Source organism: Xanthomonas sp. BRIP62409, from assembly GCF_003992965.1.
GTDB classification, from domain to species: Bacteria; Pseudomonadota; Gammaproteobacteria; order Xanthomonadales; family Xanthomonadaceae; genus Xanthomonas; species Xanthomonas euroxanthea.
This window is the reverse complement of sequence record NZ_QEZJ01000015.1, coordinates 173,015-287,219: the sequence shown is the minus strand read 5'-3', so window position 1 is coordinate 287,219 and position 114,205 is coordinate 173,015. Positions and strand designations below refer to the sequence as shown.

Genomic DNA, 114,205 nt, shown 5'->3' with positions numbered 1-114,205 from the left:
GGTGGCGCTGGACCGGCAGGAGATCGCCTCCGAGCAGGATCGCCGCTCGGCCGCGCAGGCGGTGGCGGCCGAGGCGGGCATCCCGGTGATCGCGGTGGCCAACCTGGGCGACCTGCTTGCTTTTGCGGCAGGAAACGCCGACCTTGTGGGCTTCCGGAAACCGCTGCTGGCCTATCGTGGCCGTTACGGCACCGACACCACAGGCTGACGGCAGGCGACAGGGGGCTGCGATGATGCCAAGACACACCCGTTTGGCGTTATTCGCCGCCGTTGCGGCGGCCGTGGCCGCCGCACCTGCCATCGCGCAGGACAAGCCGGCCGCGAAGACGTTGTATTGCTGGAACCAGAACGGCGCCCGGGTGTGCAGCGATACGCTGCCGCCGGAAGCGGTGAACCAGGCGCGCGACGAGTTCAACGCCAGGAGCGGCCTGCGCAGCGCCGAGGTGCAGCGCGCCATGAGCAGCGACGAGCGGGCCGCCGCCGCTGCCAGCGAGCAGCAACGCCAGGCCGATCTGGCCGCCGAGCAGATGCGCCAGCGCACCGACCAGGCGATGCTGATGTCCTACCAGAGCGAGGACGACCTGCGCCGGGTGTTCAACGACCGCATCGCCATCGTCGACAACAACATCCACACCGCGCGCTTCAATGTGACCAGCCTGCGCGAAGGGCTGGCCAGCATGCTGCGCAGCGCCGGCGACCGCGAACTGGCCGGCCAGGCGGTGGCCGACAAGCTGGCCGCCGACATCCAGCAACGCCATCGCGAGCTGCTGGCGCAGCTGCGTCTGCAGACCAGCTTCGAGCAGCAACGGGTGGCGCTGGACGGCGAGATCGCCGACATCCTGCAGCGCTATCGGGCGATGAAGGAACCGCCGGCCGCCACTGCGCCTGCCGGCTGACCGGCCCGCCGTCATTGCCACCCGTGCGGCGCAGTGCGGCAGGCGGCATTTCCCGATCCGACGCCCTGCCCGCATAATGGCCGGTCTTACTCCCTGCCCACGAGGCTCTCCCGCATGGCCCGGATCATCGCCATTGCCAACCAGAAAGGCGGCGTCGGCAAGACCACGACCGCGGTCAATCTGGCGGCCGGCCTGGCGCGCGCGCCCAAGCGTGTGTTGCTGGTGGATCTGGACTCGCAGGGCAACGCCACCATGGGCAGCGGCATCGACAAGCGCGATGTGGCCGCCTCGACGTGCGACCTGTTGCTGGGCGAAAACACCGCCGCCGAGATCCGGGTCACCGCGCCGGAAGGCTTCGACCTGCTGCCGGGCAACATCGACCTGACCGCTGCCGAGATCCAGCTGATGGATCAGGGCGAGCGCGAACAGCGGCTCAAGCGCGCACTGGCACCGATCCGCGACGAGTACGACTTCATCCTGATCGACTGCCCGCCGGCGTTGTCGCTGCTGACGCTCAATGCCTTGACCGCGGCCGACTCGATCATCGTGCCGATGCAGTGCGAGTACTACGCACTGGAAGGACTGACCGCGCTGCTGGAAACCATCGAGGCCTTGCGCGCCAACCTCAATCCGGCATTGGAAATCGAAGGCGTGCTGCGCACGATGTTCGACATCCGCAACAACCTGGCTAACGCGGTGTCGGCCGAGCTGACCGAGCATTTCGGCGACAAGGTGTTCCGCACCATCGTGCCGCGCAACGTGCGCCTGGCCGAGGCGCCCAGCCATGGCCAGAGCATCGTCGGTTACGACCGCACCTCGCGCGGTGGCGTGGCCTACCTGGGGCTGGCCAGCGAAATCCTGCGCCGCCAGAACGACCGCAACAAGGCCTACCGGCCCGTGGAGACCGTCTGATGAACAAGCCGATCCCCGCAAAGAAGCGCGGCCTGGGCCGTGGCCTGGAAGCGCTGTTGGGACCGAAGGGCGCGGCCGCCGCGGCGGCGCCGAGCGCGGCCAGCGAGGAAGCGTTGCAGCCGGGCGACAGCCTGCGCCAGTTGCCGGTCAGCCAGCTGCAGCCGGGCAAGTACCAGCCGCGCAAGGAGATGGACGAGGTCAAGCTGGCCGAACTGGCCGAGTCGATCAAGGCGCAGGGGGTGATCCAGCCGATCGTGGCGCGCGAGCTGGCGCCGGGGCAGTTCGAGATCGTGGCCGGCGAACGCCGCTGGCGCGCCTCGCAGCTGGCCGGGCTGAGCGAGGTGCCGGTGGTGGTGCGCGAGCTGGACGACCGCACCGTCATCGCGATGGCGCTGATCGAGAACATCCAGCGCGAAGACCTCAACCCGCTGGAAGAAGCGCAGGCGCTGCAGCGCTTGATCGACGAATTTTCGCTGACCCACGCCGAGGCCGCCGGCGCGGTGGGCCGCTCGCGTGCGTCGGTGTCCAACCTGCTGCGGCTGCTGGAATTGCCGGTGGCCATCCGCGTGCTGCTGGAAACCCGCCGTCTGGAAATGGGCCATGCGCGTGCGCTGCTCACCCTGGCGCCGGAGCTGGCCAGCAAGCTGGCGCAGGAAGCGGCCGACCAGGGTTGGTCGGTGCGTGAGGTCGAACACCGTGCGCAGCAGTTCGCCGCCGGCAAGGTGCCCGGCGCGTTGCGCAAGGGCAAGCCGGCCGCTACCGCGCCGCAGGCCGATATCGCCTCGCTGGAGACCGAACTGTCCGAATCGCTGGGCACCAAGGTGGTGTTCAACCACGGCCGCGGCGGCAAGGGCAAGCTGGTGATCCACTACACCGACCTGGACACGCTGGACGGCGTGCTCGAACGCCTGCGCGTGCAGCGCAGCTGAGTTCTCTGCGGACCCACCAGGAGCAGTCCCGGCAATGAATCCCGTCAAGGTCGATCGCAAGCACCTGCTGCATCTGACCGACCTGCCGAACGTGGGGCCGGCCTGCGAAAAGGATCTGCAGCGGATCGGCATCCGCGTTGCCGCGCAATTGCGCGGTCGCGATGCCTACGACATGTATGCGCAGCTGTGCCTGTGTACCGGCGTGCTGCACGACCCCTGCGTGATCGACGTGTTCCTGTCGATCACGCGCTTCATGCAGGGCGAGGCGCCGCAGCCGTGGTGGGCGTTCAGCGCCGAACGCAAGGCAACGCTGGCCAGCCAGGCACCGCTCCGGCTGGCGTGAGTGCGCGCACGCGGTCAGGCGCTGCCATCAACAGGAGCAACCCATGAGCACTGAACACGACCAGATCAGCCCGGGCGGCAGCACGATGATGCGGCACGCGCAGGAAAAGCAGTTCGCGCCCGCACACGGCGGTGACTGCATCGAGCGGATCAGCGCACATATCGAGCGGCATCTGGGACCGATCTCGGGCGTTCTGCACGAGATCATCTCCGATGCCGTGCATCTGGACGTGCATGTGGTGCCCGCCACCGAGGACGTTCCCTACCTGCGGCTGGTGACCTCGGGCATGAGCGACCTGCCGATGACCCTGCCCGAAGGGGTGGAAGCGCCGCAGTACATGGAGCTGATGCTGAGCCTGCCCGCCGATTGGCCGCTGGACCAGCGCGACTTCGAAGACCCGCGCCACTACTGGCCGATCCGCCTGCTCAAGACCCTGGCCCGCCTGCCGCACACGTTCGAGACCTGGCTGGGCTTCGGCCACACCATCCCCAATGGCCATCCGGCCGAACCCTACGCACCCGGCGTGCGCTTCGATGGCGCCATCGTGCTGCCGCCGGTGAGCACGCCCGAGGAATTTGCGCGCCTGGTCATCGATGCCGACAAGACCATCGTGTTCATGACGGTGGTGCCGCTGTACCCGGAGGAGATGGCGCTGAAACTGAAGGACGGCAGCGACGCGTTGCTGGATCGCTTCGATGCCAGGGGGATTGGGGACATCATTGCGCTTGATCGCGTCAACGTCGCCAAAAAGCGCTTCGGGCTGTTCTGAGCCCGCTTGCCGCTCGCCTGCCTTCGACATCTCCAGGACCATTGCAATGACCATTCTCGTCACCGGCGCCGCCGGTTTCATCGGGGCCTACACCTGCCGCGCGCTGGCTGCGCGCGGTGAGTCGGTGGTTGGCCTGGACAACTACAACAGCTATTACGACCCGCAGCTCAAGCGCGACCGGGTGGCGGCGTTGTGCCCGGGCATGGACATCCGCACGCTGGACCTGACCGACCGCGATGGCCTGGCCGCGTTGTTCGAGCAGGTCCGGCCCACGCGCGTGGTGCACCTGGCCGCGCAGGCCGGGGTGCGTTACTCGCTGGAAAACCCGTCCGCCTACGTCGACAGCAACCTGGTCGGCTTCGTCAACATGCTCGAGCTGTGCCGGCACCGCGGCGTGCAGCACCTGGTGTATGCGTCGAGCAGTTCGGTCTACGGCGATTCGGCCACCCCGCCGTTTTCCGAGGACCAGCGCGTGGACCAGCCGCGCTCGCTGTATGCGGCGACCAAGGCCGCCAACGAGCTGATGGGCTATACCTATGCGCAGCTGTACGGCCTGCGCGCGACCGGGCTGCGGTTTTTCACCGTGTACGGGCCATGGGGCCGGCCGGACATGGCGCCGTTGATCTTCAGCCGCGCGGTGCTGGCGGGGCGGCCGATCGAGGTGTTCAACCACGGCAGGATGCAGCGCGATTTCACCTTCGTCGACGACATCGTGGCCGGCGTGCTGGGCGCGCTGGACACGCCCAGCAGCGAGCCGGTGCCGCACCGGGTGTTCAACCTGGGCAACCACACCCCGGTGGAACTGGAATACTTCATTGACGTGATCGCCCAGGCCGCCGGCCGGCCGGCCGAGAAGGTCTACCGGCCGATGCAGCCGGGCGACATGATCCGCACCATGGCCGATACGCAGCGCGCGCAGGCCGCCTTCGGCTTCGAGCCGGCCACTCCGGTCGAGCGCGGCTTGCCACAGGTGGTGGAGTGGTGCCGCCATTATTTCGGCGAGCGCGCCTAGCCGGCACCTGCCACCGCGGCGCAGCCGCAATGATGGTGGTAGCGGTCAGCGGCCAGGCGATAGCACATCGCCGCGAGTCCGCCCTTAGCGAGGCGCGCATCTGCAGGACGGCGCGCCGGACGTTGAGCTTTCGCGCCCCACCCTGCACCATCCAGGCGCGGCGCGCAGCGCCTTGCCGACCACGCAGCCGGCGCTTTGGGGCATGCATACACGCTACAGTCCGCTTTGCGCGCGCTCCACCGCACACAACGCGCGCGTGCTTCATGCCTGACTCAGACAGTCAGGGCACAATGCGCGATCTTTTCGCTCAGCCTTCATCTGGCCACCACGAATCCATGAGCCACCCTCAGATTTCCGTTGTCGTCCCGGTGTTCAACGAGCGCGATAACGTCGCCGCGCTGGTCGGTGAGATCGTCGCCGCCTTGCGCGGGTTGGTGGCGTTCGAGATCGTCTATGTCGACGACCACTCGCGCGATGACACGCTGGCGGTGCTGCAAGGCCTGAAGACCACCACGCCGGAGCTGCGCGTGCTGCATCACGTGACCCAGAGCGGCCAGAGCACGGCGGTGCGCAATGGCGTCAAGGCCGCCCGTGCGAGCTGGATCGCCACGCTCGATGGCGACGGCCAGAACGATCCGGCCGACATTCCCAAGCTGCTGACCGCGCGCGCCAGCGCCGATGCGCAGGTGAAGCTGTTCGCCGGCTGGCGGGTCAACCGCCAGGATTCGGGGTCCAAGCGCTGGGCCAGCAAGTGGGCCAACGCGATCCGCTCGCGCATGCTGCACGACAACACGCCCGATACCGGCTGCGGCATCAAGCTGTTCGAGCGCGAGGCGTTCCTGGACCTGCCCTACTTCGATCATATGCACCGCTATCTGCCGGCATTGATGCAGCGCGCCGGCTGGCGCACGGTGAGCGTGCCGGTGCACCACCGCCATCGCACCGCCGGCGTGTCCAAGTACAACAATCTCAATCGCGCGCTGGTCGGCATCCGCGACCTGCGCGGCGTGGCCTGGCTGATCACCCGCAGCAGGCGCACCGTGGTGCAGGAGCGCTGATGGAACTGCATTGGCTGGACCAGCCACTGACCTGGCTGTACTGGACCGGGCTGCATGTCACCGGCTGGAAGCTGATCGGCTATGTGGGCGCACTGATGTTCGGCGGCCGCTGGCTGGTGCAGTTTGTCGCTTCCAAGCGCGCCGGCAAGCCGGTGATCCCGCGCATGTTCTGGTACATGAGCGTGGTCGGCAGCCTGATGACGCTGAGCTACTTCGTGTTCTCGGCCAAGCAGGATTCGGTGGGCGTGCTGCAGAACCTGTTCCCGGCATTCACCGCGTTCTACAGCCTGTATCTGGATGTGAAGCATCGCGGGTGGAAGCGCGACCGGGCGGTGCATTGAGCGGGGAATCGGGAATCGGGATTGGGGAATCGCGGTTCGCGGGTGCTGTGACCGGTTGCTGGTGATTGGTGCGCCAGGTCTCCAGGCTTTTGAGGTGGTGCCGGTGGCGCAACTGAGCTGGTGCAGCAGGCTGCATCGGCTCTGCCTTGCGGTGGGTAACGCCAGGCGTGCGATATCCGACAGTCAATGGGTTTCTTCGTACACCGCGATGCGCTGGTGACCGACCGGAGATGAGGCGCGTCGCCGATGCCGCGCCTGTTTGCTCATCGGCATGCTGTGCGCATGTCCAGTGCGCTTCTCCATCGTTCCTTGTCCGAGTCGGCGCCGATTGCGGCGCACTGGCATTTGCGGCTGCATACGCATCAGCAGGTGCCGTTGTTTGCCGACTGGCGCTGCGCGCGGGCCGCGGCGGCGAGCCTGGCGGCGGCCGGTCACTGGCAGGGCGCGCAGTTGCTGTGCTGGGTGCTGCTGCCCGATTGCTGGTGTGCGCTGCTGCAGGCACCGGGCAAGGCTGCGCTGCTGCACATGGCTGCCGTTGCGCGGCAGGTCGCCGCCGGGGCGGTCAATCGCGCACGTGGCCGCGGCGGGACGGTGTGGCAGCCGCAGATGCAGGCGTCGGCGCTTGCCCCGCATGACGACCATCGACAGCTCGCGCGCGCGCTGGTGGCGTTGCCGTTGCGCGCAGGGCTGGCCGCGCAGATCGGCGGGTATCCGTACTGGGATGCGGTCTGGCTGCTGCACGACCACGCTGCGCACGGCGCCGGGATTGCAGTGCCGGTTGATGGTCCACGCATGCCGGGCCCGGGAGACAGGTGACCGTGATCGCGCGCGTCCGTCCGGCGCGGGCCAGACAGACTGTTGCGCGTCTTCGCGGTCAGCATTGCGGGATCTGTGCGAGCGACGTCCGCCCGATCAACGTTGACGTCGAGCGCCGTCTGTTCGGGCGACGTCTGACGTCGGTCGCCTACGTCGGTCAAGGCGGGCTGCGCGCTGCGGTGATCGCCGACATCTGCCAGCGCCGAGCACGGTGTGATCGGCCACTGTGGCGGGTTGCGGCGCCGCGACCCGCCCTGCCGGCATGCCGGCAAGGCAGGCGCCCCTGACGCACCGGTCGGTCAAAAGTCCAGTGGATGGTCCGGCAGCAGGGCCTGCAACTGGCTGCGGAACAGCCCGCGAATCCGCTCCAATGCGGCTTCGGTGTCGGCCTCGAACCGCAGCACCAGGATCGGCGTGGTGTTGGAGGCACGCACCAGGCCCCAGCCGTCGGCGAAGTCCGCGCGCAGTCCGTCGATCGTCGACAGCCGCGCCGATTCGAACGGCGATTCCTCGCCAGCCTGGGCGCGCTCGACGAAACGCGCGACCAGTGCATGCGCATCACCGTCCACCGGCACCTTGATTTCCGGCGTGGACACGCTTTCGGGCAAGGCCTCCAGCACCTCCGACGGGGTCTGCTCACGCTGGGCCAGGATTTCCAGCAGGCGTGCGGCCGCATAGATGCCGTCGTCGAAGCCGTACCAGCGCTCCTTGAAGAAGAAGTGCCCGCTCATCTCGCCGGCCAGTTCGGCGTCGGTCTCGCGCATCTTGGCCTTGATCAGCGAGTGCCCGGTCTTCCACATCAGCGGGCTGCCGCCATTGCGCAGCACGTGGTCGGACAGCTTTCCGGTGCACTTGACGTCGTAGATCACCAACGCACCGGGATTGCGCTGCAGCACGTCGGCGGCGAACAGCATCAGCAGACGGTCCGGGAACACCATGGTGCCTTGCTTGGTGACCACGCCCAGACGATCGGCGTCGCCATCGAAGGCCACGCCGATATCGGCATCGAAGCGCTGCACCATCTTCACCAGATCGTCGAGGTTGTGCGGCTCGCTCGGGTCGGGGTGATGGTTGGGGAAGGTGCCGTCGATCTCGCAGTACAACGGGATGACCTCGGCACCGATGGCTTCCAGCAGGCGCGGCGCGATCTCACCGGCCACGCCGTTGCCGGCATCCACCACGACCTTGATCGGGCGGTCCAGCTGCACGTCGTCGGCGATGCGCTGGATGTAGGCGTCGCTGATGTCGCGCTGTTCCAGCTCGCCAGGCGTTGCCGCGGTGTGCAGGCGGCCTTCGTTGATGCGCTGGTGCAGGTCGGCGATCGCCGCCCCGGACAGCGTCTCGCCACCGATGACGATCTTGAAGCCGTTGTAGTCGGGCGGATTGTGGCTGCCGGTGACCGCCACGCAGCTGCCGGCGCGCAGTTCATAGGCGCCGAAATACACCACCGGGGTGGGCGCCAGACCGACATCGATCACCTTGCAGCCGGCGCGACGCAGGCCGTCGATCAGGCCATTGGCGAGCTCCGGGCCCGACAGCCGCCCATCGCGGCCGACCACCACCTCGCGCAGGCCCTGCGCCTGCATCACGCTGCCGATGGCCTGGCCGATCAACGCGGCGACGCCCGGATTGAGGTCCTTGCCGACCACACCGCGGATGTCGTAGGCGCGGAACATCTCGGTGGCGACCTGCACAGCCGGCACCAGCGCCGGCGGTGCGGGCGGCGCATCTGCGTCCAGCGCGCGCGCCTCGCTGGCGAGGCTGGCGTCGTGCTGCAGGCTCTGGCTGAAGGTGGGTTCGTCGGCGCTCGGCTCGCTGGCCACGCGGCGACGCGGCAAGGTGACGCGGCCACGGCTGGCCAGCACCAACAGCACGGCGATGGCGAGCAGCAGCACGGCCACGATCGCGCAGCCGACGGTGCCCAGACCCAGCGGGCCCTCATCGCGTTGCGGCACCGCGGCGGCCACGCGCAGGCCGCTGTCACCCAATGGCCTGGCCAGGGTCTCGGCGGCATCGGCCAGCGCCACATCGCCTTGCTGGGCGACGTTGTAGCTGCCCTGGCGCAAGGCCAGATAGGCGCTGCCGGGCACTGCGATCGCATCCAGCGGGCCGGTCAGACGCAACAACGGCAGGCGCGCGTACGCCACCGCCGGCTGCGTGCCCAGTGTGACCGCCGCTGCCACACCCAGACGGACCTGCTTGGCGTCGCGCACCACGTGCACCTGGGCACGTTCGGCCACCAGCGCCGACTCGAGCAGGCTCAGCCGCGCGTAACCGAAGTCCTTGGGATTGTCGTAGGCGGCGGTCAGGTCGCCGGGCAGGACCTGCACGTCCTCGGCGCCCTTGAATCGCTCGCGGATGGTCGAGGCCGCCGCCAGCGCGTCACCGTGGGCCAACGCGGCGATGACCTGCGGCTGCTTGAGCAGGGCGTCGAGCTGGCTGGCCTGCTGCGCCATGGCCTGGCTGACGTCCTGCACGGCGCGGTCGCGCGCCTGTTCCAGGTCCTGCGCAACCGCATCCTTGCGCCATTGCGTGTAGCTGCTCCAGCCGAACCAGGCAGCCAGCAGCAACAACACTCCCCCCAACACCGGACCACGCGTACGCACGCTGGACATCGACTGCCTGCGCTCGCTCGTCTTGCTCATGTGACGTCCCCCGTCAGCGCACGCCGGTGTGGCCGAATCCACCCGCTCCCCGCGCGCTGTCGACGAAAGTATCCACCACTTGCAAGCCCACGCGCACGATCGGCAGGATCACCAGCTGTGCGATGCGGTCACCCGGCTCGATGGTGAAGGCGGCGCGACCGCGATTCCAGGTGCTGATCAGCAACGGCCCCTGGTAATCGGCATCGATCAGCCCGGTGCCGTTGCCGAGTACGATGCCGTGGCGATGGCCCAGGCCCGAGCGCGGCAGGATCACCGCACACAGCTGCGGGTCGGCCAGATGGATCGCGATGCCGCTGGGAATCAGCGCCGCATCGCCGGGCTCCAGCGTCATCGGCGCTTCCAGCGCGGCGCGCAGGTCCATGCCTGCGCTGGCGTCGGTGGCATAGGCCGGCAGCGGCCACAGGTCGCCAAAGCGCGGGTCGAGCAGCTTCACCTGCAAGGACTGGGTCGGGGTGCTCATGCCTGCAATCTCTCCGCGATCAGGGCCAACAGCTGGTCGGCCAGTTCGGTCTTGCTGCTGCTGGGGAAGGCGCGCTCGCCGCCCTGCCAGTAGGCGGTGGCGGCGTTGTTGTCGCTTTCGAAGCCGCCGCCCTCGATCCCCACCTGGTTGGCGATGATCAGGTCCAGCCGCTTGGCGGCCAGCTTGCCACGCGCGTAATGCTCCACGTCGTGCGTCTCGGCGGCAAAACCCACCACCAGCTTCAGCGCGCCCGTCTGCGCGGCGACCTCGGCCAGGATGTCCGGGGTGCGCACCAGTTCCAGGGTCAGCGTCTCGCCGGTCTTCTTGATCTTCTGCGCGACCACCCGCTTGGGGGTGTAGTCGGCCACCGCAGCGGCGCCGATGTAGATGTCGGCCGGGAACGCGCCCAGCACCGCATCGCGCATCTGCGCAGCCGAGCGCACGTCGATCCGCCGCACGCCGGCCGGGGTGGCCTGGTGCACCGGGCCGCTGACCAGCACCACCTCGGCCCCCTGGCCGGCGGCGGCGGCGGCCAGGGCATAGCCCATCTTGCCGCTGCTGCGGTTGCCCACGTAACGCACCGGATCCAGGTCCTCGAAGGTGGGGCCGGCGCTGATCACGATGCGCAGGCCCTCCAGCTGCGCGCTGCCGGGCACGAATGCCGGCGCAGCCGCACTGCTGGAGGCCACCGGCGCGGCGCTGCCGGCGCCGGCACCGCCGGCCAGGGCGGCAATGATCGCCGCCGGCTCGGCCAGCCGGCCGGGGCCGGATTCGCCTTCGGCCAGCGGGCCGTCATCGGGACCGACCACGCGCACGCCGCGTGCGGACAGGGTCGCCACATTCGCCTGCGTGGCCGCGTGCAGCCACATGCGGTGGTTCATCGCCGGGGCCACGGTCAGCGGCGCGGTGGTGGCCAGGCACAGCGTGCTGACCAGATCGTCGGCCAGGCCATGCGCCAGCCGCGCCAGCAGGTCGGCGGTGGCCGGGGCGACGATCACCTGATCGGCCCAGCGCGCCAGTTCGATATGTCCCATCGCCTGCTCGGCAGCGCTGTCCCACAACGTGGTGCGGGTGGGCTGCCCGGACAGCGCCTGGAAGCTGAGCGGGGTGACGAATTGTTGCGCGCCGCTGGTCATGGCGACCTGTACAAGTGCGCCGGCGTCGCGCAGGCGACGGACCAGTTCGAGCGATTTGTAAGCGGCAATGCCTCCGCCGACGCACAGCAGCAAGCGCTGTCCGTCCAGGGGGCGGGCCTGAGTGGAGCCGATCACGTCGGAGTCGTCCTACGGTTACAAGGACAACTAGATTAGCCGATGCCCCCGTCCGGCCTGATAGGCGTGAGCGATGAGCACCGGCAATCTCGCCATATGCACATTCACGACTGGCCCACCCACGAACGCCCGCGCGAGAAACTTCTGGCGCGCGGGGCGACTGCCCTGTCCGATGCCGAGCTGCTGGCGATCTTTGTCGGCTCCGGCCTGCGCGGCCAGGACGCCGTCCAGACCGGGCGCAACCTGCTGCTGCGTCACGGCCCGCTGCGCGTGCTGCTGGACCACACGGCGCCCGCGCTGGCGCGGCTGCCCGGCCTGGGTCCGGCTTCGGCCTGCAAACTCAGCGCGGGGCTGGAACTGGCACACCGCCACCTGCTGAGCGCGCTGGAACGCGGCGATGCGCTCAGCGACCCGCCCAGCGCCGGCCGTTACTTTTCGCAACGGCTGCGTCCGCGCCCCTATGAGGTGTTCGCGGTGCTGTACCTGGACACCCGCCATCACGCCATCGCCTTCGAGGAAGTGTTCACCGGCACCATCGACGGGGCCGACATCCACCCGCGCGAGGTGGTGCGGCGGGCGCTACTGCACAACGCCGCGGCAGTGATCGTCGGGCACAACCACCCGTCCGGCAATCCGGAACCGTCCGAGGCCGACCGCGCGGTCACCCGGCGTCTGCTGGGCGCATTGGAGCTGGTGGATATCCGTCTGCTGGACCACTTCGTGATCGGCGACGGCCGGCCCGTATCGCTGGCCGAGCGCGGCTGGCTGGGATGACAGCGCGACGCTGACCTGAACCATCGGCCCGACCCCGGGGCGCGCGGTCGGGTAAAATCGCTGGTTTCGTTCCAAGCAGATCCCACGTGAAAGCCCAACTCCGCGCACTGATCGGCCAAGGCATCGAAGCCTTGCGCGCCAACGGCACCCTGCCTGCCGACACCCTGCCGCCGGATTTTGTGGTCGAGCGACCCAAGACGCGCGAGCACGGCGACTTCGCCACCAATGCTGCGATGCTGCTGGCCAAGCCGGCGCGCAGCAATCCGCGCGCACTGGCCCAGGCGCTGGTCGCCGCATTGCCGGCCAGCGACGACGTGGCCAAGGTCGAGATCGCCGGGCCGGGCTTCATCAATTTCCATCTCGCCCCCACCGCCTACCAGCGCGAAGTGGCGCACGTGCTCAAGCAGGGCAACGACTACGGGCGTGGGCTGGCCGGCAACGGCCGCTCGGTGGGCGTGGAATACGTCTCGGCCAACCCGACCGGCCCGCTGCATGTCGGCCATGGCCGCGCGGCGGCGATCGGCGACAGCCTGGCGCGCGTGCTCGATGCCAACGGCTGGAACGTCAAGCGCGAGTTCTACTACAACGATGCCGGCGTGCAGATCGAGAACCTGGCCTTGTCGGTGCAGGCGCGCGCGCAGGGGCTCACCCCCGACAGCGACGGCTGGCCGGAGAATGGCTACCGCGGCGACTACATCGCCGATGTGGCCAATGCCTACTTGGCCGGCGACACCGTCGACCTGGAAGGCCATCTGGTCACCGGCGGCAAGGACCCGGCCGACTTCGACGCGATCCGCCGTTTCGCCGTGGCCTACCTGCGCAACGAGCAGAACCACGACCTGGCCGCGTTCCGCGTCGATTTCGATATCTATTTCCTTGAAAGCTCGCTGTACAAGGACGGCAAGGTCGAAGAGGCCGTGCAGAAGCTGATCGCCTCCGGCCATACCTACGAGGAAGGCGGCGCGTTGTGGTTGAAGTCCACCGACTTCGGCGACGACAAGGACCGGGTGATGCGCAAGTCCGACGGCACCTACACCTACTTCGTGCCGGACGTGGCCTACCACCTGACCAAGTGGCAGCGCGGCTACGAGCGCGCGATCACCGAACTGGGCGCGGACCACCACGGCTCGCTGACGCGCGTGCGCGCCGGCCTGCAGGCGCTGGAACTGGGCATCCCGCAGGGCTGGCCGGAGTACGTGCTGCACCAGATGGTCACGGTGATGCGCGGCGGCGAGGAAGTGAAACTGTCCAAGCGTGCCGGCAGCTACGTCACCCTGCGCGACCTGATCGAGGAAACCAGCGCCGATGCGGTGCGCTGGTTCCTGATCGCGCGCAAGCCCGACTCGCAGCTCACCTTCGACATCGACCTGGCCCGCCAGCAGAGCAACGACAACCCGGTGTTCTACGTGCAGTACGCGCATGCGCGCGTGTGCAGCGTGCTGCGGCAGGCGCAGGAAAAAGGCTACAAGTACGAGCAGGCGCATGGACTGGCCGAGCTGGCGCGCCTGGACGACGAGCACTCGCTCAACGTCATGGTCGAGCTGTCGCGCTATGCGGAGGTGGTGGAAATCGCCGGCCAGGCGCTGGAGCCGTACCAGATCGCGCAATACCTGCGTGAATTGGCGCACGCCTTCCACACGTGGTATCACAACACCAAACTGCTGGTGGACGATGCCGCAGAGCGCGACGCCAAACTCACCCTCGCCGTCGCCACGCAACAGGTGCTCGCCAACGGCCTGGAACTGCTTGGCGTCAGCGCCCCAGAAAAGATGTAAGTCGGGCCGCATGGCCCGTAACGACGTGATTCGGAGAAGTGGTAGATGGCAGCACGACGCGGTAAGAGTCAGGCGCGACGCAACACCAGCAATGGCACCCCCGGTTGGGTGTGGTTGGTGGCAGGCGCTGCGATTGCGGCAGTGATCTTTCTGGCCGCGCCCAACCTGTTCAAGAAGGACGGCGACGGCTTCCTGCGCGTGGGCCCGCGGGCGAACCCCGACGCCCAGCCCGAGCCGGTGGCCGATGCCGACGTGGATACGCCGGCCGAGCTCCCCAAGCCCGCGCAACCGCCCAAACCGCAAGCCAAGCCGGGCGATGCGCAAACCCAGTACGACTTCTACACCTTGCTGCCCGGCAAGGAAGTGCAGATGTCCGATGCCGAACTGGCGGCCAGTGCGCGCGCCGAGGAAGCCGCACGTGCGCGTGCGGCGCTGGAAGGCAAGCCGGTTGCACCTGCACCGGGTGCGAGCGTGGCCGCCGCCACGCCGGCCACCAGCGTGCCGGTGCCGTTGAACGAAACGGCGGCCAGCGCGCCGAAGCCGTTGGCGGAGACCGCCCCGGCACGTCCGGCCGCCACGCCGGCGCCGGACAGCACAGCCGCGCTCGCCACGCCGGCAGCGACGGCTGCGCCGAAGCCGGCAGCGACAGCTGCCACCGCGGCAACCCCCGCTGCAGTGGCAGACAACACCCGCTACATCCTGCAGGCCGGCTCGTTCGGCGCCTCCGGCGACGCCGAATCGACCAAGGCCAAGCTGGCGATGATGGGCCTGGCCGCACGCGTGGAATCGGCCGATATCAGCGGCAAAACCGTCTACCGCGTGCGCATGGGGCCATATGGCAGCGCCGGCGAACTGGCCGAAGCCAAGCAGAAGCTGACCGGCAGCGGCTTGCCCGCCATTGCGATCAAGGCGCAGTAGCCGCAGTGCTGCAGCGCGCCGCCGGCCTGTGGTTGTGGTGGGGACTGATCGGCGCGGCGCACGCCACCGAGCAGATTCCAGACCGTATCCGGATCGACGGGCAGGACGCGGCGCTGCTAGCCGAACCCCTGTCGCCGGTGCTGGACGACCAGGCCACCTGGCAACGTTTCGTGCCGCATGCGCGGCAGGCGCTGGGCAGTTGCAGTGCGAACTGGCGCGGTTACCGGGCCGATTGGCGCGTGGAAAACGCGCAGCTGCTGCTGGATCGCGTCGTCATCGGCGCCTGTGCCACCGCTCCGCCGGCATTGCCCCTGGATGTGCTGTTTCCCGGACGAACCGCCCCGGTCGCCGCGGACTGGATCGATGGCGAGCTGGTGATTGCTTTGCCAACCGCTGCGAGCGCCGCCGACACCGCACCCACCGCCGTAGAGGCGCCGTACCTGCTGCTGCAGGTGCAACACGGCCGTGTCCTGGCGCGCGAACCGCTCAGTGAGGCCAGCCTGCGCGCGCGGCGCGCCCAGGCCAGCGCGCCCGGCCCTGCCACTGCCCCCTGATCCCTTGCCTGATCCCCCTCGTTCGCAGGAGTTATCCCCCATGTCCAAGACTGTCCTGATCACCGGTGCCACCTCCGGATTCGGCAGCGCCGCCGTGCGCCGGTTTGCCGCCGACGGCTGGAAGATCATCGCCACCGGCCGCCGCGCCGAGCGCCTGGATGCCCTGGCGGCCGACCTGCCCGCCGGCCAGGTGCATACCGCCGCGTTCGACATGCGCGATGCGCAGGCCTTGTCGGCAGCGATCGATGCAGTGCCGGCTGAGTTTGCCGACATCGATGTGCTGGTCAACAACGCCGGGCTGGCGCTGGGCACCGCGCCCGCGCAGCAGGCCGACCTGACGCAGTGGCAGCAGATGATCGACACCAATGTCACCGCGCTGGTCACCCTCACCCACCGCCTGCTGCCGGCGTTGATCGCACGCCGTGGCGCCATCATCAACATCGCCTCGGTCGCGGCGACCTACCCCTATACCGGCGGCAACGTCTACGGCGGTACCAAGGCGTTCGTGCAGCAGTTTTCGCTGGGCCTGCGCGCGGACCTGCACGGCACTGGCGTGCGCGTGACCTCGATCGAACCGGGCATGGCCGAAACCGAATTCACCCTGGTGCGCACCGGCGGCAACCAGGCCGCCTCGGACACGCTGTACCGCGGCGCCACGCCGATGACTGCCGAGGACATCGCCGAGCAGATCTTCTACGTCGCCAGCCTGCCGGCGCACCTGAACATCAATCGGCTGGAAATCATGCCGGTCACGCAGTCGTTCGCCGGTTTCCAGGTGGCGCGCGACGCGCAGTGACGATGGCCTGCAGCGCCGATGCATCTACCGGGTCGCGATCCGATGCTGTGTCGGCCGGCGCGTGAGCACCGCGCGCCGCATCGAGGCAGCACGACAACGCCGCGCATTGCGCGGCGTTTTGCGCTGCGCGGTCAGCCGCGATCAGCAGCAGCCAGCGGCCGCACGCCTGGCCGCAGCACCCTGTCGCGCAGCTGCAGGAACGGGCGCTCCACCACGTAGTGCAACAGCGCACCGCCCAGCACTGCCACCAGGCCATACACCGCAAACGCCAGCACGCCACGCCCCTCCAGCGCCGGGCCGAACCAGCCCTGGGTGAGATGGAACACGGCCTTGTGGGTCAGATACAGGCTGTAGGAAATGGCCGCCAGCCACGCCGCACCCGGCACGTGCACGCCGCCAAGCACACCGCGGGTGGCGGTGCCGGCGAGCACCAGCAAGGCCAGTCCCAGTGACAGCACCGGCCAACCCAGCGCATTGCCCACCAGGCCGGTGCGCTCGCGAAACAGCCACATCGCCAGCGCCAGGATCGCCACGCCTGCAAGCAAAAATGCATTGCCGTGTCGCTGCAGCCGTTGCCACAGCGCGGGGCGAACGACCTTGAGCACCGCCAGCACGACACCGGCCAGCAGACCGTCCAGACGGTTCCAGGTCGGGTAATAGAGGTCTTCGATGAACCAGTTGCGCTGCAGGCCGGCGCCGGCGCTGTCCAGGGCGGTGTTGTGCCACCAGATGCCGGCACGCAACGCGATGCCTGCCACCACCACCAGCACGCAGAGCACGACGAACCGCGCGGCCGAGGGCCGCCGCATCAACAACGTCGCCAGCAACGGAAACACCAGATAGAAATGTTCTTCCACGCAGAGCGACCAGGCGTGCGAGAACGCGGCATCACGGCCATAGTCGACCAACAGGTTCAGGGTGAAGCTGACGAACATCCACCACGGCGCCAACCCGGGCACCTCGCGGAACTGCGGCCACGCCAAGTAGATCGCCAGCACCACCAAGAACGCCGGCAGGATGCGGAACGCGCGGCGCAGATAGAAATCCCTGAAGTCCAGGCGTTGCCCGCGTGCCAGCGGCCTCAGCACCTGCGTGCCGATCAGGAAGCCGCTCAGCACGAAGAACAGGTCCACGCCCATCCAGCCGTAGCGCGACAACCACGCCCAATCCGGCCCCAGACCGCCGACCACGAAGGAATGGAACAGCATCACCCAGACGATAGCGATGCCACGCAGCAGATCGAGAGCGGGATAGCGCATGCGGGCGATGCAGGGCCGAGGGAGCCCGATTGTGCCGCATCCCGCCGCTGCGGCGATGCCGGCACCGGCGTTGGCCGCGCTCGCCAGCTCGTGCCGGCAACGCAGACGCGTTCTCGCCGTCTGTCAGCAGTGCAGGCCTGCTGCCGTCGACCAGCTAGCGGCGACAGCAACACGCCCAGCACCCCGACGGTGCCGCACCCGGAGACCTTCGGTACAGCCACCAGCCGCATTGCAGCCGCCAAACCGCTGTCGATGCTGTGGCTTCCCCACGGCGTCATCCATCACGCGACAGCCTGCTGCTCGACGCGCGCTCCCTGCGCCAGCGTCACCGCCGGTTCCAGCAATCCCCATGCTTCCAGTTGGTCCACTGCCCGGCCGATTCCGTCCTCCTCGCGGATGCGCTGGCCCAGCGCGCGTGCCGCCGCGCGCATGCCCGGCGCGCTGGCCTGGCCGATGGCATCGGCCAGGGTCTCCGGCTGCAATCCGGCCCGTGCAAGCGCCGGCGGCGCGACGCCGCGCTGGGCCAGGCAATGCGCCCAGAACGGCTGGTCGTAGCCGAACGGCAGCACCACCGACGGAATCCCCGCAGCCAGCGCCGCACCGGTGGTGCCGGCACCGCCGTGATGCACCGCCACCGACACCCGTGGAAACAGCCAATCGTGCGGTGCCTGTTCCAGCTGGAAGAAGCGCCCGGCATCGTCGGACGCTTCTTCCCCGGCCGCCAGCCCGCCCCAGCCGCTGGCCAGCAGCGCGCGCTGACCGGTCAGACGCACCGCCGCCTTGACGGTGGCGGTGAGCTGCGCCGCATCACTGCTGATCATGCTGCCGAAACCGATGTACAGCGGCGGCGGGCCCGCCTGCAAAAATGCCTCCAGCGCGGCCGGCGGCTGCCACTGCGGCTGCGGCAACTGCCAGAAGCCGCTGACCTGGGCCCGATCCGGCCAGTCCGGCGGACGTGGGCACAGATGCTCGCTGTAGCCATACACCACACGCTGCGCACTGCGATCGGGACCGCTCCACGGATACGCCGGCAACCCCAATGCCGGGCGCACGATGCCGTTGAGCGCCGGGCGCATCAGCTGCCAGCCGGCAAAGCGCACCGCATGATGCAGCGCCACACTCACCAGCCCGGGCAGACGCACGGTGGGCATCACCATCAACGGCACGTGGCGCGAGGCGGTCAGCGGCTGCAATTGCGTGAGCACCACCGGCAGCCCGTAGGCCTGGCCCAGGCTGTGCGCCAGCAGGCTCGCGCTGCCGACGCCGAGAATCAGGCCGGCATCGGCACAGGCCGCGCGGCCCTGCGCGGCCCAGTCGCGTGCCCACTCCAGCAGCTGGGCGCGCAAGGTGCCCCAGATGCCGCGCCAGCCACCGCGCATCTCGGCGACATCCGGATGGCCCTGCAACAGCTTCTGGTGGTCGCCGCTGAGCGGGAAGAACTCCAGCCCGTTGGCACGGATCAGCGATTCAAAGTTGGCGCTGGTCAGCACCCGCACCGGGTAACCGCGCTCCTGCAAGCCACGCCCCAGCGCAATGATCGGGCGCACATCGCCATGCGTGCCCAGGGTGGCGATCAGCACCGGGCGGCGTCCCGCGTTGAAGGAAGACTCAGGCATATTCGGCCACCCCGTCGCTGGCGGTGGCGATGCGGCCATCGCGTTGTACGGCTTTCGCAGTGGCCGCGTGCAGCAATGCACTGAGCGTGGCCGAATGCGTGGGCGACAGCATCGAATGGTGGTCGCTGTCGAGCGCATGCAGGTGCAGGTTGCGCACGTACGGACGCCATGCCTGCGGCCGGTAATCCACCCACACCGTATCGTCGCCGCCGGAGCTCATGCGCACGCTGGCTTCGACGAACACCACATCCTGGTCCAGCGGCTTGGGGCGATGGCGCCGCGCCAGCTGCAGGTGGTGCTGGGTCATGCCGCCCATGTCGTCCAGCAATGTGGGACGTTGTTCGAGCAGCTGGCGCACCGCGGGCAGATCGTTCAACCCGTAGTGATCGCACAGCAGGCTGGCCAGTTCGGCCACCGTGGTCGGCATCGGCTGGCCATGGGCCAGATGCAGGCCCAGCGCATGCACCGATGCACGCACGTTTTCCGATTCCGGCAGCGACGCGGCCTGCTCCAGGTGCGGGTAGCTGTCGAGCATCGCCAGCAGTTCGACTTCTTCGCCCAGCGCATGCAGTTCGGCGGTGATGGCATGGGCGATCAAGCCGCCCAGCGACCAGCCAATCAACCGGTACGGCCCCTGCGGCTGCACCGTGCGCAGCCGCGCCAGATAGTCGCGTGCAATCGCCTCGATGCTTTCCGGGCGATGCTGCGGGTCGCTCAAGCCCGGCGACTGCAGGGCATATACCGGCCACTGCGGATCGAGCTGGCCGAGCAAGGTGAGATACGACCAGCCCAGGCCGACCACCGGATGGATGCAGAACAGCGGCGTCGTGCCCGGGGTGCCGGCACGCAGCGGCAACAGCACGCCGAGCGGGTCGTTCGGGGTCTGCACGTTGCGCTTGATCACCTCGGCCAGGCCGGCGATGGTCGGTGCATGGAACAGGCTGCCCAACGGCAGTTCGACACCGAACGCCTGCGGGAAGCGTGCGGCCATTTCCGCCGCGCGCAGCGAGTCGCCGCCGAGCTCGAAGAAGTTGTCTTCCACACCCACCGCCTCGATCCCCAGCACGTCCTGCAGCATCGCCGCCAGCTGGCGTTCGAGCGCGTCGCGCGGCGCCACATGCGCGCGCTGCGGCAGCGCACCCGGCGACGGCAAGGCGCGGCGATCCAGCTTGCCATTGGGTGTCAGCGGCAATGCCTGCAACGGCACCCACAAGGTGGGAATCATCGACGCCGGCAGGCGCTGCTGCAGATGCGCACGCAATAGCTCGGGCGATGGCGTTGCGCCCTGCTTGCCCACCACATACGCCAGCAACTGCAGCGCATCGTGGTCGCCATCGCGATGACCGACCACCACCGCCTGCGCCACCTGCGAATGCAGCAGCAAGGCGTTTTCGATTTCGGCCGGCTCCACGCGATGGCCGCGGATCTTCAGTTGCGCGTCGGCGCGGCCGATGAATTCCAGCATGCCGTCGCGGCGCTGACGCACGCGGTCGCCGGTGCGGTACATGTTGCTGCCGTCGTTGGCGAACGGGTCACGCACGAACCGCTCGCTGGTCAGCTGGCGCTTGCCGCGATAGCCCTTGGCCACGCCCGCGCCGCCGATGTACAACTCGCCGATCGCGCCGGTCGGCAGCGGTTGCCGCTGTGCATCGAGCACATAGACACGCGTATTGAGCAGCGGCCGGCCGATCGGCGGAGCGGCGGCGTCGGTCAGCTGCAACGGCATGATGGTCGACCAGATCGTGGTTTCGGTCGGCCCGTACAACTGGGTCAGGCGCCCGACCCGGCTCAGCAGCTGGGTCGCCAGTTCCGGCACCAGGGCTTCACCACCGACCAGGGCGTGGATACGGTCCAGCGCCAGATCCTGGTTGGCCAGCAGGATGCGCCACAGCGATGGGGTCGCCTGCACCACGCTGATCTGCGCGTGCGCGATCAGCCGCGACAGGCTGCGCGGATCATGGGTGATGCCGGCCGGTGCGATGACCACGCGCGCGCCCACCAGCAACGGCAGATACAGCTCCAGCCCGGCGATATCGAAGGTGATGGTGGTGACTGCCAGCACGCGGTCGCGTGGGCGCAATGCCAGCTCATGCTCCATCGCATGCAGGAAATTGAACAGATTGCGATGGCTGATTTCCACGCCCTTGGGCGCGCCGGTCGAGCCGGAGGTGTACAGCAGGTAGGCAGTCCCGTCCGGCGTGGCCAGCGGCGCGATCGCCGCCGGCAACACCGCCGGGCGCGGATCCAGCCAGACCATGCCACCGAGCAGATAGCGCTCGCACAACGCCGGCTCGCAGACCAGCGCGATGGCGCCGGAATCGTTGAGCATCTGCCGGTTGCGCGCGGCCGGGCTTTCCGGGTCCAGCGGCAGATACGCCGCCCCGCTCCACATCACCGCCAGCAGGGCCACCAGCAAGTGCTCGCTGCGCGGCAACGCGATGGCGACCACATCGCCGGGGCGGACGCCATCGGCCACCCATTGCGCGGCGATGCGCGAGGCCAGTTCGCACAGCGTGGCGTAATCCAGGGTGCGGTTGTCGTATTGCACCACCACCGCTGCCGGCATCCGCTCGGCGCGCTGCAGCATGCCGTGCAGCAACGTGGCCGGTTCCGGCAACGCCGCGGCGGTGGCGTTCCAGGTGTGCAACAGGCGGTGGCGTTCCGCATCGCCCAGCACATCGATCTGGCCCAGCGCGCACTCCGGGTCGGCCAATACCGCATCGGCCAGATGGGTCAGGCGGCGGCAATGGTCGGCCAGTTCGTCGCTGTCGTACAACGCCGGATTGGCATCCAGATCGAAGCGCAACGCGGCACCGTCGCCGCGCTCGTAGCAGAAGATGGTCAGATCATCGGCCGGGCCGTTGGAGAGGTTATGCGGCATCGCATGGGCCTGGCCAAAGCGCAGTGCGTAGTCGAAGGCTTCGATGTTCACCGCCAGGCGTGCGAACTTCTGGTCGATCCCGAACATGCCCAGATCGCGGCGCACATCCTCGAAGCGGTATTGCTGGTGGCGCAGCGCATGCCTGACCACCGAGGACACCTGCGCGAACAGGGCATGCACCGGCTGCTGCGGATCCATTTTCAGGCGCAGCGAAATCACATTGGCCACCAGGCCTGCGGTCTGCCGGTAACGCGCATTGATGCGGCCGGTCACCGGCATGGCCAGCACCAGATCCTCGGTGCCGGTGCAGCGGTAGTAATACGCGGCGATCAGCGAAATCAGCATCTGCGGCAGGCTGGCGCCATGGTCCTTGCCCAGCGCACGCAGCCGCGCCACCTGCTGCGGCGAGAACTGCCCGGTGCCACGCAACAGCCCGGTCGACAGCTGGCTGCCCGGACGTGCCAGGGTTGCCGGCGGCGGCAGATCGGCCAGCTGCTGCATCCAGTAGCTGCGGTCGCGCTGAAAGCGATCGGAGTCGCGATACTGCTGCTCGAGTTCGATCAGCGACAGCGCGCTGCCGTATTGCGCAGGCGCCAGCTCGATGCCTTCTGCGTAGGCGTTGTACAGCACCGCCATGCGCTGCATCATGATCGAGGCGCAATAGCCATCCATCACCAGATGACTGACGCATTGCACCCACATGTGGTGATCCTCGCCCAGGCGGAATACCGCGCAATGCCATAACGGCCCGTTCTGCAGGTCTTCCGGCTTGCGGATTTCTTCATCGACCCAGTGCTCGGCCGCAGTGCGCGGGGACGGATCTTCGCTGACGTCGAAGTACGGAATCGCGGCGGTGTAGTCGGGCAGGACCACCTGGTGCGGCACGCCATCGTGCTCGACGATGCAGAGCCGCAGCGTGTCGAATTCGCGCGTCAGCTGCATGCTGGCGCGGATCAGCAGCTGCGGATCGAGCGGACCAACCATTTCCAGGGCTTCGGACAACATCAAGGTGTTGTCGGTGTGCAACTTGTTGGCGACCCACAGGCCGCGTTGCGCTTTGGTCAGGGGAAACACGGGAGAGGCGTCAGCGTGCATGGCGTGCATCCTTCTTGTATGGCGCGCAGTCGCCCGGTGCGCCATGCCCGCAACGCGGTCACTGGGACGCCGGATCAGCACATGGCCTTGAAAACGTGAGGTAAGAGACACCGACGACCGCCGGCGCAGGCCGGCGATACACGATGGAAACGCACAATGGGAACGCACCACGAAGCGACGTGCAGCGTCGAGACAACGACGTGCACCGGCTTTCTTTAAAGCACTTGTTTCCCGACAAGTTAAACAAACACTAACAATTAGCCAACGCGATAAACCGTGCAAAAATCACGAAATCCGCGTCGCCTGCAAAAATCATGTGCTGAAATGTGATTTCAATTAGTGTTCCAGATGCGTACGTCCACAGATGGCGTTTCCCACACGCCGCGCGCTGCGGACCAGACTGCCATGCATCACCCGGCAACGTGGCCAAGGCGTTCTTTGCCGGGAATTTTGCCCTGTTTCGCAACATGCCCGGAACCGCGCGCACCAAGACCACTGCATGCAACGGCATTGACATCAGTGCACTGCGGGCACAACCACTGCGCAGGGCACCGCACTTTTTTGAATGCCGATTGCAACCGCAGCGTCACGCGAGGGTTATCTGACTGTCATTGCCACGCCGCGTCGGCCACGCATGCACAGCCGTGGGATGCGTGGCCAGCTCCTGGCTAGAGCAGAGGGCGTGGGGTCTCGCAGGCAGTCAATGGGCGGTACGTCGCCGGCATCGCCAAGGCGCGCAGAAACCACGGCGTCCGGCGATAGCGCCGGTTCAACACCTGAGGCACGTCACATGCCGGCCGCATCGCTGTGCTGCGGCCCACCTCTCCCATGCGTTGCGCGCGGAGTGACAACAAAACGGCGCGCCACGGCATCGGCCGCAGCGCGCAGTGCATCAGCCCAACGGTTCGTCGGACAGATAGGTGTAACCGGTCAACCCTGCTTCCAGTGCATCGCTCAGTTCCTGCGCGCGCTCGGGCGATAGCTGCGCGGCGGCGATGCGCTCGGCATAGGTCGCACGCAGCGTGTCCAGCTGATACCCCACGTAGTCCAGCATCACATCGGTGGTATCGCCACGGCGCTGCTGCGCGATGCGATAGCCGTCGCCATCCACGGCCACTTCCACCGCATCGGTATCGCCGAACAGGTTATGGATGTCGCCCAGGATTTCCTGGTAGGCGCCAACCAGGAAAAAGCCGATGCGATAGCTCTCGCCTGCATTCAACGTGTGCAGCGGCATCGAGCTGTCCAGGCTTTCGTTCTCGACGTAGGTTTTGACCATGCCGTCGGAATCGCAGGTCATGTCGGCAATGATGCCGCGCCGCTGCGGCGCTTCGTTCAGGCGCTCGATCGGCACGATCGGAAACACCTGATCGATCGCCCACACATCCGGGATCGACTCGAACACGCTGAAGTTGACGAAGTACTTGTCCACCAGCCGCTCGTTGAGTTCGTCCAGCACCGGGCGATGGCTCTTTTCGTCGAAGCTCAGGCGTGCACGCACGCCGTGCGCGATCGCATAGAACAGGTCGTCGATACGCGCGCGGTGGGTCAGGTCGATCTGGCCCAGTGCATACGCACTCAAGCCTTCGGCATGGAAATGCTGCGCCTCCTGAAACAGTTCCACCGCCGGGCGCACATCGAGCTCGTCATGGATCTCGCGCAGGTGGCGGATCGCCGCCGGTTCGTCATCGTGCGCGTCGGGCACGCGGCCTTCCGGTGCCTGCTCCACTTCGGACACGTTGGCGATCAGCACCGCGTGGTGAGCGGTCATGGCGCGGCCGCATTCGGTGACGATGCGCGGCGGGGCCAGGCCGTGCTCTTCGCAGGCGCTGGCCAACGGCTGCACGATGTTGCTGGCGTAGGAGTGCAGGCCGTAGTTGATCGAGCAATAGCTGCGCGAGCGCGTGCCTTCGTAGTCGATACCCAGGCCGCCGCCGACGTCCACGTGGCTGATCCTGGCGCCCAGCCGCGACAACTCCACGAAATAGCGCGTGGCCTCGCGCATGCCGTTGGCGATGTCGCGCACGTTGGAGATCTGCGAGCCCATGTGGAAATGCAGCAGGTTCAGGCTGTCGGCGTACTCGGTGTCGCGCAGCGTCTTCCACAGGTCCAGCACCTGACGCGGCGACAGCCCGAACTTGGCCTTGTCGCCGCCGCTGTTCTGCCACTTGCCCGCGCCCAGCGAGGCCAGGCGCATGCGCACGCCCAGGCCCGGCTTGACGTCCAGCGCGCGCGCCTCTTCCAGCACCAGCTTCAGCTCGGAGGGCTTTTCGATGACGATGAAGGTCTGCAGGCCGAGCTTGCGGCCGATCAGCGCCAGGCGGATGTATTCGCGGTCCTTGTAGCCGTTGCAGACGATCAGCCCGCCCGGACGCGACAGCGCCAGCACCGCCATCAGCTCCGGCTTGCTGCCCGCTTCCAGGCCGAAGCCGTCACCGTGGTGGCTGGCCAGGGTGCCGGCCACGCCGCGATGCTGGTTGACCTTGATCGGGTACACCGCGGTGTAGCCGCCGGCGTAGTCCCATTCGGACTGCGCCTGCGCGAACGCCGCCTGCAGCTTGCCCAGGCGCTGGCCCAGGATGTCGGGGAAACGCACCAGCAGCGGCAGCTTGGCGCCGGCCGCGCGCGCGGCGTCCACCACCTCGGGCAACGACACCGACGGACCGTCGCTGGTCGGCGTGACCACTACATGTCCGGCATCGTTCACGTCGAAATACCCGTCGGCCCAATGCGGGATCGAATAGGTCTTGCGGGCTTGGTCGAGGGACCAATCGCTCATTTCGCTGACTCGGCTGGGGCAAAAAGGGCGTGAAGTGTAACGCCTGGCACGCGCAGGGTCCGTTACAATCCGCGCCGACTTCACGCCCTGCTCCTGGTCGGAGCGGGGTTGGCAGGGGGTCGGGACGGCCGCCAGCAGCTTGCTTGCACGCGGCGGCGCCCGCCCCTCATCCGGCGCTTCGCGCCACCTTCTCCCGGCGGGAGAAGCAACAGCCCCCATCTTTAGGACTTTGCATGAGCGCCAACGACAACTGGTACATCGAACACTTCCAGCCGACCGGCTCGGCCATCGGCTTCCGCATCAGCGGCAAGCTGGACGAGGTGCAGTCCCCGTTCCAGAAGATCGAGATCTACCAGACCACCGACTGGGGCAAGCTGATGCTGATCGACGGCGCGGTGATGCTGACCAGCCGCGACAATTTCTTCTACCACGAGATGATCAGCCACCCGGCGCTGTTCACCCACGCCGCGCCCAAGCGCGTGGTGATCATCGGCGGCGGCGACTGCGGCACACTGCGCGAGGTGCTCAAGCACCCGGGCGTGGAAAGCGCCACCCAGTGCGATATCGACGAGCAGGTCACCCGCATGTCGGAGAAGTATTTCCCCGAGCTGTGCGACTCCAACCACGACGCGCGCGCCGAGCTGTTGTTCGACGACGGCGTGGCCTACATGGCCAACTGCCCGGCCGGCAGCGTGGACATCGTGATCGTCGACTCCACCGATCCGGTCGGCCCGGCCGAAGGCCTGTTCAACAAGGCCTTCTACGAGAGCTGCTTCAAGGCACTGAAGGACGACGGCATCCTGGTGCAGCAGTCCGAATCGCCGCTGGCGCTGGTGGAGCTGATCAAGGAAATGCGCACCGAAATGGGCAAGGCCGGCTTCCAGTCGTTCAAGACGCTGCCGTTCCCGCAGCCGTGCTACCCCACCGGCTGGTGGAGCGTGACCATGGCCAGCAAGCAGGCCAACGCCGATTTCGCCTTCCGCCAGGACGCCGCGCAGGCCAAGGGCTTCGAGACGCTGTACTACACCGCGCACCTGCACACCGGCGTGCTGGTCGCACCGCCGTTCGTGGCCAAGGCGCTGGGCGAGTAAGCGTAACTGTCAGCCCGTCGCGCTGCCGGCAGGTACGCGCGGCGCAGCAGGAGCCACGGTAGGCGTGGTTCCTGCCGGTTCCGGGCAACGGCCGCGCCCGCCTGGCGATCGACGCAGGCGTTTTATGGGTCCTGGCCGTGGCCGCGGCCAGGTACCGTGCCGAGCGCCTACAACCGCGCCAGCACCTCGGTTTTCTTGGCGTCGAACTCCTCCTGGGTAACCAGCCCCGCATCCAGCAATTGCCTGAGCTTGCTCAGCACCTGTATCGGATCGTCCGCGGCGGCTGCCGTGCTCGGCGATGCAGACGGCATGCCGCCCTGCGCGCCGGGTGCATGCACCACCACGCCACCGGCCGAGGCGCGCAACTTGTCGAACTCCAGCTGCTGGCGCTTTTCGTAGGCCGATTCTTCCACCTGCTGCGCATAGGCGTAGACCCGCCGGGCCTGTTTCTTGGGCAGGCTGTCGATGGACAGGTAGCCGCCCTGCGTGGTGCGGCACATGATCGTCGCTCCCAGCATCTGCTCGCTCATGTGCACGTCGAGCACCTCGCGCCAGGGGACATCGCGAAACGTCATCCCGAACAGCGTGGGGTGCACCACGATGAATCTGCGAGTGGTCAGCACCACCGCGGCCGGCGACAGGTTCACCACCATTTTCTTCTGCACCGCGATGTACTCGACCTGCTCGTCCCGCGTCAGCAACTCGTTTACCTTGGGCAGGATCTTGCCCACGGCCACCGGGTCCTGCTCGTCGGCCAGGAATTGCGTAAAGACCTCCATACCTTCCTCGTCGTGATCGCCTGCGCCGCAGCGTTGTCCTGTATGACACCACATCCGTGCCTTCGTGGTGCCGATCAGAAACCCGGCCAGCAATGCACAGTGCCGGATCGCTGAGTGCTTCAGGCAGCCCCAACGGGGCAACAAGACGGATGTCGCCATCGCCTTGATGTGGGCACCACGCTGGTTTTATCGCCGGCGCGAAAACGGACTGCGGCGCCGAAGCTCAGCACTTCGGCACGATTGATCGTGATGTCGTCGGCATGCAGGTCGTTCGTGTGGGGCGCGCTCACACTGACATGCTGGCCGATAGCCACACCGCAGCCTGTACCCAGAGCGGCCACCGACGTCGAAGCCCGCCACGCCGATGGCCACGGCACGCCCTGCGTGCCAAGTCGCCGGCTGCATGCAGTGCGCCGCCCGGATACAGCGACAGGATGAGTCTTAGATGACGCGGCAAGCTGTTGATTCTTAAAACCGTTCCACTCCCGGAACATTTCATTTGTTAAACAAATGTAATTACCATACTTCCAAGTTCTAAAATTCACCGGACCGATCCCTCGCGACATCGTGAACCTGCCAGACGCGTGATTCCTCCGCGCCGACAAGGTCCGGAGACTTGCCATGCATTACCAGCCGCTGGACACCTCCAGCCTGCAAATCGTCACGCCGGTGTTGCTCAAGCAGGGCACCCGGCTGCTCGAGCCCAACGTCTATCGCACGCATCTGGATGGACAGCTGGCGGTGGTCAAGGACTACAGCCGCTACCGCCGCACACTGCTGGCGCCGGTCGCGCGGCTGATGGTGCGCCACGAGGCGAAGATGCTGGCCCGCCTGCACGGTTGGCGGCATGCGCCGGCCCTGCTCGGCACGTTGGGTGGTCTGGCGCTGGGCATGGAGTTCATCCCCGGCGACACCCTCAGTGCCAGTGCGGTGGTCGGCCAGGAAGTCTTTCAACAATTGCAGCAGGCACTGCGTCGCCTGCATGCGTTCGGCATCACCCATAACGATCTGCACGGCACCAACGTGGTGGTCAGTGCCGGGGTGCCGGTGTTGATCGATTTCACCTCGGCCTGGCGCTTCCCGCGCTGGTTGCGGCGCGGCACGCTGGCACGCCAGCTGCAGCGCAGCGACGTGGCCAATTTCCAGAAGATGCGCCAGCGCCTGGCCGGGATCGCACCGACCGCCGACGAGGCCGCACGCAGCGCCGAACCGCGCTGGGTGGGCACCCTTCGCGGCGGCTGGAAGCGGCTCTATCGCCGCCTCAAGCGCGGCGCGTAAACAGTTCGGAGCCGCCTGACGAGCATCCGTCAGAGAGGTGCGGACCGCGCGGGGAACCGGCGTGTAGGAGTGGTCCACGCCGCACCTGGCAGCGGCTGCACCGCCTGCCGGTGAGCACAGTCGCTGCGTCAGCGGCTCTCAGCCGCCAACAGCACCATCAGTGCTCCACCGCCGCCGACCCGGCGGGTGCCTTGTAGGCGATCAGGCGCGGCGCGTCGGCGACGAAGCGGTCCAGCACGCCATCGGCAATCTTGACCGGGCCCCCGAAGCGCGTGGCGCCGGGAATCGAGACGATTGCTGCGGCTTCGGCGGCGATCCGCTTGGCATCGGCAAACGCAACGGACGCCTGCGCGTCACCACGATTGGCGGCATCCAGCCCGGCCGCGGTCTGCTGCAGCGCGCGGCCCCAGCCGTCCATCGCCTCCAGCCAGGGACGCGACTGTTCCGCAAAGCCCTTGTCGGCCACGCCCGTACGGATGATCTGCGGCGCAGCCGCGAACGCATCCGCCGTGCGCGCCAGTTCGGCGATGGCCTGGCGGCGCGCTGCCGCATCGCCGAGCGCAATCGTCTCGCGTACATGGTCGAGCACGGCCTTCAGGCGCGGCGCCTGTTCCTGCCACGGCTGGCTGCCGAAGGTCGGCGCCAGATGCTGGGTATCGAAGAAGGTCAGCAGCGCGGCGGTCACCTGCGCGTCGCCACCGGCCAGGTCGCGCGCGGCCGCGTGCCAGGTGCGCTGGGCATCGTAGCCGGTGTCGTTCCATGCGAACGCGGTCAGCCCCATCACCGCGACCCGGCTGGGCACTTCCTGATTCATCGGGTTGGAGACGATGCCGGACAACTCCGCCGACAGGCCGGCTTCGCGCCGCGCATACGGCGCCATCAGCAGGCGCCCGGCCGAGGTTTCGAAATCGTTGACCGGGTAGTTGTCCCACAGCAGCGTCTTGCGGCCGAACGCCTTGGTGGCCGCGCGTGCATCGGGGATGGAAATGGCCGGCGGCACCACGTCGGTGCCGGTCCACTGCACCACGATCTTCGGGTCCAGGTGCTTGCGCAGCGCTTCCTTGTACGGGCTTTCCTTGGCGTCGTAATACTCGGTCGGCACCATGATCAGTTCCGAAGACGCATCGTGGCGGGCCACCAGGTCGGCCTGCACCAGATTGAGCAGATACGACTGCGCGATGCCGGCCGCCTGCGCGCCGGACGCGCCGAAGGTGGTCTTGTCGCGCTCGCAGTTCCACTTGGTGTATTCGATATCGTCCAGCGCCACGTAGAAGCTACGCACGCCCAGCGCGCGGAAGGCATCGAACTTGCGCAGCAGTGCCTTGGCATCGGCCGGATCGGAGAAGCACACCGTCGGCCCCGGCGAGATCGCATAGACGAAGTCGACGTGATTGCGCTTGGCGGTGGCCGCCAGCTTGCCGAGCGCCTTCAGCGTCGCGGCCGGATACGCCTCGCGCCAGCGGTCGCGCGCATACGGGTCGTCCTTGGGGCTGTAGATGAAGGTATTGGCCTTGCTGCGGGCGAGAAATTCGATGTGCTTGCTGCGGTCGGCCATCGACCATGGCGCGCCGTAGAAGCCTTCGATGGTGCCGCGGATCGGCATCGCCGGATGATCCTGGATTGCCAGGGCCGCAATGGCCGGGCGCTCGACCAGCTGGCGCAGCGTCTGCGCCGCATGGAACAGGCCATCGTTATCGTGGCCGGCCAGCGTGATCAGGCTGCCGGTGCCGAGCGCCACGCTGGCCAGCGTATAGCCCTCCGTGTGGGTGTCCTGCACCGCCTTGCTGCGGGTCAGGGCATCGCGCACCACTGCCGCCTCACCGGTGCCGAGCACGATATGCGGGCGGTCGAGCGTGGCCGGCAGACCCGCCGCGGTGGCGATCTTGGTGACGCCGGCCGTGCCGAGGATGCGGCGCACCAACGCGACCGCCTCCGGATCTGCGCCCGGTGCCACCACCAGCACCACCGACCGACCCAGCGTGACCGTGCCGCCGTCCAGCGTGATCGCGACCGGCGTGGGGAAGATCGCCGGCTGGGTGACCGGCTGCGCCAGTGCGGGGACTGCCGCCGCTGCCAGGCCTGCTGCCAGCCACAGCGAGAGCGGGCGCAAGCCCGACGTTCCAGCGCGTCGCTTCATCCCCGAACTCCGGTATTGAAATGGTATTAGGCCCTAGAGTAGGCAAGTCCTCGCGTGGCGACAAGCGGGCGCGGCTTTTTGGTGTCCTGGCTGGATTCGGGAGCGGCAAGCAGGGTGAAGCGCCTCAAGCAGATGCCGAGGCTGGCCTGGGTGCCGGATCCGGTCTTCGGTATTGAAATGGTATGAGAACGCTGGCTGGCGGCTTATAGCAGCCTAGCTCGAGGAGCGCCCGCGCGACTGCGTCGAGGGCGACCCCGGCTCAGCATTGCGTGCCCACCTCAGCCGTCGACGGCCGCGTGCCACCCTGGAGGACGCAGTGACCGGCGATGCACTGGGCACGCCATGGCACTGCGTCGCGGCACTCAGCCGATCGTCGGTCGCCGACTGGCGCGGTGTGGTGTTCCGGCAAGCGGGCGGTTGCCCAGGCTCCAGGCGCACCGTCGCCGACGTCGCTGCCCGCCGGCGCGCTTACAGCGCGTCGCTATCCAGCTCGCCGGTGCGGATCCGCACCACGCTGCCCAGGTCGTAGACGAACACCTTGCCGTCGCCGATCTTGCCGGTCCCGGCCGCGGTCACGATGGCCTCGACCACGCGCTCGGCCTGGTCGTCGGTCACCGCCACTTCGATCTTCACCTTGGGCAGGAAATCGACCACGTACTCGGCGCCGCGATACAGCTCGGTGTGTCCCTTCTGGCGCCCGAACCCCTTGACCTCGGTCACCGTGATGCCCGCCACCCCGCAGCCGGCGAGCGCTTCGCGCACATCGTCGAGCTTGAACGGTTTGACGATGGCCATGATCATTTTCATCGGTGCAGTACCAAGGGCATGACGGGGCGCGCAGCATACCGTGGACGGCCATAACACTCACCCCATGGCGTACCGCCGTCACCGCGGCCGACAGCCGAATGGGACTATCCTTACCGCCTGCCGACTGCCTTGCCGATGTTCCGCGTGTCCCGGCCTGCACTAGGCTTCCTACGGACCTGCGGAGAACACCCATGATCGATTTCAACCAGCTCGACGACCTCGCCCGCCGCCTCAGCGACCTGGTGCCGCCGGGCCTGCGCCAATCGCGCGAAGAACTGCAAGGCACCTTCAAGGGCGCACTGCAGGCCGGCCTGGGCAAGCTGGACCTGGTCACCCGCGAAGAGTTCGACGTGCAGCGCGCGGTGCTGCTGCGCACGCGCGAGAAACTCGACGCGCTGGAACAGGCCGTGGCCGCGCTGGAAGCCCGCGCGCCCGCGGCGGCGCCCACCGCTCCCTGACCAGGGCCTTCCATCATGAGTCTGGCGCTGGTGCACAGCCGTGCCCGCGTGGGGGTGCATGCACCTGAGGTTCGGGTGGAAGTGCATCTGTCCGGCGGGCTTCCCTCCACCCAGATCGTGGGCCTGCCCGAGGCTGCGGTACGCGAATCGCGCGAACGCGTGCGTGCGGCGCTGCTGTGCGCGCAGTTCGAATTTCCCGCCCGGCGCATCACCATCAACCTGGCCCCGGCCGACTTGCCGAAGGAAGGCGGCCGCTTCGACCTGCCGATCGCCCTCGGCATCCTGGCCGCCAGCGGCCAGATCGATCGCCAAACCCTGGCCGATTACGAGTTTCTCGGCGAGCTCGCGCTGACCGGCGAATTACGTGGCGTCGATGGCGTACTGCCGGCCGCCCTGGCTGCCGCGCAGGCCGGCAGACGGCTGATCGTGCCGCTGGCCAACGGCGCCGAAGCGGCCATCGCCGGGCACGTCGAAGCCTTCACCGCGCGCACGCTGCTGGAAGTCTGCGCCGCGCTCAACGGCAGCCAACGGGCACCGGCCGCCGAGGTGGCGGTGCCGGCGCTCGGCGCGCGTGCCCTGCCCGACATGGCCGATGTGCGCGGCCAGCCGCATGCGCGTCGCGCGCTGGAGATCGCCGCCGCCGGCGGCCATCATCTGCTGCTGGTCGGCAGCCCCGGCTGCGGCAAGACCCTGCTCGCCTCGCGCCTGCCCAGCCTGTTGCCCGAAGCCAGCGAAGCCGAGGCACTGGAAACCGCTGCCATCACCTCGGTCAGCGGCCGCGGGCTGGATCTTGCGCGCTGGCGGCAGCGGCCTTACCGGGCCCCACACCACACCGCCAGCGCGGTCGCGTTGGTCGGTGGTGGCACCCATCCGCGTCCCGGCGAGATCTCGCTGGCCCATCACGGCGTGCTGTTTCTGGACGAGCTCCCGGAGTGGCAGCGGCAGACGCTGGAAGTGTTGCGCGAGCCCCTGGAATCGGGGCTGGTGACGATTTCGCGCGCAGCGCGCAGCGTGGATTTCCCGGCGCGGTTCCAGCTGGTTGCTGCCATGAACCCATGTCCGTGCGGATGGGCCGGCGACGGCAGCGGGCGGTGCCGCTGCAGCAGCGACAGCATCCGCCGCTATCGCAGCCGCATCTCCGGTCCGTTGCTGGACCGGATCGATCTGCATGTCGACGTGCCGCGACTGCCACCGCATGCCTTGCGCAGCGGCACTCCCGGCGAAGACAGCGCCAGCGTGCGTACACGCGTGGTCGCCGCACGCGAACGGCAACTCGCCCGTGCCGGCACACCCAACGCACAACTGGATCAGGCACAGACCGATCATCACTGCCACCTGCAGGACGACGATCAGGTGCTGCTGGAACGCGCCATCGAACACCTGCAGCTCTCCGCGCGCTCGATGCATCGCATCCTGCGCGTGGCTCGCACCATCGCCGATCTCGACGACAGTGCAGCCATTGCCACCCGGCATCTGACCGAGGCCATCGGCTACCGCAAACTGGATCGTGCGGTGGAGACGGCGAGCGCGGCGTAGTGCGCCGACCCGGGTGCGTCGAGGCGACCGCACGCCCGCGCACCCCCATTCCACGCTGTTGGTTAGGACGCTAAGCACTCCAGCAGGGCAGGACGGTCGACCGCTTCATCGCACCGTCGCTCGCTGCCTGTGCGCCTGCAATGAGCGTACACGCGCCTTTCTCTGGCGGCACGGCATTGGCCCCATACGTCCACCCGCTCTCTCCGGCGTCGCAACATCCATTTCATGGCAAAGCACGTACAACGTCCGCCACACCACTGCGCAGAGGCCGCCATGAGCCGACATCCCGACCTAGTCACCGTCCCGTCCCTGGATCTGAATCGCTATCTGGGCACCTGGTACGAGATCGCACGGCTACCGATTCGCTTCGAGGATGCCGATTGCACCGATGTATCGGCGCACTACTCGCTGCAGGACGATGGCACGGTGCGGGTGCAGAACCGCTGCCTGACCGCCGAAGGCGAGCTGGAAGAGGCAGTCGGCGAGGCGCGCGCCATCGACGACAGCAACGCGCGGCTGGAAGTCACCTTCCTGCCCGAAGGCCTGCGCTGGATTCCGTTCACCAAAGGCGATTACTGGGTGATGCGTATCGATGCGGACTACACCGCCGCGCTGGTCGGCGGTCCCGACCGCAAGTATCTGTGGCTGCTGGCAAGGCTGCCGCAGCTGGACGAAAACATCACCCAGGCCTATCTGGCGCATGCGCGCGAGCAGGGCTTCGACCTGGCTCCGTTGATCCACACCCCGCATACCGGGCGACTGACCGAGCAGCCACTTCCCTGAGTGCTGCGCACAGCTGCCATCGCAGTCTGCCCGGTCGCCAGAACGCGCCTCCTCGGCCAGCGAATGCTGGTCCGCCGAGGATAGGCGCACGGATAGACCGACTGCAGAGCTGGATCAAGAGCGGCTGATCTGCGGCCTGGTTGCGGGGCCCTTGCCTGCCCACCCTCGCGCCTGCCCACCCTCGCGGGACACGCCGTGACTCCGTTCCCGGAGGCTCTTCTGCGGCATCCATGCCGCACAAGGCCCCGCGGCGGTAGGCGAACAAGGACCAATCAGGATGGTCGCTGTGCCTGGTGCAAGCAGGGCGGGGCTTGGGGTGTCCGGGTGTCCGGGTGTCCGGGGTGTGCGCGGCCGGCGTTCCATCGCAAGCCAGGCAGCGGACAACCCCTCAACACGCAACCTACAAACGTCTCATCTGCCCGCCGCACGCCGACTGGCAGGAACGCGGCCGACCGATTTACCGGTGCGGTAGCCCGGCCGGTTATGGGACCCCTGGCGGCATGGGTGCCGCCAAGGACTCCTAAGGATGGACTGCCTGTCCTGCAAGCAGTGAGGGCACGCGCCCTCGGACCTATCCGCGCCTCCGACGCTCCGGCATTGAACGACTGCGCAGCCCGGACTGCAGCCCGACTCAACCGTTGAGCGTGCCCAGATCCTTGGCCGCAGCCTGCGCGCCTTCCAGGCTGTCGAAGGCAACACCGGTGTCGCCGACCACGTACTTGGTCAGCTCGCCATCGCGGGTGGTTTCCTGCATCTTGAAGATCGGCACTGCATCGGTGCCGCCGACGCGTTCTTTCTGCGTTGTCATGGTGATTCCTCCAGGGAGAGTGCCTTGCACGGAGCCGGATGGCGCCGCGGCTCCCACGCGGGAGCACAGACGACCCGACCCTAGCGCGCCGTCTGGTGCAGGGGCGTGAATCCATTGACGAGGCCGATTCCCACGGCGCCCGGCACCATCATTTGCAGAAAATCACATCCGCTTCGCCCCGCGGACGCGCGCAACCCACGCGTCTGTCGTACATTCGCGACGTGCAGCCTCATCAGTCCACCGTCACTCTCTCCACCGTCTTGCCGCGGCATGCCCGCGTGCGGCGCAACTACGCCGCGCCGTTCGTGGGGCGATGCATGTCAGCGCTGCCCTGCGCGGGTTGTCGTGCGTGAGCACGCCTCCCCGCAGATGTGGGTGGTGAGGTGAAGCGTCAACGCATCATCAGTGTGACCGTGTTGCTGGTGCTGCTGTGCGCAACGCTTCCGATCAGCCTGTCCTACTACCTGGCATGGCGGCTGGCGCTGGACCGCGAGGAAGGCAAGCTCGCGCAACTCGCGGCATTGTCGATCCGGCGCACCGAAACCGCCTTTGACGAGGCACATGGTGCGCTCTTGAGCATGGGCGCATCGCCGCTGCAGCCGTGTTCCCAACCGCATCTGGCGCAGATGCGCGCGCTGGTGCTGGCCAGTCACTACATCGTCGAACTGGGCTACCTCCAGCAGGGCCGGCTGCGCTGCACCTCGTGGGGCCCATCACCGGAGGTCGTGGCGCACACCGCTGCCGACTTCGTGGTCAAGCGCGGCATCGCGGTCACCACACGGCTGCGCCCGCTGGCCAATCCGCACCACCCGCTGATGGCCTTGCAGTTGCGGGACTACAACGTGCTGATCAATCCGACCACGCTGACCGACATCAATCTGCCGCCCGGCCTGCAATTGGCGATTGGCACGCCGGACGGCCAGATACTGAGCAGCACCGGCACCGCCGCCGAGCAGCTGCTGATCGCGCTGCCGACCGCTGCATCCGGCCCCGGGACGGATGCCCAGGCATTGTCCGGCCGCGACCGCCGCGGCGACTGGGCCGCGGTCGTCACCGAGCCGGTGGCGTATCTGCGCGGGCCGCTGGCGGCTGCACGGCTGCAGGTGGTACCAGTCGGCATCGCGCTGGCGCTGCTGTTGGTCAGCCTGGTGATCTGGGTCTCGCGGCGGCGGTTGTCGCCGCTGGCGCGGCTGGAAATCGCCGTGCAGCGCAACGAGTTTGTGGTGCACTACCAGCCGATCATCGCGCTCGACACCGGCGCCTGCGTCGGTGCCGAGGCGCTGGTGCGCTGGCAGCAACCCGATGGCGTGTTGATCCCGCCCGATGCCTTCATCCCGCTGGCCGAAGAGAGCGGCCTGATCCTGCCGATCACCGATCTGGTGGTGGCCGAAGTCATCCGCGACCTCGGCCCGACCCTGGCGACCGACCCTTCCCTGCACGTGGCCATCAATGTCTCCGCCGACGACATCAAGAGCGGCCGTGTGCAGACCGTGCTGGCCCGGGCGCTGCATGGCACCAACGTGGACAGCGGACAGTTGTGGGTGGAGGCGACCGAACGCAGCCTGATGGACATCGAAGCGGCGCGCACCACCATCACCCACCTGCGCGGTGCCGGCCACACGGTGTCGATCGACGACTTCGGCACCGGCTATTCGAGCCTGCAGTACCTGCAAGGCTTGCCGCTGGATGCGCTGAAGATCGACAAGTCCTTCGTGGACACCATCGGCACCCACTCGGCCACCAGCGCGGTGACCTCGCACATCATCGACATGGCCAAGACGCTGCAGCTGCGCACCATCGCCGAAGGCGTGGAACGGCAGGAGCAGCTGGACTATCTGCGCGCGCACGGCGTGGACCTGGCGCAGGGCTGGCTGTTCTCACGCGCGCTGCCGGCCACCGGCTTCATCGCCTACCACGCGTTGATGCGCGGCGGCGCGCACTGACCAGCGCCGCTACGGCGTCAACACCGACTTGGAGCCGTGACGGCGAGTCGTCGACCAACCGGGCACGGCGATCCAGGCATGGCAATCAGCGGGAGGCACGCACGGCCTGCTCGATTCGCGGCCAAGACGGTTCGCCTGTGCCGAAAGCAACGAGGTCGCACGCCGACCAGGCGCACGCTCGTGTGGCCGCCAGGCCGAACTGACTGGCCCGACAAGAAAAAGGGCCGCCAGTGGCGGCCCTTTCGATCAGGCGCCTTGCAGGGCGCCTTCGCGTTGGCGACGTACCGGCCTGGGCCGGCTCGGGAACGCATGCCGCACGATCCGCCACATCACCTGGCCGAACTGACGCGGCAGCGAGCCGGTGTTGTAGTGCTGGCCGTAGCGCGCACAGATCTGCTTCACCTCGACCGCAATCTGCGCGTAACGGTTGGCCGGCAGGTCCGGGTAGAAGTGGTGCTCGATCTGGTGGCTCAGATTGCCCGACAGCACGTTCATCAGCTTGCCGCCGGTGAGGTTCGAAGACCCCCGCAGCTGACGCAGATACCAGTGACCGCGCGACTCGTTGCGGATCGACTCCTTCGGGAACACTTCCGCATCGGCGGTGAAGTGACCGCAGAAGATGATCACGAAGGTCCAGATGCTGCGCAGCACGTTGGCGGCCAGGTTGCCCAGCAACACGGTCAGGAAGAACGGGCCGGCCAGCGCCGGGAACACGATGTAATCCTTGAGCATCTGGCGGCCGATCTTGCGGCCGACCGGCAGGAACGAGGCGCGCAACTCGGCCGCCTTCATCTTGCCGGCGAACCAGCGGCCCAGGCGCAGGTCCTGGATTGCCACGCCCCATTCGAACAGCAACGCGAACACCACCGCAATGAACGGCTGCAGCAGGTAGAACGGGCGCCAGCGCTGCTCGGGGAAGATGCGCAGCAGCCCGTAGCCGATGTCGTCGTCCATGCCGCGCACATTGGTGTAGGTGTGGTGCTTGAAGTTGTGCGTCTTGCGCCAGTTGTCGCCGGTGGCAACGATGTCCCACTCGTAGGTGTTGCCGTTGAGCTGCGGGTCGCCCATCCAGTCGTACTGGCCGTGCATGACGTTGTGGCCCAGCTCCATGTTCTCCAGGATCTTGGACAGCGTCAGCAGCACCACACCGGCGATCCACGCCGGGATCAGCACGCTGTGCACGAACGCGCCCAGGAACAGCAGCGCGCGTCCGGCCACGCCGGTCCAGCGCACCGCGGCCACGATGCGGCGGATGTAACGCGCATCGGCGGCACCGACCTGGGCCTGCACGCGGGCGCGGATGGCGTCGAGTTCGTCGCCGAAGGACTGCAGTTCGGCAGCGGACAGGGCGCGGTTGTGGACTCGGCTCATGAGGATTCCTTACAGATCCAGGATCAGGTCAGTGCTCGGGGCACTGATGCACAGGCGGACCTGTGCGGTGGGTTCGTTGCTGCGCTCACCGGTCAACAGGTGACGCGTGGTGCCGGCCTGGCGCGCGCAGGCGCAGCTGTTGCAGATGCCCATGCGGCAACCGTGCTTCGGCCGCAGGCCTTGCGCTTCCAGCCCCTCCAGCAGCGACTGGCCGCGCGGCAGGGTCAGCGTACGGCCGCTGCGTGACAGCTGGACCTGCACCTCACCGGCTTCGCCGTCGTCCAGCACCGGCACGCTGAAGGCTTCGGCCTGGAACGCGGCCACGCGGCCCTGCAGGCGCGCGCGCGCTGCCTGCACGAAGCCGCCCGGGCCGCAGACCATGACGTGGCGGCTGGAGAGATCGGCGACCTGCTCCAACGGGTAGCCATCGATGCGCGCAGCCGGCGTGGCGCCTTCGCGGGTGGTCAGCAGGCGCACGCGCAGGCGCGGATGTGCGGCGGCCATCGCCTCGAATTCCTCGACGAAGCAGGCTTCGTCGCGCTGGCGCACCCAGTACAGCAGGTCCACGTCCATCGGCATGCCGGCCTGCGCGGCGGCCTGCAGCAGCGCGCGCATCGGGGTGATGCCCGAGCCGGCCGCCAGCAGCAACAGCGGCGTCGGGGCGGCCGGCAGCAGCATGTCGCCGAAGGCCGGATCCAGCGACACCACCGTCCCGATCGGCGCATCGCCGGCCAGGTAGCGGCTTACCAGCCCGCCCTCGATCGCCTTGACGGTGATCGCCAAGCGGCCATCGGCCAGCACGGTCGGGCTGTAGCTGCGCAGCAGGCGGCGGCCGTCGATCTCCACGCCCAGGCTCACGTGCTGGCCGGCCTGCAGCCCCTGCCAGTGGCCGTTGGGCCGCAGCACCAGGGTCACCGCGTCGCGGCTGGCCGGCGTGCGCGCGACCAGGCGGGCCATTGGCCGTTCCAGGGTCCACAGGGGGTTGAGCCGGGTTGCCCAGAAATCGAACAACTGCGGCGACACCAGCCGGCGCGCCAGGCGCGTCGGCAATGGGGACTTGGACTTGGGGTCGGATGCCAGGTTCATGGATTGCACTATACGCATGCATGCACAGCCGTGTATACAGTTGTATATCGATCAGAGGAGCTATGATTCAGGCCCACGCCCGGCTACCGCCTCATGACCTCCATCGCCCTGCCTTCCAACGACGCGCCGCCGTCACGCAAGCCGGCGATTTCACGTGAGGATCTGATCGCCGCGGCACTGTCGCTGATCGGACCACACCGCAGCCTGTCCACGCTGAGCCTGCGCGAAGTGGCCCGCGAAGCCGGCATCGCGCCCAACAGCTTCTATCGCCAGTTCCGCGACATGGACGAACTGGCGGTGGCCCTGATCGATCTGGCCGGGCGTTCGTTGCGCACCATCATCGGCCAGGCCCGTCAGCGCGCCACCTCCACCGACCGCAGCGTCATCCGGGTGTCGGTCGAAGCCTTTATGGAACAGCTGCGTGCCGACGACAAGTTGCTGCACGTGCTGCTGCGCGAAGGTGCGGTGGGCTCGGATGCGTTCAAGCAGGCGGTGGAGCGTGAGCTCAGCTATTTCGAAGACGAGTTGCGGGTGGACCTGATCCGCCTGGCCGCCGCCGACAATGCCAAGCTGCATGCGCCGGCGCTGGTGTCCAAGGCGATCACCCGGCTGGTGTTTGCGATGGGTGCGGTGGCGATGGACTCGCCGCCGGAAAAAGACCCCGAACTGATCGAGCAGATCTCGCAGATGCTGCGCATGATACTCACCGGTGCACGCACCTTGGGCACGCACGGCGGGTGAGCGTGGCTTGACGCTGGAAAGCCACCGGTCTGTCTCGCGTTGACCGGTGACGCATGCTCGCTTCGATCGAGACGCCTGGCTGGTGGCCTACGCATCAAGTCGCACGCATGCGCTGTCGGTGCGTCAATGACCTGCGCGCAATAAGGTGGCGCAGTCCGCGTGCATAGCCACGCCAGGTGCGTGCAAGCGCCTGTGCATGGAGATCGGCACATACCGCGTTTTGCGAAGACAACCGAACATGGCGATCGCTGAAACATCGGCAGTGCCTGTTTGTCTATAAAGGCATCCAAACACCTGCAAGGCGATACGGTCGTACCTCTATCTTCTATCGACCAGCCTCATCCATGGCGGCGAATGCACAGTTCAGTCTTGTCGCGGTGGTGCTCACATCCAAGCACATGCGTTTCACTCCTGGCTGGCCAAGGTGGGCCACGTTCGCGATCTGCTCGACAGACGCACCTACAGGCACACGGAGACGACATGAGCAACCACGACACCCCTCTCGACAAGCAGGAACGCAAGGCCGAAGCGCAGGATCTGAACCGTGACCCGATCTCCGGTACACCCGGTTCGCATCCGGTCGGTGTGGGTGTGGGCGGCATCGCAGGCGGCGCTGCCGCCGGTGCGTTGGCCGGCACCGTGTTCGGTCCGCTGGGCACGCTGATCGGCGCGGCGGTTGGCGTGGTGGCCGGTGCCGCAGCCGGCAAGGGCGTGGCCGAGCGCCTGGACCCCACGGTGGAAACCGAATACTGGCGTCAGGAGCACCAGAACCGTCCTTACTACAAGGAAGGCACTGATTACGACCGCGATTACGCCACCGTCTACGGCTTTGGCCTGCAGGCGCGCGAAACACGTCCGACCAGCACCTGGGAAGAAACCGAGGCCACGCTGGCTGGTGAATGGCCGCGCAATCGCGGCGAATCGCGCCTGGAATGGGAAGAGGCACGCCTTGCCGCGCGCGATGCCTGGGAGCGTGCCGATCGCACGCATAGCGTCTATGGCGAGGGCGATACGCATTACCAAGGCCGTTTCGACAGCGCGAGTTATCGCGACGCCGAATATTCCTACGACGATTATCGCCCTGCCTATCGTTACGGCATGCAGGCGCGTCAGCAATATGTCGGCCGCCAGTGGGACGACCATCTGGAACGCGATCTGGGCGACGGCTGGGATCGTTTCAAGTCCAACTCGCGCCTGAGCTGGGAAAAGGCCAAGCATGCCGTGCGCGAAGCCTTCGATTCGGAGAATCACGATCAGGCTGCACGTCGCAACCCGACCGACCCGCGCGTCTAAGGTGTCGCGGCCTGGCACCAGGCCACGCTGACGTTTGAAAAAAGAGCGGGCCCGATGGGCCCGTTCTTCATTGTCGAAAACATCAACGGGGACGCTGACCCCGTTGCGTGGACCACTCAGCTGGAGCTGTTTTCCACGGCACGGATGTCGCCACGAAATTCGCGCGCGCCCTGCCCGGGCGATGACACTGCATCGCCCTGTTGCTGCTTGAGCATCTGCTTGCGTGCGGCCACCACTTCCTTGGCCAGGGCGATGCGCCGGCCGACCACCATTTCGGTCAGCCAGTCGATCAGGGTCCGCGTGTATTCCTGCTGGTGTTCCTTGATGCTCAATGCGTGATCGGCACCGGCAATCACCCGCGCGCTCAGCGAGCGCGCATTGACGAAGGCATTGGCATAATTGCGCAACACCGGATGCGGCACGATCACGTCGTGTTGCGCCTCCACCAGCAGCACATCGCCCTTGTAGTCGGCACAGGCCGCCAAGGCGATATTGTCGTCCGGGGTCAGCACGCGCTGCCGGTAATCCATCAATTCCGGATCGGCGTTGAGGCTGACCTTGGGGCGATCCCAATGCTCGTCCTTGTACAGCGCGGGCGAGCGTAACGCCAGCCATTCCACCGGGCGTTCGCGCGTCAGCAAGGCGGACAGGTAGCCACCGTAGCTGAGTCCGACCACGGCGATCGATTGCGGGTCGACATACGGCAGGCCGGCAAGCTGATCGTAGGCTGCCTTGATGTCGTCCAGGTTCTGCGCGCGTGTCACGCTCTGGCGCATGGACGCGTAGCCTTCATGGCCACGCAGGTCGAAGGTCATGCAGATGCAGCCCAGGCCGACCGCTTCGCGCGCGCGTACCAGGCTGTGATGCTGGCTACCGCCCCAGCCATGCACGAACAGCACGGCGGGAATGCCGGTGGGCGTGAGCAAGGTGCCACTGAGTTCGTCCTGGTCGACCGGGATCTGGATGCTGGAAAGTTTGGCTTCCATTACGTGGTGGATACCCTTCTGTATTTGAAGCGCGGACCCGGCCCAGGGCGTTCGGCGCGATAGTAGATCTGCGCATCTGCGGGCGGTTGGCCCTGATAGATCTCGTGCGTGGATGCATGCACCCAGCGCAGTTCGGCATCGTCCTGAAAGCTGCCAATCGCGGCGAGCTCGGCCGGTGTGGCGCCGCCGACGCGCCAGGATTGCTCCAGCACGCCGCAGACCGCACCGTTCCTTCCATCGTCGCCGCTGACCACATCGTAGTTGCGCCGCGAGATGTGCAACCCAGGATAGGCGGCGGTGATGAATCGATCGTATCTGCAGGCTTGCGCGACCACACGCTGTTGCAGGGGCGGTAGCGCCGTCATAGCCAGCGCTTCGAGCGATCCGCGATACACATGCAGCGATGAGCCGCCATAGACGTCCTCGTCCTGCACATTGCGCACGCTGCATTGGGTGCCGTAATAGGCGATCTGGACGCCGGCAACGCATAGCTCGCCCACGCTATGTGTCACCGGCTGCAGGATATTGCGCTCCAGGACCGCGCCATGCGTGCCCAGATAGTCCTCCGGCAAGCTGTCCAGCACCTGCGTCAATTGCGCTGCATCGGCAATACGCCATTGGCCGTTGCCGCCCACGCCGGTCGGTAGCTTGAGTCGCACACCGCCATCCGGCAGCAGGGCCTGCAGCGCACGCAGGGCATCGGTGCGCGAAAACACCGTATAGCCCGCCAACGTGGCCGGAATCAGCGCGGTGGCCAGTGCCTGGTTCCATCCGGGGACGCTGGCTGCCTGCTCGGCAATCAGCGGGTGGCCGATCACCTTGGTTGCCAGGAAGGCATGCGGCACGATGCCGCCCAGCAAGTCCGCAGCGTCATCGATGCCGAGTCCATGCGCCTGTTCCGACGTCAGAGTTTCATCGGGCACATGAAACACGGTCTCGGCAACCATGGGTCCGGAGGCGGCACGATGCCCTGCGCCGCGCACGCCCAGCAGCCGTGCAATTTCGCGACAGACCCACGCATGCGTGGCACGCTCATGACCATCCTCGGGCACCGGCCGAGTGACATGCCCCAGGACCTGGCAGTACTGCTTGTGCGCCATCACGTCTCCCCTCGCAGCGTCGAACCGCGTGCCGTTGCTGGCTTTTCAAGCAGTTGAGACCCGCGCAGTCGGTGATGCAACGCTACGCCGGCGCCGGAAGAACCCGGCTTACTTCAAGGTCAGATAGAACGCAAGCACGATCACAAGGACGACGATCAAGCTGATGGCGACACGTCCCCCACGCAACTCCACCAGGGCATGCCACCACACACGTGCTTCCGAGGTGCCGCTGGCGGCTTGCGGCTTACGACTGCTTTCGCTGTCCTGCATCCTGAGTACTCTCATCTCCATCATGTCATCCCACATCCTAAGCATCAGACGTTACACAAGTGTGGAACGATTCAGAATCTTCCGTAAATTGCGGCATTGCGCGCATGTTTGCCCCGACATCATCGCAACGATCGTCCGATGCACGGTGGCAATGGGACCTTGCCTGACGTAGACCTTTCGAAAGGATGCAATCGATTGCTGACGGGTGCTCACCGCTGCGCTATGACTTGAATCGCCGATGCACGCTGCAGACGACACGACCTGCATGCGCAGCATGTCACGGCGCAAACGAAGCTGACCAGTTAAGCACGCGCTGCTGCGATTGGGCCAATAGTCGGGTTCGATGATCATCCGTTGACACAGCCACGGTTACCCTGCGTGTCAAGTTTGTTTAACCCGGACCACGCGAAGTCATGAGCAGAGACCCATCCGTCATCGATGTACAGGCCGAAATCGCGCATTGGCAGGCGCGTCACGCGCAGGGCAACCTGGGCGCAGGCAAGTTCAGCGAATTGTCCCCGGTGGTGAAAATGGCCTGCGATATCTATCTGCAGGCACCGCGTTCGAGCGATCAGGAACGTCTGCGCCTGTTTCGCGACCGCCTGGAGCATCACTTCATTTCATCCAGCACGCAGTCCAATTACGAGCAGTTGGCGACCGATTGCTGGCAGCGGTTAGGCAACCGCAATAGTTGAGCAAGACCGTTCCTCATTGGAGAGCATCATGAAAACCCCGTATCAAGTGCAGCAGGAGCTGGAGCGATTGGAGCGGCTGGTTCCGCACATCGTCAGCGACCAGGGCGACCGCGCGGAGGACATCCTAGGCTTCCATGTCGCCAGCTTGTTGGGCAGTGCCCCGGCCAGCGAACACGCGCTGATTCGCGAGCGCACCGCACGCATGGCGCGCGTGTGCCGCACTGCACAGGACAGCGTGCGTACACCAGCTAGACCGCTGGGCCTTGGCGCAGCCGCCCAGGCGCAGCTGGCCTGACCGGCAGGCGCCGATCCACGCATCACCGGAGCCGCGTAGCGGCTCCTTTGCATTTCACCGTCGGCAGTATTGGCCGCATTCTTTTAGGACCTCCATGAAATCCCTTCTTGTCGCGACATCGCTCCTTGCCGTGCTCTCCCTGACCGCCTGCGATCGCCCCGGCGGCGATGCCTCGCGGACTGCGCCGGCAGTATCGCCCGAACCGACTGCCGCACCGGTCAGCGGCACCGGCGCTGCCGAACTGGCCAAGGGCGATCCCGCCGTGCTCGGCGTGCTGGCGGCGCTGGATGAAAACGAGATCGCGCTGGCCAAGCAGGCCATCTCCCAGGATCTGGGCGGTGCGACCGACACCTTCGCCAAGCAGCTGCTGCACGACCACGAAGCCAACCTGGAGAAGAGCAAGGCACTGGGTGCCACCGACAGCCCGCGCGCCGATGCAATGCGCGCCAAGGGCAAGGCAGCGGTGGACGCGCTGGCAAAGACAGCGACCCTGCCCGATGGCAAGGACGCCTACCGCAATGCCTTCCTGCGCACGATGGTCAGCGACCACGGCGACACCATCAAGATCATCGACGCCGAACTGCTGCCCGCCGCCGAAAGCGCGCCGGTCAAGCAGCATCTGGAAGAAAGCCGGCGCGTGGTGTCGGCGCACTTCGAGCGCGCCCACGCGGTGTCATCCTCGCGCTGAGCCTGTTACAGCGTCTGCAAGCACCCAACGCGCCGGCCTGTCCGGCGCGTTGGCGTTTGGGCCTTGCCCGTCTTTGCCGATGGACGCGCCCTCCCCCGGCCGCCGTCCTGGTGCCGCACGCGGCCATCGCAGCGGGTGCAGCAGCAACTTCACTTTGCAGCAGGCAGCGCTGGCCTATCGTGCCGCATCGATTCGGCGCAGGAATGTCCCATGCAGTTGCTCATCACCGGCGGCACCGGGTTCATCGGCCAGGCCTTGTGTCCGGCACTGGTGCAGGCCGGGCACCAGGTCAGCGTGCTGACCCGCGACCTACGGCGCGCGGCGCGTCTCCTGCCCGGCGTGACCGTGGTGGACACGCTGGACGGCGTGCAGGCCGATGCGGTCATCAATCTGGCGGGCGAGCCGCTGGCGGCCGGCCGCTGGACCGATGCGCGCAAGCAGCGCTTCCGCGCGTCGCGCCTGGGCATCACCGGCCAGCTGCATGCCTGGATCGCGCAGCAGCCGGCCGAACGGCGCCCGGCGGTGCTGATTTCCGGCTCGGCGGTAGGCTATTACGGCGAGCGGGGCGACAGCGTCCTGACCGAGGCGGACCACGCCGGCAACGATTTCTCTGCGCAGCTGTGCCGCGACTGGGAAGCCGAAGCGGCAAAGATCGGCGCACTCGGCCCGCGCGTGAGCTGGGTCCGCACCGGCATCGTGCTCGACCGCGACGGCGGCGCCCTGGCCCGCATGCTGCCGGCGTTCCGCTTCGGCGGCGGCGGCCCGTTCGGCGATGGACGCCACTGGATGAGCTGGATCCACCGCGCCGACATGGTGGCTTTGCTGCTGTGGTTGCTGGAACACGGCCAGCCCGGCGCCTACAACGCCACCGCACCGACCCCGGTCACCAATGCCGAGTTCGCGCGCACCCTGGCCCACGTGCTGCATCGCCCGGCACTGCTGGCGCTGCCGGCCGGCCTGCTGCGGCTGGGCTTCGGCGAGATGGCCGAGCTGCTGCTGATCAGCCAGCGCGTGCTGCCGCAACGCGCGCTGGATGCCGGCTTCCGCTTCCAGTATGTCCATCTGGAAGCGGCGTTGCGCGCCATCCTGCAGCGCTAGCGCCTGCGTGGCCCTGGGGCCCTGCGCAATGGCAGGGCTGCCGGCCGCCTGTAACGGCACGGAGGGCCATGCACTAATATTTGCCTAACGACCATCTCCGACAGTGCTGCCGATCTCGGACTGGCCCTGGGCCCGGCGGAACACCTATGCACCTGCTGCTTGTCGAAGACGACACCATGCTGGCCAACGCGATCTGCGATGGCGTCCGCCAGCAGTCCTGGACCATCGACCACGTCGGCAGCGCCAATGCCGCCAAGACCGTGCTGGTGGACCACCGCTACACCGCGGTGCTGCTGGATATCGGCCTGCCGGGCGAGTCCGGGCTGACGGTGATCCGCTTCATGCGCGGCCATTACGACGCCACGCCGGTGATCGCACTGACCGCGCGCGGCCAGCTCACCGACCGCATCCGCGGCCTGGATGCCGGTGCCGACGACTATCTGGTCAAACCGTTCCAGTTCGACGAGCTGATGGCTCGGCTGCGTGCGATCACCCGGCGCAGCCAGGGACGCGTGGTGCCGCTGCTCACGCAGGGCGATGTCTGCGTGGACCCGAGCAGCCGCAAGGTCACCCGCGACGGCAAGTGGGTGGCGCTGAGCGCGCACGAATACCGCCTGCTGCTGGCGCTGATGGAACGCGCCGGGCGCGTGGTCACCAAGGATCAACTGGAAGAAGGCGTCTACGGCGGTCCGTCCGAAGGCGGCAGCAACATGATTGCGGTGTACGTGCACCAGCTGCGCCGCAAGCTCGGCGACGAGCTGATCTCCACGGTGTATGGCCAGGGCTACATGGTCGGCAAGGCACCGGAATGAAATCGCTGCAGGCACGCATGCTGGCGGCGCTGGCTGCAATCGTGTTGTTGAGCTGGTCCACCTCGTTGTGGATCCTGGTTGCCCTGGTCACCCAGGGCCATCACAGCGTGTTCGAGCAGGAGCTCAACATGTTCGGCGACCAGTTGATCAGCGCCCTGCCCGACGCGCTGGAGCACCGCTTCGATACGCAACCGGAGCCGCCGGCCGCGGTCGATACGCACACCCCGATCGGCAATGCGTCCTCGCGCATGAGCTTCAAGCAGACCTTGATTGCGATGGTGCTCAACACCTTGCAACTGGGGGTATTGGGCGTGCTGGTGTGGTGGGCGGTCCGCACCTCGCTCGCACCGCTGCGCGCCATCTCCAGGGCCATCGCGCAACGCACCGGGCTGGAGACCGAGCCGGTGCCGCTGGCGCAGGTGCCGGACGAGATTCGCCCGCTGATCGGCTCCTTCAATTCGCTGCTGGCCCGCGTGGAAAAGACCGTGCAGGCCGAGCGCGATTTCGTGGCAGACGCCGCGCACGAACTGCGCACCCCGCTGTCTGCACTGCATGCCTACGCCGAGGTCGCGCTGCGCGCACCCACGCTGGAGGCCAAGGACGCGGCGCTGCAGCAGCTGCTGGAAACCGCGCGCCGCAGCAATCGGCTGGCCGAGCAATTGCTGGATCTGGCACGGCTGGATGCAGGCATCAGTTCGGCGGCGTACCAGCAGGTGGACATGGGCGAGCTGATCTCGCATGTGCTGGACGAATTCAGCGTGCAGGCCGAGGCCCGCCACATCAATCTGCAGGTGGAAGCATCGCCGTGCCTGCTGCGTTGCGATGTGGATGCGGTGGGTATCCTGATCCGCAATCTGGTCGACAACGCCATCCGCTATGGCCGGCCCCACGGCATGGTGGAAGTGAGTTGCGGCTACTGCCTGCGCGCCGATGCGCTGCATCCGTTCGTGCAGGTCAGCGATGACGGCCCCGGCGTGCCGGAGAGTGACCACGCGTCCATCTTCGAACGCTTCTACCGGGTTGCCGGCAGCCAGGTGCAGGGCAGCGGGATCGGGCTGTCGCTGGTGGCCGGTATCGCGCGCCTGCACGAAGCCAGCATCGAAACCTGCGAAGGCCACGAGGGCCGCGGACTGTGCGTGCGCGTGGTGTTCGCCAGCGACGGCGTGCGCCGCACCGGCTGAACGCAGGTGGCGCGTGGCGATCGCCCAGCGCCAAACCCAATAAGTTTCCAAAACCCGCTGCCTACAGTGCACTCACCGCACGCATCCAGGATGCATGGTGATGTTTCACTCGATCCGTTCCACCCCGCTTTCCCCCGCCGCCATCGCGCTACTGGCACCGCATACGGCTGCCAACGACAGCGCTGTCCCTGCCCCGGTCGCCGATGTCCTCCTGCTGGACTTTCGCTGCGGCCGCACCGGCACGCGCAATCGCGACATCTGGAGCGAACTGCCGGATATCCGTAGCGCACGTCAGGCGCGCCGGCTGCAGCAGTGGGCCAAGAGCGGGGTGTTGTTCACTGCCGCCGCCGTGGTGTTTGCGCTGGCGGTGGCCAGTTATCTGATGCATTGAGCGCGCGGCCCCGCTCGCGCGTGCTCGTCCCTATCTGCTTCCTTCTCACGGTATTGCCCATGTCGCCCTTTTCCCTTGTCCGTTGCGGCACGCTGCTGGTTGTCGGCGTGACGCTGATCGGTTGTGCCAGTACGCGTCCGATGCCGTACAGCCAGTTGCCATCTTCAAGCTATCTGCGCCCGCACGTTGGCAGCCGCGGCGACCGCATGCCGTACGCCTATCAGGGCGCGGTGGATTGGACACGTTACCGCGCCGCACTGGTCGAGCCGGTCAGCATCTATCGCGGTCCCGACGCGCAATTCGAAGACGTGCCCGAGCAGGACAGACGCATGCTCGCCGATGACATGCAGCAGGAGTTCGGCAATGCGATCGGGCAGCGTTGGCAACGCGCGACAGTGGCCGATCGCGACACCTTGCGCGTGCGCATCAGCCTGACCGGTGCCAAACCCAGCAAGCGGGTGCTGGGCACCTTCATGAAGGTGGATCTGGGCGGCGGTTCCTACAACGCGGTGCAGGCCGCACGCGGCAAGGAAGGCGCGTTTTCCGGCTCGGTCAGCTACGCGGTGGAAATCTTCGACGCGCAGAGCAACCGCCTGCTCGCCGCCTATGTCGAAAAACAGTACCCGAGCGCGATGAACATCAAGGCCAGCCTGGGCGCCTATGACGCAGCCAGGGCCGGTATTCGCAAGGGCGCCGAGCAGTTGGTCAAGGGAATGGAGTAGCTGGGATTTGGGATTTGGGATTTGGGATTTGGGATTTGGGATTTGGGATTCGGGATTCGGGATTCGGGATTCGGGATTCGGGATTCGGGAATCGGGAATCGGGAATCGGGAATCGGATTAGCGGATTAGCGGATTAGCGGATTAGCGGAAGCGATGGCTTCCAGTTTCCTTCTCCCATCGGGAGGAGGTGCTCCGCAGGGGCGGATGAGGGTACGGGCGAAGCCTCGCGAACTCGGAACGACACGCGGGCTTCGTCGGTTTCATCCCCGCGCCGCTGCACGCCTAACCCATTCTTGCAGCGCGGGCGCTCCAAAACACGCGCGCCCATGGCGTGCAAGCCGTATCTTCTCGCTCCGTGAGGAGAGTGGCTTGATGTCCCGCATCTGGCGAGCGCTATGGACAGATGCCCATCCGGTTCAAATGTCAGATCCAGTCACTCGCCCGATCACATGAGTGCAGCAAGCAAGCGATCGCCTCGTTAAAGGTCACACCACAAAAAAGGCCGGCGCTGTACGAACAGCGCCGGCCTTTGTCAGTCTGCACGGCCAACGCATCGTCAGCGTGCAATGCCATCTTGGTGCTGCAGCATCAACGCGTCACGCGCTTGGCCACTTTCTTGCCCACCGCCTTGCGGGCAGCGGTGGTCTTGGCCACTGCGCGCGTGGCCGGGGTCTTGGTGACCTTGGCAGCCTTCTTCAAAGTGGTCTTGGTCACCGCCTTCTTGAGCGGGGCCTTTTTCACTGTGGCCTGTTTGGTGGCGGTCTGTTTGGCCACCGGTGCCTTCTTGGCGGCGGGCTTGACGATGGTCTTGGCGACCGGCTTCTTGACCGGCGCCGCCTTGGCCGCAGCCTTCTTCGCTGCCGCACGCGCGCCTACCGTGGCCACCGCGCTCTTGCGCGCTGCGCTCTTGGCAGCGGTCTTGGCACTCAGTGCTGCCGCTTCGGCCTTGGCATTGGCCTTGGCGGTTTCCAGCTTCTGCTTGGCGCTGGCCTTGGTGTTGGCCAGTTTCTTCTTGGCAGCATCGGTGGTGCTGCTCAGCTTCTGCTTGGCGGCATCCTTGGTAGATGCAAGCTTCTGCTTGGCAGCGTCCTTGGTGGCGGTCAACTTGTCCCTGGCGGCCTCCTTGCCCGACACCAGCGAGCGCTTGGTCTTGGCCACGCTGCGCTTGACCGCGGTGGCTGCATCGCCAGCCTTTTCGACGACGCGCTGTTCAACCTTGACCACGGCCTTGCGGGCCTTGGCGACGCGGATCTTGACCTCTGCCGCCGCCGTGCCGGCCGCGTCCTGCACGCTGGCCACCGCGTCGCTGGTAGTACTGGCGATGGTCTCGCCCAGTTCGGTGGCAGTGCTCTTGACGCTATCGACAGCCTCGGACAGGGTTGCCGTCACACCATTGCCGTTGCTCATAGGACCCTCCTTAAGGGCATCAGTGCTGAAAACGCGGGCGATGCGCAGCGGCATGCGTATGCTGAACAGGCATCGGATCAAGCGGACGCTACGCCGGGCTCAAGCGACTGTCAACGCAGCGCCGGCAAGGGCTCGGCGGCGCTTTCACCAGGCGTTAAATTGCCCGCTGGCACTCTCGTTCAGCTTGATTTACGCAGTCAGACGCCCTATTCCTCTTCCACCGCGTAACCCGGACTCGTTGCATGCGCCCGCTGCCCACCTTGCTGACCCTTTCCCTGGCCGCTGCCTTCGGCGGATTTGCCGCCACCGGCATCAATGCCTGGATGGACAACCGCGCCGAGGCCGCACCGGCCGGCGCGTCCACCACCTTTAGCCTGCCCGCGGCCGCCGCACTGCCGGCCGCCGTCGCCGGGCAACCGGTGCCGTCGCTGGCGCCGATGCTGCAACAAGCGATGCCGGCGGTGGTGAGCGTCAATACCAAGCAAGTGGTGCGCGTGCGCAACCCGTTCTTCAACGACCCGATCCTGCGCCGGCTGTTTCCGCAGGTGCCGCAGGACCGCATCAACGAGTCGCTGGGTTCTGGCGTGATCATCGATGCGCAAAAAGGCTATGTGCTGACCAATCACCACGTCATCGAAAATGCCGACGATGTGCAGGTGACGCTTGGCGACGGGCGCACGGTCAAGGCCGATTTCATCGGCTCCGATGCCGATACCGATATCGCGCTGATCCGCATCAAGGCCGACAACCTCACCGACATCAAGCTGGCCGACAGCAATGCGCTGCGCGTGGGTGACTTCGTGGTGGCGATCGGCAACCCGTTCGGCTTCACCCAGACGGTGACCTCCGGCATCGTCTCGGCAGTGGGCCGCAGCGGTATTCGCGGGCTGGGCTACCAGAATTTCATCCAGACCGATGCCTCGATCAATCCGGGTAACTCCGGCGGTGCGCTGGTCAACCTGCAGGGCCAGTTGGTGGGCATCAATACCGCCAGCTTCAATCCCCAGGGCAGCATGGCCGGCAATATCGGCCTGGGTCTGGCGATCCCCTCCAACCTGGCGCGCAATGTGGTGGAGCAATTGGTGACCAAGGGCGTGGTGGTGCGTGGCACGCTCGGGCTGGAAACCCAGAACCTCACCCAGCAGATGCTGCAGGGCCTGGGTGTGGATTCGTTGCGGGGTGCGCTGGTGACGCGTGTGTTGCCAGGGTCCGCTGCGGCCGCCGCAGGCGTGCAGCCAGGCGATGTGGTGGTGGCCGCCAATGACCAGCGCGTGGACAGTGCAGAGGCGCTGCACAACTATGAAGGCCTGCAGGCGGTTGGTAGCCCGGTCAGGCTGGAGATTCGCCGCGATGGCAAACCGCTCACCCTCACCGCCAAACTGAAAGAGCAGGACCGCGCAGTCACCGGCGACATGCTCGACCCGCGCCTGGGCGGCGCCACCTTCGTTGACCTGCCCGAATCGCTGCGGCAGTCCGGCATTACCGGCGTCATGGTCAGCGAGGTCAAACGCGGCGGTCGTGCCGCAGCCAATGGTCTGGTCAGCGGCGATGTGATCGTGGCCAGCAGCGTGGGCGAGTTTGCCGATCTGGCCAGCTGGCGTGCCAACTTCCAGCGCAAGCCGCAGCAACTGGTCGTGCGCATCCTGCGTGGCAACGCGCAGTACGACGCGTTGATGCGTTGACGTGGCGTGCACTGCCATCGGCGCGCACTAACACCTCCTACACCGTAGCGATGCTATTGCTGCACCACGCCCGCACGCTGTCGCGGCTGCCATCAATGACCGAAGGAGATATCACATGAGCCCCACCAATACCGACCAGCTGAAGGAAAACCTGAGCGAAGCCGGCACCCACCTGAAGTCTGCCGCCAGCGCCGCAGGCGAAGCCGTCAAGGGTGCCACCAGCGCTGCAGGCGATGAGCTCAAGCTCGGTCGCGCCAACGTCAAGGCTGAGCTTTCTGATACCGCACTGGCCGGCATGGCTGCTGCCGAGTTCGGCGGCGCCGCTGCCAAGGAGCAACTCGATGTGCTGGTCAGCAAGGGCAATGACCTGCTGGAAAGCGCCACCGATCTGATTCGTGAGCGCCCGCTGGCTGCGTTCGGTGTTGCGTTTGCGACCGGCTGGATCATTGCCAAGCTGGCACGCAGCAACGACAACTAAGTCGTGAGCGACCAGGCCTCTACAGCTGCCGGCTCCGACGCGCCCAACGCGCGTCCGGAAACGCCAGGACTGGACGAAAGCGTACGTGCGGTCGGCGCAGCCGGCCGCGCCACGCTGGGCTCGGCCAAGGACACCAGCCGCGCGTTGCGCCGGCTGGTGTCGGCCGACTTGCAACTTGCACGCAGTGCCTTCGGGCGTGGACTGGCCTGGGCATGCGTTGCCGTGGTCTTCGGCGCGTCGTCGTGGCTGTTGCTGGCAGGTGCGATCATCGCGCTGCTGCAACGCGCCGGCCTGTCGTGGTTCCAGGCGATGTTTTTCACCGCGTTGGCCAGCTTGTTGGTCACCGGCATTGCGGCGTGGCGGGTGTTCTTCTACTTCGACCACACCGGCCTGAATGCAACACGTCGTCAGTTGGTCAAGCTGGGCATCTTCGATGACAGCAACGACGACGACGATGCCCACGCATCGGCTGCCAATGGAGCACGCACATGAAGTTTGGCACCTTGCGTCAGCGCGTGGAACGCGCCGAATTCCTGGTGGAGGGGCGCGCTCAGGAAACGCGCCTGCATTGGGGACAATTGCGTGACACCTGGCGTGCCGGGTGGTCGCCGTTGCGGATAATGGTCGTCGGTTTCGGCCTGGGCTTTGTCACCGGCCGCAACGAACCGCAGGCGGCACTGGGCAGCATCGCCAGCAAGCTGGGCGGTATCCCGAAGATTCTGCAGATGATCAGCACGATCTCTGCGCTGTTCACCGCACACCGTGCGCAGGAAGCCTCCGAGCAGGCCGAACGTGCTGCAGACAGTGCCGAAGAGGTCGCTGCCGATCCGCCGGTGACGGTGGTGCAGGCGCCGATTGATCGCGCCGCGTGATGGCGTGATCCCGAGCACCGATTGGGATCACGCTGCGGATGTCTGCCGCCCGATGCGCGGCAGAGCCCGCTACTGGTGCTGTTAAGGACTGACGTTACGCGCACACCCTCTGTGCGCTGCGTTGACGCGTTCGGCTGATAATGGCCCACCGCTGGCAGCACGCCAGTCTGCTGCCAGGGCGCGCATGACTCTTCCCGTCGATTCTATGGATGCTGCCGCTGCGGCAGATTCACTCCCGCCGCCACCGGCACCACGCCCACGCGCACCGGTCTCGTTGGTGGTGCTGGCCACGCTTGCGGTGGGTTATACGCTGTGGGCTGCACAGACGATCATCCTGCCGGTGATGCTGGCCGCCTTCTTTGCCTTGATCGGCAACCCCATCCTGCGCGGTCTGCGCAAGCTGTACATCCCCCGCTTCCTCGGCGCCTTGATGGTGTTGTGCCTGGGCCTGGCCGGTACCGTGACCCTGGCCGCGCAGCTGGCCGGGCCGGCCGCCGAATGGGTACAGCAGGCACCCCGGCAGATGCGCCAGATCGCGCGCGACGTGCGCGATTTCACCAAGCCGGTGATGCAGGCCAACCAGGCCGCGGAAAACTTTGCACGCGCGGCCGGCGGCGATGGCCAGCGCAGCGTGCAGATCGTGCGCACGCAGATGGACGACCCCTACAAGGCGCTGGTGCGCACGCCGAAGCTGGCCGCCTCGGTGCTTGCGGTGGTGCTGCTGACGTTCTTCTTCATGGTCTACGGCGAAAGCCTGCAACGGCATGCGATCGCCTTGCTGCCCAACCGACAGCAGCAGCGCTTCACCACCGAAATCATGCTGGACATCGAGCGCGAGGTCTCGCGCTACGTGCTCACCATCAGCGTGATCAATACGCTGGTCGGGCTGGTCTTCGCCGGCATTCTGTATGTGCTCAAGATTCCGCTGCCCGAAGCGCTGCTGTGGGGCACGGTGGTGGCGCTGCTCAACTTCGCGCCGTATGTGGGTCCGTTGATCGGCGTGATGCTGATGCTGCTGATGGGCTTTGTGGAATTTCGCAGCACCTTGTCGGCGATGCTGCCGGCGATCCTGTACCTGGCACTGCACACCATCGAAGGCCAGGTGGTCACCCCGATCGTGCTCGGCCGCCGCATGGCGATCTCGCCGCTGATGCTGATCCTGGCGCTGATGCTGTTCGGCTGGCTATGGGGCATGGTCGGTTTGCTGCTGGCGGTACCGCTGCTGGTCTGCATCAAGATGGTGCTGAGCCGGGTGGAGGGAATGCAGCGCTGGGCCAGGCTGCTTGAGTAGCCGGGATTCGGGATTGGGGATTGGGGATTCGGGAATCGGGAATCGCAAGAGCAGTGAAGCAGCCCGCCAAAGCGTTGCTCTACCCATTCTCGATTCCCGACTCCCCATTCCCGGCATTACAATCTCGCGATGAGTTTCCCAATCAGCGCCATCACTCTCGACCTCGACGACACGTTGTGGCCCTTTGCGCCGATCGGGGCGCGGATCGACCAGGTGTTGTACGACTGGATGCGCGAGCACAGTCCGGTCACCGCCGAGCGGTTTCCGGTGGAGGCGATGCGCGAACTGCGCGAGCGCAGCTTTGCCGATAACCCGCACCTGCATCACGATCTCAGCGCGCTGCGGCGGCTGACGCTGGAAATGGCACTGCGCGAGAGCGGCGGCGATCTGGCCTTGCTGGAGCCTGCGTATGAGGTCTTCTACGCCGCGCGCAACCAGGTGGAGTGCTACCCGGATGCGTTGGACGCGCTGGCGCGTATCGCCGCGCACGTGCCGGTGGCGGCGCTCAGCAACGGCAATGCCGATCTGCAGCGCATCGGGCTGATGCATCACTTCGCGTTTCAGCTGGGCTCACGCGAGCACGGCAGCGCAAAACCCGACCCGAGCATCTTCCTGGCCGCCTGCGCGCGCCTGGAGGTGCCGCCGGCACAGGTGCTGCATGTGGGCGACCATGTGCGTATGGACGTGCTGGGCGCGCTGGATGCCGGCCTGCGTGCCTGCTGGATCAATCGCGACCGAGCACAGTGGTCGCACCCGACCCAGCAGCCGGATCTGGAGTTCGATTCCATGACCGGGCTGGCCGACTGGCTGGACGCGCAGCAACCGCACCCAGGCACCGCACACGCTGGCATCCGCCTTCCCGCCTGAGCCACTTTTGCTCGGCGCATGGCGCCGCCTCCGAGGATTTCCATGTCGCAGCTCACCGGTTTCATCGATCCCAACGCCGCAGCCCTGCCGCTGCATGTGCTCGACCGCGAAGGCTTTGCAGGTTGGTGCGCCGAGCAACCCACGCGCGTGCTGGCGTGGGCGCAGGCGCAGCGTTTCGATGCCGCGCCGGGCAGCGTGCTGTTGCTGCCGGGGGAACACGGGCTGGCCGGCGCAGTGCTCGGGATCGGCGACCGCGCCGATGCCTACGCCTATGCGCACGCGCCGATGGCGCTGCCGCCGGCCAGCCGCTGGACGCTGGCCAGCGCGCTGAGCGAGAGCGAGCAGGCGCTGCTGCACCTGGGCTGGGGCCTGGGCGCGTACCGCTTCTCGCGCTACCGCAAGGTGCCGCGCGCACCGGCCGAACTGGCCGCCACACCGGCGCCGCACACGCGCGCCTTGATCCAGGCCTGCATCCGCGTGCGCGACTGGGTCAATACCCCGACCGAAGACATGGGCCCGCAGCAGCTGGAAGAGGCCGCGCGTGCAGTGGCACAACCGCACGGTGCGCAGGTCGAGGCCATCGTCGGTGAGGCATTGCTGGCGCAGAACTTCCCCACCATCCACGCGGTCGGGCGTGCCTCGCACCGGGCCCCGCGGCTGATCACGCTGCAATGGGGCGACGCGGCGCATCCGCATCTGGTGCTGGTCGGCAAGGGCGTGTGCTTCGACACCGGCGGGCTGGACCTGAAACCGGCCGATGGCATGCGCAACATGAAAAAGGATATGGGCGGCGCGGCGCATGCATTGGCGCTGGCCGGCCTGGTGATGGCGCAGCAGCTACCGGTGCGGCTGACCCTGTTGATCGCCGCGGTGGAAAACGCCGTCGGCCCGGATGCGTTCCGCCCGGGCGAAGTCATCACCACCCGCGCCGGTGTCACGGTGGAAGTGGACAACACCGATGCCGAAGGCCGCCTGGTGCTATGCGATGCGCTGAGCTACGCCACCGAACAGCGCCCCGATCTGATCCTGGATTTCGCAACGCTCACCGGCGCCGCACGCATCGCCCTAGGGCCGGACCTGCCCGCGCTGTTCGCCAACGACGATGCGCTGGCGCAGGCCTGGTTGAACGCCGGCGAGCAGACCCGTGACCCGGTCTGGCGCATGCCGCTATGGCGCCCATACCTGCGTTACCTCAACAGCCATGTCGCCGACATGGCCAACGCCGGCTCGCGCATGGCTGGCGCGGTCACCGCCGCGCTGTACCTGGAGCGCTTTGTCGCACCGGGCCAGCCGTGGGCGCATCTGGACGTCTACGCCTGGAACGACAGCGACCGCCCCGGCCGCCCGGCCGGCGGCGAGGCACTGGCGTTGCGCTCGGCTTACGCGATGCTCGAGCAGCGTTACGGCGGCTGAGGCCGGCTGACAGCACGGCTTCAACAAACTCGCCTTCGTCGACGCGTGAAGTGATGTCGACAATGGCAGCGACGTCGATCGGATTAAAGTGCGTGATCAGCCCGCGCCGCATTCACGGCTCGCAACCATGCACACCGACCATCCCGACTGGTCCTTGCCCGCCCACCGTCGCGGGACCTTACGCGGCATGGATGGCCGCGTAAGAGCTTACATGGACATACTTGCAGCGTGCCCCGCGAGGGTGGGCGGGCAAGGGGCCTGCAGCAAACCCGCACATCATCCGCTCCACAACCAACGCATCCACTCCATTCGATTACCTCCAAAGGCGAGCGAGCGCTCGAGCTTCAGCGTCGTTTGACTATCCCCAAGCCGAGCGGGTCGAGGGCGTAGTGCCTTGAGCACGCTGCGCCATTGCCCGTCATCTGGATCATTCATCGACCGCTTTGGTCGCGGCATCACACACCAGACGCACTGGAGCGTGGACTATGCGCCCACGGGTCGTGCCGGTGCCGCAGGTTGGGCGGGGTGGCGATCACGGCGCCACATGCCTCACCGCATCGACTCTTTGCCGCATTGCCACCGGAGCCAGCCATGAACTTGCCACCTCCCGCTCCACCCCCGCAGCGCGCACGTGTTGTGGCGCCATTGCTCGGTATCGCCGCGATTGCCGGCGGTATCGCGGTGGCGTTCGCCTGGACCGCCGGCTGGATCGGTGGCGACCGGCTCACTGCCGCGCGCATGACCGACACCATCGAAGCCAGCGGGCCGCCGCATCCGGGCTTTCGCCGCGCGCACACCAAGGGCGTGTGTGTGAGCGGGGAGTTCAAGGCCAGCGGCAAGGCCACCTGGCTGTCGTCGGCACGCATCTTCAGCCAGGCCAGCACGCCGGTGCTCGGGCGCATGTCGATCGGCGGCGGCGACCCGCATGGCGCCGACGGCGCGGCGCGCGTACGCAGCATGGCATTGCTGCTGCGCAGCGACGACGGGCAGGAATGGCGCACCGCGATGAACAGTTTTCCGTTCTTCGTGGTGGCCACGCCGGCCGGTTTTCAGGCCTTGAATGTGGCCTCCAGGCCGGACCCGGCCACCGGCAAGCCCGATCCGGCCAAGCTGGCCGCGTTCGGCAAGCAGTATCCGGAAGCGGCCAAGTTCCAGCAGTGGGCCAAGACCGCGCCGTGGTCCAACAGCTGGGCCAACACCCAATACAACGGGGTGAATGCGTTCCGCGCGATTGCGGCCGATGGACGCGAGCGCTACATCCGCTGGTCGATGCGTCCGCATACGCCGTTCAAGGAGCTCAGCGCCGAGCAACGCGCGCAGGCCGATGGCGATTTTCTCGCCACCGACCTGGACACGCGCCTGGCGCAGGGTCCGCTGCGCTGGGACATGATGCTGACCGTGGCCGAGCCGGGCGATGCGGTGGACGATCCCTCGCAGCCATGGCCGGAAAGCCGCAAGCAGATCGTGGCCGGCACGGTGTCGATCGATCATGCCGAACCGCAGGCCACCGGCCCGTGCCGCGATCTGAATTACGACCCGCTGATCCTGCCTAAGGGCATCGCCGGATCGAACGACCCGATCCTGGCGGCGCGCTCGTCGGTGTATTCGCAATCGTTCAACCGGCGCGAGCATGAGATCGCCAATGGCACGGGCAACGCTGCCACCGGCCAGGGAGCGCACCGATGAGCAGCCATCCCCACTTCAATTTGCCCGCGCGCATCCTGCATTGGTTGATGGCCGCGATGATCCTGACCATGCTGTTCGTCGGCGTGGGCATGGTGGCGTCGGTGACGCAGCGGCCGTGGTTGATCGACCTGCATCGCCCCCTGGGCATTGCGATCCTGGTTCTAGCGGTGCTGCGCCTGATCAACCGCCTGCGTCACCGCCCGCCGCCGCTGCCGGCCGACCTGCCGGCCTGGCAGAAGGCCGCCGCGATCGCCTCGCACTGGCTGCTGTATGCGTTGATGCTGGGGATGCCGTTGATCGGCTGGGCGATGCTGTCGGCCGGTGCGTATCCGATCGTGCTGTGGCCGGGTGCGAACCTGCCGCCGATCGCACCACACGATCCGGCGCTGTACGCCTGGCTGCGCAGCGCGCATGGCTGGTTGGCGTATCTGCTGTTCGCCACCGTGCTGGGGCATCTGAGCGCGGCGCTGTTCCATGCCTGGGTACGCCGGGATGGCGTGTTTTCCAGCATGGCGCGCGGGGAACGGTCTGCGCGTTGACGGATTGGATGGGTGGGTGTTGGAAGACGTGTTGCGCTGAGTGATTTCACTGCGCGGACATACCCTCACCCCAACCCCTCTCCCGACGGAAGAGGGGCCAGGATCTAACGCTGGCGCTTTGTCTTGGCCGCTGGCGCGGGTGCCTGAATGCCCTTGCCGGTCGCGGCCCAGTAGATCCCGCCATACAGATGCTCCAGATAACGCGGGTCGTTGTAGGCCTCGGCCAGATGGCCGAGCGCGGTGGCGAACACGCGGCCGCCTTCGAAGTGGTGGTACCAGGCCACCGGGTGCCGGGTGCCCATGCCCTTGGCAACCTGGCCCGGCCAGATCAGCGTGGGGTCGTAGCTGCTTTCGTCCACCGTCAGCAGCGTGACCAGGTCATCGCTGTACGGCGGATCGTATTCGTACCACTCGTCGGTCCACACCCAGCGCCTGGGCAGGCCGGCGGTGGCCGGGAAGTTGGGGTCCACCACGTCGACCATCGCGGTCTGCATGTACGGATGGGTGCGGAACGAGCGGCCGATCAGATGGTCGTACCACTCCCAGTCGCCACGCTTGATCGCAAACGCCTTGTGCACCGCCACCACGCCGCCACCGTTGCGCACGTATTTCTGGAAGTTCGCGCGTTGCGCCGGATCCAGATCGGTGGCCGGCGTGTTGAGCAGCACGATTGCCGCGTATTGCGATAGATCGCCATCAAAGGCCTTGGCATTCCACGCCCAGACCAGCTCGACATAATGCTTGCGCGCCATCGCTTCGAATTGCGGCTTGGCCACCGGGATGTAGTCGTGGTGATACTGGTTGGGAATTGCCGCCACCAGGATCTTGAACTGCTCGGCGGACGCATTGAATGCGCAGGCCAGCAGCAGACCCAACAGCCACAGAGGTTTCATGCCGTTCGCTCGGAAATCGTTCTGGCCCGGCAGTGTACCTGCGCCTGCACGGCATGCTTTGCGCATGATCTGGAATAGCTGTCTGGCGCGCCGGTGATCGAGTGATGCGTGGCAGTGCATGGCCAATGCCATCCAGCGCTGCGCCCGCTGACAGCGCAACGCGTCTGCCTCACCGGTTCACAACCAGCCTTTCTGCCGGGCCAGCCGATACGCCTCGATGCGATTGGCCACGCCCAGCTTGCCGATGCATTCGGACAGATAGTTGCGCACCGTACCGTGCGACAACTGCAGCTGCTGCGCGATCTCGCTGGCCGAGCGCCCTTCGCCGGCCAGCCGCAACACGGTGCGCTCGCGTTCGCTCAAGGGGTCGGCTTCCACCCAGGCATCCAGGGCCAGGTGCGGGTCGATCACCCGGCCGCCGCGCTGCACCTGGCGCAGTGCGCTGACCAGTTGTTCGGCCGGCGCGTCCTTGAGCAGATAGGCAGCCACACCGGCATCCAGCGCGCGGCGCAGAAATCCCGGGCGGGCGAAGGTGGTGACGATCATCACCCGCACCGGCAGCGCCTGGCGCTGGATACGCTGGGCCAGTTCCAGGCCGGTCAGGCCGGGCATTTCGATATCGGTGATCAGCACGTCCGGCTGCAGGCGTTGCAGGTCGCGCCAGGCACTTTCGCCGTCGCCTGCGCTGCCGACCACCTCGATATCGTCTTCCAGCCCAAGCAAGGCGACCAATGCGCCACGCAACAGCGCCTGGTCTTCGGCCAACAACACCCGGATCATCGCGCGCGCTCGTATGCAGACAACGGTGGCGCACGATAGCAGCGGTGGCGCCTGCCGTGCATGGGTCGATGTGCAGTGGACGTGCGTGCGATCAGCGCGACGGTGTCACCAGCGGGATCGGCACCGGCGGCTGCGCCGGCGCCGGTGTGGGCTGCGGCAACGGCACGCTGGCGCGCAGGCGCATGCCGCGCGGCAGCGCTTCCACCTCCAGCGCACCGCCCAGGCCGCGCAGGCGTGCGCGCATGCCGTCCAGGCCATTGCCGGGCACGATCACCCCGCCGCGCCCGTCGTCGCTGATGTCCAGCACTGCCTGGTCGCCGTGCGCGCGCAAGCTCACGCGCACGTGTCTGGCCCGCGCATGCCGTTGCACGTTGGTGGCCGCCTCGCGCACCACCAGCGCCAGTGCGGTTTCGTGTTCCGGCGGCAATGCCAGCGTCTGCAGGTCGTGTTCCAGCACGATGCCGTCCATGTCCAGCAACACCCGCGCCGACGCCAGTTCGGCCACCAGCCCGGCCGCGCGAATGCCGGTGACCGCGCGCCGCACCTGCGCCAAGGCATCGCGCGAAATCTGCGCCACCGCATCGATCTCGCTGCGCGCCCCCTGCGGATCACGCTCGATCAGACGCGCGGCCAGATCGGACTTGAGCGCCACCAGCGACAAGGTGTGGCCGAGCAGATCGTGCAGATCGCGGCCAATCCGTTCGCGCTCGGCGGTGGCCGCCAGCCGGCGTACTTCGTCCTGCGACAGGCGCAGCAATGCGTCCTTGCGTTCGTTGATGCTGTACACCGCACCGACCCCGGCCATGCCCAGCACCGACACCGGCAGCCACACCAGCGATTGCAGGCGCATTCCCAGCCAGTGCGCCCAACCCAGGTAGAGCACGTTCATCACCACCAGCATCGCGAAGTGCCGCCACATGGCATGCCGTGTGGACGGGCGCAGGCTCAGGCAGGCGAAGACGAAATAGCTGATCCCCGCCGGATACACCGGCAGCAATGCGGCACTGAGCGCACCCATCGCCCAGGCGTAGCGATACAGCGTACCGCGCGGCGCCAGCAACATCCGCGCGTACAACAGCAGAAACACCGGATACGACAGCACGGTGCACAGCAGCCAGGTGCTGTCGTAGCCACGTGGCGAAAACACCGGCACCACGAACACCCAGCTCGACCATAGCAGATGCACGGCATCCATCCACGGCGACTGGCCCTGCGCCAGCCGTGCGGCAACCTGCGACGTGGCGGCGGGGCGAAGCCAGGCGGGCAGCGACAAGCGCATCGGGATGGGTCCGTGTGAGTGATCGGATTCTGCCACTGCCGGGCCCGGCCGGGCGCCCGATGCGGCAGCTCGCTGCGAACCGCCACGCTCATGCATCTGCGCCGCGCCCGCTCGTGGTGATCCTGCACAGCACCGACCCGGGCAATCGCGCAGGCCGACAACAGCAATGAACGCAGCGCATGGCCAATCCGGCAGTATGAGGATGGTGCAGCCTCGCGCGTGCTGCAAAGCCCGGCCAGTTGCCGCTGTCATGGACGGCAGGTGACAGCTGTCACTGGTGGAGGTGCCGCGACGGTCGCATGCTGCGCAGCACCTTGCAGCCGCGTCGATCGCGCTACCGCTCGTCGCCCCACCTGCATTGGTGACTTCCGGCAGCTTGCGGCCCCGCCCGCGTCCGGTCACATTTCGCGCAGCATCCCGTCCCGGTTATCGATGAATACTTCTGCCGATCTGCTCAAGCAACTGCGCATCGACCGCCAGCGTCCTGCCGCCCCCGAACCTGCACGGCGCGGTGGCTGGATCATCGCCGCGGTGGTCATCGTGATCCTGTTGGCGACCGCGGCGTGGTGGTTCACCAGACGCCCAGTGATGAAGGTGCAGACCGCACCGGTGGTGGCGATCAGCGCCGGCAGCAGCAGCGCCTCGGTGCTGGACGCATCCGGCTACGTGGTGGCGCGGCGCATGGCCACGGTGTCGGCGCAGGTTACCGGCAAGGTGCGCGAGGTGATGATCGAGGAAGGCATGCGCGTCGAACAGGGCCAGGTGATGGCGACGCTGGACCCGCTGGATGCCGATGCACAGCGCACGCTGTCGGCATCGCAACTGTCGGCCGCACGCAGCCAGGTCGACAACATGCAGGCGCAGCTGGCGGTGGCCAATGCCGATGCGACGCGGCTGCAATCGCTGGTCGGCGCGCAACTGGTGTCGCGCTCGCAATACGAGCAGGCCACTGCACAACGCGATGCCTTGCGCGCACAGCTGCAGAGTGCGCAACGCAACGTGCGCGTGGCATCGGATCAGCTGGCGATCTCGGCGATCCGCTCGGACTTCAACGTGGTGCGTGCGCCGTTTGCCGGCGTGGTCACCGCCAAGGCCGCCCAGCCCGGCGAAATCGTCTCGCCGCTGTCGGCCGGCGGCGGCTTCACCCGCACCGGCATCGGCACCATCGTGGATATGGAATCGCTGGAGATCGAAGTGGAAGTGGGCGAGTCCTACATCGGCCGCGTGCAGCCGAAGATGCCGGTGGAAGCGGTGCTCAACGCCTACCCGGACTGGAAGATTCCCGGCGAGGTGATCGCGATCATTCCCACCGCCGATCGCGGCAAGGCCACGGTGAAGGTGCGCGTGGCGTTCAAGCTCAAGGACCCGCGCATCGTGCCGGAGATGGGCGTGCGGGTGAGCTTTCTGGAGCGGGCCAACACGCAAGAGGCCAGCAAGCCGCAGGGCGTGCGCGTGCCGGGTGCGGCGCTGGTCGAACGCGACACGCGCACGGTCGCGTTCGTGCTTGGCGAGCGCAACACCGTCAGCGCAAGGACGGTCACTCCCGGCATGGTGATGGGCCAGGACCGCCAGGTGGTATCGGGCTTGAGTGCAGGCGACAGCGTGGTGCTGGATCCGCCGCAAGGCCTGAAAGACGGTGACACGGTGGCCGAAGCGGACGCGGACGCTGCCGAATAACCACAACGGCAACCGCAGTCAACAACATGCAACGACGCCGCTGCGGGGGGGGGGGGGCGACGCCCACATGCGCAGTCAGTGGATTACACGATCGTTTTGCGCCTGGATGGCGTTGTGATCGCACACAGCGATGTCGCAATGGCGCAAGGAACGCGGTCGATCGCGATCCGCATTTGTCATTGTTCATTGCAGAACCACGCTTGGCTCGCCACCGCCATGCGTCGTCGCCGTTTTCACCCAGCAGTTGCGTCCGTCGTCAGCAAGCCTCGCACCGTCTTGCCGCGTCACCGTCATCGCATCGCCGTGTTGCCTTCTCATGCCAGCGTAGTCGCCATGCTGCATCGCGCTTGCCTCTTTCCCTTGCACCGTCAGGAGTCGCCATGACCGCTCTCGTCAGCTTGCGCAACATCACCAAGACTTACCAACGCGGCCCCGAGCAGGTGCAGGTGCTGCACGGCATCGACCTGGACATCGCCAACGGCGACTTCGTCGCATTGATGGGTCCGTCCGGTTCGGGCAAGACCACCTTGCTCAACCTGATCGGCGGCCTGGACAGCCCCAGCGGTGGCGAGATCGAGATCCAGGGTGAGCGCATCGACCGCATGAGCGGCGGCCAGCTCGCGACCTGGCGCAGCCACCATGTCGGCTTCGTGTTCCAGTTCTACAACCTGATGCCGATGCTCACCGCGCAAAAGAATGTGGAACTGCCGTTGCTGCTCACCGCGCTCACCGCCGCGCAGCGCAAGCGCAATGCGGAAATCGCCCTGACCCTGGTCGGCCTGCAGGAACGCCGCAACCACAAGCCCAGCGAACTGTCCGGCGGCCAGCAGCAACGCGTGGCGATTGCACGCGCGATCGTGTCCGATCCCACCTTCCTGATCTGCGACGAACCCACCGGTGATCTGGATCGCCATAACGCCGAGGAGATCCTGCGCCTGCTGCAGGAACTCAATCGCGAACACGGCAAGACCATCGTGATGGTGACCCACGACCCCAAGGCCGCCGAGTACGCCACCCATACCATCCATCTGGACAAGGGCGAGCTGGCCGATGCGCCGCTCGTGCTCTAAGGGAGTGCTGCCATGAAGTATCTCTGGCTGGTGTGGGCGCAGTTGTTCCGCAGCAAGACCCGCACCTTGTTGACCTTGCTGTCGGTGGTGGCGGCGTTCCTGCTGTTCGGCATGCTCGATTCGGTGCGCGTGGCCTTCACCTCCGGCGGCAGCGTCAGCGGCGTGAACCGCCTGGTGGTGGCCTCGCGCCTGTCGATCACCCAATCGCTGCCGATCAGCCTGGAGCCGCAGATCCGCAGCGTGCCAGGCGTACGCGATGTGACCTCGGCGATGTGGTTCGGCGGCATCTACCGCGACCCGAAGAATTTCTTCCCGAACTTTTCGGTGGCGTCCAATTTCTTCGACGTCTACAGCGAGTACGAGCTGCCCAGGGAACAGCTCAAGGCGTTCCAGACCACGCGCACCGGCGCCGTCGTCGGCGAGACCCTGGCCAAGGCCAATGGCTGGAAGATCGGCGACACCATTCCGCTGCAGGCCACCATCTTCCCGCGTGGCGGTAGCAACGACTGGCCGCTGCAACTGGTCGGCATCTTCCGCATGAAGGACCGCGCGGTGGCGGCCAACCAGGAACGCCAGTTGATGATGAACTGGAAATACTTCGACGAGTCCAACGACTACATCAAGAGCAGGGTCAGCTGGTACACGGTGACGTTGCGCAACGCCGACCAGGCCTCGCGCGTGGCGCAGGCGATCGACGCGTTGTCGGCCAACTCCGATCATGAAACCAAGTCGCAGACCGAATCGGCGTTCCAGCAGGCCTTCATCAAACAGTTCGCCGATATCGGCCTGATCGTCACCTCGATCATGGCCGCGGTGTTCTTCACCTTGCTGCTGCTGACCGGCAACACCATGGCGCAGGCGGTGCGCGAGCGCATACCGGAGCTGGCCACGCTCAAGACGCTGGGCTTTCAGGACCGCACCGTGTTGAGTCTGGTGATGGTGGAGTCGGTGCTGTTGATCGGCCTGGGCGGGTTGATCGGCATGGGTCTGGCGTCGCTGGTGATTCCGCTGGTGGCCGCACGCAGCGGCGGGGTGATGCCGGTGCAGGGCGTGCCGCTGCAGACCTGGTTGGTCGGGCTGGGCCTGATGGCCGGCATCGGCATCGTGGTGGGTGTGCTGCCGGCGCGACGCGCGCAGCGCTTGAAGATCGTCGATGCCCTCGCCGGCCGCTGACAGGAGCAGGCAAATGCAAACCCAATGGAAGAACCGTCTGGTCAATCTGCTGTCGGTCGTGTCGCTGGCCGTCGGGTTGGCCGTGTGGATCGCGCTGCCGTGGATCGGCGTGCTGGTCGCCGCCGCCTTGCTGGCGGTGTGGCTGGTTGTCACGCGCAGCGGCCGGCTGTCGTTGGCCGCTGCACGTATCGGCATCGCCACACTGCCGCAACGCTGGGGTGCCAGCTCGGTGATCGTGGTCGGCATCGCCGGTGTGGTCGGCGTGCTGGTGGCGATGCTGGCGATGGGCCAGGGTTTTCAGGCCACGCTCAACAGCACCGGCGACGACACCACCGCGATTGTTCTGCGCGGCGGCTCGCAGGCCGAAACCAACTCGGTGATCACCCGCGACCTGGTGCCGCTGATCGGCAGCCTGCCCGGCATCGCCGCCGATGCCAGGGGCCGCCCGCTGCTGTCGCCGGAGCTCTCGCAGGTGGTCAACATCGCCTCCAGATCCGATGGCACCGACGTCAACGCGCAACTGCGTGGCGTGGGCGAACAGGCCTGGGCGGTGCACGACAAGGTCAGGCTGGTGCAGGGACGGCGCTTCACCCCCGGCCTGCGCGAGATCGTGGTCGGCAAGGGCGCGTTGACTCAGTTCCGCGGACTGCAGCTGGGCAAGACGCTCACCCTCGGCAGCCAGCAATGGACCGTGGTCGGCGTGTTCGCCTCCGGCGATGCGCACGATTCGGAGCTGTGGACCGATGCGCAGACGCTGGCCACCACCTACAACCGCAGCGCCTACCAGTCGATCAGCGTGCGCACCACCGGCAAGGCCGGTTTCAGCCAGTTCAAGACCGCCATGGCCGCCGATCCGCGGCTCAAACTGGATGTGGAAACCACCCGTGCCTACTACGGCAAACAGGGCGGTGGCTTGAACAGGTTGATCAGCATCCTGGGCACGGTGATCGGCGCGATCATGGCGGTGGGCGCGGTGTTCGGCGCGCTCAACACCATGTATGCGGCGGTGGCCACGCGCGCGCGCGAGATCGCCACGATGCGGGCGATCGGTTTCCGCGGCACGCCGGTGATCATGGCGCTGATGCTGGAGACCATGCTGCTGGCGCTGCTGGGCGGCTTGCTCGGTGGCCTGATCGCCTGGGCCATCTTCAATGGCTACAGCGTGTCCACGCTGGGCAGCAACTTCAGCCAGATCGTGTTCCAGTTCAAGGTCTCGCCGGAGCTGTTGTGGAGCGGGCTCAAATGGGCACTGGGCATTGGCCTGGTCGGCGGACTGTTCCCGGCCTTGCGCGCGGCGCGGTTGCCGATCACCACTGCCTTGCGTGAGGTGTAGCGCGGGCCTTGGCCCGCCGGGAATCGGGAATCGGGAGTGGGGATTGGTGACAGCCAACGCGGAGCAAGTGCGCTGCTGCGGCTGAACGCAGTGCGGGCTGTCATCGTTTTGTCACTGCACTGCGGTAGATGCGCGGGTCGGGCAGGCCGTAGGCTGCCCGGCCGTTGCATCCATCGATCTTCGCCCATGACGCGCCTGATTCTGCTGGCCTGCGCCTGCCTGTGGCTGGCCGGCTGTTCCTCGTCCTCCACCTCGCTCAGCGAGCGCCTGGTTGCGCCCGGCGGCACCTCGCCATTGCTGGACGAAGAGCGCATTGCCGCCACCATCGCCACCGTGCCCAACCGCAGCGGGCATGTGGTCACGCGCGACCAGGTGCCGATCTTCTGGCGCGCGATCGACCCCGGCCAGTACGCCATGCACTACCGCTATCTCGGCCAGCGCCACGATCCGGCGCATGCGCTGGATGTCGATTTCAGTTTCAAGGTGCCCACCGCGGCCCCACCGACGCCGCGCGGCACCGTGGTGCTGCTGCATGGCTGGATGATGGATGGCGATTCGCTGCTGCCATGGTCGCTGGAGCTGGCGCAGGCCGGCTACCGGGTGATCACCATCGACCTGCGCAACCATGGCCATTCTGGCGGTGGCCCGTCCGGTTACGGGACGCGCGAATCCGACGACGTCGTCGACGTGCTCGATGCGCTGCAACCGCGTGGCGAGATCCGTGGCCCGCTGTACCTGTTCGGCATTTCCTACGGCGCCGCCACCGCGCTGTTCACCGCCGACAAGCTCGGGCCGCGCGTGACCGGCGTGGTGGCGATGGAATCCTTCGCCAACGCCGGGCGCGGCATTCGCGACATGGTGCCGCACCTGCTCGCCAGCCAACCGAACGGCTGGCGTGGGCAGGCGGTGGCCGCGTATGCGCGCTGGCGCTATGCCGACCAGGATCTCGACGCGGTGATCGCCGCCGCCGACCGCCAGCTGCAGCTGGATCTGGACCACGTCGATGTCGCGCACGCCCTGGCCGACACCCGCAGCTGCGTGCTGCTGGTGCATGGCGATGCCGATCAGCACATCCCGGTGGCACATGGACGTGCGCTGGCGCTGGCCAGCCCGCGCGCGCATTACGTCGAGCTGCCTGGCGAAACCCATCTGAGCCTGCCGCTGCGACTGGATCTGCTGGGTGGGCCGATCGACCAGTGGCTGGCGCAGACGCAGCAGGATCCGAATCACTGCCCCGCGCCGCAGGCACTGCCAACCTCCACACTCGCGGTGGCGGCGCCGGCATCGGCGCCGCGCGGCTGAGAGCGGCCGACAAGAACCTCGCGCGGTCGGCAGGCCGGAGCTGACCGTACGCTCTCAGCGTGTATGAGGGACATGCCGATTGCGGGCAGCGACCACGCCCGCATGGCACTGAGCGCAGTGGTCCGGCGGTCGCCCTGGCATCCAGACGGGAAGTGGCCGGCGGCAGGCTGCACGGAGCGCGCAACCGCATTGCTGCCCGCCACGTGACGCCGTCGCTGCGCGCTCACCCCGAGCGCGCACCACCGATGCTCACGGCACCGCCACAGCCGGCCGCCGCGACCGCCACACGCTATCGCCGACGAACAGTAGCAGCCCGACCCAGATCGCGGCAAACCCGATCGCGCGCCCCTGATCGAACGGCTCGTGGAAGAACCACACGCCCAGCAGCAACTGCAGGCTCGGCGCGATGTACTGCAGGATGCCCACCAACGACAGCGGAATCCGCCGCACGCCATAGGCAAACCCGATCAGCGGCACCGCGGTCAACACGCCACCGAAGATCAGCAACAGATCGGTGCGCAGGTCCCAGCCGCTCAGGAAGGCACCGCCGTGGCCCTGCTCGCCCCAGCCCGCCAGCAGCAGTGCCGGCACGAACAGATACACGCTTTCCACGCCCAGCCCGGCTACCGGATCCACCGCCACCAGCTTGCGCAGCAGGCCGTAGGCACCGAACGAGAGCGCCAGCCCCAGCGCGATCCACGGCGGTGCACCGGCATCCAGGGTCAGCCACAGCACGCCCACCGCCGCGCATACCACCGCCACCCATTGAATGCGCTGCAGGCGTTCCTTCAGCACCAGCACGCCCAGCAACACGCTCAGCAGCGGATTGATGAAATAGCCCAGGCTGGCCTCGATCACATGCCCGGCGTTGATCGCCCAGATGTACAGGCCCCAGTTGAACGCGATCGCCACGCTGCTGCCGGCCAGCATCCACAGCGCGCGCGGCTGCGTGGCGACAGCGCGCCACCAGCGCAGGCCCGAGGTGGCCAGTAACCACACCACCACCAGCAACGCACTCCAGACGATGCGGTGCGCGATGATCTGCAGCGACGGCACCGCCTTGAGCAGATGCCAGTACAGCGGCACCAGGCCCCAGATCACGAAGGTCGATGCGGTGATCAGCAGCCCGCGGCGTGCCTCGATCGACGAAACCACCGTCATCGCCGCGCCTTTGCCAGCGTCACCACCAGCACGCCGGACAGGATCACCGCCATCGCGCCGATGTCGTGCGCGCTGAAACGCTCATGCCCCAGCCAGGCGCCCAACGCCACCGCAATCACCGGGTTGACGTAGGCGTAGCTGCCGGCCAACGCCGGGCGCACGTGATGCAGCAGCCACACGTAGGCGGTGAACGCCACGATCGAGCCGAACACGCACAGGTAGGCCACGGCCAGCAGCCCCTGCGGGGTCGGCAGGCGCTGTGGGCGTTCGCCGATCAGCAGGCCGGTGCCGACCAGCAACACGCCGCCGCACAGCATCTGCCCGGCGGCGGTCATGAACGGCGACGGCAGGTCGCGTCCGCGCGACCACACCGAGCCGAATGCCCAGCCGATCGGCGCAATCAGCAATAACACCAGCCCGCCCGGCGTGGCGGTCAGGCTGCTGCCGGCATTGAGCCAGACCACGCCCAGAAAGCCGACCACGATGCCCAGCCATTCGCCACGGCTGGCGTGCTGCCCGCGCACGGCGCCGAACAAGGCCATCCACAGCGGCACCGACGCCACCGACGTGGCGGCCAGGCCGGACGAGACGCTGCGCTCGGCCAGCACCACCATGCCGTTGCCCAGCAACAGCAGGGCCGCGCCCATCATCGCCACGTTCTTCCACTGCGCAGGTGTCGGCGCGGCCACACCACGCCAGCGCAACACCGCATACAACACCGTGCCGGCCACGATGAAACGCGTCCCGGACACCATGGTCAGCGGCAGCGCGCCGCCTTCCAGCGCAAAGCGGATCGCCAGATAGGTCGAGCCCCAGACCACATAGACCAGCAACAAAGCGACAACGACCAGGCCGCTGCGCGCAGGCACAGCAGCATCGTGTGAAGAGGACATCGGAGATTGCCAAGTGCAGCAGAAGCTTCAATTCTAGATCACCTGCCCACGCCAACGGCTACGCGCTCAGGCGCCTGCCGCGTTATGGTGCGCAGTGATCCCCGGCTCGGAGTGCCCATGCAGCGTCACGTCACCTGGTTGACCTTTGCCGCCCTGACCGTGCTATCGGCCAGTGCGTCTGCGCGCGTCCCCGAACCCTGGGAACCCAGCGGGCGCAAACTGCTCGAGGCCGGGCTGGACGGTTCGTTGGCGCCGGAAATCGCGCCCGAACAAACCGAACTCAAGGTCATGCTCTCGGCGAACCGCGCCGGCGCCTACCTGCTCGGCGTCGCCAGCAGCAGCTACCGCACGCACTGGTGCATGCCGGCCGGCAAAAGCGGCCCGCCGGATCTGCAGGCGATCATCGCCGATATCGGCGCGCTGCCGGATGCGCGCCTGGATGAGGCCGCACCCGCATTGATCGTACAGGCGCTGGCCAAGCGCTATCCGTGCCGCAAGTAGCGGGCGGTCGCCAGAAGCCAGCTCGACGCACCGCCATGCAATGGCCGGATGTGGTGCACATGCGCCGCTCGAATCACTCGGCGCGCCGGCTTGGACGCACCAGGCGTTTGAACACCGCTGGCCTTACTTGCGCGCGGCATCGCTGCTGGCGCGGATCGCCTTGAACTCCGAACCGTCCTGCCAGCTCGGCCACTGCCGGCCGTTGGCCAGCGCCACGCCCACGTCGTAGACCAGGGTGGTGTCGGCCGCGTGGCCGCTGGCGTCCCATTGCGGGGTCCAGCGGTCGCAGGGCTGGTGATAGCATTCGGCAAAATACTTGTCGCGCAGCGCCTTGCCGGCCGCCACGCCGCCTTCGAGCATGTCCAGACCGGGCCCTGCGGTGATCGCCGGCACGCCCATGCGCGCAAAGGCGAAATGGTCGGCGCGGTAGAAGAAGCCCGCTTCCAGATTCGGGTCCGGCGAATAGCTGCGGCCGCGCGCCTTTGCCGCGGTTTCCAGATCGCCTTCCAGCGACACCCGTCCGCGTCCCCACGAGGCGATATCGCGGGTGGGGCCATCGGGGCTGAACATTTCCATGTTGAGCACCGCCACGGTCTTGTCCAACGGCGCCAGCGGATGGGCGGCGTAGTAATTGGCGCCGAGCAGGCCCTTCTCTTCCGCCGTCAACGCGATGAAGTACAGCGTGCGCTGCGGCTTGGGGCCGGCGGCAAACACGCGTGCCAGCTCCAGCACGCTGGCCACGCCGGTGGCGTTGTCCACCGCGCCACGCCGCACCGTGTCGCCGCCGGCATCGGCCTTGCCCACGCCGAACGCATCCCAGTGCGCGGAGAAGATCACCGTCTCGTCCGGATGCTGGCTGCCGGTGAGCTTGGCCACCACGTTGTGCGTGACCACGCGCTCGCGCTTGAGCTTGAAGTCCACCGACAGCGTCGCATCGCCCAACGCCATCGGTACGAAATCGCGCTGCTGCGCACGCTGCTTGGCCTGCGCAAAATCCAGCCCGGCGCGCTGGAACAGCGACGCCGCCAATGCCTGCTGCATCCAGCCACGCACCGGTACGTGCTGCGCCTTTGCATCGGCGTCGCTGCGTTCGATATCGAACAACGGCGACAGGCCCGAACTCTGCACCGTCGCCCAGCCGTACGCGGCCGGTGCGGTCTCGTGCACGATCAGCACGCCGGCGGCACCGCGACGCGCGGCCTCTTCGTACTTGTAGGTCCAGCGACCGTAATAGGTCACCGCCTTGCCATCGAAGGCGCCCGGCTGGCTGGATTCAAAGTCGGCATCGTTGATCAGCACCACCGCGATCTTGCCGCGCAGGTCCACGCCCTTGTAGTCGTCCCACTGCCGCTCCGGCGCGCTGATGCCGTAGCCCACGAACACCAGCGGTGCATTCTTCAAGCGCACCGCGGCCTGCGGACGCAGGCTCTGCAAGGTCACATCGCTACCATTGAGCAGCGCCTGGGTCTTGCCGCCGACACGCAGGCTGGCGCGCACCGGGCCGTCCACCTGCGCGCGTACCAAGGGCACCGCCTGGGTCCAGCCGCCCTGCTCGCCACCCGACTGCAGGCCGCCGGCCTTGAACTGCTCGACCAGGTAATCGACCGTGCGCTGCTCGCCGGCACTGGCCGGCGCACGGCCCTCGAACTCATCCGATGCCAGCAGGCGCACATGCCGCGACAGCGCTTCGGCATCGATGCCGCCACCGGGCAGATCGTTGGCGGCCTGCGCCACGCCTCCCACGAACAGGCAGGCGGACAACAACAGGATGCGCATCGGATTCACGGCGTGGCCTTGCAACAGATAGATGACACACAGTTTACAAGCGCGCGCCCGCCACGGGACAGCAGGCACGCCTTGCATACGCAACCTGCAACCTCTCGCCTGCCACCGCAGGCCAGGCAACACATTCTCAAGAAAGCAACCTGCAAACGGTCTGGTGCGGTGTCCTGGCCGCTTGCGGGACCGTGTGGCGGCATGGATGCCGCCACCGAGCCTCCACGGACGGGGTCACGGCGTGTCCCGCAAGCACTGAGGGCGCCGCACGCTCGACTGACTCGGTCTTTGACTGCAGCCACGCGAGGCTACGACTCGCTACAGCGTTCGCCTGGTGAGGCGTTACCCGCTCCAGGCGCGCTAATTCGTACGCGTCGCGCGGTCCAGCCAGCAGGCCAGGCCCTGCGCGTTGAGTTCGATATCGGTACCCAGCAACTGCGCCACGCGCGCATCGTCCAGGCGGCAGCCGTGCAGGCGGGCGCGCTGCAGATACAGGTCGGTCAGCGCCTCCACCATGCAGCGATGGCGATCGGCGCGCTGCGCGCACGCCAGCGCGATGGCGGTCATCGCATGGATCTGCTCGACCAGCGCCTGCGCCAGCGGTGCCGGCGATTCGACCCGGCCGTAATGGGTGAGATACATCGCCTGCGGCGCGGCCTCCATCAGCCGCGCGATCGACTGCAGCATCGCCTCCGGCTCGAACTGCACCGGCGAGGAGGTCGGCAGGATGAAGGCGCCTTGCGCGCTGTCGAGCTGGCGATACGACAGGCCGAAGGTGTCGCCAGTGAACCAGCTGCGGCTGCGCGCATCCCACACGCACAGATGATGCCGCGCGTGGCCGGGCGTCTCGATGGTGCGCAGCGCGCGCTCGCCCAGCATCACGGTCTGTCCATCGGCCGCTTCCACCACGCGCTCGGCCGGTACCGGCACGATCGCGCCGTAGCTGCGCGCCATTTCCGCCTCGCCGTACACCGCCGTGGCACCGGCAATCAGCCGGGTCGGATCGATCATGTGCGGCGCGCCGCGCGGATGCACCAGTACCCGCGCATTGGGCAGGTGCTGCAGCAAGGCACCCGCACCGCCGGCGTGATCCAGATGCACATGGGTCAGGATCAGCCAGTCCACCTGCGCAGGCGTCAGCCCGGCCGACTGCAACGCGGCCAGCATCTGCGGCACCGACAGCGAAGTGCCGCAATCGACGAAGGCACCCCGTTGCGCCTCGACGATCAGGTACGCCGCATCGAACTGCACACCGCCAAAGCCGGTGTCGATGGTCTGGATGCTGGAATCGGCAATCGCTGTCATTGCTCCTCCACGGCTATGCGAGAGGCCCCAGTCTAGCCATGGGTTCCACGCATGTCGTTACGCCTCGCGCAACACGCGCAGCGCCGCCAGGATCAACTCCGCCTCCACCTGCGCATGCACGCCCGGCAATTGCAGGTCGCTGCCCTGCTCGGCCTGTTTCAGCCGCGCGATCAGCTGGCCCGCATCGCGTGGCGAGGCGAAGCCATCGCTGTGCAGCAGCAACGCGCCCGCGCCATCGGTCAACTTGAAATAGAACTGCCCATCGCTCTCGCGGTACTGCTTGAACACCGGCGGTGCGCTCTTCTCGCCCACCGCCGGCGCGGCCGCATCGCCCTGACTGGACAGGTCGCGCAGGCCCACCGCAGCACGCAGCTCGGCCAGGAACGGCGTGGCGTAGCGTGCGCGCAGACGTGCGCCACCGGCGCGCAGAATCGCCTCGATCTTGCTCGGCTCGGCCATCAACGCGTCATAGCGCGTGCGCAGCGGTGCGATCTCCTGATCGATCCGCTCGAACAGCTGCTGCTTGGCATCGCCCCAGCCGATGCCATCGGCAAAGGCCTGCGCAAAGGCGGCCGTTTCCTGCGGCGTGGCAAAGGCCTGGTACAACTGGAACAATGCCGACCCCTGCGTGTCCTTGGCCTGGCCCGGTGCGCGCGAATCGGTGAGGATGGAGAACACCAGCTTGCGCAGTTCCTCGCGCGGGGCGAACAGCGGAATCGTGTTGCCATAGCTCTTGCTCATCTTGCGGCCATCCAGACCCGGCAAGGTCGAGACCTGCTCATCGATCACCGCCTCGGGCAGGGTGAAGAAGTCGCGGCCATACACGTGGTTGAAGCGCTGGGCGAAATCGCGCGCCATCTCGATATGCTGGATCTGGTCGCGTCCCACCGGCACCTTGTGCGCGTTGAAGATCAGGATGTCTGCGGCCATCAGCACCGGATACATGAACAAGCCGGCGGTCACGCCCGCGTCCTCGTCCTCGCCATCGGCGCGATTCTTGTCCACCGCCGCCTTGTAGGCATGCGCACGGTTGAGGATGCCCTTGCCGGCCACGCAGGTCAGCAACCACAGCAACTCGGTGGTCTCCGGCACATCGGACTGGCGATAGAACCACACCGTTTCCGGGTCCAGGCCGCAGGCCAGCCAGCTGGCGGCGATCTCCAGCGTGGAGCGCTGCGTCCGCGCCGGGTCCTGCGCCTTGATCAGGCTGTGCAGGTCGGCCAGGAAGTAGAAGCTCTCCGCATCGGCCGCCGCACTGGCCTGGATGGCCGGGCGGATTGCACCGACGTAATTGCCCAGATGCGGGGTGCCGGAGGTGGTGATGCCGGTAAGGACGCGAGTGGTCATCTGCGTAAGGCCAGGGAGTCAGCACGCAAGTTTAGCGGTTCCGCGCCCCTGGCATGGACGCAACCGCGTTGGATGCCTGCTGCCGCCTGCGCCGGCGGCAGACGCGCAACGGGCCGCATCAGGCGGCCCGTCGTGTGCAATGTACCGTCACCACTGTCTCACCGCAGTGGCTGGACGCAGTGAAGCGACACCGTCAGGTGTCGTCGCGCAGCGACTTCTCGAAAGCGCGCACCTCGGTCTGGGCACGATCGCGGTCCCAGCCATAGCGCTCCTGGAGCTTGCCCTGCAGATACTCGGCATTGCCTTCGGCCACCTTGAAATCGTCGTCAGTGAGGTCGCCCCACTTGGCCTGCGCCTTGCCCTTGAGCTGGGTCCACTTGCCGGAAATGATGTCAGTATTCATTGCGTCGACTCCGCTGATGCGGCCGCGATTGACCGTATGCGCAGCTTGCCCCTGGCCCCGTTCGCCGCGGATCAAAAGCCGTCAAACCCGTACTCACCGCACTGAACGGTGGCCTGCGCTTGCGGCGCACCTTGTTCGCATCGGCTGTGCCCTCACGCCTCATCGCAGCCCTGCGTGCGCAGAACGTCGGACAAAAAAACGGGCCTTGCGGCCCGTTCTTTCTGCATGCAGCGCTCGATTACTTGCGCGCAGCGTCTTCCACCTTCTCGCCAGCGCCCTGCACGTCCTTGCCGGCACCTGCGACGGTGTTGCAACCCGACAGCATACCGACCGACAACACCGACAGCACCAGCAGCACAATTGCACGCTTCATAACAGACTCCTTCGTGGGTAAAGCGGCGGCTTGCCGCAGATCAATCAAATCAAACAACGATCAAACAAAACTCAAGGATCAGCACTTACCGTCACTGCAATTGTCGGCCTTCTTCTCGACCTTCTCGCCCGCGCCCTGCATATCCTTGCCGGCGCCAGCCATGGTGTTGCAGCCAGTCATCACGCCGGCCGAAAACAGGCCCAGTACCATCAGTGTCAGCAGTCGCTTCATCGGTCTTCCTCAGTTCTGCGTTCGGTGCAGACGCACCATCTCTGGCGACAAATCTGACTGCGCGGCCGTGGATTTGATGTGAACGTGGCGTGCTGCGTTCAGCGATCGATCAATCTCGCATCAGTGTCGACTTGCCGAACAGGCTCTCGACCAGATCCACCGCCAGCTCCGCGGTGGCATTGCGGTTGTCCAGCACCGGGTTGAGCTCGACAATGTCCAGCGACCCCATGCGCCCGGTATCGGCGATCATCTCCATCACCAGCTGCGCCTCGCGGTAGTTGGGTCCCCCCGGCACGGTGGTGCCCACGCCTGGCGCGATGCTCGGGTCCAGGAAATCCACATCGAAGCTCACATGCAGATGGGTGTCCTCGCTCATGCCCTGCAAGGCGGTCTCCATGGTGCGCTTCATGCCGGCCTCGTCGATGTAGCGCATGTCATAGACATCGATGCGGTGCTGCTTGATCAGGCGTTTCTCCTCCGGGTCCACCGAACGGATGCCGATCTGCCGCACCTGCTCGGGCAGCAGCGCCGGCGCACTGCCGCCCAGGTGGGTCAACGCCTGCGGACCCAGCCCGCACAGGCAGGCCACCGGCATGCCGTGCACATTGCCCGACGGCGTCACCTCGCTGGTATTGAAGTCCGAGTGCGCATCCAGCCACAGCACCCGCAACGGGCGTTGCTGTTCGCGGCAGTACCTGGCCACGGCGGTGATCGAACCGATGCCCAGGCAGTGGTCGCCACCAAGCATGATCGGCATGCGCCCGGCACGCAGCTGCGCATAGCTGGCCTCCATCAGCGCCTGGTTCCAGGCCACCACTTCGTCCAGGTGCCGGTAGCCGGCCTGCGGGGCCTGCCAGGGATTGCGCGGCCCATCCAGATTGCCCAGATCGCTCACCTCCACGCCGCGGCCGATCAAGGCCTCCTGCAACCCGGCGATGCGCAGCGCCTCCGGCCCCATCCGCGCACCACGGTGGCCGGCACCGATGTCGGTGGGAACGCCAATCAGGGAAACCGGCACGTACTGCGTCGCCATGCATTGCTCCAGCATCGAGAAAGCGCTGCAGTCTAGTCGCCGGCTCGCGCGCTGACGCGCGGCAGCGCAGCACGACGCACGACGCACGCCGTGCGTCCCATCACGCAATCGCATCTGCCACTGCAGCAATCGAAAGTGCGGCCGATAGTGCGTAGCGGGCAGTCGTCGAACCGGCTCGGGCAGCAGGCGCAACACCGCCGCGTCGGCGTGATGCAGCCCGGCGAACCAGCGCCATCGGCCGCGTCCGCTTGGGGCGGCAACGGCGTCCCGACGGCCGCTTCAGGTGACGTGGTTGGGCAGTTTGTGGCGTATTCGCGCTTTGCCGAATGTGCTTGCCTGACCGCACAGTTAAGACATTGAGGGTGCTATGACGATGACAAAACGTGCCGATGCTACTGTTCGCCCGCCAGCGCGGGACCCGGTGTCATCGACAGGGTCCTTCATCGCGCAGCGCGTTTCGTACAGGGGAGGATTTCATGCCGCATAACGCCGTCAACCAGGTCGTCAAGGCTGCCGTGGGCGAGATCGCGCGGGCGTCGCATCACTACGATCTGCAGCGCATCGGGCGCGAGTTCGCGCAGACCATCGAGCGCGAGCGGGGCATCCGCCTGTTGATGCTGTCCACCGCCGACGGGCGTGCCATCGCCGAACACTCCAGCCTGGATGTGGACGGTCGCCGTCTGGCGGCCATGGCCAATTCGTTCCTGACCCTGGGCGAGACGCTGGCGCGCGAATCCAGCCTGAGCGAAGCCGACTACGCCACCATCAGTACGCGTGGCGGGCAGCTGGTGCTGATCCGCATTCGCGCCGACAGACCATTGACGCTCACTGCGGTGGGCGGCAACGACATCAATGCCGCGGCGCTGTTGTTCAACGCGCGCGACTGCGCCGGCCGTCTGGCTGCGGCGCTGGCGCAGCCGGCGAACTGAGCGTTTGGCATTGTTCGTGCTTGTGCCAGCGCACCCATTTCTCATCGCTCGTAAGGACGACCCGTGTCAAAACTCAATCTGGAACACCTGCATTCGATCGCCGGCTTCGTCGGCGCCGCCCTGGTCGATAGCGACAGCGGCATGGCGCTGGGCATGACCGGCGGCACCGATCTCAACCTGGAACTTGCCGCGGCCGGCAATACCGAAGTGGTGCGTGCCAAGCGCCGTATCGCCGAGCAGCTCGGTCTGAACGACACCATCGAAGACATCCTGATCACCCTGGCGCGTCAGTACCACCTGCTGCGTCCGCTGGAGAGCAACGGCACCTTGTTCCTGTACGTCGTGCTGGATCGCGCCAAGGCCAATCTGGCCATGGCCCGCCACGAGCTCAAGGCGTTCGAAAAGACCCTGGACTTCGGTTGATGCCACACCGGCGGCGCGCACGCGTCGCCTGCCCGGCCTGCCGGCTTGTCCCGGCAGGCACCGCACTTTCAAAGCGCCGACGCGGCGCCCTGTCATGACCACACCCATTCACGCCATGCGGGTCGCCACGGCCGGCCTGGACCTGCTGCACACCACGCGCCTGAAACTGGCGTGCTCGTTGTTGCTGGCCGAACGCATCGACGTGCAGCTGGGGCAATGGCCGCAACATACCGCCGAGGTGGTGGTGCTGGGGCTGGAAAGCGCCGACGGCCTGGCCGCCTGGCAGGCATTGCAGGGGCAACCCGTGCGTGTGCTGGTGGTGTCGCGGACACCGGTGGGCGGAGCATGGCTCAAGCACGGCGCCACCGTGCGCGAACTCAACGAACAGATGCGCCTACTGCTGTCGTCCTCCGATCACGCGCAGGTCGCCGAGCCGGCATTGCTGGTCCGCCATTGCCGCGGCGAGTTCGGTACCACTGCGGTGCTGTTGCGCCATGCACACCTGCAGGTGCGCGTGGATCCGGCCAACGGCTGCGTGCAGCTTCCCGCCGGCATTGCGTTGCCGGAGCTGGTCGCCGCACTGGATCGCCCCGGCTGGCAGGTCGTACCGGACACCGCCGATAGCGCATTGACCCAACGTCTTTCGTTCGAGGCGCTGTATTTCGCCCTGCCCGAGCACCTGCGCCCCGCGCTGCCGGCGGTCGAACCCAGCCACGCGTTGCAGTTGCGCCAATGGCCGGAGCTGAGCGCCGAGACCAGTTCGCCGGCGCGGCTGCTGGCCGTTGCCCACCTGCATGCGCGTCCGTGGCGCCCGCAGGCGCTGGCCAAGGCTTGCAAGCTACCGCTGCAAACGGTGGAATGCCTGTTCGCCGCGGCACTCGCCAGCGGCCTTGCCCAGACCGCGGAGATTCCCGTGCCTGCAACGCAGCCCCGCCCGGACAGCAGCAACTCCCGGTTTCTCTCCTGGGTCGCACGTCGCTTTGGCCTCTCTCTCTTTCAGGCGCAGTCATGAGTCTTCCGGCCAACAAACTGGTGTTCGTTGGCGGCATGGGCGCCGGCAAGACCACTGCCGTGCGTGCCATTTCCGACGTGGAGCCGGTCAGCACCGAGATGCCGCTCAGCCAGGATGCCTACGGCGACAAGACCTACACCACGGTCGCGCTGGACTACAGCTCGATCGAACTGGAAGACGGCGAGTTGCTGCACGTCTACGGCGTGCCGGGGCAGAAGTACCTGGATTTCATGTGGCCGCTGGTGTGCGACGGCGCCTTGGGCGTGATCGTGCTGGTCAGCGCGCGTGATCCGCAGATGCGCGATGCCACCGTGGCCTTGCTGCGCGAGTTTTCGCAGATCGCACCTGCGGCAAGCCTGGCGGTGGGCATCACCATGACCGACGAAATGCAGGACTTTTTGCTGCCGCCGTTCCGCGACGCATTGGTGGCCGAAGGCTTCCGCATCCCGGTCATGCGCGTGGATGCGCGCTCAGCCACCCAGATCACGTTCCTGGTGAAGTCGCTGCTGTCCTATCGTTACACCTCGGCAACCAGCTGACCGGCCACGCGCCTGGCGCATGCCGAGGCGGGCGGCGCAAAGACAAGACGAGGCGCGAGACAAAACAAGGAATCCGGTCACGACGGTGCCTGAGGGGCGTCACGCGGGGGATGCCGCCTCTAGGGTGGCGGCGACGCGTCCATCTTCCTTGATGCCAGGCACGCGACGCGAACGTCATACCTTCGAGCGCGCTGCCTGACTTGTTCAGTATGGCGCACGGTCGGAAACCAGGGCATCGGGACATTCCCGACATCGCGCAGGACATACCGGCGATACGGCATGGGCAATAGCGCTGGCGGCCGGTCGCCAGCCGCGCACGCAACCGGCGGTTGCAAGGCACGCCCGGCGACGCGTTGGACACACCAGTCGTCCCGCCGTTTCACGCACGCAGCGATGTGCGGCATCAACGCCCATCGGTGGACGCAGCAGATAGACGCAGCAGATACCTGACCCACCGGGATCGGCGATTGCAGGCCGAGGTCGATGCCGCTGCGCAAGTGCTGATCCAGCACCATGATCGGATAAAGTAGCGCGATGACACTCGAACTGAAGCCCGGCGGTCTGCTGATCGCGATCGAAGGCATCGACGGCGCCGGCAAGACCACCCTCGCCCGCAGCCTGGCCACCACGCTGGAAGCGGCCGGCGCGCGCGTGGTGCTGAGCAAGGAGCCGACCAACGGCCCCTGGGGCACCCAGCTGCGCCAGTCCGCCGCCACCGGCCGCCTGCGCGCGGACGAAGAAGCCGAGTTGCTGATCCGCGACCGCCACGAGCACGTGGATACCCTGATCGCACCGGCGCTGGCACGCGGCGACATCGTGATCCTGGACCGGTATTTCCCCTCGATGGTCGCCTACCAGGGCGCTGCCGGCCTGCCGCTGGACGATCTGCTGGAACGCAACGCCTTCGCGCCGCGCCCGGACGTGCTGCTGCTGCTCGACCTGCCCCCGCCCACCGGGCTGGCGCGTATCCGCGCCCGCGGCGATGCGCCCAATCACTTCGAGACCCAGGACAACCTGGAACGCTGCCGCAGCATCTTTGCGCAGCTGCAGCTGCCGGGGAAGCACGTCGTGGACGCCAGTGCCGATGCGGACAGCGTGCTCCGCCAGGCCCACGCCATCGTCGTCGCCGCACTGGCCGACCGCCTGCGTAGCGACGCCGCCGACGCCGACAAGGCCACGCTGTTGCTGCTGTCGGCCGGTCGCCCGGCCTGAGGTGCTGCGCGAACCACGCGCAGGCAAACGCAACCGCGCAGTGATTGGCGGGCTGCGTGCAGGGATCTGTTCTCGACCGGTCGAACCCGGGAAGACGCGCTCCGGGGCGCTGACGGGCAGCCAGCACCGAGCTACATGCACAGATTGCGGGAGAGCACGAAGGACCTTCGTGGTGCCGGCACCCGGATTCGAACTGGGGACCTACCGCTTACAAGGCGGTTGCTCTACCAACTGAGCTATGCCGGCAAAGGCCAAGCGCGTTGCGCGCCGGTGCGCATTCTAGCGCAGCGTGGTGCAATCTAGCGACCGCTGACGCGTTGCGCCTGCGGTGCCCTGCAATGTCCCGATTGCGGCCGTGCTGCGCACATCGATCCACCAGCGCGATTGCCCGTTGCCGCTGGGCAGCAGCTGCGCCGGAAATCCCGCGCCGACCAGGCTGGCCTGACGTCGCTCGGCACGTTCGCGACTCTGGTACTGGCCCAGCGCGATGCTGGTGTCCTCACCCTGGGCAATCACGTAATAGTCGCCAATGCCGGCGGCGGCGATGCGCTTGACCAACGCCTGCGCCGCCGCACGGTCGCCGACATTGGGCAGCATCACCCGGTACGTACTGACCCCGGCGTCCTGGTCCTCGCGCACGCGGGTGCGCGTGGCCTGGCCACGCAAGCGTGCCAGCGCGGCATCGGCCTCGGCGCGCGCCGCATACGGCCCCAGGCTGGCACAGCGCTCCGGCGCAGCGGCCGGAGCGGGCACCGCCGGCGAAGCGTTGATCGGCGCTGCCGCGGCACGCTCGGCCGGCGACGGAGCGGGCTTGGCCGGTGCTGGTGATGGCGCCTGTGCCGATGACTGCGACGTGGCGGCCACCTTCGCCGTAGCCGCAGCTGTCGAGGAAGCTGCCGCCGCTGGTGCGGTCGTCAATGTCTCAGGCGATGCCGGTGCCGGCGCATCCGATGGTGCGGTCGGCGCAGCGCCCGACGCCGCCGCTGCGGTGCCTGCCTCGCCTGACCCCGCAGCCGCCGCGGCTGTCGCCGTGCTCGGCAGTACTTCCAGACGCGCCACACCGGCCGGCTGCGGCGGTGCAGCCACGGCTGCCGGTGGCGGCTGCAACGCCCACCACAACGCCACACCGGCATTGAGGACGATCAGAACAACGATGAGTGCGCGCACATACATGCCAAGGATTCTAAGCGGGGGCGGTCACAACGCACGAGTGCTCGTCGATCCGCCGCCGAGGGCAGGGCTCGTGGGCGCAGTGCACCGGCGCGGCCGGCCGGTTCCGTCTACCGGCCGCACCCGCTGCGAGGCCGTGCGAGCGCGCGGCTCGCGCGTTCAAGCTGCCGACGCAGCCCTGGCCCAGGTCGCCAGCCCGTCCAGCACCAACGCCACGCGGAAGCTGGCATCGGGCAACAGCGGCAGCAACGGCGGCGCACCGCCCCCGTGCACCAGCAGCCGCACCGGCACGCCCAGGCTGCGTTGGGCATGCTGCAGGCTGCGTTCGATCAGCGCCACCGCGGCGCCATCGCAGCCGGAGGCCAACGCGTCGTCGGTGTCGTCGGCCAGCTCGACATAGGCCCCGCCGCTGGCCGGCAACTGCACTGCGCGCGCATGCAGCGCTTCGCGCATGGTGGTCGGCGAGGCAGCGATCCGCCCGCCGTGGTGCTGTCCGTCGGCGCCCAGTACATCGATGGTCAGCGCGGTGCCCACGCCGGCCACCAGCACCGGTGCGTCGCCGCGTGCGCCCAACAGCGCGAGGAAGCGATCCACCCCGAAACGGCTCGGGTCTGCGTAGGCGATGCGAATGCCGGCGCATTCGGCCACGGTCCGCACGATGCGCACCTGTTCGAAGCGCTCGCGCAGGCAGCCCAGCATGCGCTGCGTCAATGCCGGCGCGGCCACGCTGGCCACGTGCGCAATGCGCCCGGTGGGCAATGCGGCCAATGCGGCCGCATCCATCGCCTCGGCACCGTGCGGCCAGGCCTGCACATCGCCTGCGCGGTCGCCCTGCAGCGGTGCGTACTTGAACCGCGAATTCCCCAGGTCGAACAACCACTCGCTCATGCAGGTCTCACGCTCACTTCTCCGGAGTGGAACAGCCGCACCGTCTCGCCCAGTTGCACCCGCAACGCGCCGTCGGCTGCCAGGCCAAGCGCAGTGCCATGATGCCGGGTGCCGGCTTCCTCGACCTGCACCGCGCGGCCGCGCAAGGCGTCCAGGGCCGCATAGCGGCCCAGGAACGGCGCCAGCCCCTGCGCTTCGAACAGCGCCAGCGCCGGCAGCAGCGCCGACACCACCGCCGCCACCACGGTATCGCGCGACACCGCGTGGCCGGCCAGCGTATCCAGATCCACCCACGGTTGATCGATCGCAACGGCCGCGGCGGCCGGCATATGCACGTTCAAACCCAGCCCGATCACCGCGCGCGCGTTGCCGGCCATTTCGCCGCCGCCTTCGATCAGCAGGCCGCCCAGCTTGCGCTCGCGCGCCAGCAGATCGTTGGGCCATTTCAGCCCGACATCGGCAAAGCCGCATTCACGCAAGGCCTCGGCCACCGCCACGCCCACGGCCAGGCTGAGCCCGGCCAGCTGGCCCAATCCGCCGCTGAAACGGCGCGAGGCCGACAGATAGATGTGCGCACCCAGTGGCGAGGTCCATTGACGCCCACGCCGGCCGCGCCCGCCGGTCTGCCGCTCGGCCAGCAGCACCGCCACGCCCTGCGCCGGCGCCGGGCGCGCCAGCAAGCTGGTGTTGGTGGATTCCAGGGTCCAGGCGATCTCCAGCGCAGCCAGGCCTGCCAGCGCATCGGCCGCCATCGCCGCACGAATGCGCGCGTCGTCCAGCAGGTCCAGCGGCGCCGCCAGGCGGTAGCCGTCCCCGGCCCGCCCTTCGATCTCGACCCCGGCCGCGCGCAGATTCTGGATCCGCTTCCACACCGCCGCACGGGTCAACCCGGCATCGCGCGCCAACGCATCGCCGGATAGCCGGCCGCTCGCAAGTTTGGCCAGCAAGGCGCGGTCATCCACGGCAAGTCCCCAAATCGATCCGCGAAAGTATGCGCCAAGCGTCCGCACCCGCCCAGCCTGGCTTGCGTGAGGGAGTGAAAAGCACGTTATGATCGGCGACTCACGCCGCTTGCCCTGGATGTGGACGATGCGCCGAATCACGGTTTGCCTGCTCCTGTTGTTGGCTCCGCTTGCCGCACTGGCATCGGACCAGCTGGCCGATGGCGATCATGAGAGCTGCGTCAGCAGCAACTCGGCGGCACGCGGCAGAACCCCCAACGGCGAGCCGGCAACCCCGGCACGTGCTCCCGCGCACAAGCCCGCGCCGGCCACCGGCGGTGGTGGTGGCGACGGCGACGGACTGTTCCCCCGTATGCGCACGATGCCGCGCTGGCATAGCTTCCTGCCGGGCATGTTCCGCTGATCCAGTGGTTGTTGCGCCGGCTGCGCCGGCCGCCGGCCGATATTCCCGATGCCTTATGGCTGCCGGTCAGCCGCCGCTGCGCCTGGGTCGCTGCGCTCGATCCGCCCCGCCAGCACCGTCTGCGTGCACTGACTGCGCAGTTCCTGCGGCAAAAAACCATTTCCCCGCTCGACGGGCTGCAGCTGCAACCGCACGATCACGTCCTGCTGGCAGCCACCTGCTGCCTGCCGTTGCTGAACATCGGCGCGGCCGGCTGGCGTGGCTGGTCGCAGCTGATCGTTTACCCGGACGCATTCCGCGTGCAACGCACGCATGTGGATGCGGCCGGAGTGATGCATGCCTGGGACGACACCTTGATTGGCGAGGCCTGGGAGCAAGGGCCGCTGATCGTCAGCTGGGCCGACGTGCAGGCCGATCTGGATGACCCGCAGGCCGGCTTCAACGTGATCGTGCATGAGATGGCGCACAAGCTCGATGCACTTGATGGCGCCCTCGACGGCACTCCGCCGCTGCCGCGCGACGCGCAGCGCGCCTGGGCACGCGATTTTCAGCAGGCCTTCGACGCCTTCTGCCAACGCGTCGATGCCGGCGAAGACACCGAGATCGACCCGTATGCCGCCGAAGCACCGGACGAATTCTTTGCAGTGGTGAGCGAATACCACTTCTCCGCGCCACAGCTGCTGGCGCGCGTCATGCCGGATGTCGCTGCACAGCTGACGCGCTTCTATGGACCATCGCCGTTTGCGGCGTCAGCGCAGCGCTGATGGTGCGGTGACATGCCTGCATGCGTTGGGCTGTCGTCGTGCAATGCTGTCGCGCGCATCAATCGCACGCGTTTCAAGCGACTGAGCACACCAATGCGCGATGCCGCACGCGGCCATATGCGGGACGGATCGACATCGCTCGCGCATTGCCAGGCATTCACACCAACCCAAGATCGCGCGGCCTGGCTCCGGGAAACACCTGTTCCAGCTGCGCAGGCGACAATCCCCACAACCGGCTCAATACACCGCCGAACAGGCTGCGGTAATTGGTGAGCACCGGATAATCGCGGTTCTGCAGCAGCTGTGCCTGCGCAACGGCGACCTGCTCGCCCGCGATCCGGCCGCCACGCACGCTGCCGCCCAGTACCCAGTACGTGGTGCCATGCCCATGATCGGTGCCCTTGCTGCCGTTCTCGCGGAAGGTGCGGCCGAACTCGGACAGCACCACCACCACGGTGTCCTTCCATGCCGGCCCCAGGGCCTCGGCGTACGCCGCCAGTCCTTCGCCCAGATTGCGCAGATTGTTGGCCAGGCCGCCCTCGACACTGCCCTGGTTGGCGTGCGTGTCCCAACCGCCGACATCGACAAATCCCAGCCGATAACGCTCGCGCATCAGGCTTGCCATGCGCCGGGTTTCGTCGGCGAAGGTGCGCGCACTGGCGGCGCCGCGACCGGCCTGCTCCATCTCTTCGCGCAGCTGCGCGGTGACCTGCTGACGCAGTGCCAGACCTTCGCGCGCGGCCGCTGCCAGCGGCGTTGCGTCGTACATCTGCGACAGGATCTGCGCCTGTCGCGCATCCACACCGCCCTTGCCGATGCCCCGCAACGACACGTTGGGCAGGTCGCCGCCACCCTGGAAGGTCAGCGGCAGCGAATCGGTGAAGGCAATCGCCGGCACTCCGCTGAGCACGCCCGACAGGCGCGCCATGAAGCCGGAACGATAATCGCGGCGCTGCGTGCCGGCCTGCCCGGATTCGATGTCGTCCTGGGTTTCGAAGTGACTGCGCGACAGATCGTCGGTGCCGGCAAACGGCACGAACGCCAGCTGCTGGCGTTGCCATAGCGGCAGCAGCGCATCGCGCATCACCGGGTTGAGCCCCCATTGCGTATCCAGCGCAATGGCACTGTCCGGATTGGCCGCATCCGGCCGCGCAATCGCCAGGGTCGGACGCGCCTGATAATAGAAATCGCTGGCATGTGGCACCAGCAGGTTGTTGCTGTCATAGCCGCCACGCAGGAACACCACCAGCATGCGCGCACTGTCGCGTGGTGCAGCAAACAGGCGACCGCTCCAGGGCAGGCTGGCGGCCGCTGCGGAGGCGAGCAGAAATCGACGTCGTTGCATGGCGCACTCCCGTGGCGGTGATCGCTGGTCGGTTGTTGATCAGCGGGTATTGCATCGGCGGCCGTTGAATCGGCGCCCCTTGAATCAGCGATAGTTGAAGTCCGGCGATGACAGCAGGAATCCGTTCCATTCCGCAGGCGAACGCGCCTGCCCCAAGGCATCGCGCGTGCCGCTGGAGAGCGACGGCGCCACCCAGCGATACGATGGACGCGTGTCGATCTGCGTCAGCGCCGGCAGTGGCGTGTCGTTATCGCCATCGAAGCGGAACAGTTGCCTGGGTCCGCCCCCCAACGCACGCGCCACCTCGAAGCGGCGTGCCAGCTGCCCGGAGCTGGTCCATGCCTGCGATTGCAGCGACCAGCCATCGGGGGTGATGCGCCCGAACACCGGCTCGCCGAGTTGCTGCACCCAGCTCACCATCGGCGCGGCATTGACCACCGGTTGTCCCTCGTACGCCAGCCGCATCGCCGAGACCACAAACCGATTCGGATCCTTGAACTTGCGCGGTTGCGCCTGCGCAAACTCCGCTGAATCCAGCAGGGTCTGCATGACCTTGGCGATATCGCCATCGCTGCGCTGAAAGGTGTTTGCCATGCGCTCGACCAACGCAGCCGGTGGCGTGTCGCTGACAAAGTACTCGGCCAGGCGCTGCGAAATGAAATGGGCGCATGCCGGCTGCCGCACCAGCAACTGCACCGCACGCGCGATCTCATCCAGGCCGCCGGCGGCGATGCGCTGGCCAAGCAAGGTCTTGTCGCCAGGTTGATGACGCGCAGGATTGAATTCGAACAGCCCCTTGCGCACCACCTGCGGCTGCCCCGGCGCGGTAGCGGCCAGCGGCGGAGCGCCCTCGGCCTTGACCGGCACTAGGCCGGCACCGGTAAGGATCAGCGCCAGCTGCTGCACATCCTGCTGGCTGTAGCCGCCATGCACGCCCAGCGTGTGCAGCTCCATCAGTTCGCGTGCGTAATTTTCGTTGACCTTGCCCTTGGCGTTCTTGGCGTTGTCCAGATACTCCAGCATCGCCGGGCTTTCCAGCGTGGCCATCACCAGGTCGGCGAACTTGCCGGTGGCGTGTGGGCGGATCGCGTTTTCCATGTAATCGGCCGCCATCCATTTCACGCGCCCCTTGTCGGCGTACACGCTGAAATGATTGAGCCAGAACCACACCAGCTGCTCGTGCACCTGTTCCGGCGCATACACCGCACGCAGCAGCTGCGCCTGACGCGCCTGGGTCAGCATCTGCCCGCCACGCGCCTGCCACGCCTTGCGCAATGCCGTCTTTTCGTCGCCATCGGGCATGCCTTGCAGGCGGATCTTGTCGGCCTCGTACTGCGTCAGCAAGGCTAGCAAGGGCGTGTGCAATGCATCGAATTGCTGCAGTTGGGCACGGATCGGCGCTGGCAGTGCCGCATCGTCGCCGGCCTGCAATAGCAGCCTGCCGTAGCGTTTGGGCCCGAGCCGCTGCAGTTGCGCTGCGCTATCGGCATCTACACCGTAGGTGGCACGCTGCAGCCAGCGTGTCTGGGTCGGCGTCAGTGCTGGATTGGCAGCACTGCACGACATGGCGAAGACGCAACCCGCGAGAAGCCACGTCAGCTGCCATCGGTGGTGGCGGCGCGTGCCCACCGGATGTGCGCTCAGCCAGCGCGTCTGTGCATTGCGCTCGAACATGCAGCTCTCCATCGCAACGGCCTGAAACGGGCCCAGTATGGTCACGCCAACGCGCGGGGCGTTAAACGGTTGTCGGAGTGCGCTGCAGCGTTGACCACGGGTTCATTCCGCACCCCATGCCGGTCACAGTCCCGGCGGCAGGGTCACATCGAAGCGGGCGCCGCCCAGTTCCTGCGAGCGCACCACCTGCAGCTCGCCGCGGTAGGCCTTGATGAGGTCCTGCACGATCGACATGCCGATGCCGTGGCCTTGCACGCGCTCGTCGCCGCGCACGCCACGCTGCAGGATCTTGGCCACGTCTTCCGGCGCGATGCCGGGGCCATCGTCTTCCACCGACAGGATCAAGCCGGCGCGACGGCTGCCGGTGGTGGGACCGGGCTGGGCGGTCAGCAGCACGCGGCTGCGCGCCCATTTGAAGCCGTTTTCCAGCAGGTTGCCCAGCAATTCCTGCAGGTCGCCCGGCTCCCCATGAAAGCGCGCGTCGGGCGAAATATCGAACTCGCACAACACGCCCTTGACCGAATAGACCTTCTCCAGCCCGCGTACGATTTCTTCGGCGGTCGACTCGATCGGCAGCGGTGCGGCGAACAGCTTGTGCCCGCTGGAGGCCGCGCGAGCGAGCTGGTAGGACACCAGATCGTTCATGCGGCGCAACTGCACATCCATTTCCTCGTGCAGATCGCGCTCGGATTGGCCGCTATCGAGCTGGGTGCGCAACACCGCGATCGGCGTCTTGAGGCTATGCGCGAGATCGGCCAGCGTGTTGCGCTGGCGATCCAGATTGTCGCGCTCGCTCTCGATGAAGGCGTTGATGCTTTCGGTCAGCGGCTCCAGTTCGCGCGGATGCTGCTCGCTCATGCGCTGGATTTCACCACGCTGCACCTTGGTCAGCTCGTTGATGACCCGCCGCAGCGGACGCAGGCTCCACTGCAGGATGAAGGCCTGCAGCACCAGCAGCACCACGCCGGCACTGCCGAGATAGAACCACACCGCAGTACGGAACACGCGCAGCTGCGCGCCCATCGAGCGCGCATCTTCCATCACGTAGATGGTGTACGGAATCTCGCCGCCGTGTTCGCGCTCGACGTAACTCACGCCCAGGCCGTAGCGGTACAACTGGCCCACGCTGCCGTCGATCTGGGTCATCTCCAGCGGGCCGATGAATTCTTCCTGGCGCGGCTCGAGCATGCGCCCGTGCGGAATATTCGGGCCCTCGGCCGACATCGAGGTCCAGCTTTCATCCGGGCGCACGACTTCCACGTACAGCCCGCCACCGGGCACATCGAAACGCGGGTCTGGCGGCTGCCCGCCGATATACAGCGAGCCGTCGCGGACGAAATCGATATTGGCCGCGTACGCAGAGGCGTAGTTCTTCAGCCGCTCGCGCAGGTTTTTCTCGGCGGTATCGGCAAACGCCACGTCCAGCGCATACCCCGCCAGGGCCAGGAAAGCCACCAGACTGAGGCTGGCAGCCAGCAACTGGCGGGCCTGCAGGGAGCGCGGCCGCCAGCGTCTATACCATTTGGAGCGGCCCGGCACCTGATCTTCCTGCTTGCCGACGCGCGGACTCAGCCTTCGGTACGCGGAATGGCGAAACGATAGCCGCGGCCACGCACGGTCTCGATCGGCTTGAGCTCACCATCGGGATCGAGCTTCTTGCGCAGGCGGCCGATGAACACTTCCAGCACGTTCGAATCGCGATCGAAATCCTGCTGGTAGATGTGCTCGGTCAGATCGGCCTTGGAAACCAGTTCGCCGGCATGCATCATCAGGTACTCGAGCACCTTGTACTCGTAGCTGGTCAGGTCCACGTTGGCGCCATTGACGCTGACCGTCTGCGCTGCCAGATCCAGGGCAACCGGGCCACATTCCAGGGTCGGCTTGCTCCAGCCCGCGGCACGCCGCAGCAGCGCATTGACGCGCGCCAGCAACTCTTCGACATGGAACGGCTTGACCAGGTAATCGTCGGCACCCTGCTTGAGGCCTTCGACCTTGTCCTGCCAGCTCGAACGCGCGGTCAGGATCAGCACCGGGAATTTCTTGCCCTCGTCGCGCAGCGCCTTGATCAACTCCATTCCGGACATCTTGGGCAGGCCAAGGTCGATGATGCCGACATCGAACGGGACTTCGCGGCCCATGTACAGGCCTTCTTCGCCGTCTTGTGCAGCGTCGACAGCAAAGCCTTCACGCTTCAGGCGCGCGGCAAGGGTCTCGCGCAGCGGAGCTTCGTCTTCGACCAAAAGGATACGCATGCACTCTCCCTAGTTACGTTGTCGGCCAATGGCCGGGGAATTTATAAGACTGAACGCAGAACTATCTACGTTTACTGGTTATCGTCGCGTGGTGGCGCATCCGGCTGAGCCGGGCTGCGCGGCGGCATGGCCTGCATCTGCTCCGACTCGTACACGGTATGCACGCGGCCATCCTTCATGTACTTGATCCGGTTGAGATTGCCCCCGTCGAACGGCACGCGCTCGGCACTGAGGATCTGTCCACCGGTGGACCGCTGCACCTGCCGGATGGTGTCCGAGAGCGTGCGCCCATTACCGCGCGCGGACGGCGGTAATGGATCGCGTCCCGCGTGCGACATCGGATACGCCTGTCCCCATGCAAACGGCGCTGCCATGGCAACCCCAAGGGCAACCAGGACGACATAGCGGGCGCGGCAGGACGGCTGGGTCACAATGAATCCTAGCGGGTTGTTCAGGAACATTCAAAATTCGTGAAGACGGCCACCGGGCATCGCATGGTCGAACCCGAGAATAGACCCAAATTCTTGATTTTTCGGGGTGAATCCCATCTGAACTTTTTAGCTTTGTGTTAACGCGGTTCAGCGAAATGAATCCATCCGGCCGCCATAGAGCGGTTCAGCGCCGGATTTCGCAGTTGCGCCTGACCGGCGGCATCCTGCTACATGCCAGACATCCGTATGCCGGTTCAGCTAATGCAAGCTGCAAGCCAGTTCAGGCCACCACGCGCCAGCCCTGGGTGTCGGTGCGCTGCAAGGCCTGCTCGACCAGATCCCAACCGGCACCCGGCCGGTGTGCGCCCTCGCTCAGGACCTGCCGGAACGCGCGTCCGCCCGGCTGGCCATGGAACAGCCCCAGCACGTGCCGGGTCATATGCTTCAGCGCCAGGCCGCGTTCCAGCTGCGACTCGACGTAGGGCCGCAAGGCGCGCAGCAACGCATCGCGCGGCTGCTCCGCACGCTGGTTCAGGGCCGCATCCAGGCGATGCAGCACGTAGGGGTCGTGGTAGGCGGCGCGGCCGAGCATGACGCCGTCAGCCTGGTGTAGATGCTCCATGGCGGCCTCCACCGTCGCAATGCCGCCATTGAGGACCACCGGCAACGCGGGGCGCTCTTGCCTGAGGCGATAGGCCCAGTCGTAACGCAACGGCGGCACCTCGCGGTTTTCCTTGGGCGACAGGCCCTTGAGCCACGCGTTGCGGGCATGCACCACCACCATGGCCGCGCCGGCTGCGACCACCTGGTCGACGAAGCTGGCAAACACGGCGTAGTCGTCGTCATCGTCCACGCCGAGGCGGCATTTGACCGTGACCGGCAACGTGGTCGCCGCACACATGGCGGCGACACAGTCGGCAACCAGCGCCGGCTCGCGCATCAGGCAGGCACCGAAGCGCCCGGCCTGCACCCGGTCGGACGGGCAGCCGCAATTGAGGTTGATCTCGTCGTAGCCCCACTCCTGCGCGATCGCCACTGCCTGCGCAAGCAGCGCCGGCTCGCTGCCGCCCAATTGCAGCGCCAGCGGGTGTTCGACCGGATCGAAGCCGATCAGCCGCGCGCGATCGCCATGGATCACCGCATTGGCGTGCACCATCTCGGTATATAGCCGCGCCGAGGGTGCCAGCAGGCGATGGAAGACCCGGCAATGGCGGTCGGTCCAGTCCATCATCGGGGCGACGGACAGGCGCAGGGAGGCGGCGTAGCGATCGGCGGAAGCGGTCATCGACATGTGGCCGCAGCAGGCGGCCATCGGAATGCGGAGCAGGATCAACAGCTTACACGGGCGTGGATGAATCTGCCGCAGCGCGGCGCGGCATCCCGCATGGCTTATCTACTGGAGTCCTCTGCAGGATCATCCACTCACTGCACTGTGTGATTGCCCCATCTCGGCTGGCCGAATCCACGCAGGACGCACGTTTTATGACGTGCTGGCAGCGCGCTTTGGCGGGCGGCAGCGGGCGGCTTTGTGCCATCGGGAGGAGCGAACAACATCGCGCTGGCGCTGTTCTCGTTTCCGTCGCTTGCCCGGTGCAAGCGTCATCAGGCGGCTCAGGCGGCATCGCTGCCGGATGCGCGGTGTCTGGCGGCGTTCGCCTGGACAGGGCGAACGCAGTGCATCATCGGTGACGCGCGAAGCTCATTGGTCCGGTGCAGCGTAGTTTCCTGCGCCTGGACCGCATCTGTAGTTACGGGTTGCGGAAGCCCACACGCTCGTCGGCACTCAGCGGCTTGCCGAGGGCGTGGTACGAAGCGACCAGGGTGATCAGGGCAGTGCCCAGCACGGTGTAGAAGCTCCACGACGTGGCCAGCACGTGTACCTGACCGAACACCAGGGCGACCACGGCGGTGGCGGTGCACAGCACCATGGCCAGCAGGGACATCAGGAAAGGGATGGAGGGATCGAGCTTCATGGTCCGGGGGGTTCCAGTGTGCGATAGCGGAAGCATCGGCGTTCGCAGCGCTTTCTTGAACTGTTTTTTGCGGTTTTCCCGCACAAATTTCAGGCAAGTCAGCGCGCACTCAGACTTCTGTCAAACCCTTGGCGCACAAGCATTTCCACGTCAGGAGACTCCTGACGCAGTGGCGTAAAAATCACCACATGCGCCAGAGATCCAACGCGCCTTCGGCAGAAAACCGGCGGAGGCGGTGGCTGCACTTTTTGGCGGGTCGTGGAGGCAAATTGACCAGGTCGGCGAGCCACTAGCCGATCCGGGAGCGACGATTCGCTGCGCTCGGTGCACGATGGCTGACCTCCGAGCCTGGCGGGGGCGATGGTTGCGCCTCTCGGCAGGTGATGAAGGCAGATTGAGTAAGTCGACGCGCGGCCAGCCGATCTCAGAGCGAGGATGCGGTGCGCTCGGTGCGCAACGGCTGCCCCCCGAACCACGTCGGTGGTCATAGCCGAGCGGGCGTCGCCGGTACGCGCCGGTAGTGTCAGCACGCGCGATGGAGTGCTGCAGCGAGGCCGCCGAGGCTCCGTGTATCGAGGTGCAGGACTCAGGCGATGCCGATCAGCGACTCATCCGACGGCCACCGGGACGGAGCTGCCGTTGCAACCACCGACAGCGCTTCGAAGACGGCCGAGCGCTAGGCGTGCAATCCGCTCGGCTGCGGCCTGCAGGCGACTGGCCTGTGCACCAGGTGCATTGCGGTACGGCACGCTGCAGCAAGCATGGCCGTTGGCTCATGCCGGCATCGGCCGCGCCTGTGCAAGCTTGCTGACGCCTGGCACCACGCACGCTTGGCATCACGCACGCCTGCCCGGCCACGCATGACAGGCGCGCTCAGCGCGCCGGGGACGTCGCGAACTCGCCGCGTTGCAGCCTGGTCACATCGTTGCCCTGCCCATCCTTGAGGCTGAGGTCCGCGCCCTTGGCGGCCAGGTCCTTGAGCACGTCGGTCCGCTGGAACAGCGCTGCGTACATCGCCGCGGTCTGCCCGGCATTGTTGCGCTGGTCGGGAGCACAGTCGGCCTGCATCAGGCGCTTGGCGATGCCCAGCTCGCCCTTGAAGATCGCCCCCATCAGCGCAGTGTTGCCGCGCTTGTCCTGCGCGCAGGGGTCGGCGCCGGCGCTGAGCAGCTGCTCCACTGCCGGGCGCTGGCCGTGATAGGCCGCCAGGATCAGGGCGGTGTAGCCCTTCTCGTCGCGGGTGTTGAGGTCGTAGTGCGAGCGAATGAACTCGGCCAGCATGTCCTGCCGCCCTTCGCGTGCGGCGTCGAAGAAGTACTCGCGCAGCTGCAGCTTGATCTGCGCCGGGTCGGCGGCGGCAGTCGTGGCGCTGGTGGAGGCAGCTGTGGGCGAGGCAGCGTTGGCAGCCGCAGACAGGGTGCCGAGCATCAGAAACAGCAGGGTGCGCATATGGCTCTCCCGATAGCGAAACGGCACCGCGGCACAGGCCGCGATGCCGTGGGTGGATCAGTCCTGCAGGCTGGAGGCCAGCTGCTTGACCCGGGCCAGGTCGCCCTTGGCGACACGGGTCACGCCGGTGCCGTACTCGGGGTCGGCCTTGTACAGGAACGACAGCAGGATGTGCTTGCTCTCGGTATCGGTGTTGGCCAGCGACTCGCCGAAACTCTGCACTAGATCGGCGCGATCCTTCTTGCTGTAGGACCGATACAACTCACCGGCCTGCTTGAAGTTCTGCTCGCGGGTGATCTTGGCCTGCTGGGTGGTACCCGATAGCGGCAACGCGCTGTAACGCGCAGCGGTATCCTGCGGACGCGGTTCCAGGCGGCTCGGCTCGTAGTTCACGCCACTTGTGGTGTGGCCGTGATTGGCCTCGCCATCCTGGTTGCCGTTGTTGACCGCCACGCGCGGACGATTCACCGGCAGGCTCAAACCATTGGTGCCGACGCGATACAGCTGGGTATCGGCGTAGGAGAAGATACGGCCCTGCAGCAGACGATCTTCGGACGGCTCGATGCCCGGCACCAGGTTGGCCGGCGCCATCGCGACCTGCTCGGTTTCCTGGAAGAAGTTGTCGACGTTCTTGTTCAACACCATCTGGCCGACCTTCTGCTCCGGCACGTCCGGCCAGATCTTGGTGGCATCCAGCGGATCGAAATCGAACTTGGCCAGGTCTTCCGGCTTGAGCACCTGCACGTACAGGTCCCACTTCGGGTAGTCGCCCTTCTTGATCGCACCGACCAGGTCGTTGGTCAGGTGGCTGTAGTCCTTGGCCTGGACGGCGGCAACCTGCTTGGGATCGAGGTTCTTGATGCCCTGCAGCGTCTTCCAGTGGAACTTGACGTAGTGCACTTCACCCTGGGCATTGACCAGCTTGTAGGCATGCACACCGTTGCCATCCATGAAGCGATAGCCAGCCGGGGTGCCTTCGTTGGAATACAGCAACGTCAGCGTGCGGGTGCTTTCGGGCACGTGCGAGAAGAAATCGAAACGGCGCGAGTCGTCGTCCAGGTTGGTGCGCGGGTCCGGCTTGAAGGCGTGGACCATGTCGGGGAACTTGATCGCATCGCGAATGAAGAAGGTGGGAAAGTTGTTGCCGACCAGATCCCAGTTGCCTTCGCTGGTGTAGAACTTGGTGGCAAAGCCGTGCGGGTCGCGCAAGGTCTCCGGCGAGTGGTTGCCGTGCACCACCGAGGAGAAGCGCACGAACACCGGGGTCTTTTCGCCGGCACTGAATACCTTGGCCTTGGTCAGGCTGGACAGATCGGCGGTAGCGGTGAACTCGCCTTTGACGCCGGTGCCGCGTGCATGCACCACGCGCTCGGGGATGCGCTCGCGATCGAAGCGCTGCAGCTTCTGGATCAGCTGCACATCCTGCAGCAGGGTCGGGCCATTGGCGCCGGCGGTCTGCGAGTTCTGGTTGTCACCGACCTTGGCGCCGTTGTCGCGGGTCAGAACGGATTGGGCGAAGACCGGCGGGGCGATCAACGTGGGGGCTAGCAGGGCTAGCACCATGAGGGATCCAGGGCGCATGGCGTCAGCTCGTTTGAGGGAGCTGAATCATGGCCAGCGGACCGAAGCGTGAGAAGTCGTTAGTTATGATCGCTGCGATAGGCGAACATGATGATGACTACAGAGCGTGATATAGATCGCTAAACGGCCAGGCAATGGTTTGCAGATGTCTGCCTGCATCCTTGCCTCAATCACTAACCGTCTCGTTGCGCAGGACGAATGTGCAGGGAGATCCAACCCGATGTTGCGGTGCATGGTTGGCAACGTCGAGGTGATTGGTCAGGCGTCTTCGTCAAAAGAGCAGTTTTTTCTCATGCCTGACGTTCTGAGAAAGGCGTCCACTGCGCCTTGCATTTGCAGATACCGCTGCAGCTACAGCAAACGGTGCCATCGTGGCACTGCGCTCAACGGTGTGCGAACGGCGGATACACTGCGTTGATCGTGCAGCGTCGCCGTTACAGGGGCGATGCTTGCGTGCCCGCCAATGGCTGCATCGTTGCAGGACACGCACCGATGCAGCAGTAACTGATCAACGCCCGATCACCCGCTTGAACGGCGGAAGCGCGTCGATGATGCGTTTGCCATAGCGACGTGTCAGCAGGCGCGAGTCGAGGATGATCACGCGGCCGTGGTCGCTGGAGCTGCGGATCAAGCGGCCTGCAAACTGCGTGAGCGTGCGCAGCGCGTGCGGGATGGCGATCAGGTTGAAGGCATTGTGGCCGCGGCTTTCCAGCCATTCGCTCAAGGTCGAGGTCTGCGGGTCGGTCGGCACCGCAAACGGCACCTGGGTGATGACCACGGTGGTGCAGGCATCGCCGGGCAGGTCCAGGCCTTCGCCGAAGGAGTTCAGGCCAAACAGCACCGAGCCCTCGCCGGCGGCGATGCGGCGCATGTGCTCGGTGATCAGTTGCGACTTGTTGCCCTCGCCCTGCACCAGTACGCGGTTGCGCTGCGCCAGCGGCATCAGGTCGGCGACCTTTTCCATCTTCCAGCGCGAGGTGAACAGCACGATGCTGCCCTTGGCGGTCCAGTCGAGTTCGCGCACCAGGTAACGTGCGACTTCCTTCGGGTGGCCTTCGCGATCGTCGGGAGTGACCGGGAAATTGGGCACGATCAACTCGGCCTGGTTGGGCAAGTCGAACGGTGAGGCCAGCGAGGCCATCTCGGCGTGATCGGGCAGGCCGTTGTCGATGGCGAACGATTGGAAATCGCCGCCACCGGTCAAGGTGGCCGAGGTCATCACCACCGAATCCACTTCGTTCCAGATCATCGTGCGCAGCACCTGCGCGGCCGACACCGGCGAGCAATGGCAGATCAGATCGCCATCGCGCGACAGGGTGATCCAGCGGGCCATCGGCGGCTGGCCTTCCTTGTCCTCGCGCCGCCAGCCGCTCCACAGATTGTGTTGCTGCTCGGCCATCTCCAGGGCCAGGCCGAGGCTGCGCTGCAGGCGTTCGCGCGCCGCATCGTCCTGCTTGCCCTTGGCGATCGCACTGTGTGCGGCATGCACCCAGTTGAACAGCGCGCGGGTTTCTTCGCCAAGTTCTTCGATGGCCGGGCCCCACTGCGGCGGCAGCTTGCCGTTGGCCGCACGCCACAAGGGATCGCGCTCGCCGGGCTCGGGCTTCCACACGCGTTCGACCTCGGCATGGAAGGCCTTGAGCAGCTTGGACACGCGCGCGGCCACCTCGATGGCCTCGTTGGGCAGCAGGTTGCCGAGCTTGTCCTTGTCCACGGCGCGGTAGGCGGCGGCGATGAGGATCTGCAACCGGCCGGTGCGCTTGGCCATCTCGTCCAATGGCAGGCTGGCCGCGCCCTGGTCGATCGCCACGCCGGCGATGTGGTGGCCTTCGTCGAGCACCAGCAGCATGTCGGCGGGCGGGGCGATCAATGGCTGGCCATTCTCGGCATCGCCCAGCGACAGCGACGACAGCAGCAGTGCATGGTTGGTGACCACGATCTGCGCTTCGCGCACGTCGGTGCGCGCCTTCAGCACCGGGCATTGCGCGGCGTAGCTGCAGCGGCGGCCGGCACAGCCGGAGGCTGGCGTGGTGATGCGCAGCCGCAGCGGCACCGAGACCTGCTCGGGCGCATCATCCAGATCGCCGTTCCAGCTGCGTTCGGCGTAGGCCTTGGCCAGGCGCTTGGCCAGATCCGCGTCGGCCGGGCTGAGCGGGCGGTCGTAGAGCACCTGCTCGTCGTCGAACATGCCTTCCTGGCTGGTTTCGCCCTGCAGCTCGGCGGCGTTGCGCGTGCACAGGTAGCGGGTGCGGCCCTTGGCCAGCGCAACCGTGGCTTCCAGGCCGGTGGCCTTGAGGAAGGCCGGGATGTCGCGCTCCACCAGCTGCGATTGCAGCGCCACGGTGCCGGTGCTGATGACCAGCTTTTTCTTGGTGGCCAGCGCGATCGGCACGCCGGCGGTGAGATAGCCCAGGCTCTTGCCGACGCCGGTAGGCGCCTCGGCAATGCCGATGCCACCGGAGGTGGCCAGCGCGCGCGAGACCAGGCCGATCATCTGGCTCTGCGCCCGCCGCGTGGCAAAGCCGGGCGTGTTGGCCTGCAGCTTGGCGTAAGCCTCGCGGATGCCGGCCTTGATCGGGTCGGTCAGAACACGCTGGGTGGGAACGGGCGCCGACGGCGCGGCCGGTGGGGCAACTTCATTCATCGGGCTATTTTCGCACGGACCGGCGCAGCGCCTGCGACCGGCACGGCGCTCGGCTGAACGTGTTTGCTGGCGCAGGGCGCCGCCGCCGCCCTGTTCCCGGGTGCGCACGCTGCACGGCCACCGCATGCCTCGGATCCGATCAGCGCCGGCAGGCACTGGCCGCAAGTCCTGACCCGAAGGGTCGCGCAATGGATGCCGACCGAACCACCCTGCGCCACCTGCAACGAGCAGGCAGCGTCGCTTCACATTGTCAGCGGCCTTGCGGCCGCCGCGGCCATGCATGGCGCGCCCAGACCAGTCCGATGACCACCATTGCGATGCCCATCAGCAACATGCCGGCGCCCACGCCAGTGGGCCCGAAGCGTTCGTACAGCAGGCCGCCGCGATTGACCGCGGCCAGCGCCTGCGGATGCAGCAGCGTCCACCCGCCCTGCCCGGCGCTGACCAGCCCGACCACCACCAGCGCGATGGCTTTGAGCGGAATCATGGGCGCGGGCCGGTGGCGGGCGGCATCCGTTGCAGGCTGCCTGCCAGCGTCCACACCAGCACGCCGATGCCCACGCCTTGCACCGCCACCAGCACGAAGTGGGCGATGCTGACCACCATGCTGATCTGACGCACATTGCCTTGCTGCAGCAGCAGCATCGGAATCGCCTGGAAGGCAACCTCGGCAAACAGGCAGCCCAGCAGCAGCCAGAGCGCGGCCAGCCCGGCACGCCGCAACGGGCTTTGCGAGGCACGCCACAGCAGAACCAGCCCGAGCAGCAGCGCGATCAGCATCGGCACGCGCGACAGCAGGCTGGTGACCAGGGTCAGCAGGATATCGGTGGCGGTGACGCTGCCCACCTCAGTCGGCACTGACCAGGAGGGCCTCGCGCGCGCGCAGCGCGGCGTACACCGGGTCGGTGTCCGGGCGCACGCCATGCCACAGCGCGAAACTCTCGGCGGCCTGCTCCACCAGCATGCCCAGGCCATCGACGGCGTAGCGGCATTGCGCTGCACGTGCCCAGGCCAGGAAGGCGATGGCGGTGGCGCCGTAGTTGAGATCGACCGCCGCGGTGAGGCTGTTGACCAGACCCAGCGGCATGGCGAACGCACCGGCGTCGCGATCACGCCCGGCTGCGGTGGCATTGACGATCAGTTCGAAGTCGCCCAGGTCGCGCAGGTCTTCGATATAGCGCGAGACCACCCGCCCCGGTTCGCCAAGCGCATCGCACAAGGCATCGGCACGCTCGGGCGAGCGGTTCACCACCACCATTTCGGTGATGCCCGCTTCCAGCAGCGCCGGCGCCACGCCGCGCGCGGCACCGCCGGCGCCCAGCAGCAGCACACGGCGACCGCGCAGATCCAGCCCGTGGCGGTCGGTGAGATCGCGCACCAGGCCGGCGCCATCGGTGTTGTCGCCCTCCCAGCGGCCGTCGTTGCGCACCAGCGTATTGACCGCACCGGCCAGACGCGCACGCTCGCTCAGGCTGGCCGACAACGCACAGGCGGCCTCCTTCAGCGGCAGGGTCACGTTTGCACCCTTGCCGCCTTCGTCGGCGAAGCGCTCCAGCGCGGCAGCGAATGCTTCCGGCGCTGCGTCGATGGCGGTGTAGTCCAGCGCGATGCCGGTCTGCTTCCCGAAGTCGGCGTGGATGGCCGGCGACAGCGAATGGGCGACGGGGTGACCGAACACGGCATAACGGGATACGGGCATGAAACGCTCTCTGGTTGACTAGACTGTGCGCGACTTGAGACAGGAACACCGCATGCAACTTCGATGGACGCTGCTCGCGCTGGCGGCAAGTTTACTCTGCGTCCCGGCCGCTTCGGGGCTTGCCGAATTCGGCATCGAAGGCATGGGTGTGGTCTCCACGCCGGCCAACGAGGCGCGCGCCACGCTGAGTCCGGACGGGCAACGCATCGTCTGGGCCAGCGACCGCGCCGGCGGTACCGGCGGCTGGGATCTGTGGCAGGCCCGGTTGAGCGGCGGGCGTTGGCAGAACGCCGAAGTGCTGCCGATCAACACCGCGCAGGACGAGACCTCCCCGCTGTTCAGTGCCGATGGCCGCTGGCTGCTGTTTGCCTCCACCCGACCCGGCGGTACCGGCGGCGCGGACCTGTATCGCGCGCCGGTGGATGCGCAGGGCCGGGTCGGCGCGGTGCAATCGCTGGGCGCGCCGATCAACAGCCGCGGCAACGAGCGTTCCCCGACGCTGTCGCTGGACGGCACGCGTCTGTTGTTCGCCAGCGACGGCCACGGCGGCGCCGGCGGCATGGACCTGTTCGTGGCGCGCTGGGACGGGCAGGCCTTTGCGGCGCCGGTGCCGTTGAGCGACATCAACAGCGCTGCCGACGAGCTGGATGCGGCCTGGCTCGGCGATGGACGGGGGCTGGTATGGGCACGCGGTCAACGGGACGGCCCCAGCCAGTTGGTGCTGGCGACCTGCAACAACGGCCATTACACCGTGGGCCATGCGCTGCCGCTGTCGTTCAACGGGCCGCAGGAACGCACCTTCGGTGCGGTGGTGGACACGGCCAAGCCGGGCGAGTTGCTGGTGACCGGCAGCGCGCGCGCACCGCGTGCGGGGCAGCTGGACATCTACCGGATGAAGGCACCGGCGGCGGAGGGAGATACGAGCTGCCGTTGAGGTGGCTGGATGTGCAGATTCAGGCAAGGAGCGGCCAGCCAGACTATGTCGCGTCGGTCTATGGCGAAGTGCTGATCCGGGCCCTTGGTGCAGGGCGGCTGATCAGCGATAGAACGTCTCGCCCGGTGCGTTTTCACTGCCCGGCTGTTGATCTGAGACCTGGCTGCAGGGCAGCTGAGCTGCTCGGCTGCTGAGCTGCGGCTTTGCCGAGGGGCCCTTGCCCGCCCACCATCGCGGGACACGCCGTGAATCCATCCATGGAGACTCTTACGCGGCATCCATGCCGCGTAAGGTCCCGCGACGGCGGGCGGGCAAGGACCAGTCGAGATGGCCGGTGTGCATGGTAAGAGCGGTGCTGAATGCGCCTTGTTCGATCATCGAAGCATCGGCTCCATGTCTGATGCACGCCGCACGACAGACAACCTTTGAGATGAGCGCCGACCAACTCGCTGGTGCGGTGTCCTCGCCGGTTCCGGACCGTGTGGCGGCGTGGATGCCGCCACCGAGCCCCCAGGGACGGGTTTACGGCGTGTCCCGCAAGGGGTGAGGGCACCGCGCACTCGATTAGCCAGGCTTTTGACTGCATCCGACAGAAGCGGCCGATTAACTCTCCGGCTGCACTGCGATTCCTCCACGCCGTTCGCACCTGATTGACGCGCGCTCGCTATGGTTTGTCGGCACTCCAACGCCGCAATGCAGCGGTCATGACCTCGCTCAATAGACATCGCGCCGGTAACGCCCCGCCGCGGTCAGCGACTCCAGCCGCGTCTCGCCCAGCAGTTCGCGCAGCGCGGCATCGACCTCACGCGCCATGCTGTCCAGGCTGCCGCAGACATGGATCACGGCACCGCGGTCGATCCAGTGGCGCAAGGTGTCGCCGGCTTCGCGCAAGTGATGCTGCACGTAGCGCTTGTGCGCCTGGTCGCGCGAGAACACCTGATCGAGCTGCTGCAGGTGACCACGCGCCTGCCAGGCCTGCAGTTCGTCGGCGAACAGAGCATCGTGCGCGGCCTGCCGTTCGCCGAACAGCAGCCAGTGCCCGTGCACGCCGGCCAGCTCGGCCTCGCGCAGCAGGGCGCGCAAGCCGGCGATACCGGTGCCGTTGCCGATCAACACCATCGGCGCCTGTTCGACGCGATGGAAACCGGGATTGGTGCGCAGCCGCGCGCGTATCTGCATCCCGATTGGTGCGTGGCAGATCAGCCAGCCCGAGCCCAGGCCGGGGCTGCCGTCGGCGGCTGTGGTCAGGCGCACCACCGCACTCGCCACGCCGTCGGCCGGCACGCTGGCCAGCGAGTAGTCGCGGGTCGGCAGCCAGGCGCAGGCATCCAGCCAGGTCTGTGGATCCGGATGCGGCGTTGGCGGGCGCGTGGGCGGCTCCGGCAGCACGCGCTCGGCGACGGCCTGCTGCAGCGGCAGCAGCTGCGCATCGACATGCACCAGCGCGTCGGGCGGCAGCCCCCAGGCGGCCAGGCACGCGCGGACGTGGGTGTAGGCATGCGCCGGCTGCACTTCGAGAATGTCGCCGGCCTGCCACTGCGTGCCGGATGGTGGCAGCAGATCGATCTGCCAGATCGGGGCGCCCTCGCTGCCCGGGTTCAGATGCGTGCGCGTCGCCAACGTCCACTGCAGCAGGGTCGGGCGCGCCAGCGGCACGGCCGCCACCGGCGCGCCGGCAATCTGCGCCAATTGCGCATGCCATTGCGCCAGGGCCTGCGGATCGGTGTTGTCCATCTCCACCGCCGGAAACAGCGGCTGCGCGCCCTGCGCCTGCAGCCACTGCTCGATGCGCCGCGAAAACCCGCAGAACTGCGCGTACTGGCGGTCGCCCAGGGCCAGCACGGCATAGGTCAGCTGCGACAGCGTCATGCGCTGGCGCAACAGCTCGCGCTCGAAGCTGCGCGCGGTATCGGGCGGCTCGCCATCGCCAAAGGTGCTGACCACGAACAAGGCATGCCGGGTGCCCTGCAGATGCTGCGCGCCGAGCTGTGCCAGCGAGCGCACCTGCACCGGCAGACCGGCGGCCTGCAGATGCCCGGCCGCCTGCCAGGCCAGCCGTTCGGCAAACCCGCTCTGGCTGGCGAACCCGATCAGCCAGGGCTCGGCTTGCGAGGCCGCCGGCGCACCGTGCAGGACCTCGCGCGCGGCACGCAGCGCGCGCTTCTTGCGGCGGCGATCCAGATACAGCATCCAGCCGGTCACGAAGAACACCGACATGCCAACACTCGCCAGCATCACCACGATGCGGCCCGGCAGCCCGAAGAAACTGCCCGAATGCAGCGGGAACATGCTGACCAGCAGCTGCTGGCCACGCGGCAGCAGCGCATAGTCCTGGCGACGCAGCAACGCACCGCTGCCCGGCTCGATTTCCAGATTGTCGTAGGCGCGGTCGTGGTCGGGATGGTCGGGCAGGAAGCGCACGCTCAGCGGTTGACCCGCACGCGGCGGGATGCGCAGGTCCAATGCCGTGCTGTGCGTGGCCGGAATGGCATCCAGGGTGCGCTGCACGGCCGCGAAATTCACCGTGGCCGGGCGATGATCGCGCCCGTCGCCGCGTATCGCCGGCTCGGTGCCGAGCAAGGCCACCATGCCGTCGCGGTACCACGGGTAGGACCAGGTCAGCCCGGTCAGCGCCACCAGCAGATACACCAGCAGGCACCAGGTGCCGAACACCGCGTGCAGGCTCCACAGAAAACTGCGCCCCTGCCGTCGCCATTCCACCGCCCACCAGGTGCGCAGGCTCCACCAGCGTCGCGGCCAACGCAGATACAGGCCGGAGGCGCAGAAGAACAACAGGATCAGGGTACTTGCACCGGTCACTGCCTGGCCGCGCTTGCCGGCGGCCAGGTGGCGATGCAGATCCTCGATGAAGGCAAACGCGCCGCTCAACCGCGGAGCGGCGACCTTGTCGCCGGTATATGGGTCGAAATACACCCGCCCGCCCCCCTTGCCGGCCAGGCGCGCGGTGGACGGACGCTTGCCGGTCGGATCGATCAGCATGCGCGTGACTGCCTGCCGTTGATCCAGGTCGAGCCGACGCAGCAGCACATCCACCGGCAATGGCCGCTCGCCTGCCGCATGCCGCTGCGCCAGCTGTGCGATCGCCGGGTTGGCCAACCGCACGATCTCGTTCTCGAAGGACATCAACGCGCCGGTCAGTCCCATCACCGACAGCACCAGCCCGGCCGTGATGCCGAGCAGCCAGTGCAGTTGGAACAGGACGGTCTTGAGCACGCGCGAACAGCCTGAAACAGTGGGGTCCGCTATTGTAGATGAGAATCGTTATCGCAGTTTGGCTGCGGATTTTCGGGATTCACACCACTGACGCAATGCGATGCGGCATGGGGATCACCCGATCATTGCCGCATTGCCGGTATCTGCCGGTCCTCTGAAATCAGCCTGGCCAAGCTGTCTGCACAACAGGATCCTCGCTCATCCAGGCGCCTGCTGCGCTCTGCACGAAGCCCAGGCCGCGGAAGACCGCGGCCTGCGGAGTCAGTGCGTCTTCATCGCATCAAGCCAGACCTGCAAGCAGCGATTCCTTGCCTGCACGCCGTCACTCCACCGCATCACCGCACTCAGCCTTCCCGCAACCAACGTGCCACCTGGGGGGCAAAATAGGTCAGCACGCCATCGGCACCGGCGCGCTTGAATGCCATTAGCGCTTCCAGCACGCAACGACGTTCGTCCAGCCAGCCATTGGCGGCCGCCGCCTTGAGCATCGCGTACTCGCCGCTGACCTGATAGGCGAAGGTGGGCACGCGGAATTCCTGCTTCACCCGCCGCACCACATCCAGATACGGCATGCCCGGCTTGACCATCACCATGTCGGCGCCCTCTTCCAGGTCCAGCGCGATCTCGCGCATCGCCTCGTCGCTGTTGGCCGGATCCATCTGATAGGTGGTCTTGTCGGCCTTGCCGAGATTGCCGGCGCTGCCGACCGCATCGCGGAACGGACCGTAGAACGCCGAGGCGTACTTGGCCGAGTAGGCCATGATGCGCACGTTGAGATGGTCCTGCGCATCCAGCGCGCGGCGGATCGCACCGATGCGGCCATCCATCATGTCCGAGGGCGAGATGATGTCCACACCGGCTTCGGCATGCGACAGCGATTGCCTGACCAGCGCCTCGACGGTGATCTCGTTGAGCACATAGCCCTTGGCGTCGATGAGGCCGTCCTGGCCGTGCGTGGTGTACGGGTCCAGCGCCACGTCGGTCATGATGCCGAGTTCGGGAAAGCGCGCCTTGAGCGCACGTACCGCACGCTGCGCCAGGCCGTCCGGATTCCAGGCTTCGGCCGCGTCCAGGCTCTTGCCGGCCGGGTCGATCACCGGGAACAGGTCGATCACCGGAATGCCCAGTTCCAGGGCCGCTTCGGCTTCGCGCAGCAAGTCGTCCAGCGACAGACGCTCCACGCCCGGCATCGAGGCGATCGGCGCGCGGCCGGACAATTCATGCACGAACACCGGCCAGATCAGGTCGTCGGTGGTCAGCGTGTTTTCGCGCATCAGGCGCCGCGAAAACGCATCGTGGCGCATGCGGCGGGGACGGTAGTGGGGATGGGCCATCGTGGGCTCCTGTCAGCAGCCGGCAAGTTTACGCCCGCCATCCGCCGCCGGACGCGCTGCGACGGAGTGTCGCAGCGCTGCAACGGGTAGGAGCGCGCCGCGATTCATGCCAGCGTGATTCGCCCGGGCACGGTCGGCTCACCCCATAGGGAACGCGTTCGGATGGCGACAGTGCCACGCGGCGACCTTCTTCATCGCCAGCCGGTGCAAGGCCCTTCCGGCTTGCGCGACCTGCTTGGGCGCCGCCGCGCGCTAGATCACGCCGCCGCCCAGGCTCAGGCGGATCACCCCGACCACGATCACCAGGCCGTTGAGCAGCAGACCGGTCTTGGCACGCCCGCGATTGCCGGCCGAGGTGAACAGCAGCGCGATCGCCGCAATCAGCGCGCCCACCGCCGCAAACGGGATCAGGAACCAGTTGCCCCAGCCCAGCAACGGGATGAAGGCCAGCACCATCCACAGCAGCGCCACGATGCCCCACAGCAGGCTGATCAATCCCACGTATCACCTCGACATCTTGAAGAATGGCCTCAGCTTAGCCCCGCAGCCGCCAAGACGCCGTGGGCAGGTGGTCACCCTGACCAATGGCGGCTTGGCGGTAGCCTCACGTGGGCACGGCTAGGGTGCGGCGAAGTCCGGCGCGATTCAGTCCGGGCGCCGGATCATCGCCATCACTGTCGTCAACAGGGGCCGCATCATGAACAAGCATGTCGTCATCGCCGCTGCGCTCGCCATGCTCCTGGCCGGTTGCGCCAGCAGTTCCAAGGTGATGCTGGGCCAGGCGCGCGCACCGATCGACCCGGCGCAGGTGCAGGTGTACTCCAATGCACCGGTCGGCTCGGTGGAGATCGCCCAGCTCGAATCCACCAGCGCCGCCGGCTTCGGCACCCAGGGCCAGACCGATGCGGCCGTGCAGCGCCTCAAGCGTGAGGCGGCCAAGCTCGGCGCCAATGGCGTGGTCATCGTCGGCGTGGGCTCGGAACGCTCCGGCGGCGGCCTGTCGGTGGGCGGCGGCAGCTACGGCGGCCGCGTCGGCGGCGGCCTGGGCATCGGCATCCCGACCACCCAGAAGCGCGCGGCCGGCATGGCGATCTGGGTGCCGGCCGGGGCGCAGCAACGCGCGGCGCCAGAGGTGTCGCCTCCAATGCGCTGAGGCGAGCCTCAACGATTCGAAAGCATTTGCGAAGGCAGTGCTGCAACAGGGCGCGATAGTTGGCCGATTCAAGCTCCATCGTGCCCTGCTGCGTTACGCCGTCTCGAATTGCTTAGCGCTTGCCCTGCTGCGCAGGGATGAACTGCGTCTCCACCGCCTTGGCCAGCTGGTCCGGCGGCAGCAGGCCCTGGTCGAGCAGGAAGTTGTTGAAGGCCAGGCGGTCGAACTTCTTGCCCAGGACCAGCTCGGTGCGCATGCGCAGTTCCAGGATGCGGGTGTAGCCGTAGAAGTAGCTGCCGGCCTGGCCGGGCGCGCGGACGGTGTAGCGGTCCAGTTCCTGGCGGGTCATGGCCGGCGAGAGGCCGACATCGTCCTCGAGCACCTGGCGTGCGCGTTCGCGGTCGATCAGGCCGAGGTTGAGCATCGGGTCGAGCATGGCGCGGGCGGCGCGCAGCAGGCGGAACTGCAGGGCGATCAGCTGGCCGTCGAGCGGTTCGTACGGGACCATTTCGGCTTCGGCATACAGCGCCCAGCCTTCGACGTTGACCGAGTTGAACGCGAACAGGCTGCGCGCCAGCGACACGCCGCGTTCGACCATGGCGGTGAACTGCAGCTCATGGCCGGGGCGGCCTTCGTGTGCGCTGAGCGTCCAGGCGGCCGAGCCGAAGTTGAAGTCGTCGTACTGCTCCTTCTTGGCGCCGTCGGCAGTCGGGTTGCCCAGCGGCAGCACGAACTGACCCTGCTGGCCGGTATTGCCGATCAGCGGGGCCGGCAGGAAGTGCGGTGCCGGTTGCGCGGCGCTTTCGGCTGCGCTGCCCAGGCGCATCTGCATCGGGCGGTTGGGCACATCGACGATGCGCTGCTGACGGATGATCGGGTCGATCTGGTCGATCACGCCGCGGTAGTGGGTTTCCAGCTGGTCGTCGGCGATCTTGTTGCCCTTGAGCGCACGGATCACCTGCACGTAATCGCTGCCCTGCACGCCCTTGGCCTTGGCCACCAGCGGCGCGAGCTGACGCATCGCCGAGCGGGTTTCCATGAATTCCAGCTGCGCGCGCTGGATCAGCTGCTGCGGGGCGATGTCGATGCCGACCTGCTTGAGCTGGAAGGCATACAGCGGTTCGGGCAGGCGGGTGTCCTTGCGCGCCTTCGGCAGCACCGTGGTGCGGGTCCAGGTGGCGTACTCCTTCAACTGGGTGGACATCGCCTTGAGCGCTTCGTCGGCGCCGGCGATCTTGTACTTGGCGAACAACTCGCCGATGCCTGCGACGTAGGTGTCCACGTTCACCAACGCCTGCTCCACTTCGCGCTCGGTCGGCTGCAGCAGGGCCTTGTTGCCAAGCTGTTCCTCGTAGCGCTGGCGGGCCAGCGTGGTGGTCGGCGTCGTGCCCGGAACCAGGCCCACGTAACGCTTGAGGCGATCCAGCGCCTTGGCGCGGCGCTCGGGCACGGTCTGGTCGGACAGCAATCCATTGAGGCCGCTGAAGACCAGCTGCGGCGCGTCGCTCCACGGCAGCAGGTAGCGCTCGTTGAGCTGGCTGCCTTCGATGTTCTGTTCGGCCGCCGCAATCATGATCTGCAGGTCCTGGCGCACGTTGACGTCGCGCTCGGTCGCCAGCTTGGCCTGCAACGCGGTGCGCGCCTTGCTCATCGCATCGCGGTAGCGCGCGGCGTTGTTCGGCCCCAGGTCGATGACCTGGTCGTCGTAGCCGGGCACGCCGAAGAAGCTGGCGTATTCGGGCTGGAACGGCGCCTGCGCGTTCAGCAGGATCTGCGCGTGGCCGTTGCTGGTCTGCACCCAGGCCGGCGTGGCAGGCTGGGCCTGCCCGGGCTGACCGGTCTGTGCCTGCAATGGCAGCGAAGCACCGAGCGCCAGCGCAACGGCGAGAACAAGTGGTTTCATGGGGTGGATCCGCAAGTTGAGTAGCGCGACCCTACCCATCCGCAGCGGCTGCGGCAATGCGCCTTAGGTCATGGTCGCAGGAGTGCGGCGGCGCTTGCGGACCCGTTACCAGGCTGCAGACGTTGGCGATTGCGGCTTGCCAGGCGCTGCAGCCGGAACCGGCGGCAGGGATGACATGACAACGTCCTTGTAGGCCAAGTGTTGGGGCACGACTGCAGATGACCTCGGCGGTGAGCAAAAACCACGGCGCGGCCAACATCGCCGCGGGGCCGCGGCGGCGGCCGCTGTACCACTGCAGTGGCCGCGTCCCCTGCAGCCGGCCGCCGGCCGCTCAGGGCATCAGGCAGCGCTGGATGAAGGCCTCCGCGGTCTTGTAGCGATGCAAGGCGGTGCTGCCGGACAACCCATGCTTGGCACCGGGATAGGTCATCAATTCGAAGGCGGTGCCGCGCGCCTGCAGCGCGCTCATCAGCGCGGTGGAGTTGGTGAACAGCACGTTGTCGTCGGCCATGCCGTGGATCAGCAGCAGCCTGGCGCGCAGGCCATCCAGATGGGTGGCGATGCGCGCGTCGCGGTAACCGTCGGCGTTGCTGGCCGGCAGGTCCATGTAACGCTCGGTGTAGTGGGTGTCGTACAGCCCCCAATCGGTGACCGGTGCGCCGGCCACGCCGCAGGCGTAGGCCTCGCTGTGCCTGGCCAGCAGCATCAGCGTCATGTAGCCGCCGTTGGACCAGCCCTGCACGCCGATGCGGGCCGGATCGACCCAGCGCTGCGCCTTGAGCCAGGCCACACCCTGCAGCTGATCGTCCACTTCGACTGTGCCCTGCCTGCCGTACAGCGCACCACCGAAGGCGCGGCCACGCCGCGGCGTGCCGCGGTTGTCCAGCGAGAACACCACATAGCCGCGCTGGGCGAGGTACTGGTCGAACAGCGCATCGCCACGGCTCGGCCAGGCATCGAGCACGGTCTGCGCGGCAGGGCCGCCATACACGTACACCATCACCGGATAGCGCCTGGCCGGGTCGAAGTTGTCCGGCTTGATCAGGCGATACTGCAGCGGCGTGGTGCCGTCGGCAGCGGTGAGCGTGCCGAATTCCACCGGGCGCTGCGCGTCGCGGTATCTGGCGTAAGGGTGCTGCGGATCGGCCAGGTCGTTCTTCAGCAGCGTGGCGATTTTTTCGCCATTGGCGCGGAACAGCTCGATCTGCGGCGGCGTGCCGGTGTTGGACCAGCTATCGACATACACGCTGGCATTGCCGGCGAAACTGGCCGCGTGCGTGCCGCGGGGCATCGAACGTTTTTCGATCGCACCGCCGGCCAGCGGCACGGCGTAGATGTGGGTCTGGGTCGGCGATTCCTTGCTGGCGGAGAAATACACCGTGCCGGCGTGCTCGTCGACGGCGAGCAACGCATCGACCACCCAGTCGCCGGAGGTCAGCGGGGTGAGCGTGCGCCCGTCTTCCGATGCCACATACAGATGCGTGTAGCCGCTGCGCTCGGAGTTCCAGACAAAGCGGCCGTCCTTGAGAAAGCGCAGATCGTTGTTGAGCGGCACCCAGGTCGGCGAGGTCTCGGTGACCAGCACGCGCTGCCTGCCGCTGGCCAGCGTGGTTTCGATCAACGCAAGGGTTTTCTGGTCGCGCGACTGGCGCTGGAAGGTCAGCCGCTGCGCATCGCGCCAGTCCACCCGCGCCAGGTAGATGTCCGGGTTCTTGCCCAGGTCGACCCACTGTGGCTTGGCTGCCGCACGCGGGGCGATCACGCCGAGCTGCACGGCCACATTGGGCTGGCCTGCCTGCGGATAGCGCTGGTCGATCACCTCGGTGTGGTCGGCGTAGACCTCCGGGCGCTTCTGGATCGGCACAGCCGATTCGTCGATGCGCGCGAAGGCGATCGCCGAATCGTCCGGCGCCCACCAGTAGCCGGTGTGGCGATCCATTTCCTCGTCGGCGACGAACTCGGCCACGCCATTGCCGATGGTCTCGCTGCCGTCGCGGGTCAGTTGCAGCTGTTTGCCGCTGGCCAGGTCGATCACCCACAGGTTGCGCGCGCGCACGAAACTGACGAAGCCGCCCTTGGGCGAGAGCTTGGCATCGGTGGCGAAACCTTCGCCATGGGTGAGCTGGCGCACCGCGGCGCTGCCGGTCTTGCGCAGGTCGTACAGATACAGCTCGCCGCCGAGCGGAAACAGCAACGCGTGCGCGTCCGGCGCCCATTGGTAATCGACGATGCCGGCGAAGGCAGCGATGCGTTGGCGCTCACGGCGGGCCTTTTCCACATCGCTGAGCGTCTCGGTGCCAGGCAACACGAGCTTGGAATCAACCAGCAGGCGGGTCTGGCCGCTGGCGATGTCGTACTCCCACAGATCCAGTTGATTGCGGTCGCTGTCCTTGCCGCGCAGGAAGCTCACGCGCGAGCCGTCGGGAGCGACCTTGGGTTTCATCAGCGTCGGGCCGGACAACGGCAACGGGCCGGTGATGGCATCGAGGGTGAGCTTTTCGGCGTGGGCGGTGGGGAGCGTGCTGAGCATGAGGGCAAGGGCGGCGAACAGGGCGCGCATCGAAGATCCTGTCTTGAGATAGCACACAGGATGCGGGCGCGTGAGGTGTTTGAGAAGCGCGGCGATGGTGCGTGCGCGCGATGAGGGGCTGTGCGTGGTTGCGCGCATGTGCGGCAGCGTGGTTCTGGAGTCGTCCTCGCCCTGCCTTGCGCGGCAAAGGTGCGATGGCCCGATGGTCGCAGTTGGCGCGCTGCGGAGGGTGCATGCGCATTTCGTGCTGCGCAGGTTCCGGGGGGGCGGTGGATCTGGCTCCACTTGCGTACCCTCACCCCCAACCCCTCTCCCGGGGGGGAGAGGGGCTCAAGGCACCGGGTGTGTCGCACGCAGTTGATGCACGCGCATGCCGCTGCTAACTCCTGATGCTGCTTGCCGTTGCTGCCTGCTGTTATTGCTGCGCAATTGCACCAGTCGCCGCTATCGCCGCATGGGCTGCTACGCAGCCGCGCCTGCCGCTTTGCTTCAGCGCTTGCCGAACAGGTGCCTGCGTTCTTCCTCGCCCAGTGGCTTGCCGGCGTTGGGGTTGACCTGTTCCTTGAGCGCATAGGCGCGCTGGGTGGCCGGACGCGCGGAGATGGCGTCGTGCCAGCGCTTGAGATGCGGGAAGTCGGCGTAATCGGGGCGGATGTCGGCGTAGACCTCGATCCACGGATAGCTGGCCATGTCGGCGATGCCGTACTCGGGGCCGGCCAGGAACGCGGAGGCG

Annotated in this window: 107 protein-coding genes and 1 tRNA gene (2 of these 108 cut by a window edge); 55 read left to right on the top strand and 53 right to left on the bottom strand. The window is 67.0% G+C overall.

Annotated features, from left to right (window positions below; all coding sequences use genetic code 11):
* From pyrE to EO170_RS05780, 10 genes are all read left to right on the top strand, one after another.
* Positions 1-208 carry the 3' end of an orotate phosphoribosyltransferase gene (gene pyrE, locus EO170_RS05825; RefSeq protein WP_126943253.1) on the top strand. Its footprint begins 452 nt before the window's first position, so only the last 208 of its 660 coding nucleotides appear in the window; the start codon falls outside the window, past its left edge; it ends in the stop codon at positions 206-208.
* A 43-nt stretch (positions 209-251) separates the two neighbouring features.
* On the top strand, positions 252-896 hold the full coding sequence (locus EO170_RS05820; protein WP_164740919.1) for a hypothetical protein: 645 nt from the start codon (positions 252-254) through the stop codon (positions 894-896).
* A gap of 114 nt (positions 897-1,010) precedes the next feature.
* A complete protein-coding gene (locus tag EO170_RS05815; RefSeq protein ID WP_104584936.1) occupies positions 1,011-1,808 on the top strand; it encodes an AAA family ATPase in 798 nt (265 codons plus the stop codon).
* Positions 1,808-2,737, top strand: a complete 930-nt coding sequence (locus EO170_RS05810; protein ID WP_126943196.1) for a ParB/RepB/Spo0J family partition protein — start codon at positions 1,808-1,810, stop codon at positions 2,735-2,737. Before EO170_RS05815 ends, EO170_RS05810 begins: the two co-directional genes overlap by 1 nt.
* A gap of 34 nt (positions 2,738-2,771) precedes the next feature.
* Positions 2,772-3,080: a helix-hairpin-helix domain-containing protein gene (locus tag EO170_RS05805; protein WP_115677974.1), complete on the top strand. Its 309-nt coding sequence runs from the start codon at positions 2,772-2,774 to the stop codon at positions 3,078-3,080.
* Between the two features lie 43 nt (positions 3,081-3,123).
* Positions 3,124-3,849 carry a suppressor of fused domain protein gene (locus EO170_RS05800; protein WP_126943193.1) on the top strand — a complete coding sequence of 242 codons (726 nt, stop codon included), beginning with the start codon at positions 3,124-3,126 and terminating at the stop codon, positions 3,847-3,849.
* Between the two features lie 46 nt (positions 3,850-3,895).
* On the top strand, positions 3,896-4,861 hold the full coding sequence (locus EO170_RS05795; protein WP_104584928.1) for an SDR family NAD(P)-dependent oxidoreductase: 966 nt from the start codon (positions 3,896-3,898) through the stop codon (positions 4,859-4,861).
* 335 nt (positions 4,862-5,196) lie between these two features.
* Positions 5,197-5,919, top strand: coding sequence for a glycosyltransferase family 2 protein (locus tag EO170_RS05790; RefSeq protein ID WP_126943190.1), 723 nt, complete (start codon positions 5,197-5,199; stop codon positions 5,917-5,919).
* On the top strand, positions 5,919-6,260 hold the full coding sequence (locus EO170_RS05785) for a lipid-A-disaccharide synthase N-terminal domain-containing protein (RefSeq protein ID WP_039816706.1): 342 nt from the start codon (positions 5,919-5,921) through the stop codon (positions 6,258-6,260). The genes EO170_RS05790 and EO170_RS05785 overlap by 1 nt, the downstream gene beginning before the upstream one ends.
* A gap of 282 nt (positions 6,261-6,542) precedes the next feature.
* A complete protein-coding gene (locus EO170_RS05780) occupies positions 6,543-7,076 on the top strand; it encodes a hypothetical protein (RefSeq protein WP_126943188.1) in 534 nt (177 codons plus the stop codon).
* A gap of 299 nt (positions 7,077-7,375) precedes the next feature.
* Here the strand turns inward: EO170_RS05780 and EO170_RS21450 are convergent, their stop codons facing one another.
* Genes EO170_RS21450 through coaBC form a run of 3 tightly spaced genes read right to left on the bottom strand, consistent with a single transcriptional unit; the run spans position 7,376 to position 11,473 of the window.
* Positions 7,376-9,721 carry a phosphomannomutase/phosphoglucomutase gene (locus tag EO170_RS21450; RefSeq protein WP_164740918.1) on the bottom strand — a complete coding sequence of 782 codons (2,346 nt, stop codon included), beginning with the start codon at positions 9,719-9,721 and terminating at the stop codon, positions 7,376-7,378.
* 13 nt (positions 9,722-9,734) lie between these two features.
* On the bottom strand, positions 9,735-10,202 hold the full coding sequence (gene dut, locus EO170_RS05770; protein WP_104535010.1) for a dUTP diphosphatase: 468 nt from the start codon (positions 10,200-10,202) through the stop codon (positions 9,735-9,737).
* On the bottom strand, positions 10,199-11,473 hold the full coding sequence (gene coaBC, locus EO170_RS05765) for a bifunctional phosphopantothenoylcysteine decarboxylase/phosphopantothenate--cysteine ligase CoaBC (protein WP_126943185.1): 1,275 nt from the start codon (positions 11,471-11,473) through the stop codon (positions 10,199-10,201). The genes dut and coaBC overlap by 4 nt, the downstream gene beginning before the upstream one ends.
* Positions 11,474-11,569: 96 nt before the next feature.
* On the opposite strand from coaBC, the gene radC reads away from it, so the two are divergent.
* From radC to EO170_RS05740, 5 genes are all read left to right on the top strand, one after another.
* Entirely contained in the window at positions 11,570-12,247 is a 678-nt protein-coding gene (gene radC / locus EO170_RS05760; protein WP_104584918.1) for a DNA repair protein RadC, read from the top strand.
* 86 nt (positions 12,248-12,333) lie between these two features.
* Positions 12,334-14,022 carry an arginine--tRNA ligase gene (gene argS / locus EO170_RS05755; RefSeq protein ID WP_126943182.1) on the top strand — a complete coding sequence of 563 codons (1,689 nt, stop codon included), beginning with the start codon at positions 12,334-12,336 and terminating at the stop codon, positions 14,020-14,022.
* 45 nt (positions 14,023-14,067) lie between these two features.
* Entirely contained in the window at positions 14,068-14,940 is an 873-nt protein-coding gene (locus EO170_RS05750; protein WP_126943179.1) for an SPOR domain-containing protein, read from the top strand.
* A gap of 5 nt (positions 14,941-14,945) precedes the next feature.
* Complete coding sequence (locus EO170_RS05745; protein WP_126943176.1) at positions 14,946-15,494, top strand: hypothetical protein; 549 nt, start codon at positions 14,946-14,948, stop codon at positions 15,492-15,494.
* A gap of 40 nt (positions 15,495-15,534) precedes the next feature.
* A complete protein-coding gene (locus tag EO170_RS05740; RefSeq protein WP_104584909.1) occupies positions 15,535-16,290 on the top strand; it encodes an SDR family NAD(P)-dependent oxidoreductase in 756 nt (251 codons plus the stop codon).
* Positions 16,291-16,421: 131 nt separating this feature from the next.
* On the opposite strand, the gene EO170_RS05735 is transcribed toward EO170_RS05740, so the two are convergent.
* The 5 genes from EO170_RS05735 to speA all read right to left on the bottom strand — a co-directional run bounded on the left by EO170_RS05735 (position 16,422) and on the right by speA (position 25,920).
* Positions 16,422-17,549 (bottom strand): acyltransferase, encoded by a 1,128-nt coding sequence (locus EO170_RS05735; RefSeq protein WP_126943173.1) that lies wholly within the window; start codon positions 17,547-17,549, stop codon positions 16,422-16,424.
* A 281-nt stretch (positions 17,550-17,830) separates the two neighbouring features.
* Positions 17,831-19,165, bottom strand: a complete 1,335-nt coding sequence (locus tag EO170_RS05730) for a glycosyltransferase (RefSeq protein ID WP_126943170.1) — start codon at positions 19,163-19,165, stop codon at positions 17,831-17,833.
* Entirely contained in the window at positions 19,158-23,141 is a 3,984-nt protein-coding gene (locus EO170_RS05725; protein ID WP_126943167.1) for a non-ribosomal peptide synthetase, read from the bottom strand. The genes EO170_RS05730 and EO170_RS05725 overlap by 8 nt, the downstream gene beginning before the upstream one ends.
* Before the next feature lie 250 nt (positions 23,142-23,391).
* Positions 23,392-23,658, bottom strand: a complete 267-nt coding sequence (locus tag EO170_RS05720) for a hypothetical protein (RefSeq protein ID WP_126943164.1) — start codon at positions 23,656-23,658, stop codon at positions 23,392-23,394.
* A 375-nt stretch (positions 23,659-24,033) separates the two neighbouring features.
* Positions 24,034-25,920, bottom strand: coding sequence for an arginine decarboxylase (speA, locus tag EO170_RS05715; RefSeq protein ID WP_104649974.1), 1,887 nt, complete (start codon positions 25,918-25,920; stop codon positions 24,034-24,036).
* Positions 25,921-26,153: 233 nt separating this feature from the next.
* On the opposite strand from speA, the gene speE reads away from it, so the two are divergent.
* Positions 26,154-27,011, top strand: coding sequence for a polyamine aminopropyltransferase (gene speE, locus EO170_RS05710; protein ID WP_126943161.1), 858 nt, complete (start codon positions 26,154-26,156; stop codon positions 27,009-27,011).
* Positions 27,012-27,178: 167 nt separating this feature from the next.
* Here the strand turns inward: speE and EO170_RS05705 are convergent, their stop codons facing one another.
* Entirely contained in the window at positions 27,179-27,790 is a 612-nt protein-coding gene (locus EO170_RS05705; protein ID WP_104584958.1) for a PH domain-containing protein, read from the bottom strand.
* A 621-nt stretch (positions 27,791-28,411) separates the two neighbouring features.
* Here EO170_RS05705 and EO170_RS05695 point away from each other — a divergent pair.
* On the top strand, positions 28,412-29,068 hold the full coding sequence (locus EO170_RS05695) for an RIO1 family regulatory kinase/ATPase (protein WP_164739214.1): 657 nt from the start codon (positions 28,412-28,414) through the stop codon (positions 29,066-29,068).
* A gap of 157 nt (positions 29,069-29,225) precedes the next feature.
* Here EO170_RS05695 and EO170_RS05690 read toward each other — a convergent pair whose 3' ends face one another.
* On the bottom strand, positions 29,226-31,205 hold the full coding sequence (locus EO170_RS05690; RefSeq protein ID WP_126943155.1) for a beta-N-acetylglucosaminidase domain-containing protein: 1,980 nt from the start codon (positions 31,203-31,205) through the stop codon (positions 29,226-29,228).
* 468 nt (positions 31,206-31,673) lie between these two features.
* A complete protein-coding gene (locus EO170_RS05685; RefSeq protein ID WP_016904463.1) occupies positions 31,674-32,012 on the bottom strand; it encodes a P-II family nitrogen regulator in 339 nt (112 codons plus the stop codon).
* A 191-nt stretch (positions 32,013-32,203) separates the two neighbouring features.
* On the opposite strand from EO170_RS05685, the gene EO170_RS05680 reads away from it, so the two are divergent.
* The 3 genes from EO170_RS05680 to EO170_RS05670 all read left to right on the top strand — a co-directional run bounded on the left by EO170_RS05680 (position 32,204) and on the right by EO170_RS05670 (position 34,789).
* Positions 32,204-32,470 (top strand): accessory factor UbiK family protein, encoded by a 267-nt coding sequence (locus tag EO170_RS05680; protein WP_126943152.1) that lies wholly within the window; start codon positions 32,204-32,206, stop codon positions 32,468-32,470.
* Between the two features lie 15 nt (positions 32,471-32,485).
* On the top strand, positions 32,486-34,006 hold the full coding sequence (locus tag EO170_RS05675) for a YifB family Mg chelatase-like AAA ATPase (protein ID WP_126943149.1): 1,521 nt from the start codon (positions 32,486-32,488) through the stop codon (positions 34,004-34,006).
* A gap of 273 nt (positions 34,007-34,279) precedes the next feature.
* A complete protein-coding gene (locus tag EO170_RS05670) occupies positions 34,280-34,789 on the top strand; it encodes a lipocalin family protein (protein ID WP_161960161.1) in 510 nt (169 codons plus the stop codon).
* A 631-nt stretch (positions 34,790-35,420) separates the two neighbouring features.
* On the opposite strand, the gene EO170_RS05665 is transcribed toward EO170_RS05670, so the two are convergent.
* Entirely contained in the window at positions 35,421-35,597 is a 177-nt protein-coding gene (locus EO170_RS05665) for a hypothetical protein (protein ID WP_010374782.1), read from the bottom strand.
* 383 nt (positions 35,598-35,980) lie between these two features.
* On the opposite strand from EO170_RS05665, the gene EO170_RS05660 reads away from it, so the two are divergent.
* On the top strand, positions 35,981-37,540 hold the full coding sequence (locus EO170_RS05660) for an EAL domain-containing protein (RefSeq protein WP_126943146.1): 1,560 nt from the start codon (positions 35,981-35,983) through the stop codon (positions 37,538-37,540).
* A gap of 246 nt (positions 37,541-37,786) precedes the next feature.
* Here EO170_RS05660 and EO170_RS05655 read toward each other — a convergent pair whose 3' ends face one another.
* Positions 37,787-38,911: an acyl-CoA desaturase gene (locus EO170_RS05655; RefSeq protein ID WP_104584885.1), complete on the bottom strand. Its 1,125-nt coding sequence runs from the start codon at positions 38,909-38,911 to the stop codon at positions 37,787-37,789.
* A gap of 9 nt (positions 38,912-38,920) precedes the next feature.
* The gene (locus EO170_RS05650; protein ID WP_104649968.1) at positions 38,921-39,997 is read right to left on the bottom strand and encodes a ferredoxin reductase; all 1,077 of its coding nucleotides are present in this window, start codon (positions 39,995-39,997) and stop codon (positions 38,921-38,923) included.
* A 93-nt stretch (positions 39,998-40,090) separates the two neighbouring features.
* Between EO170_RS05650 and fabR the strand changes: the two genes are divergently transcribed.
* The gene (gene fabR / locus EO170_RS05645) at positions 40,091-40,738 is read left to right on the top strand and encodes an HTH-type transcriptional repressor FabR (RefSeq protein WP_104584881.1); all 648 of its coding nucleotides are present in this window, start codon (positions 40,091-40,093) and stop codon (positions 40,736-40,738) included.
* 480 nt (positions 40,739-41,218) lie between these two features.
* A complete protein-coding gene (locus EO170_RS05640) occupies positions 41,219-42,031 on the top strand; it encodes a hypothetical protein (protein ID WP_126943143.1) in 813 nt (270 codons plus the stop codon).
* Positions 42,032-42,147: 116 nt separating this feature from the next.
* Here EO170_RS05640 and EO170_RS05635 read toward each other — a convergent pair whose 3' ends face one another.
* The 3 genes from EO170_RS05635 to EO170_RS05625 form a co-directional block, all read right to left on the bottom strand.
* Positions 42,148-43,017 (bottom strand): alpha/beta fold hydrolase, encoded by an 870-nt coding sequence (locus EO170_RS05635; protein ID WP_119131644.1) that lies wholly within the window; start codon positions 43,015-43,017, stop codon positions 42,148-42,150.
* Positions 43,017-44,117: a DUF3182 family protein gene (locus tag EO170_RS05630; protein WP_126943140.1), complete on the bottom strand. Its 1,101-nt coding sequence runs from the start codon at positions 44,115-44,117 to the stop codon at positions 43,017-43,019. The genes EO170_RS05635 and EO170_RS05630 overlap by 1 nt, the downstream gene beginning before the upstream one ends.
* A gap of 108 nt (positions 44,118-44,225) precedes the next feature.
* Complete coding sequence (locus EO170_RS05625) at positions 44,226-44,411, bottom strand: hypothetical protein (RefSeq protein ID WP_126943137.1); 186 nt, start codon at positions 44,409-44,411, stop codon at positions 44,226-44,228.
* A 389-nt stretch (positions 44,412-44,800) separates the two neighbouring features.
* Between EO170_RS05625 and EO170_RS05620 the strand changes: the two genes are divergently transcribed.
* The 8 genes from EO170_RS05620 to EO170_RS05585 all read left to right on the top strand — a co-directional run bounded on the left by EO170_RS05620 (position 44,801) and on the right by EO170_RS05585 (position 50,269).
* Positions 44,801-45,082 (top strand): hypothetical protein, encoded by a 282-nt coding sequence (locus tag EO170_RS05620; RefSeq protein WP_104584871.1) that lies wholly within the window; start codon positions 44,801-44,803, stop codon positions 45,080-45,082.
* A gap of 28 nt (positions 45,083-45,110) precedes the next feature.
* The gene (locus EO170_RS05615) at positions 45,111-45,377 is read left to right on the top strand and encodes a hypothetical protein (RefSeq protein WP_054591254.1); all 267 of its coding nucleotides are present in this window, start codon (positions 45,111-45,113) and stop codon (positions 45,375-45,377) included.
* Between the two features lie 94 nt (positions 45,378-45,471).
* Positions 45,472-46,065 (top strand): DUF4142 domain-containing protein, encoded by a 594-nt coding sequence (locus tag EO170_RS05610; RefSeq protein ID WP_024939702.1) that lies wholly within the window; start codon positions 45,472-45,474, stop codon positions 46,063-46,065.
* A gap of 210 nt (positions 46,066-46,275) precedes the next feature.
* Positions 46,276-47,163 (top strand): TIGR01777 family oxidoreductase, encoded by an 888-nt coding sequence (locus EO170_RS05605; protein WP_104608735.1) that lies wholly within the window; start codon positions 46,276-46,278, stop codon positions 47,161-47,163.
* 146 nt (positions 47,164-47,309) lie between these two features.
* A complete protein-coding gene (locus tag EO170_RS05600) occupies positions 47,310-47,975 on the top strand; it encodes a response regulator transcription factor (protein ID WP_016902656.1) in 666 nt (221 codons plus the stop codon).
* Entirely contained in the window at positions 47,972-49,156 is a 1,185-nt protein-coding gene (locus tag EO170_RS05595) for an ATP-binding protein (RefSeq protein ID WP_126943134.1), read from the top strand. The genes EO170_RS05600 and EO170_RS05595 overlap by 4 nt, the downstream gene beginning before the upstream one ends.
* 100 nt (positions 49,157-49,256) lie before the next feature.
* On the top strand, positions 49,257-49,547 hold the full coding sequence (locus EO170_RS05590; protein ID WP_046346091.1) for a hypothetical protein: 291 nt from the start codon (positions 49,257-49,259) through the stop codon (positions 49,545-49,547).
* 59 nt (positions 49,548-49,606) lie between these two features.
* Entirely contained in the window at positions 49,607-50,269 is a 663-nt protein-coding gene (locus EO170_RS05585; protein ID WP_126943131.1) for a DUF3313 domain-containing protein, read from the top strand.
* Positions 50,270-50,857: 588 nt separating this feature from the next.
* Here EO170_RS05585 and EO170_RS05580 read toward each other — a convergent pair.
* Positions 50,858-51,676: a histidine biosynthesis protein HisIE gene (locus tag EO170_RS05580; protein ID WP_126943128.1), complete on the bottom strand. Its 819-nt coding sequence runs from the start codon at positions 51,674-51,676 to the stop codon at positions 50,858-50,860.
* A gap of 242 nt (positions 51,677-51,918) precedes the next feature.
* Between EO170_RS05580 and EO170_RS05575 the strand changes: the two genes are divergently transcribed.
* The 9 genes from EO170_RS05575 (at position 51,919) to EO170_RS05535 (ending at position 60,504) form a co-directional block, all read left to right on the top strand.
* The gene (locus EO170_RS05575) at positions 51,919-53,358 is read left to right on the top strand and encodes a Do family serine endopeptidase (RefSeq protein ID WP_046344874.1); all 1,440 of its coding nucleotides are present in this window, start codon (positions 51,919-51,921) and stop codon (positions 53,356-53,358) included.
* 115 nt (positions 53,359-53,473) lie between these two features.
* A complete protein-coding gene (locus tag EO170_RS05570) occupies positions 53,474-53,836 on the top strand; it encodes a hypothetical protein (RefSeq protein ID WP_102251076.1) in 363 nt (120 codons plus the stop codon).
* Between the two features lie 3 nt (positions 53,837-53,839).
* The gene (locus tag EO170_RS05565; protein WP_102257167.1) at positions 53,840-54,328 is read left to right on the top strand and encodes a hypothetical protein; all 489 of its coding nucleotides are present in this window, start codon (positions 53,840-53,842) and stop codon (positions 54,326-54,328) included.
* Positions 54,325-54,708: a hypothetical protein gene (locus EO170_RS05560; RefSeq protein WP_054591247.1), complete on the top strand. Its 384-nt coding sequence runs from the start codon at positions 54,325-54,327 to the stop codon at positions 54,706-54,708. Before EO170_RS05565 ends, EO170_RS05560 begins: the two co-directional genes overlap by 4 nt.
* Positions 54,709-54,892: 184 nt before the next feature.
* The gene (locus tag EO170_RS05555) at positions 54,893-55,999 is read left to right on the top strand and encodes an AI-2E family transporter (protein ID WP_126943125.1); all 1,107 of its coding nucleotides are present in this window, start codon (positions 54,893-54,895) and stop codon (positions 55,997-55,999) included.
* A 129-nt stretch (positions 56,000-56,128) separates the two neighbouring features.
* Positions 56,129-56,866, top strand: coding sequence for an HAD family hydrolase (locus tag EO170_RS05550; protein WP_104584849.1), 738 nt, complete (start codon positions 56,129-56,131; stop codon positions 56,864-56,866).
* Between the two features lie 42 nt (positions 56,867-56,908).
* Positions 56,909-58,279, top strand: a complete 1,371-nt coding sequence (locus EO170_RS05545) for a leucyl aminopeptidase family protein (RefSeq protein ID WP_126943122.1) — start codon at positions 56,909-56,911, stop codon at positions 58,277-58,279.
* 591 nt (positions 58,280-58,870) lie between these two features.
* The gene (locus tag EO170_RS05540; RefSeq protein ID WP_126943119.1) at positions 58,871-59,965 is read left to right on the top strand and encodes a catalase family peroxidase; all 1,095 of its coding nucleotides are present in this window, start codon (positions 58,871-58,873) and stop codon (positions 59,963-59,965) included.
* Positions 59,962-60,504 (top strand): cytochrome b, encoded by a 543-nt coding sequence (locus EO170_RS05535; RefSeq protein WP_104649955.1) that lies wholly within the window; start codon positions 59,962-59,964, stop codon positions 60,502-60,504. Before EO170_RS05540 ends, EO170_RS05535 begins: the two co-directional genes overlap by 4 nt.
* Positions 60,505-60,608: 104 nt before the next feature.
* Here the strand turns inward: EO170_RS05535 and EO170_RS05530 are convergent, their stop codons facing one another.
* From EO170_RS05530 to EO170_RS05520, 3 genes are all read right to left on the bottom strand, one after another.
* Positions 60,609-61,397, bottom strand: coding sequence for a ThuA domain-containing protein (locus tag EO170_RS05530; protein WP_115678010.1), 789 nt, complete (start codon positions 61,395-61,397; stop codon positions 60,609-60,611).
* Between the two features lie 177 nt (positions 61,398-61,574).
* On the bottom strand, positions 61,575-62,177 hold the full coding sequence (locus EO170_RS05525) for a response regulator transcription factor (RefSeq protein WP_104649953.1): 603 nt from the start codon (positions 62,175-62,177) through the stop codon (positions 61,575-61,577).
* A 91-nt stretch (positions 62,178-62,268) separates the two neighbouring features.
* Entirely contained in the window at positions 62,269-63,456 is a 1,188-nt protein-coding gene (locus tag EO170_RS05520) for a sensor histidine kinase (RefSeq protein ID WP_126943116.1), read from the bottom strand.
* A 432-nt stretch (positions 63,457-63,888) separates the two neighbouring features.
* Here EO170_RS05520 and EO170_RS05515 point away from each other — a divergent pair, with 432 nt between their 5' ends.
* The 5 genes from EO170_RS05515 (at position 63,889) to EO170_RS05495 (ending at position 70,011) form a co-directional block, all read left to right on the top strand.
* Positions 63,889-65,133: an efflux RND transporter periplasmic adaptor subunit gene (locus EO170_RS05515; RefSeq protein WP_164740917.1), complete on the top strand. Its 1,245-nt coding sequence runs from the start codon at positions 63,889-63,891 to the stop codon at positions 65,131-65,133.
* Positions 65,134-65,513: 380 nt separating this feature from the next.
* Entirely contained in the window at positions 65,514-66,203 is a 690-nt protein-coding gene (locus EO170_RS05510) for an ABC transporter ATP-binding protein (protein ID WP_126943113.1), read from the top strand.
* Between the two features lie 12 nt (positions 66,204-66,215).
* Positions 66,216-67,376, top strand: a complete 1,161-nt coding sequence (locus EO170_RS05505; RefSeq protein ID WP_126943110.1) for an ABC transporter permease — start codon at positions 66,216-66,218, stop codon at positions 67,374-67,376.
* A 13-nt stretch (positions 67,377-67,389) separates the two neighbouring features.
* Positions 67,390-68,709, top strand: a complete 1,320-nt coding sequence (locus tag EO170_RS05500; RefSeq protein ID WP_104543592.1) for an ABC transporter permease — start codon at positions 67,390-67,392, stop codon at positions 68,707-68,709.
* A 186-nt stretch (positions 68,710-68,895) separates the two neighbouring features.
* Positions 68,896-70,011 carry an alpha/beta fold hydrolase gene (locus EO170_RS05495; protein WP_126943107.1) on the top strand — a complete coding sequence of 372 codons (1,116 nt, stop codon included), beginning with the start codon at positions 68,896-68,898 and terminating at the stop codon, positions 70,009-70,011.
* Between the two features lie 249 nt (positions 70,012-70,260).
* Here the strand turns inward: EO170_RS05495 and rarD are convergent, their stop codons facing one another.
* A complete protein-coding gene (gene rarD, locus EO170_RS05490; protein ID WP_126943104.1) occupies positions 70,261-71,172 on the bottom strand; it encodes an EamA family transporter RarD in 912 nt (303 codons plus the stop codon).
* Positions 71,169-72,065 carry a drug/metabolite exporter YedA gene (yedA, locus tag EO170_RS05485; protein ID WP_126943101.1) on the bottom strand — a complete coding sequence of 299 codons (897 nt, stop codon included), beginning with the start codon at positions 72,063-72,065 and terminating at the stop codon, positions 71,169-71,171. The genes rarD and yedA overlap by 4 nt, the downstream gene beginning before the upstream one ends.
* Positions 72,066-72,182: 117 nt before the next feature.
* Here yedA and EO170_RS05480 point away from each other — a divergent pair, with 117 nt between their 5' ends.
* Complete coding sequence (locus EO170_RS05480; protein ID WP_232087887.1) at positions 72,183-72,566, top strand: Rap1a/Tai family immunity protein; 384 nt, start codon at positions 72,183-72,185, stop codon at positions 72,564-72,566.
* A 123-nt stretch (positions 72,567-72,689) separates the two neighbouring features.
* On the opposite strand, the gene EO170_RS05475 is transcribed toward EO170_RS05480, so the two are convergent.
* From EO170_RS05475 to rocF, 7 genes are all read right to left on the bottom strand, one after another.
* Positions 72,690-74,384 carry a M28 family metallopeptidase gene (locus EO170_RS05475; protein WP_164740923.1) on the bottom strand — a complete coding sequence of 565 codons (1,695 nt, stop codon included), beginning with the start codon at positions 74,382-74,384 and terminating at the stop codon, positions 72,690-72,692.
* A 318-nt stretch (positions 74,385-74,702) separates the two neighbouring features.
* Entirely contained in the window at positions 74,703-75,647 is a 945-nt protein-coding gene (locus tag EO170_RS05465; protein ID WP_104584250.1) for an MBL fold metallo-hydrolase, read from the bottom strand.
* A 57-nt stretch (positions 75,648-75,704) separates the two neighbouring features.
* Positions 75,705-76,994: a tryptophan--tRNA ligase gene (locus EO170_RS05460; protein WP_126943095.1), complete on the bottom strand. Its 1,290-nt coding sequence runs from the start codon at positions 76,992-76,994 to the stop codon at positions 75,705-75,707.
* A gap of 193 nt (positions 76,995-77,187) precedes the next feature.
* A complete protein-coding gene (locus tag EO170_RS05455) occupies positions 77,188-77,397 on the bottom strand; it encodes a CsbD family protein (RefSeq protein ID WP_016904514.1) in 210 nt (69 codons plus the stop codon).
* 238 nt (positions 77,398-77,635) lie between these two features.
* Positions 77,636-77,770 carry an entericidin A/B family lipoprotein gene (locus EO170_RS05450; protein WP_016904515.1) on the bottom strand — a complete coding sequence of 45 codons (135 nt, stop codon included), beginning with the start codon at positions 77,768-77,770 and terminating at the stop codon, positions 77,636-77,638.
* Positions 77,771-77,848: 78 nt separating this feature from the next.
* The gene (locus EO170_RS05445) at positions 77,849-78,001 is read right to left on the bottom strand and encodes an entericidin A/B family lipoprotein (protein WP_006451340.1); all 153 of its coding nucleotides are present in this window, start codon (positions 77,999-78,001) and stop codon (positions 77,849-77,851) included.
* 109 nt (positions 78,002-78,110) lie between these two features.
* The gene (gene rocF / locus EO170_RS05440; RefSeq protein WP_126943092.1) at positions 78,111-79,034 is read right to left on the bottom strand and encodes an arginase; all 924 of its coding nucleotides are present in this window, start codon (positions 79,032-79,034) and stop codon (positions 78,111-78,113) included.
* A 476-nt stretch (positions 79,035-79,510) separates the two neighbouring features.
* Here rocF and EO170_RS05435 point away from each other — a divergent pair, with 476 nt between their 5' ends.
* The 5 genes from EO170_RS05435 (at position 79,511) to tmk (ending at position 83,149) form a co-directional block, all read left to right on the top strand.
* A complete protein-coding gene (locus EO170_RS05435; RefSeq protein ID WP_126943089.1) occupies positions 79,511-79,963 on the top strand; it encodes a roadblock/LC7 domain-containing protein in 453 nt (150 codons plus the stop codon).
* Between the two features lie 63 nt (positions 79,964-80,026).
* Entirely contained in the window at positions 80,027-80,386 is a 360-nt protein-coding gene (locus EO170_RS05430; protein ID WP_016904518.1) for a hypothetical protein, read from the top strand.
* A 94-nt stretch (positions 80,387-80,480) separates the two neighbouring features.
* Complete coding sequence (locus EO170_RS05425; protein WP_126943086.1) at positions 80,481-81,398, top strand: hypothetical protein; 918 nt, start codon at positions 80,481-80,483, stop codon at positions 81,396-81,398.
* A complete protein-coding gene (locus EO170_RS05420; protein WP_016904520.1) occupies positions 81,395-81,937 on the top strand; it encodes a GTPase in 543 nt (180 codons plus the stop codon). The genes EO170_RS05425 and EO170_RS05420 overlap by 4 nt, the downstream gene beginning before the upstream one ends.
* Before the next feature lie 534 nt (positions 81,938-82,471).
* Entirely contained in the window at positions 82,472-83,149 is a 678-nt protein-coding gene (tmk, locus tag EO170_RS05415; RefSeq protein ID WP_126943083.1) for a dTMP kinase, read from the top strand.
* A 170-nt stretch (positions 83,150-83,319) separates the two neighbouring features.
* Here tmk and EO170_RS05410 read toward each other — a convergent pair.
* The 4 genes from EO170_RS05410 to birA form a co-directional block, all read right to left on the bottom strand.
* Positions 83,320-83,395, bottom strand: a tRNA-Thr gene (locus EO170_RS05410).
* Positions 83,396-83,428: 33 nt separating this feature from the next.
* Positions 83,429-84,322: an SPOR domain-containing protein gene (locus EO170_RS05405; protein ID WP_126943080.1), complete on the bottom strand. Its 894-nt coding sequence runs from the start codon at positions 84,320-84,322 to the stop codon at positions 83,429-83,431.
* Positions 84,323-84,478: 156 nt separating this feature from the next.
* A complete protein-coding gene (locus EO170_RS05400) occupies positions 84,479-85,207 on the bottom strand; it encodes a type III pantothenate kinase (RefSeq protein ID WP_126943077.1) in 729 nt (242 codons plus the stop codon).
* On the bottom strand, positions 85,204-86,217 hold the full coding sequence (birA, locus tag EO170_RS05395; RefSeq protein ID WP_343134520.1) for a bifunctional biotin--[acetyl-CoA-carboxylase] ligase/biotin operon repressor BirA: 1,014 nt from the start codon (positions 86,215-86,217) through the stop codon (positions 85,204-85,206). Before birA ends, EO170_RS05400 begins: the two co-directional genes overlap by 4 nt.
* 40 nt (positions 86,218-86,257) lie before the next feature.
* On the opposite strand from birA, the gene EO170_RS05390 reads away from it, so the two are divergent.
* Both EO170_RS05390 and EO170_RS05385 read left to right on the top strand, forming a co-directional pair.
* A complete protein-coding gene (locus EO170_RS05390; RefSeq protein ID WP_024939067.1) occupies positions 86,258-86,572 on the top strand; it encodes a hypothetical protein in 315 nt (104 codons plus the stop codon).
* An 8-nt stretch (positions 86,573-86,580) separates the two neighbouring features.
* Complete coding sequence (locus tag EO170_RS05385; RefSeq protein WP_126943071.1) at positions 86,581-87,336, top strand: M90 family metallopeptidase; 756 nt, start codon at positions 86,581-86,583, stop codon at positions 87,334-87,336.
* A gap of 157 nt (positions 87,337-87,493) precedes the next feature.
* Here EO170_RS05385 and EO170_RS05380 read toward each other — a convergent pair whose 3' ends face one another.
* The 13 genes from EO170_RS05380 to aroE form a co-directional block, all read right to left on the bottom strand.
* A complete protein-coding gene (locus tag EO170_RS05380; RefSeq protein ID WP_126943068.1) occupies positions 87,494-88,681 on the bottom strand; it encodes a DUF1501 domain-containing protein in 1,188 nt (395 codons plus the stop codon).
* An 84-nt stretch (positions 88,682-88,765) separates the two neighbouring features.
* Positions 88,766-90,367, bottom strand: a complete 1,602-nt coding sequence (locus EO170_RS05375; RefSeq protein WP_126943244.1) for a DUF1800 domain-containing protein — start codon at positions 90,365-90,367, stop codon at positions 88,766-88,768.
* Between the two features lie 111 nt (positions 90,368-90,478).
* Positions 90,479-91,849: an ATP-binding protein gene (locus EO170_RS05370; protein WP_180708339.1), complete on the bottom strand. Its 1,371-nt coding sequence runs from the start codon at positions 91,847-91,849 to the stop codon at positions 90,479-90,481.
* Between the two features lie 74 nt (positions 91,850-91,923).
* The gene (locus EO170_RS05365; RefSeq protein ID WP_002808458.1) at positions 91,924-92,607 is read right to left on the bottom strand and encodes a response regulator transcription factor; all 684 of its coding nucleotides are present in this window, start codon (positions 92,605-92,607) and stop codon (positions 91,924-91,926) included.
* A gap of 71 nt (positions 92,608-92,678) precedes the next feature.
* Positions 92,679-93,068 (bottom strand): hypothetical protein, encoded by a 390-nt coding sequence (locus EO170_RS05360; protein WP_180708297.1) that lies wholly within the window; start codon positions 93,066-93,068, stop codon positions 92,679-92,681.
* Between the two features lie 250 nt (positions 93,069-93,318).
* Positions 93,319-94,323 carry a tRNA dihydrouridine(20/20a) synthase DusA gene (gene dusA / locus EO170_RS05355; RefSeq protein WP_126943065.1) on the bottom strand — a complete coding sequence of 335 codons (1,005 nt, stop codon included), beginning with the start codon at positions 94,321-94,323 and terminating at the stop codon, positions 93,319-93,321.
* A gap of 463 nt (positions 94,324-94,786) precedes the next feature.
* The gene (locus tag EO170_RS05345) at positions 94,787-95,011 is read right to left on the bottom strand and encodes a hypothetical protein (RefSeq protein WP_164740916.1); all 225 of its coding nucleotides are present in this window, start codon (positions 95,009-95,011) and stop codon (positions 94,787-94,789) included.
* Between the two features lie 873 nt (positions 95,012-95,884).
* Positions 95,885-96,460, bottom strand: coding sequence for an ankyrin repeat domain-containing protein (locus tag EO170_RS05340; RefSeq protein WP_126943062.1), 576 nt, complete (start codon positions 96,458-96,460; stop codon positions 95,885-95,887).
* Positions 96,461-96,517: 57 nt separating this feature from the next.
* Positions 96,518-98,023, bottom strand: coding sequence for a catalase KatB (katB, locus tag EO170_RS05335; RefSeq protein ID WP_184631110.1), 1,506 nt, complete (start codon positions 98,021-98,023; stop codon positions 96,518-96,520).
* Positions 98,024-98,549: 526 nt separating this feature from the next.
* Entirely contained in the window at positions 98,550-100,685 is a 2,136-nt protein-coding gene (gene dinG / locus EO170_RS05330) for an ATP-dependent DNA helicase DinG (protein WP_126943056.1), read from the bottom strand.
* 250 nt (positions 100,686-100,935) lie between these two features.
* A complete protein-coding gene (locus EO170_RS05325; RefSeq protein WP_126943053.1) occupies positions 100,936-101,172 on the bottom strand; it encodes a hypothetical protein in 237 nt (78 codons plus the stop codon).
* Positions 101,169-101,543, bottom strand: coding sequence for a hypothetical protein (locus EO170_RS05320; RefSeq protein ID WP_206513980.1), 375 nt, complete (start codon positions 101,541-101,543; stop codon positions 101,169-101,171). The genes EO170_RS05325 and EO170_RS05320 overlap by 4 nt, the downstream gene beginning before the upstream one ends.
* A complete protein-coding gene (gene aroE, locus EO170_RS05315; protein ID WP_104584212.1) occupies positions 101,533-102,384 on the bottom strand; it encodes a shikimate dehydrogenase in 852 nt (283 codons plus the stop codon). Before aroE ends, EO170_RS05320 begins: the two co-directional genes overlap by 11 nt.
* A 52-nt stretch (positions 102,385-102,436) precedes the next feature.
* Between aroE and EO170_RS05310 the strand changes: the two genes are divergently transcribed.
* Complete coding sequence (locus tag EO170_RS05310) at positions 102,437-103,318, top strand: PD40 domain-containing protein (RefSeq protein WP_126943050.1); 882 nt, start codon at positions 102,437-102,439, stop codon at positions 103,316-103,318.
* A gap of 714 nt (positions 103,319-104,032) precedes the next feature.
* Here EO170_RS05310 and EO170_RS05300 read toward each other — a convergent pair.
* The 3 genes from EO170_RS05300 to EO170_RS05290 form a co-directional block, all read right to left on the bottom strand.
* Positions 104,033-106,552 (bottom strand): sulfite reductase flavoprotein subunit alpha, encoded by a 2,520-nt coding sequence (locus tag EO170_RS05300; RefSeq protein ID WP_126943047.1) that lies wholly within the window; start codon positions 106,550-106,552, stop codon positions 104,033-104,035.
* Between the two features lie 344 nt (positions 106,553-106,896).
* Entirely contained in the window at positions 106,897-107,886 is a 990-nt protein-coding gene (hemB, locus tag EO170_RS05295; RefSeq protein ID WP_104584204.1) for a porphobilinogen synthase, read from the bottom strand.
* A 252-nt stretch (positions 107,887-108,138) separates the two neighbouring features.
* Positions 108,139-108,381 carry a hypothetical protein gene (locus EO170_RS05290; protein WP_005989387.1) on the bottom strand — a complete coding sequence of 81 codons (243 nt, stop codon included), beginning with the start codon at positions 108,379-108,381 and terminating at the stop codon, positions 108,139-108,141.
* 202 nt (positions 108,382-108,583) lie between these two features.
* Here EO170_RS05290 and EO170_RS05285 point away from each other — a divergent pair, with 202 nt between their 5' ends.
* A complete protein-coding gene (locus EO170_RS05285; RefSeq protein WP_104584202.1) occupies positions 108,584-109,039 on the top strand; it encodes a hypothetical protein in 456 nt (151 codons plus the stop codon).
* A 112-nt stretch (positions 109,040-109,151) separates the two neighbouring features.
* On the opposite strand, the gene EO170_RS05280 is transcribed toward EO170_RS05285, so the two are convergent.
* From EO170_RS05280 to EO170_RS05270, 3 genes are all read right to left on the bottom strand, one after another.
* Positions 109,152-110,942, bottom strand: coding sequence for a DUF885 domain-containing protein (locus tag EO170_RS05280; RefSeq protein WP_164740915.1), 1,791 nt, complete (start codon positions 110,940-110,942; stop codon positions 109,152-109,154).
* A 331-nt stretch (positions 110,943-111,273) separates the two neighbouring features.
* Positions 111,274-113,502, bottom strand: a complete 2,229-nt coding sequence (locus EO170_RS05275) for a S9 family peptidase (protein ID WP_164740914.1) — start codon at positions 113,500-113,502, stop codon at positions 111,274-111,276.
* 459 nt (positions 113,503-113,961) lie between these two features.
* Positions 113,962-114,205 carry the 3' portion of a glutathione binding-like protein gene (locus EO170_RS05270; protein WP_104584198.1) on the bottom strand. 446 nt of this gene lie beyond the right edge of the window, so the window shows 244 of its 690 coding nt (coding positions 447-690); its start codon lies off the right edge, out of view — the gene reads right to left on this strand; it ends in the stop codon at positions 113,962-113,964.

Bases quoted from the DNA above. Each gene is read 5' to 3' on its own strand.
- EO170_RS05815 (WP_104584936.1), top strand. From the start codon at position 1,011: ATGGCCCGGATCATCGCCATTGCCAACCAGAAAGGCGGCGTCGGCAAG.
- EO170_RS05810 (WP_126943196.1), top strand. From the start codon at position 1,808: ATGAACAAGCCGATCCCCGCAAAGAAGCGCGGCCTGGGCCGTGGCCTG.
- EO170_RS05805 (WP_115677974.1), top strand. From the start codon at position 2,772: ATGAATCCCGTCAAGGTCGATCGCAAGCACCTGCTGCATCTGACCGAC.
- EO170_RS05800 (WP_126943193.1), top strand. From the start codon at position 3,124: ATGAGCACTGAACACGACCAGATCAGCCCGGGCGGCAGCACGATGATG.
- EO170_RS05795 (WP_104584928.1), top strand. From the start codon at position 3,896: ATGACCATTCTCGTCACCGGCGCCGCCGGTTTCATCGGGGCCTACACC.
- EO170_RS05790 (WP_126943190.1), top strand. From the start codon at position 5,197: ATGAGCCACCCTCAGATTTCCGTTGTCGTCCCGGTGTTCAACGAGCGC.
- EO170_RS05785 (WP_039816706.1), top strand. From the start codon at position 5,919: ATGGAACTGCATTGGCTGGACCAGCCACTGACCTGGCTGTACTGGACC.
- EO170_RS05780 (WP_126943188.1), top strand. From the start codon at position 6,543: ATGTCCAGTGCGCTTCTCCATCGTTCCTTGTCCGAGTCGGCGCCGATT.
- EO170_RS21450 (WP_164740918.1), bottom strand. From the start codon at position 9,721: ATGAGCAAGACGAGCGAGCGCAGGCAGTCGATGTCCAGCGTGCGTACG.
- dut (WP_104535010.1), bottom strand. From the start codon at position 10,202: ATGAGCACCCCGACCCAGTCCTTGCAGGTGAAGCTGCTCGACCCGCGC.
- radC (WP_104584918.1), top strand. From the start codon at position 11,570: ATGCACATTCACGACTGGCCCACCCACGAACGCCCGCGCGAGAAACTT.
- EO170_RS05750 (WP_126943179.1), top strand. From the start codon at position 14,068: ATGGCAGCACGACGCGGTAAGAGTCAGGCGCGACGCAACACCAGCAAT.
- EO170_RS05740 (WP_104584909.1), top strand. From the start codon at position 15,535: ATGTCCAAGACTGTCCTGATCACCGGTGCCACCTCCGGATTCGGCAGC.
- EO170_RS05735 (WP_126943173.1), bottom strand. From the start codon at position 17,549: ATGCGCTATCCCGCTCTCGATCTGCTGCGTGGCATCGCTATCGTCTGG.
- EO170_RS05730 (WP_126943170.1), bottom strand. From the start codon at position 19,165: ATGCCTGAGTCTTCCTTCAACGCGGGACGCCGCCCGGTGCTGATCGCC.
- EO170_RS05725 (WP_126943167.1), bottom strand. From the start codon at position 23,141: ATGCACGCTGACGCCTCTCCCGTGTTTCCCCTGACCAAAGCGCAACGC.
- EO170_RS05720 (WP_126943164.1), bottom strand. From the start codon at position 23,658: ATGTCAATGCCGTTGCATGCAGTGGTCTTGGTGCGCGCGGTTCCGGGC.
- speA (WP_104649974.1), bottom strand. From the start codon at position 25,920: ATGAGCGATTGGTCCCTCGACCAAGCCCGCAAGACCTATTCGATCCCG.
- speE (WP_126943161.1), top strand. From the start codon at position 26,154: ATGAGCGCCAACGACAACTGGTACATCGAACACTTCCAGCCGACCGGC.
- EO170_RS05705 (WP_104584958.1), bottom strand. From the start codon at position 27,790: ATGGAGGTCTTTACGCAATTCCTGGCCGACGAGCAGGACCCGGTGGCC.
- EO170_RS05695 (WP_164739214.1), top strand. From the start codon at position 28,412: ATGCATTACCAGCCGCTGGACACCTCCAGCCTGCAAATCGTCACGCCG.
- EO170_RS05690 (WP_126943155.1), bottom strand. From the start codon at position 31,205: ATGAAGCGACGCGCTGGAACGTCGGGCTTGCGCCCGCTCTCGCTGTGG.
- EO170_RS05685 (WP_016904463.1), bottom strand. From the start codon at position 32,012: ATGAAAATGATCATGGCCATCGTCAAACCGTTCAAGCTCGACGATGTG.
- EO170_RS05680 (WP_126943152.1), top strand. From the start codon at position 32,204: ATGATCGATTTCAACCAGCTCGACGACCTCGCCCGCCGCCTCAGCGAC.
- EO170_RS05675 (WP_126943149.1), top strand. From the start codon at position 32,486: ATGAGTCTGGCGCTGGTGCACAGCCGTGCCCGCGTGGGGGTGCATGCA.
- EO170_RS05670 (WP_161960161.1), top strand. From the start codon at position 34,280: ATGAGCCGACATCCCGACCTAGTCACCGTCCCGTCCCTGGATCTGAAT.
- EO170_RS05665 (WP_010374782.1), bottom strand. From the start codon at position 35,597: ATGACAACGCAGAAAGAACGCGTCGGCGGCACCGATGCAGTGCCGATC.
- EO170_RS05655 (WP_104584885.1), bottom strand. From the start codon at position 38,911: ATGAGCCGAGTCCACAACCGCGCCCTGTCCGCTGCCGAACTGCAGTCC.
- EO170_RS05650 (WP_104649968.1), bottom strand. From the start codon at position 39,997: ATGAACCTGGCATCCGACCCCAAGTCCAAGTCCCCATTGCCGACGCGC.
- fabR (WP_104584881.1), top strand. From the start codon at position 40,091: ATGACCTCCATCGCCCTGCCTTCCAACGACGCGCCGCCGTCACGCAAG.
- EO170_RS05640 (WP_126943143.1), top strand. From the start codon at position 41,219: ATGAGCAACCACGACACCCCTCTCGACAAGCAGGAACGCAAGGCCGAA.
- EO170_RS05635 (WP_119131644.1), bottom strand. From the start codon at position 43,017: ATGGAAGCCAAACTTTCCAGCATCCAGATCCCGGTCGACCAGGACGAA.
- EO170_RS05630 (WP_126943140.1), bottom strand. From the start codon at position 44,117: ATGGCGCACAAGCAGTACTGCCAGGTCCTGGGGCATGTCACTCGGCCG.
- EO170_RS05625 (WP_126943137.1), bottom strand. From the start codon at position 44,411: ATGATGGAGATGAGAGTACTCAGGATGCAGGACAGCGAAAGCAGTCGT.
- EO170_RS05620 (WP_104584871.1), top strand. From the start codon at position 44,801: ATGAGCAGAGACCCATCCGTCATCGATGTACAGGCCGAAATCGCGCAT.
- EO170_RS05615 (WP_054591254.1), top strand. From the start codon at position 45,111: ATGAAAACCCCGTATCAAGTGCAGCAGGAGCTGGAGCGATTGGAGCGG.
- EO170_RS05610 (WP_024939702.1), top strand. From the start codon at position 45,472: ATGAAATCCCTTCTTGTCGCGACATCGCTCCTTGCCGTGCTCTCCCTG.
- EO170_RS05605 (WP_104608735.1), top strand. From the start codon at position 46,276: ATGCAGTTGCTCATCACCGGCGGCACCGGGTTCATCGGCCAGGCCTTG.
- EO170_RS05600 (WP_016902656.1), top strand. From the start codon at position 47,310: ATGCACCTGCTGCTTGTCGAAGACGACACCATGCTGGCCAACGCGATC.
- EO170_RS05595 (WP_126943134.1), top strand. From the start codon at position 47,972: ATGAAATCGCTGCAGGCACGCATGCTGGCGGCGCTGGCTGCAATCGTG.
- EO170_RS05590 (WP_046346091.1), top strand. From the start codon at position 49,257: ATGTTTCACTCGATCCGTTCCACCCCGCTTTCCCCCGCCGCCATCGCG.
- EO170_RS05585 (WP_126943131.1), top strand. From the start codon at position 49,607: ATGTCGCCCTTTTCCCTTGTCCGTTGCGGCACGCTGCTGGTTGTCGGC.
- EO170_RS05580 (WP_126943128.1), bottom strand. From the start codon at position 51,676: ATGAGCAACGGCAATGGTGTGACGGCAACCCTGTCCGAGGCTGTCGAT.
- EO170_RS05575 (WP_046344874.1), top strand. From the start codon at position 51,919: ATGCGCCCGCTGCCCACCTTGCTGACCCTTTCCCTGGCCGCTGCCTTC.
- EO170_RS05570 (WP_102251076.1), top strand. From the start codon at position 53,474: ATGAGCCCCACCAATACCGACCAGCTGAAGGAAAACCTGAGCGAAGCC.
- EO170_RS05560 (WP_054591247.1), top strand. From the start codon at position 54,325: ATGAAGTTTGGCACCTTGCGTCAGCGCGTGGAACGCGCCGAATTCCTG.
- EO170_RS05555 (WP_126943125.1), top strand. From the start codon at position 54,893: ATGACTCTTCCCGTCGATTCTATGGATGCTGCCGCTGCGGCAGATTCA.
- EO170_RS05550 (WP_104584849.1), top strand. From the start codon at position 56,129: ATGAGTTTCCCAATCAGCGCCATCACTCTCGACCTCGACGACACGTTG.
- EO170_RS05545 (WP_126943122.1), top strand. From the start codon at position 56,909: ATGTCGCAGCTCACCGGTTTCATCGATCCCAACGCCGCAGCCCTGCCG.
- EO170_RS05540 (WP_126943119.1), top strand. From the start codon at position 58,871: ATGAACTTGCCACCTCCCGCTCCACCCCCGCAGCGCGCACGTGTTGTG.
- EO170_RS05535 (WP_104649955.1), top strand. From the start codon at position 59,962: ATGAGCAGCCATCCCCACTTCAATTTGCCCGCGCGCATCCTGCATTGG.
- EO170_RS05530 (WP_115678010.1), bottom strand. From the start codon at position 61,397: ATGAAACCTCTGTGGCTGTTGGGTCTGCTGCTGGCCTGCGCATTCAAT.
- EO170_RS05525 (WP_104649953.1), bottom strand. From the start codon at position 62,177: ATGATCCGGGTGTTGTTGGCCGAAGACCAGGCGCTGTTGCGTGGCGCA.
- EO170_RS05520 (WP_126943116.1), bottom strand. From the start codon at position 63,456: ATGCGCTTGTCGCTGCCCGCCTGGCTTCGCCCCGCCGCCACGTCGCAG.
- EO170_RS05515 (WP_164740917.1), top strand. From the start codon at position 63,889: ATGAATACTTCTGCCGATCTGCTCAAGCAACTGCGCATCGACCGCCAG.
- EO170_RS05510 (WP_126943113.1), top strand. From the start codon at position 65,514: ATGACCGCTCTCGTCAGCTTGCGCAACATCACCAAGACTTACCAACGC.
- EO170_RS05505 (WP_126943110.1), top strand. From the start codon at position 66,216: ATGAAGTATCTCTGGCTGGTGTGGGCGCAGTTGTTCCGCAGCAAGACC.
- EO170_RS05500 (WP_104543592.1), top strand. From the start codon at position 67,390: ATGCAAACCCAATGGAAGAACCGTCTGGTCAATCTGCTGTCGGTCGTG.
- EO170_RS05495 (WP_126943107.1), top strand. From the start codon at position 68,896: ATGACGCGCCTGATTCTGCTGGCCTGCGCCTGCCTGTGGCTGGCCGGC.
- rarD (WP_126943104.1), bottom strand. From the start codon at position 71,172: ATGACGGTGGTTTCGTCGATCGAGGCACGCCGCGGGCTGCTGATCACC.
- yedA (WP_126943101.1), bottom strand. From the start codon at position 72,065: ATGTCCTCTTCACACGATGCTGCTGTGCCTGCGCGCAGCGGCCTGGTC.
- EO170_RS05480 (WP_232087887.1), top strand. From the start codon at position 72,183: ATGCAGCGTCACGTCACCTGGTTGACCTTTGCCGCCCTGACCGTGCTA.
- EO170_RS05465 (WP_104584250.1), bottom strand. From the start codon at position 75,647: ATGACAGCGATTGCCGATTCCAGCATCCAGACCATCGACACCGGCTTT.
- EO170_RS05460 (WP_126943095.1), bottom strand. From the start codon at position 76,994: ATGACCACTCGCGTCCTTACCGGCATCACCACCTCCGGCACCCCGCAT.
- EO170_RS05455 (WP_016904514.1), bottom strand. From the start codon at position 77,397: ATGAATACTGACATCATTTCCGGCAAGTGGACCCAGCTCAAGGGCAAG.
- EO170_RS05450 (WP_016904515.1), bottom strand. From the start codon at position 77,770: ATGAAGCGTGCAATTGTGCTGCTGGTGCTGTCGGTGTTGTCGGTCGGT.
- EO170_RS05445 (WP_006451340.1), bottom strand. From the start codon at position 78,001: ATGAAGCGACTGCTGACACTGATGGTACTGGGCCTGTTTTCGGCCGGC.
- rocF (WP_126943092.1), bottom strand. From the start codon at position 79,034: ATGGCGACGCAGTACGTGCCGGTTTCCCTGATTGGCGTTCCCACCGAC.
- EO170_RS05435 (WP_126943089.1), top strand. From the start codon at position 79,511: ATGCCGCATAACGCCGTCAACCAGGTCGTCAAGGCTGCCGTGGGCGAG.
- EO170_RS05425 (WP_126943086.1), top strand. From the start codon at position 80,481: ATGACCACACCCATTCACGCCATGCGGGTCGCCACGGCCGGCCTGGAC.
- EO170_RS05420 (WP_016904520.1), top strand. From the start codon at position 81,395: ATGAGTCTTCCGGCCAACAAACTGGTGTTCGTTGGCGGCATGGGCGCC.
- tmk (WP_126943083.1), top strand. From the start codon at position 82,472: ATGACACTCGAACTGAAGCCCGGCGGTCTGCTGATCGCGATCGAAGGC.
- EO170_RS05405 (WP_126943080.1), bottom strand. From the start codon at position 84,322: ATGTATGTGCGCGCACTCATCGTTGTTCTGATCGTCCTCAATGCCGGT.
- EO170_RS05400 (WP_126943077.1), bottom strand. From the start codon at position 85,207: ATGAGCGAGTGGTTGTTCGACCTGGGGAATTCGCGGTTCAAGTACGCA.
- EO170_RS05390 (WP_024939067.1), top strand. From the start codon at position 86,258: ATGATCGGCGACTCACGCCGCTTGCCCTGGATGTGGACGATGCGCCGA.
- EO170_RS05380 (WP_126943068.1), bottom strand. From the start codon at position 88,681: ATGCAACGACGTCGATTTCTGCTCGCCTCCGCAGCGGCCGCCAGCCTG.
- EO170_RS05375 (WP_126943244.1), bottom strand. From the start codon at position 90,367: ATGGAGAGCTGCATGTTCGAGCGCAATGCACAGACGCGCTGGCTGAGC.
- EO170_RS05365 (WP_002808458.1), bottom strand. From the start codon at position 92,607: ATGCGTATCCTTTTGGTCGAAGACGAAGCTCCGCTGCGCGAGACCCTT.
- EO170_RS05360 (WP_180708297.1), bottom strand. From the start codon at position 93,068: ATGTTCCTGAACAACCCGCTAGGATTCATTGTGACCCAGCCGTCCTGC.
- dusA (WP_126943065.1), bottom strand. From the start codon at position 94,323: ATGACCGCTTCCGCCGATCGCTACGCCGCCTCCCTGCGCCTGTCCGTC.
- EO170_RS05345 (WP_164740916.1), bottom strand. From the start codon at position 95,011: ATGAAGCTCGATCCCTCCATCCCTTTCCTGATGTCCCTGCTGGCCATG.
- EO170_RS05340 (WP_126943062.1), bottom strand. From the start codon at position 96,460: ATGCGCACCCTGCTGTTTCTGATGCTCGGCACCCTGTCTGCGGCTGCC.
- katB (WP_184631110.1), bottom strand. From the start codon at position 98,023: ATGGTGCTAGCCCTGCTAGCCCCCACGTTGATCGCCCCGCCGGTCTTC.
- dinG (WP_126943056.1), bottom strand. From the start codon at position 100,685: ATGAATGAAGTTGCCCCACCGGCCGCGCCGTCGGCGCCCGTTCCCACC.
- EO170_RS05325 (WP_126943053.1), bottom strand. From the start codon at position 101,172: ATGATTCCGCTCAAAGCCATCGCGCTGGTGGTGGTCGGGCTGGTCAGC.
- aroE (WP_104584212.1), bottom strand. From the start codon at position 102,384: ATGCCCGTATCCCGTTATGCCGTGTTCGGTCACCCCGTCGCCCATTCG.
- EO170_RS05310 (WP_126943050.1), top strand. From the start codon at position 102,437: ATGCAACTTCGATGGACGCTGCTCGCGCTGGCGGCAAGTTTACTCTGC.
- hemB (WP_104584204.1), bottom strand. From the start codon at position 107,886: ATGGCCCATCCCCACTACCGTCCCCGCCGCATGCGCCACGATGCGTTT.
- EO170_RS05285 (WP_104584202.1), top strand. From the start codon at position 108,584: ATGAACAAGCATGTCGTCATCGCCGCTGCGCTCGCCATGCTCCTGGCC.
- EO170_RS05280 (WP_164740915.1), bottom strand. From the start codon at position 110,942: ATGAAACCACTTGTTCTCGCCGTTGCGCTGGCGCTCGGTGCTTCGCTG.
- EO170_RS05275 (WP_164740914.1), bottom strand. From the start codon at position 113,502: ATGCGCGCCCTGTTCGCCGCCCTTGCCCTCATGCTCAGCACGCTCCCC.